Raw genomic sequence first — 82,273 nt, forward strand, 5'->3', positions numbered from 1 at the left:
ACTGCATCGCGGGAAAGTAGGTCGCCGCCTTCTTTTATAAATAAAACCCAACCATAATCGGTTGGGTTTTTTTATTCTTTATTATGTCTTATTCAGTTAAAGAAGAACAATGGAACGCCTATTCACATGGTGCAGGCATATTATTGGGTATCATGGCGCTTATTCTCCTATTGACATTCGATACCCATAAAACTTCCTATAGTACCTTCAGTATTCTGATATATGCCTTTTCCCTCATAATTTTATACTCAGCTTCTACCGTCTATCATGCGATCATGTCGGAAAAATGGAAACCTATCTTACAGAAAATAGATCATATTTGTATTTATTTGTTGATAGCAGGGACCTATACCCCCGTTGCCCTTATTTCGTTAGAATCGGGTTTAGGATGGACTATCTTTTGGATTGTGTGGAGCTTTGCTGCACTAGGAATGACGCTTAAAATATTCTTTACTGGAAGATTTGAATTGATTTCTGTAGTGTTATACCTCGCTATGGGGTGGCTCATTGTTATAGATCTATCCTCAGTCTTGGAGATGCATTCCAACACAGGAATTTGGCTGCTTGCACTGGGCGGAGCTTTCTATACCTTCGGAATATTATTTTACGCCATACAACGTATACCGTACAATCATGCGATTTGGCATTTTTTCGTTTTAGCAGGAAGCATATTTCATTTTTTCTTTATTCTGCTTGACGTTATCTAACTAAAATATTAAATAATCCATGCCATAATTACTCCCAGCATGATCACTAATAATTTGGTGAAATTGAAGCGATGATCTTTGTTGCTCTCAAATAAAATAGTGGTTGACACATGCAGAAATACTCCTATCACCACCGCATTAATGGGCACAAGTTGATCGGTTGTAGCAGGTATATATTGAGCCTGAAGAAAGCTTCCTAGTGGAGTCGCCAAGGCGAATAGGCCCAGAAATAACAAGATCTTACCCCGGGCATATTTTGCCTGAATAAAATAAGCACTCAAAATGGCAGCAATTGGTATTTTATGTATAATGACACCGAACAATACATGATGATTATCGTGTACCGGAAATCCCTCTAGAAATGCATGGATAAACAAACTAACGAAAAGCATCCAAGGAAAATATTGATTGTGCGGCAAATGAACATGCCCGTGTTCAGCACCTTTGGAGAAAAAGTCTAAGATGATTTGTAACAGTATCCCACACATGATGTAGACACCTACATATTCCGAATCGCTGCTGAAAACCTGCGGCAACATTTCGAAGAGCGTAATGGAAAGTAAGAATGCACCGCTAAATGCCAGTAAGAACGGCAGGATATTATTTTTCTTTCCGATCCAACTTGCCAATAAATAGCCTATAAGCACGGAAGCAACGAGAAAAATATACGTCATGATTGGAATTGAATTAGTGCCGTCGTATGGAAGGATAAAAATACTGTATTTTTGCTGTATTGTAAGCAGCAAGCTATGGGAAAAAATTTTAGCCTTTTGGCAAAGACACTATACGGTTTTGAAGATTTATTGGCGGAAGAGCTTCGGAAGCTTGGCGCATCGGCCATTGAGAAAGGAGTTCGCAACGTTTCCTTTGAAGGTGATACCGGGTTTATGTATAAAGCCAATCTTATGTGTCGCACGGCTATCAAAATTCTCAAACCCATCCATGCCTTTAATGTGTTTTCCGAAGACGATTTATACCAAAAAGTCTACGATATTCCCTGGGAAGCGTACATGGACCATCGCGGGTCGTTGGCAGTAGATGCTACCGTATTTTCTAAAAAATTTACGCACTCCAAATATGTAGCGCTTAAAACAAAAGACGCGATTGTAGATAGATTTAGAGATCGGGAAGGATCAAGACCTAATGTAGATCTCGATCATCCCAGTTTGCGCATCAACGTGCATATCGATCGTAATATTTGTACGATCTCGCTAGATAGCTCTGGAGAATCCTTACACAAAAGAGGCTATAAAGTGGCCAGTTCGCCCGCTCCCATTAATGAAGTTCTCGCTGCCGGTATTATCATGATGAGTAACTGGAACGGACAATCGCATTTGCTGGACCCTATGTGCGGAAGTGGTACGTTCTTGATAGAAGCGGCTATGATCGCTGCGCAAATTCCGCCGAACATCAATCGTCGAGAATTTGGGTTTATGAGTTGGCCAGATTTTGACAATGATCTTTACGATATTATTGAAGCGGCAGCGGTTAAAAAAATCATAGATTTTCGATATAAAATTACCGGATACGACCTTCATCCCGCAGCCGTGAAAGCAGCGAGGGAAAATGTAAAACATGCCAACCTCCAAGAATTCATTAGAGTAGAACAGCAAGATTTCTTCAGCAGTGAGAAAAGATCGGAGGGTCCGCTACGAATTATGTGCAATCCACCGTATGACGAACGTCTTGCGGTAGCGGATATTGATGCATTTTATGAGAATATAGGAAATACCTTAAAACGTAACTACGCCGGCTCTCAGGCATGGCTCATTAGCGCCAATATGGAAGCGTTGAAGCACATCGGACTGCGACCTTCCAAAAAATACAAGCTGTACAACGGGAAATTGGAGAGTAAGCTAGTTTGTTACGACATGTACGAAGGAAGCAAAAAGCGGAAGTAAATCGCTTATCTTTTGAAAATAGGGATCAAATAGGTTAGCGTATAGCCGTATCCAACGCCATATTCGCTAAAATCGTAGGTTCTGTTGAAGCCCGGAACGATGAGATTATCAAAGTTTTCAGGAGTTTTTTCTGAAACCATTCGCTTCAGTTGTACGTTGATTCCCAGAAATAAATTGTTCAGTACTTCCGTCTTAATTCCCAGAATGAGTTCTGCCCAAGAGGCCGAGAGATTAGTAAATTCTTCAGAAGGCACAACGGTTTCCGAAGGGAACACTTGGTTTGTATTGTAAATGGAATAGGAATTCAGTTCATTCTTGAAGGTGGCGAATCCATAGCGTAAGCCTACAAAAATAGCGTTGTCCATGCCCAACCAGTTATTATACGCATTATAGTCGGCTCCAATCTTAGCATAAGAACCTGAAGTGGTTGCATTAAGATTCTCCTCATCCCAGGTACGCTCTTCATTTCCGAGCTCTAAGGCTAAAAAGTAGCTTTTGTAAATTCTAAAATCCCCCATTATTTGCACTCCCGTGTATCCATCTTCAAAAGCAGTTCGTGCCAAAGTGGCTAAGTCAACTCCCACGCGAAGGCCGTATTTTTTCTTGTACACCACAGAATCTGTAGCCACCGAATCGATCACCTTATTTGTTTCTTCTTGAGCTACGCCAACGAAGCTTGTGAGAAGACTAATGCAAAATAGTAATATGAGTCTCTGAGAGGTCTTCAACATTTTCGGTTTCCGTTTGAAATGAAATGATCCAATTAGCCGTATCGGCCGTTCTTGCACCGTTTAAATTTTCGTAAGTCGTTCTGAAAGCACAAGCTCTGTTCACATAGACATTATTTCTACCATAGGTAAATTGTACCCGGTCTGTATTCGACGCTACCGAATCTGTCGCTTCCCGAGTAAAAAGAAATTCTGTAATGTCTTGATTTACGTTTAGGGGAATGGCGATAGAATCGGTGGTTTGCGCCACTAGGATGGCTGTGGTATCCAGTACGGGACGTACTACTAAATCGGTTACATTCTTTCTGTTCTCAGGATTCGAAAAGTCCTGAAAGGTGATAATTAGCAGGGGAGTAGTGGGAGAGTTTTGATCACATATGTCATCGCGTGTGCACGCGTTCAAGGTGAGCATCACGAAGATAGCAATCCACAGGGTTTTCTTCATAGCCAGATTATCGTTTTTCCAAAAGTACAACATTTTCCACATGATGCGTTTGTGGAAACATATCTACGGGTTGCACTCGAGTAATTTTATACTGAGCATCCATCAAAGCGAGATCACGTGCCTGCGTAGCGCTATTACAACTCACGTATACGATCCGTTGGGGAGCGAGGGTTAGCAATTGTAGTACTACATCTCCATGCATCCCGTCTCGAGGAGGATCTGTAATGACGATGTCTGGAGCTCCGTGTTCACTGACGAATTCGTAGTTGAATACTTTCTTCATATCACCCACCACGAATTTGGTGTTCGCAATCTGATTTCTTTCGGCGTTTTCAATAGCAGCTGAAATGGCCTCCGGAACGGCTTCTACACCAATCACTTCTTTAGCATTCGCAGCAACAAATTGAGCGATGGTTCCTGTGCCGGTATACAGATCGTACACGCGCTCATCGCCTTCCAGCGCAGCGAATTCACGAACTACCTTATAGAGCTCGTAAGCTTGTTCGCTATTGGTCTGGTAGAATGACTTGGCCGTAATTTTAAAGGTGAGCCCCTCCATGGCTTCCAGAATGTATTCCTTCCCATGATAACAGTGAATCTCCTGATCGTAGATGGTATCATTACCCTTGCTGTTGATCACATATAATACCGACGTTAACTCGGGGAATTGCGCTATGAGGGCATCTAACAATAAGGTTCGTTTGGCTGTATCTTCTTTAAAAAACTGAAGGAGCACCATAATATCGCCTGTAGTCGCCGTTCGGATCATCAAAGTACGAAGCAATCCTTCCTGTTTTCTGGGGTCAAAGAACTCCAAATTATGATCCTTCGCGAAACTCTTGATAAAATTACGGATGGCGTTACTTGGGTCGCGCTGCAAGTGACACTTCTCAATATCAAGAATCTTATCCCACATTCCGGGAATATGAAACCCCAACGCATTTCGATCTTCGATGGTTTCAGAACTATCAATTTGTTCCTGGGTAAGCCACTTATTATTACTGAAGGAAAACTCCATTTTGTTGCGATAAAAGTAGCGTTCCGCAGAAGCCAAAATAGGAGAGACGTCGGGAAGCGTTAGATTTCCTAACCGAGTGAGGTTATTAATTACCTCCTTTTCCTTATAATACAATTGATGTTCATACCCCATGTTTTGCCATTTACATCCACCACAGACGCCAAAATGTTGGCATTGGGGAGAAACCCGTTTTTTAGATGGTTTATGTATTTCCGTAGCCCGAGCCTCGTAGTACGATTTCCGCTTTTTATAGGTTTGTGCCGTTACAACATCGCCGGGAACTGCGTTGTTGATGAACACGACGCGTCCATCGGGTGCTTTAGCAATTGCCTTGCCTTTTGCCCCGGCGTCGATGACTTCTAAGTTTTCAAAAACTTTGCGTTTGCTCTTTCTTGCCATGGTCGCAAAAATACTCAAAAAAGAAGGGATTAAAAGGGCTTCCAATGGTTAAAAAAGACGCCCTAAATTTTGTAATTTGCAACCGTTGGATGATTTCTCTCCGCTAAGTAGGAATTGTTGATTTGTATCATAAAATTTTTAATTATGTCTGTTTTAGAACGAACAAAATCCGAAGAAGCCATTGCGCTAGAGAATAAATACGGCGCCCATAATTATCACCCCTTACCTGTGGTTCTAACAAGAGGAGAAGGAGTCTATGTATGGGATGTTGATGGAAAGAAATATTACGACTTTTTATCAGCGTATTCCGCCGTAAATCAAGGACATTGTCATCCAACGATTATTAATGCCATGAGCGAACAGGCAAAGACCTTAACGTTGACCTCTCGCGCATTCTATAATGATCTCCTCGGAAAATATGAGAAATTCGCCACGGAGTTTTTCGGTTTTGATAAACTGCTTCCGATGAATACTGGGGCGGAAGCCGTAGAAACCGCTTTAAAGATTTGTCGAAAATGGGCCTATGAAAAAAAGGGGCTCGATGAAAATGACGCAGAAATCGTGGTGTGTGAAAACAATTTTCACGGAAGAACGACTACCATTATTTCCTTTTCAAATGATCCCGTAGCGCGCAAAAACTTTGGTCCGTATATGCAAGGGTTTATAAAAATTGAGTACGACAATCTCAATGCTTTAGAAGAGGTGTTGAGCAGCAATAAGAATATCGCCGGTTTTCTTGTAGAGCCTATTCAAGGAGAAGCCGGTGTTTATGTTCCTTCGGAAGGATATCTGAAAAGGGCGAAGGCGTTATGCGAAAAGTACAACGTACTTTTTATTGCAGATGAAGTACAAACCGGAATAGCACGCACGGGGCGATTACTCGCAACCTGCGGAAATTGTTCTTGTCCTGATAAGAATTGTAGCGGCACCCCCGAGGTGAAACCAGATGTTCTTATTCTAGGAAAAGCGTTAAGTGGTGGAGCCTATCCGGTGTCTGCCGTTCTGGCGAATAACGAGATCATGGAGGTGATCGAACCGGGTACCCATGGCTCTACCTTTGGAGGTAATCCCTTGGCGGCTGCCGTTGCTATGGCGGCGCTGAAGGTCGTAAAAGAAGAAGCACTAGCAGAGAATGCAGATCGTCTCGGTGCCATTTTCCGAAGGGAACTAAACGATTATATAAAAGAAAGTGAGATTTGTTCGCTCGTTCGAGGAAAAGGCCTGCTCAACGCTATTGTCATCAACGATGATGAAGAGAGTGACACGGCTTGGAACGTTTGCCTGCGCTTGCGAGACAACGGACTCCTGGCGAAACCCACACATGGAAATATTATTCGCTTTGCGCCGCCACTTGTAATGACGGAAGCAGAATTAAGGGATTGCGTGTCGATTATCATCAAGACACTAAAAGAATTTGAATAAAAAAAGCGGCCAATGTGCCGCTTTTCTTTTTGAAATCTTAGGATTCCCTTACAATCCATATTCTTGAAGCATTTCCTGTTGCATTTCTTGAATACCAGCGTATCCGATGGTAGAGAACATATAAATAACATATACAAGATATATGGCACTTAGAATAACACCTACAATGGCTAGAATTCTACCAGTCTTGACATTGTTATACCCCGAATATTGCTCGGGTGCTGCGATATAAAGCGCTGTTGCCTTTTTGGCAAGTACGATCGCGATAATACCAAAAATCAATCCGAGACCGTAACAGCAGCAAGTGACGATCGAGATAATTCCAAATACTAAGATTAGTGTGGCATTGGGTAGTTTTTGTTGTTCCATAATACAGTTAGTTGATTTTTATAAAGCTTCAAGGTACGTTTATTTCGGAAAAATCACAATGCCCAAAAATTACATAAACTGACTCATTTTATAGAAGTAACTAACTATAATGATAATGACATTGAGAAAGAGCAGTGCCAGTTTTATTTGAAAATCGTATTTAAACTTGACAAATAGATTGAACCCCACAAAGGCGAGTAGGAGCATGAGGGTATAAATGGCGGGATACATTTTAAAGGCAGCCAGAAACTCCCCTCTAAAAACAAGGACTGTGGCACGTTGGATGCCACAGCCTAAACATTCTATTCCGAAAATTGTTTTATTAGTACACGGAAGCATGTACTCTTCAAGTCCCTTAAGGGTCATGATCTTTATCTGTTATAAACGCTCATTTTGTAATCGATAAAGATGTTATCAACGGTTTGCAATTTTACCAAATAGATACCATCACTCAATCGATCTGTTGGAACGTTGAAGTTTTTCTCTTTACCAATACCGTATTGGGAGTACACCAATTTACCGCTCATATCATAAAGATTAGCAGACTTAATATCGTATCCTTCCGGGTTACTCACCTCGAGTTGCGAAACAGTATTATTTTGGAAGAAGTCGACGTTTTGTTGAATCTCCTTGGTTGCCACCGCTTCTTGATTGTCTTCATTGGCTTGTCTTCCATTGCGGAATACGATGAAGAACCTGTCTTCATAGACGCCTGGACTTAACATGAATCCGGCATCTTCTCCGTAGGTGATTTCTTGACGCGAACCATTGGAAGTGTCAAGAATAAAGGTTCTTAAATCACCAGGAATATTAATTTCTTCGGCGATACGAATTTCCACCTTTCCTTCTACACCAATTTTCAAACTTAACGGAATCTCCTTTGTAATCTCAAAAGGAACCGTCTGAATAATCGCCTTTTTAGTATCTCCGGCAGCGATGTCTTCAATAGGGAAGAAGGCATCCGAAATAGCACCGTCAGTAGGGTGTTTTGCATCAAAACCTCTGTCATAATTATCGGTAGCACTTTCATGGAACATCAACACCATGTCGCGGAAATGTGTTCCAGAATTGAATACCGTATGAATGCGCAATTTTTGAAGATCTGTTCTGTCATCTGTATAATCCCCTGGATTGATCACGGTAGTACCACCACCGGTATCTGTGTTCGTTCCGGTATTGGCTCCAACGCTAATATCAACAATGTTGGTTCCGTTATTTCCTGAAACATCACTAAAAGAATTCGCATTAGCACCTCCTGCAGGACCTCTAAACTGCGAGTTGTTGGCAATACCTTCTCTGGTATAGATTCTATGACTATTTTTTATGATCACTGAACCAACAGCATTGGAAACAATCATAAATCCTTGTCCGATAGGTGCATTTAGACGTTCAAAAGCAATTCCCATAACACCTGTAGAGCTCGTAGGGTTTCCAGCACTATCGTAATTCATAAAGGTTGGTACTGTGTATGTTCCAGGATCGGTTTCACTTGTTCCCGGCACCCATACTCCGTAACCACCTTTGTTATCTATATAATTATGCGAATTGATAGATCGATCTTCATCCCAGTAGGCAAAAGAGTCAATTTCCGTATTGTCTGGATCGTTATATACTCGATACAAATTTAGGGCAGAAGGGTAAGGATTCCCAGCCAAGGTAAAATTGTATACATTTCCGTCTGTAAAAGGTACTCCAAACTGTGTAGGATAGGTAATATCCCCATTGTTGGGACGTCCTCTGAAATCGTAATTTTGGTTTTGTGGTTCGTTGTACGGGTCGGCATGGACGGTAACATCGGTACCTTTCATAATAAAACCGAACCCTGGAGGCACTCCATCTGTAGCATTTACGCGCACCCAACGCTGTGCTCCCGCGCCCCATCGATGCAACCATCGTTGTGAAATTGTCAAGGGACTCGACCAACCATTATATCCTGTAGTTGTGTTGGCTGGATTTGAATCGGTGATATCTACAATGTCATTTAATCGAGACACGCCGTACCATGTGTTTCCGGTTCCGGAAGGAGTACTTACCGGAGAACACCAGAAGTTGTAATCGTAGGCATCGGCATTACTATCCTGATACACCGATAGCGTGCCAGTTCCTGAATTAGAGGCTACGGTACTTCCCTGAATTAATTGCGCTTGATTTCGTAGATAAATGCTTGCTTCGGTGGTACCCGGGTTGTTCGCCACAAGATTGACGTCCTGTTCAACGAAAATCACTTCGTCATCCACATAAATGTAAGAATCAGTCGCGCCATTCGGACTCACATGGAGTTGGCCAAAAGCCATAGAAGTAACAGTAAGAACTGAAATAAGTAGTAGGTTTTTCATAGGTTGATATTTAAGCGGTAGATCATATTTGGGGGGTCTAACCACTATTATTCCGCGATAAAAATAAAAATAATTTTCAATTTTACACACTAAATACCTCAAAAACATACAATTTAAGTACTTTCGTAATGACTTGCAGTTCATGGGATTCGGACTGATTAGACGTTCAAAATTCAACAATTTTATGAAGATAGGAGATAGGGTTTCGGTAGTAGATGATGTGTTAAGTGGCGTGGTTACTGATATTGTGGGAAATACCGTACATATTGATTCGGATGAAGGCTTTCCACTGAAATATCATCCTTCAGAGCTCGTGGTGATCGAAAAAAACACCCTGTTGAAACGTATTGATTCCGAAGACATTTTCACCCATAAACAGTTAAAAGAATCCAAACCACGAAAAAAAAGACCCGTCAGCAAGCGAAAAGAGAAAGTTCGCCCTCCCATGGAAGTGGATCTTCACATTCAAAAACTGACGAAAAATTACATGCGCCTTAGCAACTACGACATGCTAGAGCTACAGTTGGACACGGCTAAGCGTCAATTGGATTTCGCGTTGTCAAAAAGAATACAACGCGTGGTGTTTATTCATGGGGTAGGAGAAGGGGTCTTAAAGGCTGAATTAGAATCGCTCTTCAGACGCTATGATAATATTACGTATGGCATCGCAGACGCTCGAAAATATGGTCATGGAGCAACCGAGGTCTATATTCCGCAAAAAGCGATGCAATAATTAGTCTTCCGGAACTTCGGGGGTAACTTCTTCAAGCTCGTTCACCACATTCTGAATGCTTCCAAAGATAATTTGTTCTCGAACCAATTGCTCTTCTCCCGAAATGAACAGCGCATCTTGTAGAATCAAGTCGATTGAGCTGCTTATGTTGAACGTATGCACTCGAAACACATCGATTACGGTTTCTTCAGTGACGGCATCGTTAAGGTAGTCTGGCCCCACTTCAGGATTAGTAACATCGTTGCTGGGGTCTAAATCTTCATTGGTATCCTCATATCGCGTCGGAACACCATCATTGTCATCATCCGGATCTAGATAATCTGGGATGTCGTCATCATCAGAATCTCTTGGGTTTTCAGGGTCAGGCCCCAACTCATCGATCGTTAACACATTATCACCATCATCGTCTGCATCATAAAAGTCGGGAATACCATCATTATCAGTGTCCAGTTCTAACTCGTCTTCAGTAGGTATCCCGTCCAGATCGTCTAGTACCACATCTGTGTCAAGGACCGCGGTTCCTTCCGAAGCCAAATAATTGGTTACCACCCCTGGTGAGGTAGGTGGGACGCTACTACAAAAATAAGCCGACGTTATATCACCATCGTAGGTTCTATAATTCGCAAAATTGTTGGTGCCGTCCAGCGTGAAATTGGTGCTGCCGTCTATTCGATAGAGATCGGCTGTACTACTAATGCGCAATGAAATACTTTCCTGATTGTCTGAGTTGATCTTAAAAAACACATAAGATCCGGCCCCCTGACATTGTTGCAAATCGGCGTCGTCAAAATCGAAGGTGGTAACAATAATATCGCCATCATCGCAGGAGATTAATCCAATGATTATAAGCGCCGCAAAAAGTAAATACTTACTCATTCAAGATCATAATTAAAACGTATTACAAAGAAACAGATTCTTTACTAACTACAAATCATTCCGAATTATTTTATAGTAATTTTGTAGGCTATGAAGAAAGTATATTTCGACAGCGCAGCCACGACACAACTTCGTAACGAGGTGATTTACACCATGGGTGAAGTTTTAAAAACAGAATACGGAAACCCTTCATCTACACATTCTTATGGAAGATCATCTAAATCATTACTCGAAAATTCCAGAAAAGTAATTGCCAGGCAATTAAATGCGCAACCTTCTGAAATTATTTTTACTTCCGGTGGCACGGAAGCAGATAACCTGATTCTTCATGCAGCGGTAAGAGATTTAGGGGTCACTCGTATTATCACTACAAAAATAGAACACCATGCTGTCTTGCACACTGTTCAGGCCTTGAAGGAACAATACGATATAGAGATTGAATATCTTTCCGTAGATCGATTGGGTTTTATTTCCAATGACGAACTGTGTGCCGCGCTTTCTAAAGAAGACCATAAAACTTTGGTCAGCCTCATGCATATTAATAATGAAGTAGGAAGCATGATGAACCTCAAAGAAATTGCGCTGCTGTGTAAGGAGCACCATGCCTTGTTTCATAGCGATACCGTGCAGTCGATAGGGCATTTCCCATTAGACTTTAGCGAAATTCCTATAGATTTTGCCGTGGCGGCAGCCCATAAATTTCATGGTCCAAAAGGGGTTGGTTTCGCGTTTATTCGGAAAAATAGCGGATTGAAGTCATTGATCACAGGTGGTTCGCAGGAACGCGGACTTCGGGCAGGGACCGAACCCGTATATGCCATCGCTGGCATGGCCGAAGCGTTAAAACTAGCCTACCACCACATTGACGAGGATCGAAGCCATGTATTGACATTAAAAAAGGCGTTCATCGAAAAATTACAGGAAGAAATTCCCGAGATCACCTATAACGGTGCCTGCCGCGATCATGAAAAGAGTACGTACACCATTTTGAATGTATGTCTGCCTCTCGCTGCGGAAAAAGCCACCTTATTGCACTTTCAATTAGATCTCAAAGGCATCGCTTGTTCCAAAGGAAGTGCCTGCCAGAGTGGTAGTGATGCAGGGTCTCATGTGTTATCGGAACTGCTTTCCGAAGAAGACTTACAAAAGCCTTCCGTGCGATTTTCTTTCTCCAAATTTAACACCCTCGAGGAAGTGGATTATGTCGTTTCTGCACTAAAAGAGGTGATTTTCAAATAATGTTTAAAACTTGGCCGTGAGGCGCACATTAAATACGCGTGGTGTCAGGAAGTTCGGAATGGCATACTGCGTTTTGGTATAAACATCGCGAACAAACGTATTCGTAATGGAGTTTCGCACATCGAAAATATTGAAGATTTCCGCCCCAATAGTTAATTCCTTAAAAGGTTTAAAAATACCACGATCGCGGCGCTTTTCGTCGTGTACCAATACGTAATTCACTCCCAAATCGGCACGTTTGTAATCGGGCAAGCGGGTTTGAAAATTGTAAGGGTCTGCATAGCTGGGAGAACCTCCTGGCAGCCCCGTGTTGTATACCAGGTTCAGGTACATTTTTAAATCGGGTATGATCTTGACGTAATCTTGAAATAACACGGCAAACTTTAGTCGTTGGTCTGTGGGTCTAAAAATATAGCCTCGGTCATCAATATTTTCCTCAGTCTTTAAATATCCGAAACTAATCCAGCTTTCAGTGCCTGGTACAAACTCTCCAGACAAGCGCATGTCGAGTCCGTAGGCATAGGCAACAGCATTGTTTCTAGCGCGATATCGTATCCGTACATTTTCTAAGGTGTAGGGGTTCACATCGGTAAGCGATTTATAATAGGCTTCGGTATTCAAGGTGAACGGTCGTCCCCAGAGGTCGAAACTGTAATCATTTCCAGCGACAATATGAATGGATTGCTGCGCTTTCACATTGGGGCGTACGGTACCGGTAGAGTCCCTTAGTTCACGATAGAAAGGCGGTTGGTGGTAGAGTCCGCCAGACAATCTAAATAACATATCCATATCCCAATCGGGTTTCAGCGAGATTTGGGCTCTCGGACTCACAACGGTTTGCGTATTGCTCGTAATACCTTCTCCGCTTACGGTCCAGTTTTGAGCCCGCACACCGGCGTTCATCCACACTTCATTGCTCCCCCAGTCGGTGCGTTTGCTCCATTGCGCATAGGCCATCAACCGATTGATCTGCACATCGTTCTGTGCGCGAATATCGGTAAAGGGAACTATAGGTGCTGTAAAAGGCTGATAGGGCTGATTGTTGGCAAAATCGATGATGGGAGGCCGAATTGAAAAACCGGCGGAATCGATTATCTCGTACTCTTGCACTCGGTCTCTAATATCCTCGTGCGCATATTTCACACCATACTCAACGGTGTTATCGTCTAATTCAATAGTCCCTTTTTGTTCGAGATTAAAAATGAGGGCATCCAGATCGTTTCGGGCGTGGGTCAATTGAGAGCCAATTCCTTCTGAAAATTGGACTTCACCTAAATCTTCGGAACCAATATTCGTATTTACTTCTCCCAGGCGGTATTGTGCGAGGATATCAAAATATTCTTGTTCCTGCGTATGATACGCTGAAGCAATTAATTTTGCCGTAAAATTTTCAGAAACTACATACGTTCCTTTTAACGCACCAAAATAGGTGTCGTAACGATCTTCCTCCTGACCTTCATAAAAGACCAATAATGCGACAGGATCTGCAAGGGTGCCAAAATTGGTTTGGCGTGTAAGGGGTTCGTAGCTGTACTTATTGATGGCAATATTTCCGAGAAAGCCAAGCTCGAATTTATTCGTGAACTTATAGGTTAACCACGTCTGCGCATCGGCAAACACCGGTCTGAAGTTTGTTTCTGTTTGCTTGGCATTGACAAAGAGACTGTTGTCGCGATACCTCACGCCTACAATCCCTGAGAAGCGGCCGTCTTTCGACAGCCCGCCCGCGGCGACACTAGCACCCAAAAGACTCAAATCTACGGAAGCATCAAAATCGGTGGGTCGTCGGTAGGTAATGTCTAAAACAGAAGACAACCGATCTCCGTACTTCGCCTGAAACCCACCTGCGGAGAAGTCGACATTAGCCGTTAGATCGCTATTCACAAAGCTCAAACCTTCTTGTTGTCCGCTTCTGATGAGAAACGGGCGATATACCTGCACTTCGTTTACATATACCAGGTTTTCATCATAATTTCCACCTCGAACCGCGTATTGGGTACTTAATTCGTTATTTCCACTCACACCAGGTAGTGATTTCAATAAGTTTTCGACCCCGGCATTCGCTCCGGGAATTTTACGGATGGCCTCTGGACTAATAGTGGTGATTCCTTCTACGCGCTTTCGTTTTTTGGCATCGATGACAACCTCACTAATCTGAGCCACATCCGTTTTCATGACAGGATTGAACTCGTAATTTTCCGTAGGCCTTAACTGTAAGGTGAGCTGCACGTTTTCATGACTCACATGAGAGAAGGTCACTGTTGCAGTGGTGTTTGCCGGTATGGCCAAAGAGTAATATCCGTCGAAATCAGATAAGGTACCTTCTTCGCCATAGGTAACATTAACACTAGGAATGGGTTGATTATTTTCGTCTAAGATGACACCACGAATGATAGCGTCTTGTGCCCACATTGATCCTGAAACCAGAAAAAACAGCACACAACGCAAGAAGTTAGTTGAATTCAAAAGCTAAAATTATGGTTATTTTCTGAAAAACGTTGCTTCAAATGTAGTACTATTTCCCACATTATCCAGTACGATAAGCTTCAAATTATTCTCGCTATCGCTCACCACATTATCCGAAAAATAATAGGTTAACAGATCGGTCTTGTAATCGTATTCCGTTAGAATATAGGCGCCGTTAAGCGTTGCGCGATACGATGCAATGCCGCTAAGATCGTCTTCAATTTTAAGTTGTAATGTCGTGTGTTTGCTGATCCATTGCCCGTCTTTAAAATTAGCCGCTTCAACGGTAGGAGGGGAGGTATCCGTCGCCAACGCGTAATTCCCAAAGGTTCTCGTTTTTGCGGTGAGCTTGCTTCCGTTGCGGTACGTAGTCGTATAATAAGGCTGGCCTCTATAATTCAAGCGCCCGATGTACATTTTGTCTAGATCTTGTGACGCATAATTGGACGCATCGATAGAAATTGAAATGTTCTTATGGATCGGAACAACATCTTCGTGGAGGAATAGGGTATCCCCTTTGCTATTGATATTCAGAAACGTGTCTTCATAAAGCGCATTAGAAGGAATAAATACACTAAATTTTCCAGTGGTAATCGCGGTGCTTTGATCGGCATACACATAGTCATTCGTTTCGTCGCGATCGGCCGGAGGCACATTGAATTCCTTTTTACCAGTAATGGGAACCGTGATCGTGGTTTTATTGTTGGCGAAGTCGGTGATCTCAATAGTATACATTCCATTGTAGGTTTCGGCCACGTCAATATATCCGCTGTTTAGCTCTTGTGTTATAATACTTAAGGGATTGTTGCTTTCGCGGAATAGTTTCTGAACCCGTTCCCGGTCCGTTCGATAATGTCCATAATCGATATATCGATTCAAATAGCGCGTTTCAGCAAAAGAGAAGCGGTCAAATTGAACGCCAAAGGTAGGGACTCCATTAAAAGTGGTCTGAAGCGTATACGCCCCATTTTTATTAGAGGCCCCATCAAGTTGATCGTTGGTGGATACACCGAAACCTAAGGTGCCACTCGCCTCAATAGCTTCCGTTTTATACGAACCATCTTGCTGTAGCATCAGTCGGAGTCGTGTAGGGTTGGCAGAACCATTCACGTGCGCGCCCTGTTGTGGATACACATACACCGAATTGATAATAGGAGGTTTAGAATCGGGTACTTGAATTCCGAATAGCATAGGGTTCATAGGACGTGAAGCGGCATCGCGTATTTCAAAATGCAAATGCGGTCCACCGCTGCTACCGCTATTTCCGGAATACGCAATAATGTCTCCTTTTTTCACAGCAAGGACCTCACTATCGGGAAACAATTCAATCTCAAACGATTCTTTCGCATACTGCTGTTCCTTCACATATTCTTGAATGGGGCCCGCATAGCGTTGCAGGTGGGCGTATACAGTGTTATAACCATTAGGATGCTGAATGTACAGGGCTTTTCCGTAGCCATAATGCGCCACTTTGATGCGCTTCACAAAGCCGTCGGCGGCGGCATACACCGGCAATCCGCGCCGTTGTTGCGTTTTTATGTCGAGGCCGCTGTGAAAATGATTACTTCGCAGTTCTCCGAAACTTCCCGAGAGAATTAATGGGATGTCCAATGGGTTTTGAAAATAGTTTTGGGGAAGTTGTTCTTGGCTCTGAACTAGGGCAGAGGCGAGCAAAAACAAGAGCATAAAAATCCGCATAAAAATAAGGGTTCTAAGAATTAAATGGGAAGTTGCGTTTTTTATTGTCTAGGAGGTTCAATAATACAAAAAATTAAGCAAAAGCATTTGCTTATTTGGTGGGGTATGTTAACTTTGTAAGAAGCGTATTGAATTGAATTGCGATGAACGATCTTTCAGAAATTGTTGATGCTCTAGAGAATAAAGTGAGCAAGTTGTTGCATCGGTATGAAAAACTGAAGCTCAAAAACCGACAATTAGCGGAAGAGAACGAACACTTAAAAGGTCAGGAAGAGAAATTACAAAAAGACGTGCTCTCCTGGCAAGAACAATGTTCGTCATTGCAAATGGCAAATTCAATGCTTGGCAGCAATCAATATACAAGAGATACAAAGCTTAAAATAAATGCTTTAATTCGGGAGTTAGACGAATGTATCGTACAACTGTCTGAATAACTTAAAATAATGTCGAATCCTTTAAAAATCAAGATATCTATTGCAGATCGCGTGTATCCGCTCACCATTCAACCCGAACAAGAGGAAGGGCTGCGGAAGGCCGCCAAGAAGATAGATGCAATGATTCAACGATTTGAAAAAAGTTATGCCGTGCGCGACAAACAAGATGTACTGGCCATGAGTGCCTTACAGTTTGCGGCGCAGGTAGAACAAAAAGGAATTGACAACGAAAATGAGCAGGAACAGATCAAATCGCAATTAGAAGCGTTAAATCAAGTACTGCAGGAACATTTATCGTAACGTTCTTTAAAATAACATAAGGTTACTGCCTACATTAATACACATTTGGTAAACTCAACACGAATTCTTTAAAAAGGGTGAGTTTAAGCTGTAAAAGCGAGCCGTCTTTGAGCGGATACTTGACCAGTTTGTTAGCCCTAAACTTGTTTTTAAGGAGTTTAATCAAAATCAGCTATTAATGTAGGCTTTTTTTATACATCAAAGCGAAGTAATATGGAGAGTATAATTACCATTATAATAGCAGGCATCGCGGGTATTGGCGTGGGATTTCTCATTGCGAAACTCCTGGAGAGAAACCGGGCGTCGCATATGTTGAAAACCGCTAGAAAATCGGCAGCGTCCATTATAAAAGAGGCAAATGTTGAGGCCGAATCGATCAAAAAAGATAAAATTCTACAGGCGAAAGAAAAGTTCCTGGAACTAAAAGCCGAGCACGAAAAGGTGATCATGAATCGCGATAAGAAGATTTCCGATAGTGAGAAACGCACTCGGGATAAGGAATCGCAGGTTTCTAGCGAATTGTCAAAAAATAAAAAGCTCAACGCGGCACTCGAAAAGAAGCAGTCAGAATATGACGAACGCATCGCCGTGTTAGATAAACGCCAACAAGAAGTAGAGCGCCTACATCGCAGTCAGATTGAACAATTAGAAGTTATTTCTAGTCTTTCCGCAGAAGATGCAAAATCACAACTCGTGGAAAGCTTAAAGGAAGAGGCGAAGACAGACGCCATGGCCTTCGTTCAAACCTCTCTGGAAGAAGCGAAAATGACAGCGCAACAGGAAGCCAAAAAGATCGTAATTAACGCGATTCAACGTATTGGGACGGAAGAAGCGATCGATAACTGCGTTTCTGTTTTTAACTTAGAAAGTGACGACGTAAAAGGTCGCATAATAGGTCGCGAAGGGCGCAATATTCGCGCTATTGAAGCGGCCACAGGTGTCGAGATCATTGTAGACGATACTCCGGAAGCCATTATCTTGTCATGCTTTGATTCGGTACGTCGGGAAATCGCCAGACTTTCATTGCACAAACTTGTGACCGATGGACGTATTCACCCGGCTCGTATTGAAGAGGTAGTACGTAAAACGACCAAACAAATTGAAGAGGAAATTCTGGAAGTTGGGAAGCGAACGGTAATCGATCTGGGTATCCACGGACTCCATCCCGAACTCATAAAAGCGGTGGGGCGGATGCGTTATCGCTCTTCCTACGGTCAAAACCTATTGCATCACTCCCGTGAAGTAGCGCGCCTTTGTGGTGTGATGGCCTCGGAACTCGGACTCAATGCCAAGCTGGCCAAACGGGCTGGATTGCTGCACGACATTGGGAAAGTACCGGAAACTGAAACAGAAACGCCTCACGCCATTCTGGGAATGCAGTGGGCAGAGAAATATGGTGAAAAGCCCGACGTTTGCAATGCTATTGGTGCGCACCACGATGAGATTGAAATGAATAACCTCTTATCACCTATCATTCAGGTGTGTGATGCCATTAGCGGTGCACGCCCCGGTGCTCGTCGACAAGTGTTAGACTCCTATATTCAGCGCTTAAAAGATCTAGAGGCAATCGCCTTTGGATTCAACGGAGTGAATAAGGCATACGCCATCCAAGCCGGTCGCGAACTGCGAGTGATTGTAGAAAGTGAGAAGGTAAGCGATGAAAAAGCGTCTCAACTTTCTTTCGAGATCTCACAAAAGATTCAAACCGATATGACCTATCCAGGCCAAGTGAAGGTAACGGTAATCAGGGAAACAAGAGCCGTTAATATCGCCAAATAAAAAAAGCCTCCATCTGGAGGCTTTTTTATATCCCAGCGTATGATTATTCATCATAAATATTGTCGTATCCCTTCTTGGGTTCTTCAAAGAACTTTCCGGTAATGAATCGAAAATTGGTATCAAGTTCGGTGATCAGCTGCATATCGTCATCATCCAGTTCAATTCGCGCCGCCTGAAAATTAGCTATGATGTGCTCTTTGGAAGTCGCTTTCGGAATTACCGCCGTACCTCGTTGTGTTTGCCAATTAATCAACACTTGTGCGGGAGTGGCATTGTGTTTCTTTGCGATGTTCTTTATTTCTGAAAGTTCCATCAAACTGGGTTCCTCCTCAGCTTTCATGTCGTCCGAACGATCTCCAGAGCCTAACGGAGAATAGCCTGTGACGAAAATTCCTTGTTCGTTGCAATAATCTACTAACTCTGGTTGCTGAAGCAGAGGATGCATTTCTACTTGATTCATTTCAGGTTTAATACTGGCTTTCTCTACCAAGGAAGCTAATTTCTTCTTACTGAAATTCGAGACACCTATGTGTCGCGCCAGCCCTTCTTTTTTTACTTCTTCCATCTGTGCCCAGGTTTCGCTGATGGGGCATTCTTCAGGAGAAAGATAATCTTCTGGTTTTCTGGGGAAATGAACGCCGGGCTTCAACGCCACAGGCCAATGAATCAGGTATAGATCTAGGTAGTCTAATTTTAATTTTTTTAACGAATCTTCAATAGCCGGAATTACATACCCCTTTTGATGAGCATCATTCCACAGTTTAGAAGTGACAAAGACATCCTCTCGATGAATGTCTCCCTCCGCAAAGACTTCCGCCAGGGCGTCTCCGATTTCTTCTTCATTACCGTAAATGGCCGCCGTGTCAATATGACGAAATCCAGCATACAAAGCTTCTTTAACGGCGTTTTTTACCGCGTTTCCTTTGTTTTTCCACGTACCCAGGCCAATAGCGTGTACGGTATCATTATTATCGAATTGTAAGGTTTTCATTTTTTTGATTTTCAGTTATACCTTTGAAATTATGAAACCCTGATTATTCCTGAAAGAAATTGCGGCTGTTTAGCTTATATTTAACCCTTTCGTCTTGGGTGGAATTGCTGTAAAACCTTGGTAAGATGCGACGTGTCAATGTGGGTGTAGATTTCGGTAGTGGTGATGCTCTCGTGCCCCAGCATCTGTTGAATGGCTCTTAAATCGGCTCCATTTTCAAGTAGGTGGGTGGCGAAGGAATGGCGAAAGGTATGCGGACTCACATTCTTCTCTAGTCCGGCTTTTTCCGCAGCTCGCTTTACTATGGTGAAAATCATCGCTCGGGTAAGACCTTTTCCGCGTCGATTGAGAAATAAGGTGTCTTGAAATTCACGAGGGATGGTTTGATGGTTGCGAGCCTCGTTTTTATATACATTTATATATTTCATAGTGGTAATACCTATGGGAACCAGACGCTGCTTATTACCTTTCCCCAACACCTGAATAAAGCCTTCGTCAAAATATAAATCTGATATTCGGAGGCTTACTAATTCAGACACTCGCAGTCCGCAACCATACAGTGTTTCTAACATGGCGCGATTTCGTTCTCCTTGGGGTTTGCTGAGATCTATTGTGTTTATAAGGCGATCTATTTCTGAAGTCGATAAGGTATCGGGAAGTTTCCTCCCTAATTTCGGCCCTTCCAGCAATTCCATAGGGTTGGTGTCGCGATAGCCTTCAAAATTGAGAAAGCTAAAAAAGCCGCGTAAGCTGGAAAGGTATCGGTTTTGTGTTGACCGACTAATCTCCTTGGCGCAGGCATAGAGATATTCTTGTAGGGTATTTTCTGAAATAGCAACCGGTGATTCCTGAATATCATGAGCGTCAAGCCAATCCATAAGCTTTTCAATATCAAAGGTGTAATTGTCGATGGTATTTCTTGAAAGTCCGCGTTCCATCCTAAGATACTGCGTATACTCCTGAAGCATTTGTGACCATTTCATAATGCTATATTAGCTTTTTCAGCAAGCAAAAAAAAGGGAATTCAAAGAATATCCTACAGAAGATTGTCGTTTATCATGTATCTTTAAGTAATATAACGCACAAAAAATTTCATTATGAAACAACTATGTATTGCCATTTGTATGCTATTCGCGCTAACATCGCTACAAGCTCAGGGCTTGGATCTAGGAGTAAAGGCCGGGGTCAATTTTTCGAACGTGACCGATGCCAGCGGTTTTGATAACAAGACCGGATTTGTAGTAGGAGCCTTTGTAGGCGGAAAGTTTAACGACAATGTAGGAATGCAGGCAGATGTTCTCTTCTCGCAACAGGGAGCTGAATTGGACGCCGGTAATTTTGACCTTGATTATGTGAATATTCCAATCGTATTAAAATTGTACATCGCAAAAGGGTTTCACGCGCAGATTGGGCCGCAATTTGGTGTTTTGATCAACGATGACACGCAAACGGGCGCCGGGGAGGTTGTGAACGATATTGCTACCAACAATTTTGATTTTTCAGGAGTGGTAGGCTTAGGATTAGATATTCCACTAGGATTACGCCTGGAAGGACGTTATAATTTCGGAATCAACTCAATTTCAGAAGAATCCTTTTTCGACGACAGTAATAACAGCGTGTTTACCCTTTCTCTGGGATATTCATTTTTATGATTGTTTAAGGAAGTTATAAGGTTTCCTTGGGAAAAAGCTATGTAAACACTTTCTAGTTTTGAGCAAACTTTAAAACAACTCTTATGAAAAAGTATGTGTTATTAGTGGCAACCCTTTTGACCTTAGGTGGAACTACAGCCATTGCTCAAGATGTGAAACTAGGAGCGAAGGCGGGTGTTAATTTTGCTAAAATTTCGGGTGAAGCGGTGGAAGATGCCGATGGACGAACCGGGTTTCATCTTGGTTTTGTAGCAGAAATCCCACTGTCTGAGCGCTTTGCCATTCAGCCTGAATTGGTATACTCGCAACAAGGACTTCAATCAAAGGATACATTTGACGGAACAGAATTCGAAACAAAACTTAAGTTAGATTACTTAAATGTTCCAGTTATGGCCAAATTTTACTTGGTCGACGGACTAAGTATTGAAGCGGGACCTCAGTTTGGATTTAATATTAACGCCAAACAAGAAACTGAAATTAGCGGTGGTGACGGCGACGGAGATTTCGATATTACCGGAGAAGAAGACCTCAAGGACGAGGTGTCTGGATTCGATCTTGGAATTGGCGGTGGCTTGGCCTACCAGTTAGATAATGGACTTTTCTTTCAAGGACGCTATATCTATGGGTTAAGCAACATACCAGAAGATGTGGATGATGCCCAAGGAGAAGACGTAGAAGATGATGCGGTGAACTCAGTACTTTCCCTTTCAGTAGGATTTAAGTTCTAATCAGACTTTTTATACAATAATAAATAACAGGGCCTTCGGGCCCTGTTATTATTTCTGTTTATAAGTACGGCAGATGCCCTAGAAGCAGCTAAATAAATTTTTGTACTTTACTATTCTATTAACCAAACCTTTTAAAGATGAAAAAATTAGTACTAGTTGGCTTATTTGCCGTATTCGCGATGGGGATGACCCAAGCGCAGAATCAATTTAGAGTGGGTGCTCAGGGAGGTGTTCCTTTAGGTGATGCAGACGACTTTACCGTGTTTGCTATCGCTGTTGAACTTGGGTATTTGTTCGAAATTAATGACAATTTTCAAGTTGGGCCTTCTGCTGGTGTTCAGCATTATTTTGGCGACGACCTTGTCTTTGCCGGAGTAACGGTAGAGGCAGATGATGAAACCTTTCTGCCTATTTCTGGTACGGCTCGATTTAGTCCCGTAGAAAACTTTTGGTTCGGTGCGGATATAGGGTATGCTGTTGGTTTAAGCGATGGTAATGACGGAGGTATTTATTATAAACCTCATGCACTATATGATTTTGGACCTCTGGCTGCAACCTTAGGATATTCGGGTATCGCCAATGATGGATTTACGGTGGGTGCTCTGCTTTTCGGAGTTGAATTTGGCTTTGACTAAATAACTACCAATACAACCGATAAAACCGAGACCGATGGTCTCGGTTTTTTTGTGCCCGTCTGAAATGTTAAATTTTTACTGATAAAAAATTCAAGTTCAATAAAATAAGAAATGGACTACAAAAATTATTTTGCTATCGTTATCAAATCGGGTTTATTTGTTGTGATTAACACGAATGTCATGAAAAAACTACTGCTTCTCTTCTTATTCAGTGTATTTTTTAGTTTAGGATCGTTCGCACAAACACAATTCGGTTTTAAAGCAGGTTACAATAATTTCACTTCGTTTATTGAATCTGACGGAATAAAATTTACCGAAAGCTCCCCCGGGGTGTATGCTGGGTTTTTAGCTGATATTACAGTTTCGGAAAATTTTCATTTACAACCTGAAGCCATTTATAGTCATATATTTCCTAATCAAGGAGATGCATATCAGTCTATTTATATTCCCGTACTTGGAAAATATTATATAGCAGAATCTGGTTTTCATTTAATGGCAGGACCGCAAGCACATTGGCGCCTCGAACTCGATACAGAGGTTTTTAATGCCATCGGAATAGATGCTATCTTTGGCGCTGGTTTTGACATCACGAAACATTTTTTTGCAGAGATTCGTTATGGTTTCGAACTTACTAATAGATTCAAAGATGATGTATTAAGCGTTCAAGGAACTTCTCTTGCTAAGCTTCGAGCAAGAACGCTCCAAATAGGTGTGGGATACAAACTGTAAAGAGAAGAAAAGCTCTTCACTATATTTACAGTATCTTTAAAACATGAAACTCATCATCATCAACGGCCCCAACCTCAATCTCCTCGGAAAACGAGAAACCGACATTTACGGAGAACTTTCTTTTGATGATTTCTTTTCAGAACTGCAATTCAAATTTAAAGAAGTGGAATTGGCCCATTTCCAGTCGAATATCGAAGGAGAACTCATTGATAAACTACAAGAAGTTGGCTATTCTTATGACGGGATTATCTTAAACGCCGCTGCTTATACCCATACGTCTATTGGTATTGGGGACGCGGTTAAAGCGATTGAGACGCCCGTGGTAGAAGTTCATATTTCGAACACCTTCCAACGAGAGGACTATCGGCACCAAAGCTATATTGCTCAAGGAGCCAAAGGGGTGATCGTGGGCTTCGGACTCCAAAGTTATGAGTTGGCCATACAAAGTTTTGTAGCACAGAAAAAGACATAAAAAAACCTCGGAGAATTCCGAGGTTTATTGTTTCTATTTATATCGACTATAAGTGAATCACTTCGTCGTAGGCATCGGCAACCGCTTCCATTACCGCCTCACTCATGGTAGGGTGGGGGTGTACCGCTTTCAATACTTCGTGCCCTGTCGTTTCTAGTTTTCTACCTAAAACAGCTTCGGCGATCATATCGGTGACTCCGGCACCAATCATATGGCAACCTAACCATTCTCCGTACTTGGCATCGAAGATCACTTTTACAAAACCGTCTTTTTTTCCGGCCGCACTGGCTTTTCCGCTGGCAGAGAATGGAAATTTCCCAACTTTAATATCGTACCCTGCCTCTTTGGCTTGTTTTTCTGTCATTCCTACGCTGGCGATTTCAGGCGTTGCATACGTACATCCGGGAATGTTTCCGTAATCGATAGGCTCTACATGCATACCTGCAATTTTTTCTACACAGGTAATTCCTTCCGCGGAAGCGACATGCGCTAAGGCCGGACCGGGAACTACGTCACCAATCGCATAATAACCGGGAATATTGGTTTGGTACCAATCATTCACTAAGATTTTTCCTTTATCGGTTACAATTCCTACCTCTTCGAGTCCGATGTTCTCTAAATTAGCACTAATTCCCACGGCGGAAAGGACCACTTCTGCCTCCAGCGTTTCTTCTCCTTTTTTTGTTTTGACCGTCGCTTTTACATTTTTCCCTGACGTATCCAAACGTTCCACCGAAGCATTGGTCATAACGTTGATGCCTGCCTTTTTGAACGAGCGCTCAAACTGTTTGGACACTTCTTCATCTTCTAAGGGAACCACGTTTGGAAGATACTCGACGATGGTTACTTCGGTCCCCATGGTATTGTAAAAATGCGCGAACTCTACTCCAATAGCCCCGCTTCCAACCACGATCATACTTTTGGGTTGCTTTTTTAAGCTCATCGCTTCGCGATACCCAATCACTTTTTCACCGTCTTGTTTTAGATTCGGGAGTTCACGAGAGCGTGCTCCCGTCGCGATAATGATGTGGTCTGCGGAATATTCTTTTCCGTCTACATCCACTTTCTTTCCGGGTTTAATTGTTCCGAAGCCTTCGATCACTTCAATCTTGTTCTTCTTCATTAAGAACTGAACCCCTTTGCTCATCCCGTCTGCAACACCACGGCTACGTTCTACCACTTTTGTAAAATCTTTATCTGCTTCTTTCACAGATAATCCGTAATCGGCTGCATGATTCAAATAATCAAAAACTTCAGCACTTTTAAGCAAAGCCTTGGTAGGAATACATCCCCAATTGAGGCAGACGCCCCCCAGGCTTTCCTTTTCTACAATAGCGGTTTTAAACCCTAACTGAGAAGCTCTAATGGCCGTGACATATCCGCCCGGCCCGCTTCCTACAACAATGATATCGTATTTACTCATGGTGTGATGTTTGTCTTTTCTTTGAGTGCACGAATTTACGAAATGTTCGCTGAATGGCGAAGGGTTCTTTACAACGAAAAAAGTACCTGCAAGGGCAGGTGCTTTTCTGAATGATGTTGATCAGCTTATTCTTTAAAATCCACGGCTAACGAATTCACGCAATAGCGCTGCCCGGTATCCGTAGGTCCGTCGTTAAATACGTGTCCGAGGTGACTGCCGCAGTTGGCACATAAAATTTCGGTACGAATCATTCCATGGGAGGTATCCCGAACATACTCAATGGCACCTTCCTTGGCTTCATCAAAAGAAGGCCAACCACAGCTACTGTCAAATTTCTGACTGCTTTCGAAGAGTGGGGTGTGACAGGCGCCACAAACGTAGGTTCCCTGTTCAAAGAACATATTGTATTTTCCGGAAAACGCACGTTCTGTCCCTTTTTCACGAAGGATACGATAGCGTTCAGGACCTAATTGTTCCTGCCATTCAGCTTCCGTTTTTTGAACCGGATAGTTAACTGTTGGTTTACTCATTACTCTTCGGAATAAAGTCTAAAGCTGCTCCATTAATACAGTGCCGCTTACCTGTCGTTTCAGAAGGCCCATCATTAAATACGTGCCCCAGGTGACCACCACAGTTGGCACAGTGTTCTTCGGTACGGGCATATCCAATTTTATAATCGGTAGAGAAGGCTACATTCCCTTCTATTTCCCGATCAAAACTAGGCCAACCGGTGCCACTATCAAATTTGTGCTCACTTTCAAAAACGGGTGTCTGGCAGGCTGCGCACACATAGGTGCCGGGCTTGTAATTTTTATTGAGCTCACTGCTGAAAGGAGGTTCGGTACCTTCCTTCCGAAGCACTTGAAATTCTAAATCGGTTAATTCTGCTTTCCATGCTGCTTCCGATTTGGAAACAGGGAAGGAGGTAGCTTTCTCTTGTTCCTGCGCTTTCGAATTACACGAAACAAGTATTGAGAAGGTCGCTATCCATAAAACTGTTTTGTACATACTAATTATCAAGATTTTCTAGGTCTACAAATTCTACATCAGGATTGCTCATAAGCTCTTCCATGGTAAGATCTGCTGATCCAAATTCGGAAGGCACCACAGCAATTCTGAAGATTTGGTCGTCTGTAAAGCCAGAACCTAACGTGTCTAGATCTATATCGCCTTGTAAAAATAACAATACATCTAGAAATGTATGGTTAAAAGTATACTGGAATGATCCGCCTCCGTCCAGGTAAATCGTTTGTGGTAATTGTGACCACACATCCAAAGTTCCGCCGGAACCATCACCTACAACCTCTTCGAGCCAATACACCAATATAACATCGCTTTCAAATACTTCAATGTCGCTAGGAATGGTTATCAGCTGTTGAAATCCATTGCCGTTGTTGAAGGTTACATTGGCTTCAAAAACCTGTCCCAAAATATTAATACCCGGTTCCCCTGGAGGTCCCGGAGGTCCTGGGTCGCCTTCACAGGAGGTGAATAAACCAATGGAAAATAAGGCAAAAAGTGTGAGTATATGTTTCATAATAGAGTTCTTTGGGATTGTTAGATCAAAAGTCATTCCATAAATATACTGCTTTCTACATCCAACTCTACGTAAATAACTTTTCTTTAAGAAGACTTCCTTAGAAACTCCGTATTTTAGTAAGGTTATTTAAAGTACCAACTATTAAAAGACACCCTATGAATTATAAAACAACACTCTCCCTTGCAGCCCTGTTCCTGTTTATGGTTTCTTGCGCCACCAATCCTTTTACTGGGCAGTCAACCTTAGCCATTGTACCCAATTCTCAAATATTTCCCGCTTCTTTTCAGCAGTACAATCAATTTCTTTCGGAAAATAAGGTTGTACGCGGAACAGCAGACGCACAGATGATCCAAAATGTGGGTCAAAAAATCGCCACGGCTGCAGAGCGCTATTTGACGGCTAATGGAAATGCAGGATATTTGACGAACTATCGTTGGGAGTACAACCTCATTGAAGATCCATCCGTAAATGCCTGGTGTATGCCGGGTGGTAAAATTGTATTCTACACCGGAATTATGCCCATCACACAGAATGAAGCCGGCGTGGCAGCCGTTATGGGACACGAAGTGGCGCATGCTCTGGCAAATCATGGGCAGCAGCGTATGAGCGCGGCACAGCTTCAGGCACTAGGTGCCGTGGGCGTTGGCGTGGCGACCTCGAATTCTGAAAACGCTGAAATTATCAATCAAGCCTATGGATTGGGAACCACCCTCGGAGTAACCCTGCCCTTTAGCAGAAAGCACGAGAGTGAGGCCGATAAAATCGGACTTACCTTAATGGCTATTGCCGGCTATGATCCTCTCGTGGCAGCCGATCTATGGCGCCGAATGAAGGCGAGTGGAGGACAAACACCACCGGAGTTCTTAAGCACACACCCATCAAGCGATACGCGAATCAATAATATTATGCAGTGGGCGCCGCAAGCTCGTGCCGAAGGGCGTAAATTTGGTGTCTCACAATTCAAATCATAATCTACAGCTAACATATTTATTACTACTTTAGGGCGATCTATTAGATCGTCCTAATTATTTTCTATGAACACAACTTTACCAAAAGGCAGTAAAAAATTGCTCAATGCCTGGGCTTTTTATGATTGGGCAAATTCTGTCTATAGTTTGGTCATTGCGTCTGCTGTCTTCCCTATTTTTTACGGAGCCCTCACATTAACCAAGGATGCTAACGGGACCATTCTTGACGATACCGTCACCTTTCTCGGAATAGATTTCAACAATGATACGCTTATCAGCTATGTGACCGCTGCCGCCTTCTTAATGGTCTCCATATTGAGTCCGTTGCTCAGCGGGATCGCCGACTATGTAGGCAACAAGAAGGTCTTTATGAAGTTCTTCTGTTATTTAGGAGCGATTTCCTGTATTGGTCTCTTTTGGTTTTCGTTGGAGCATTTGTGGTTCGGACTCCTATGCTACTTTCTGGCACTTATTGGCTTTTGGGCGAGTCTGGTGTTCTATAATTCCTATTTGCCGGATATCGCTTTTCCCGAACAACAAGATCGAATTAGCGCCAAAGGATACTCTTTAGGATATATTGGCAGTGTGCTCTTGTTGCTGATTTGTCTTGCCATGATCTTAATGCACGATACCTTCGGCTTTGAAGATGAAGGCCTTCCTACACGTCTATCGTTTGTGCTTACCGGTATTTGGTGGATCGGGTTTAGTCAGTATACCTACTATTACCTTCCGAAGGGAAACAAAAAACAAAAGTTTACGAAAGACTTGCTATTTAATGGATTTAAAGAATTGCGAAGCATTTGGCGCAAAATGAAGGACAATCGCGCGCTCAAACGATATCTCGTGGCGTTTTTTGTGTATAGCATGGCGGTGCAAACCATCATGTTAGTAGCTACTTATTTTGGAATTGAGGAATTGGATTGGGGAAGCACCGATGCGACCGTCGGACTTATAGTGAGTATTTTACTCATTCAACTGGTGGCGGTTTTGGGAGCATTTCTCACCTCACGCTCTTCGGCACGATTTGGGAACATTCCCACCTTAATGGCACTCAACATTATTTGGATCGCCATTTGTGTGTATGCCTACACCATCACCACGCCTTATCAATTTTACGCGACTGCGGCGGTAGTGGGGCTCGTAATGGGCGGTATACAATCGCTTTCGCGCTCTACCTATTCGAAGTTTATTCCGGAAGGAGCCTTGGACACGGCTTCCTATTTTAGTTTTTATGACGTGGCGGAAAAAATTGGGATTGTCATCGGTATGTTTAGCTACGGATATGTAGCGCAAGTAACCGGAAGCATACGCTATGCGGTGTTATTCTTTATTGTATTTTTTATCATAGGGTTGTTATTGCTATTTCGCGTTCCGCGGAAGCATAAAAAAACCGCCTCATAAGAAGCGGTTGTTGTCAAACGATCGATATGGCTATTCGTTTTGCATCGTGATGTCTCCAGATCCGGAAACCTTGGTGTCTTTCTGAGCAGGGTTCCCCTTATAATAAACGTCGCCTGAGCCATTCACACGTGCATAGATGTTGTTCTTGGCGTAAACTTCTACGTCTCCCGACCCTGACACTTTCGCTTTCACGTTATCGGCCATGAGCCTATACCCGTGAAAATCTCCCGATCCGTTCACTTTTACCTCTAAATCGACTGTTTTCCCGGTGAGTTCAATGTCACCCGAACCCGTGATGTCGGCGTCTAGTTTTCCGGTATTAATGTCCAGAATCACGTCGCCCGATCCAACGATCTTCAATGCTAACTCCTCTACTGAAATAGGATCTTGGGTATCGATATCTCCTGAGCCTACCAGAGATATTTCTGAAATATCATTAAACGGAACCGTCACGTGTACGCCATGCCGACTAGAGACGTTAACGCCTTTTTCTATTTTGACGATTAGGGTGTTTCCTTTCACCTCAATGTCTACATACTCTTGAATGTTTTCGTCAGTTTCCACTGAAATAGATCCTTCAGATCCTTTTCGCAGGTGAATATCAATAGACCCAACGCCTTTGATCTCATCATAATTTCCAGTGGATACCGTACGTGTGGTAATGTTACCATTTCCTTTGACACGATCTCCCCAGCCCCATTGGGCATTTGCGGGTGCGCCTAGCAACAGCACACCGAGGAATACTACTAGTTGTTTTGTTAGTGCTTTCATTTAATATGGTGTTTTATAGTTATGTTTTTATTCAAAATGGACATTCCCGTAGTCTGAGTTCACTGAAATGGTATTGCCGCTGTTTTTGCTTCCGTGGTATCCTTCAACTTTACGCCCATGATTTTCCTTCACCGACTTGGTCACGGTAACCTTTTCCTCGCCTTTAAAGTTCGCATAGGAAAGGTCGAGTTTGAAATTGAAGTTATAACCAGAATCAAAGCCCAATTTAATTGTCGCATAATCGGCGTCAATCGTGATATCACCACCCTCTGCGGTTATTTGATCAATATGCACCGAACCGTAATCGGTATTTACATTCAGGTTTCCTTTAAGGGTTTGTAAGCGCAGCGGTATATAATCTCCGCGTCCTACAAGTTCACCGGCCTGGCCCACGTTAATTTTTCCGTAGTCATTGTTGTAATTCAGCGAAACTACTTCTTCGATGGTGCTATCGCTGTAATCGGCGCTCAATTCAAGTCGATCTACTTGTTCTAAGATAAACTCAGAATAATCGGCATTGATCTTTCCACTTTTCATGTAGGTGATCGTGGAGTTCTTGGTGTAATCAAAATTCAGATAATTGTTATCGGCCATGAGTTCACCAATATTCAATTGACCGTAATCACAGTTGATTCGTGCGTTTCCTTCCAATCTATCGAGGGTAATGGCGCCGTAATCATTCGAAAGATTCACCGAATTCCCCACAGGGAGTTTTATGGTGTAGTCAATTTGCATGTTCACATTATTTTTGTTGCCGCCCCACCAGCTCCAGGAAGAGTTTTTGCGTCCTTCAAACACGGTTTTAGCGGTTACTAGGGTGCCGTTTCCAGAAAACTCAACATCAATATCATCTAGCTTTTTCTGGACTTTCTCTTCATTGTCGCCATTCGTCTGGATCCGTACCTCGATCACGGTGCGATTCTGGTTCCAGGTAACAATATCAATGTTTCCGTAGCTATTGGTTACTTCAAGACCGGCATTGGCATTTACCGTATACTCTTTATTCAGCGTTTTTTCTTTGGTGTACTTCCCTTTGAATTTGTCGTTATGGGCTCCTGCCATCAGCGGCAGCAGTATGAGGGTAATCAGAATTTTATAAAATGAGTTCATTTTGTGTGGCTTTAAGATTATTAATTTCTTCAACTTTGGATAAAACGTGTTCTAATAAGGAAATTCGGTTTTGAAGATTGCTCACCATGGCTGCGATCACGCGTTTATCGCTTCCGCTAACGACCAAGTCTTCTTTGAGTGATTGATACTCGGTTTCCAAGATGGTTAGTTGTTGCAAGGCGTCTTCCACCAATTGTTTGGTATCCTGACTTTCCAACGATTTCAGTTTTGAGAGCTCGTCATTAATGGCGGTTGTGAAAAAAGATTGGGTTTGTGCCATTTCCGGAGAAATACTCGCCAGATCACTTTCAGCGCTTTGTCCTTTCCAGCTAAACATGCCTAAGCTAAGCACCAAAATAACTGAAGCAGCCACCGTAAGCGGTTTCCACCAGGCAGTGCGTTGTCGTGTTACAGGTGTTTCCTGTAACCGGCCCATAAAGCGCGCCTGATGCCCCTGTGGTGTCTCATGCACGTCGAGATGGGCTCGGTGTTCTTCGAAAAGCGAAGCAATGTAATCTTCTTTCATGATGCTACTTTTAACTTTTTGCGTAAACTATCTTTTGCTCTCGAAATAAGCGTACGGCAATTGGCATAGCTTATTTCTAAAATGTCACAAAGTTCTTCGTAATCGTACCCTTCAATAAAGTGAAGGGTTAAGATGGTTCGATAACGGTCATGTAAGGATTCTAGCGCACTTATTAGGTGTTGTGAATGTATGTTTTTTGAAGTGGCTTCGGAAGGAGTCACCTCCACATCGGCTGTTTCAGAAAGGTGGTCGTCTTCCATTGAAAGGAATTTCGACTCCCTCTTATACATCACCAAGCTATTGTTGATCACGATGCGTTTCAACCAAGAACCGAAGGTGGCAGTACCTCTAAAACTGTCTAACTTCTGAAAAGCGGCAATAAAAGATTCCTGCATCACATCTTCCGCTAGGGCCGAATCTTTTACGATTCGTTTTGAAACATTAAACATCGCGCGTTGATAGCGATTATACACTTCCAACTGCGCAAGTTGGTTTCCTTCTTGACAAAGAACTAATAACGGTTGTATGTCGTAATTGGTTAGTGACAAAAACAATTGTTTGCTATAAAGATACGGGCGAAACCCAATTGTTACACTTGTTGCCATATTTTTTTCTGAAGTGGCATAACTATTGACCTCTTATAAAAGAGAAGACGGGAATCGCTTCGTTTTTAGCGAGTTTCCTGAAATTTTATAAAAACTTTAAAGGAGATCGACGTTATGAACCGTACCTTGGGTGTCATAATGTCGCAACTATAGCTATGGCGCAATCAAAATTGAAAACCTTCGACAGTCTGTCATTACAAGATATTAATGAAGATGCAGAACTCATCCCACTAATGACTCCCGAGGATGAGGATGCAATGCATCGGGAAGAATTACCCGAATCCCTTCCTATCTTACCCCTTCGAAATACGGTATTATTTCCGGGAGTGGTAATTCCTATTACGGCCGGACGTGATAAATCGATTAAACTCATTAACGAATCCAACAAGGGCACCAAAACCATTGGGGTGGTGGCTCAAAAGGAAGAAGTAGAGGAGAATCCACGTCTAAAAGACATTCATACCGTAGGAACCGTAGCCCGCATATTACGCGTGCTTAAAATGCCTGATGGCAACACCACGGTGATCATTCAGGGGAAAAAACGCTTCGAGATCTCAGACCTGTTGGAAACCGATCCGTATTTGAAAGCCTCTATTCGGAAGGTGGATGAAGCACGCCCGGCACAAGACAATGAAGAGTTCAATGCGATTATTGATTCGATCAAAGAGATCGCCTTAGAAATTATCAAGGATAGCCCGAATATTCCTACCGAGGCTTCCTTTGCGATCAAGAATATTGAAAGCAATTCGTTCTTAATCAATTTTGTGTCTTCCAACCTGAATATTAGTGTCGAAGAAAAACAAAGCTTGCTAGAGATCAACGACCTGAAAGAGCGTGCGTTGGCAACGTTAAAACATATGAACGTGGAGCTGCAAAAGCTTTCCCTTCGGAATGATATCCAGTCAAAAGTTGAAAGTGATATCAATAAGCAACAACGCGAGTATTTCCTGCAGCAGCAAATGAAAACCATTCAGGAAGAATTAGGCGGTAATTCCTACGAGGCCGAAATTCAAGAAATGCGGGAGCGTGCCAAGAAGAAAAACTGGAATGAAAAAGTGGCCAAACACTTCGAAAAGGAAATCTCCAAATTACAGCGGATGAATCCGCAGGTGGCAGAATTCAGTATTCAGCGTAACTATTTAGACCTTATTCTGGATCTGCCGTGGAACGACTTCAGCGAAGATCAATTCGATTTAAAGCGGGCCAAGAAAATTCTAGATCGCGATCATTACGGGCTCGACGATGTGAAGGAGCGTATTATCGAATACTTGGCGGTCTTAAAACTTCGGAATGATATGAAGTCGCCAATTCTCTGTCTGTACGGACCTCCTGGAGTAGGGAAGACCTCCTTAGGGAAATCGGTCGCGGAAGCTTTGGGGAGAGAGTATGTGCGCATGTCCCTGGGAGGACTGCGCGATGAAGCGGAGATTCGCGGACACCGAAAGACCTATATCGGTGCCATGCCCGGACGTATTATTCAGAACTTAAAGAAGGCCGGTACCAGCAATCCTGTGTTTGTTTTGGATGAAATCGACAAACTATCTTCCAGTCACCAGGGCGACCCTTCTTCCGCCATGCTGGAAGTGTTAGACCCAGAACAGAATAGTGAGTTTCACGATAATTTCTTGGAGCTTGGCTACGACCTGTCGAAAGTGATGTTCATTGCGACTTCCAATAGCTTGAGTACCATCCAGCCTGCCTTGCGAGACCGTATGGAGATCATTAAGGTGTCTGGCTATACGATCGAGGAGAAAGTGGAGATCGCAAAGCGACACTTACTTCCGAAGCAATTAGAAGAACACGGTCTTACTAAAAAAGACCTTAAAATTGGAAAACCACAATTAGAAAAGATCGTAGAAGGTTATACGAGGGAAAGCGGGGTACGCGGACTCGAAAAGCAGATCGCTAAAATGGTGCGCTATGCCGCTATGAAGATTGCCATGGAGGAGTCGTATGACGTAAAAGTTACCAACGACATCGTGATTGATGTTTTGGGAGCTCCAAAAATGGAGCGCAATAAATATGAGAATAACGATGTGGCTGGTGTAGTAACCGGATTGGCATGGACGAGAGTGGGCGGAGATATTTTGTTTATCGAATCCACATTATCCAAAGGAAAAGGGCAATTATCGCTCACCGGGAACTTAGGAAAAGTGATGAAAGAATCGGCGACCATCGCGTTGGAATATATTAAGTCGAATGCCAGTTTGTTGTCTATTGATCCCGATATTTTTGAAAAATACAACGTGCACATCCACATTCCCGAAGGAGCCACACCAAAAGATGGTCCTAGCGCAGGAATTACCATGCTTACTTCTTTGGTTTCCTTATTTACCCAGCGCAAAGTGAAGAAAAGCATCGCTATGACTGGGGAAATAACCCTGCGAGGTAAGGTGTTACCGGTAGGCGGAATCAAAGAAAAGATACTGGCTGCGAAAAGAGCGCGGATCAAAGAGATCTTACTTTGCGAAGACAATCGGCGAGATATTGAAGAAATTAAAGAAGAATACCTGAAAGGGCTCACATTTCATTATGTGAAGGACATGAAAGACGTGTTAGACCTGGCGCTTACCAAACAAAAGGTCAAGAACCCGAAAATGCTTTAGAAAAACGAACGTTTGAATCATGAGCGGGAAATCCCGCTCATGATTTCTTTTGTCTTCAAAAATAAATTATACTTGCAGTCGTTTTAAAGGCAGGAAAAAGAAAACACCTTGAGCCACCTGTACAAATTTTCCCTTATCGTATTTCTTCTTTCAACAACTTGTTGGTCGCAAGTGGGTGGACGCGCAACCTATCAGTTTCTGAATTTGGTCAATTCACCCAGGCAGGCAGCTCTAGGGGGGAAGACAGTTACCAATTACGATTACGACCCTACACAGGGATTGTTCAACCCGGCTTCCATCAATCCCGAAATGGACAATCAATTATCCCTTAATTATGTCAATTATCTAGGAGATGTTAATTATGGAACGGCAGCCTATGCCTATTTATGGGATCGCAGAACTCAGGTACTTCACGTGGGCGCTACCTATGTGAACTATGGAACGTTTGACGGGTATGATGAACTGGGAAACGCTACCAGCAGTTTTAGTGGAGGAGAAGTAGCCTTGTCGGTAGGACATGCTCGAAATGTAGCCTTCACAAATTTTCATATTGGAGGAAATCTGAAGCTCATTTCTTCAAAACTGGAGCAGTACACCTCGTTTGGTGCTGCCTTAGATATTGGGGTAATGTACGTGTATGAAGATTGGGACTTACAAATAACCGGGGTGGCCAGGAATTTAGGGACACAGATTACGCCTTACGAAAACACCTATGAAAAACTTCCGTTTGAAGTGATCTTAGGAATCTCCCAAACACTCGAAAATGTTCCGGTGCGCTGGCACTTTACGCTAGAAAACATGCAGCGGTGGAAGGTGGCATTTGCCAACCCCAATCGCGATGAAACCGATTTAGAAGGTAACACCACCGAAGAAAATATCAATTTCTTTGACCATGCGTTGCGCCATATGATCTTTGGGATTGAACTCTTCCCGGAAAGCGGATTTAATTTACGCTTGGGGTATAATGTGCGTAGGGGAGAAGAATTACGTATCTTGGAGCAACGAGCTTTTGCCGGACTCAGTGGTGGGTTTTCTATCAAGTTGAACAAGGTGCGTCTCAGCTATTCCTATTCCCAATACAGTTTGGCCGGAAGTTCCAGTTTTTTCGGACTCAATCTAAACCTTCAGTAAATGCCAAACATTACCATCGCCATTGATGGCTATTCTTCCACAGGAAAAAGTACCGTTGCCAAGCAACTGGCCGATTGGCTAAATTATCTCTATATAGATACCGGCGCCATGTACCGGGCCATCACCTTATACGCCATGGAGCAAGAGTTTATTGATGAAGAAAATTTCGATAGGGAAGCGTTAATTGTTTCGCTCCCAAAAATATCCTTGGCATTTAAAAAAAATGAGGCTCACGGTACGCATGAGATCTATTTGAATGGACGCAATGTGAGTAGCGAAATTCGAACCTTACAGGTGTCTGAATTTGTGAGTCCGATTGCCACCGTTTCCGAAGTACGTCGGAAACTGGTAGAACAACAGCAACAAATGGCCCGAGGAGGTAGGGTCGTAATGGACGGACGTGATATTGGGACAGTCGTTCTCCCTCAAGCAGAATTAAAGATATTTATGACCGCCAGTGCCAAAGAACGCGCAAAGCGTCGGTATAAAGAATTACGGGAGCGGGGCGATGACGTGACTTTTGAAGAAGTATTGGAAAATGTCAATGAACGAGATCGAATTGATACGACACGGAAGGATTCCCCATTAAAAAAGGCCTCCGATGCCATTGCTATCGATAATAGCGAAATGAACCTCGAAGACCAGTTTCATACTATTTTGCAATTGGCACAAGACCGCATTGCAGGCAGGGTCTAGTTGTTAGAACCAATTGGCGGTGGACCCTCCGGTATCATGGCCTTGTACTTGTAATCGCCTTTGCGCTCTTTATATTCAGCTTTAACCTCTTCAACCATTTTGGGGTTTTCAAATAGATCTACCATGGTCATGGCCATGGCTTTGGAAGCGTATAACATTCCCTTATGACCAATTGACATGCCGCCGCAGGCTACCACGGCCCAAGAATGCCAGGGCGTATCTTTTGGCGCGGTGGTCACTCCTAGATTGATATTCGCCACATTCCAGCTTACGTCTCCCACATCGGTAGAACCCCCACCCGGATGTTCTTTGGTTTCTTCCAGAGGTGTGATCGCACTGTCCATACCTACTTGAGGTTTTCCAGTGACCTCTTGAATCTTTTTTCCGAAAGCGGTTTCTTCCGCGGAATATTCTATCGGTCCTAATAATTCAAGATTCTTTTGCATGATCGCTCCCCCTTTCCGATTGACCAACACTTCATGGAGTCCGGATACCAAGGAAACTTTATAATCTACGTTCGCCATAATAGCCGCACCTTCGGCCATTTTCTTCACCTGCTCATAGACAGGCATCATGCCCTCACGGTCCGAATTGCGCACCCGAACCCAGAGTCGGGAGTAATCCGGCACCACATTCACAACTTGTCCGCCGTCTTGTATGTGATAATGAATTCTTACCGTTGGGCGGATGTGTTCACGGTAGTAATTAATTCCGGTCGTATACAATTCTAAGGCATCACTGGCGCTTCTCCCATTCCACGGGTCGGATGCTGCATGCGCCGCCTGACCTTCAAATTCAACAATAAAATCTACCAACGCCAAGGAACTTTGCACATCCGCTTTGGTAGCTGCGGAAGGGTGCCAGCTGATATTAACATCAACATCATCCCAGGCACCAGCTTCTGCCATCCATAGTTTTCCGAAGAACTTTTCTTCGGCAGGCGTACCTAAGAATTTAACGGTTCCTTCGATCTTTCCAGCTTCCATAAGTTCTTTGATGGCGATAGCAGCGCCCAGACTTCCGGTTCCGAAGAGATTATGACCACAGCCATGCCCGGCGGCACCTTCCTCTAACGGATCTTTTGTGGGTTGCGCTTTTTGAGAGATCCCAGGAAGAGCATCAAATTCTCCAAGAATACTTATCACTGGATCTCCGCTCCCATAGGTTGCGATAAAGGCGGTAGGAATATCGGCGTAGCCACGTTCTACGGTAAAACCGTTCGCTTCGGCGTAATTGGCTAGCAATTCGGAAGATTCAGTCTCCTGAAATGCAATCTCGGCATTGGCCCAGATCGCATCGCTTATTTCTTTCAATTTGGCTTCGTGTTTATTGACGGAAGCGATGACCGCCTTTTTGTTGGCAGACACTTTTTTTTGAGCCAGGCAAGACATTCCGAAGCTCACGAGGAGAAAAAGTACTAGATAGTGTTTCATAAGGTTGGTATTTAAAGACTAAAGATAGTGATTTCAGTAATAATAATTTAAATGGAAAGCTTTTGAAAATCAAAAGAAAACCGCTACTTTTGCAGCCCTTTTTGCGCATAATCAGAAAGTAAAGGGAAACAACATTTTTTATATAATCCTTCTGTGGGATCGCGCGTAACTTTTTGAAATAACACAGAATACAAATCATTATTCTTAGCAATATTGCTAAGAATAACTATAGCAAATGGCTGATAAAGCAAACAAAGAAGCGGTTGCCGCTGAAGAAACAAAAGTTGAAACTCCAAAAGAGGAAGTATCTCCACAACAGCGTAACCCTGAAAAATTTCTAAAAGAATTTGATTGGCACAACTACGAAGAAGGAATAGATCCTATCGCAGATGCCAAACTTGACGAATTTGAAAAACTCGTTTCTGAAAATTTCGTTGACACCTTAGATGACGAAGTAGTAGAAGGAGAAGTGATTCACATTACCGATCGTGATGCTATCATCGATATCAACGCGAAAAGTGAAGGTGTAATTTCCCTGAACGAGTTCCGTTACAATCCAGATCTTAAAGTGGGTGATAAGGTGGAAGTATTGATCGATGTTCGCGAGGACAGCACAGGTCAATTAATCCTGTCTCACCGTAAGGCGCGTACTATCATGGCGTGGGATCGTGTGAACGAAGCCTATGACGATGGAAAAATCGTGAACGGATACGTTAAGTGTCGTACCAAAGGAGGTATGATCGTTGACGTATTTGGAATCGAGGCGTTCCTGCCAGGATCACAGATTGACGTGAAGCCTATTCGTGATTACGATATGTATGTAGGAAAAACAATGGAATTCAAAGTGGTGAAGATCAACCACGAATTCAAAAACGTTGTGGTTTCTCACAAAGCGCTTATTGAAGCAGATATCGAAGAACAGAAAAAAGAGATCATCGGACAACTCGAAAAAGGTCAGGTACTCGAAGGTGTGGTGAAAAACATCACTTCTTATGGAGTATTCGTAGACCTTGGAGGTGTAGATGGATTGGTACACATTACCGACCTAAGCTGGTCGCGTATCAACCACCCGAACGAGATCGTAGAGCTCGACCAGAAATTGAACGTGGTTATTTTGGATTTCGACGAAGACAAAACACGTATCCAACTTGGATTGAAGCAATTGAAAGCGCACCCATGGGATGCTCTTGGAGATGAAATGAAAGTGGGTGACCGAGTGAAAGGTAAAGTAGTGGTTATTGCCGATTACGGTGCCTTTATCGAAGTTGCTGAAGGGGTAGAAGGATTGATCCACGTTAGTGAAATGTCATGGTCTACGCACTTACGTAGCGCTCAGGATTTCGTAAACGTTGGAGATGAAGTAGAAGCAGAGATCCTTACGCTAGATAGAGAAGAGCGCAAAATGAGCCTTGGTATCAAGCAATTGACGCCAGACCCATGGACCGATATCACCAAAAAATACCCAGTGGGAAGTAAGCACAGTGGTATTGTACGTAACTTCACCAACTTTGGTGTGTTCGTAGAATTGGAAGAAGGAATCGACGGACTGATCTATATCAGCGACTTGAGCTGGACCAAGAAAGTGAAACATCCAAGTGAGTTCACTAACATTGGTGACACGCTTGAAGTAATCGTGCTTGAATTAGACGTAGAAGGACGCAAGTTGAGTCTGGGTCACAAGCAAACGACTGAGAATCCTTGGGACAAATACTCTGATGAGTTCGCGGTAGGCAGCAAGCACACTGCAGAAATCGAAGAGATTGTAGACAAAGGAGCGACCGTGAAATTTAATGATGATATCACCGCATTCGTTCCAAAACGTCACATGGAGAAGGAAGATGGTTCTAGCCTTAAAAAAGGAGAAGAAGCCGAATTCCAGATCATCGAGTTCAATAAAGATTTCAAGAAAGTGGTAGCGTCGCACATGACGATCCACCGTGAAGAAGAAGCGAAGATTGTGAAGCAAGCCGCTAAAAAGGCTGCACAACAAGCCGAAGAAGCAAAACCAACACTGGGTGATGCCAATTCAAAGCTTCAGGAAATCAAAGATCAAATGGAAGGGAAGAAGAAATAATCCTTTTCTTTAGATATTCATAATTGAAGCCGTTTCATATTTTTGAAACGGCTTTCTTTTTTTCTGTCTGGTGATTTAGTATTTTGCAACAGATCCTTACAATAACTATCATTGAAACGCACCGCTATTTTCTACGGCATTATTTTCATTCTGGCTTTTTCGCTTCAGAACTGTAAATCCAAATCAGACATGGAAGCTCCCACTACTGCCACCGTTTTGGTTCAATGCGTTGGCGCTGGAAATGAGAAACTACTGGAGGAAAATTTTAAGGCGTTCGATCTGAAGTTTGAAAGAATTGTAAGCCGGCCAGCCCTGATCTACCTATTCTCCTTCAATCAAAAAAAAATTACAACTTCCAACCTCATAGAACAATTAAAGGCTTCAGACTTAGTAAAGGAAGCTCAGGAAAATAAAGAGATACAACCCAGAAACAACCATTAATATGAAAAAATTACTACTCGGATTGGTCATCGCCCTATTCTTACAGGAAGGAGCGGCACAGCAAGCAGCGTATGTACCGAATGAAGTATTGGTGCAATTTAACGAATCGTTTACTCCAACAACGCTTTCAGCAGCACTTGCTGCGGTCCCTATTGAAACTTCCAGATTGGTGTCACGTCCCATGAATATTTGGCTTTTAAAAGTTTCGCCATCGACCACTGAAAACGATGTAATACAACAACTTTACGCGATAGATCAAGTACGCGTCGCCCAAAAGAATCACAAGGTGACGTCTAGAGCTACCGAGCCGAACGATCCTTTGTTCGGCAATCAATGGCAATATAAGCAGGCAAGTGATGGAGACATCGATGCTGATGAGGCCTGGGATATCACCACCGGAGGAACCACTATGAACGGGGATGTTATCGTAGCGGCGCCCTTAGATGATGGGATTGAACTCACACATGAGGACTTTGGTGACAACTTATGGGTGAATGAGAATGAAATTCCGGGGAATGGCATAGATGACGACAACAATAATTATATCGATGACTATCAGGGTTGGAGTATTGTAACCAATAGCGATAATATTTCCGGGGGTAGTCACGGTACGCCTGTGGCCGGGATCATTGGCGCCAAAGGAAATAATGGTATTGGAGTAAGTGGTGTGAATTGGGACGTAAAACTCATGATCATAAAAAACAATTTTAATACGAACGAGGCCGCGGTGATTGAGGCGTATAGCTATGCCTTGGAAGCTAGAATGCGTTATAATGCCACCGACGGGGCCGAAGGAGCCTTTGTAGTGTCTACCAATGCCTCATGGGGAATTGACTTCGGAAATCCTGCGGATGCACCCCTATGGTGTGCTTTATATGACACCATGGGTGAGCATGGTATCCTAAGTTGTGGCGCCACCATTAACGGTAATTTCGACGTAGATGTGGTGGGCGATCTCCCTACGGCATGCCCCAGTGAATATTTGATCACAGTAACCAATATGGACATCAGCGACACCAAAGTGACGAACGCTGGATATGGCGCGGAAACCATTGATCTGGGAGCGCACGGTGCGGGCGCCTACAATACCCGAAATGGAAATAGCTATGGTGGATTTGGGGGTACTTCTGGCGCAACGCCACATGTTACCGGTGCGATTGCTTTACTGTACTCTGCACCCTGTCAGGATCTGGCAGACCTGGCGATGTCGGACCCGGCTCGTGCCGCTAGAATTGTACGTGATTTTATCTTTTCCGGAGTCGATCCGAATACGTCCTTAGAAGGCATTACCACCACAGAAGGTCGTTTAAACCTTCATAATTCGTTAGTAGACCTAATGAATAATTGCGAAAACCTATCGGTGGCTTCGGTAGAGGAAACGCTACCGTTTGTGGTGTATCCGAACCCAACAGAAGGTTCATTAACCATTGAACATACAGCCAACAAAAAGGTTACGGCAATTTCTATTTACAGCGTAGATGGAAGATTGGTACAAACCATTGATCGCGTTAGCTCGAATTCACTGGATATCGCTTCCTTGTCAAAAGGAGCGTACATCCTAAGGGTTCAGTTTGAAGATGTTCCTGAAACCCAGTACAACACTGTGATTATAAAAGAATAGCCACCTTATTTAAATTCTTAATAAAAAGCCATCGAAATGCTAGATTCGATGGCTTTTTACTGTGAGATCTATTAGTTTGGTGGACGCAACAGGAAGCGGTAAAAAGCGTTTCGAACGGCGGTTTTTCAAATAATTCCATTAAATTTGCTTTCTGAACAGTATTCAGACTTTCCTATGGGCCAAAAAGTGTTGTTAAACGCTACCGAAGTACACATTGCGCTTCACCGCCTGGCTTGTCAGCTTATCGAGAATCATCACGACTTTAAAGACACAGTATTGGTTGGAATCCAACCGCGCGGTGTATTTCTTGCGGAACGACTGGCACAATTGCTTCAGCAGGAATATCACATTGAAAACATTCGATTAGGATATCTGGATATCACCTTTTTTCGAGATGATTTCCGCCGTAGCCATAAGCCGCTTGAGGCCAACAAAACGCAAATTGATTTTGTGGTTGAAGACAAAAAGGTAGTTTTTATTGATGATGTGCTATACACGGGAAGAAGCATTCGAGCGGCGTTAACAGCTATACAGTCCTTTGGTCGCCCGGTTGAAATAGAGCTGCTTACCTTGATCGATCGACGGTTTAGCAGGAATCTTCCCATTCAACCCGATTATCGAGGTCGGCAAGTTGATGCCATCAATGAAGAAAAAGTAAAAGTCCACTGGAAAGAGAACGACGGAGAAGATGCCGTTTATTTAGTGAAGAGTTAACCAACTATGAAGGAATTAAGCGTACGTCATTTATTGGGGATTAAATACATCACGGAGGCCGATATTCAGTTGATTTTTGAAACAGCCGATCACTTCAAAGAGGTAATTAATCGCCCCATTAAAAAGGTGCCTTCCTTACGCGACATTACCATCGCCAATTTATTCTTTGAAAATAGCACGCGCACCCGACTCTCATTCGAGTTGGCAGAAAAGCGCCTGTCGGCCGATGTAGTTAATTTCTCAGCTGCGTCTTCTTCCGTAAAAAAAGGAGAGACCCTTATTGATACTGTTAATAACATTCTCTCCATGAAAGTAGACATGGTGGTCATGCGACATCCTAACCCGGGAGCCGGAGTCTTTCTTTCAAACCATATTGACGCCAGTATTGTGAATGCAGGAGATGGCGCACACGAACACCCCACTCAGGCGTTATTAGATTGTTTCTCGATTCGGGAACGCCTGGGCGATGTGGCAGGAAAAAAAGTGGTCATTGTAGGAGATATTCTGCATTCTAGAGTCGCATTGAGTAATATTTTCGCCTTACAAAAACTTGGAGCAGAGGTTAAAGTATGTGGTCCAAAAACACTTATTCCCAAGCATATAGAAAAATTAGGTGTTACAGTGACGACTGATTTAGTCAGCGCATTAGCGTGGTGCGATGTGGCCAACATGCTACGCATTCAAAATGAGCGCTTAGACATTAGTTATTTTCCGTCAACAAGAGAGTACACCCAACAGTTTGGGGTCAATAAAGCCCTGTTAGACCGTTTGGATAAAGAAATTGTGATCATGCATCCGGGTCCCATAAATCGCGGTGTAGAAATTACCAGCGACGTGGCCGACAGCGATCAGGCTATCATTTTAGATCAGGTACAGAATGGCGTGGCCATAAGGATGGCGGTATTGTATTTATTAGCTTCAAAAATTGAACGAACCCATGAAGATCGATAATCATGAAACCTATGTAGTATTGGCAGACGAGAAAGGGGATGTAGCCGATTTCGCCTCTTTTTTGGAATATCAGATTCCAAATAAATTTAAAGGTCAGAATGTCATCATTGATCTACAGGACTTTACATCCTTAGAACTTCCCCAACTCTTACTTTTTCTCAAAACATCAAACTTGCATAGAAAAACCAAACAATCGTTTGTGATTGTAAACAACGCCATCAATCCAGAGGTCATCCCTATGGAGATGATCGTCGTCCCGACGCTCCAGGAGGGGGTAGACGTCATTGAAATGGAGGCGATCGAACGGGATCTGGGCTTTTAATTCAAAGCGTTTGAACTTGACAATCTTAGGCTGCCATTCGGCCACGCCCAAAGCTACAGCATTTCCCACCGCACAGGTTCTGGAAATGAGAGGACATGTTTTTTTAATTGATTGCGGAGAAGGGGCACAAATGCAGTTACGACGAACTAAGGTAAAATTCGCCAGAATCAAACATATCTTTATATCTCACCTGCACGGAGATCATTTTTTTGGGCTCATCGGACTCATTTCTACCTTTCGATTGTTGGGCCGTGAGGCAGAAATGCATATTTACGGACCAAAAGGCATTCAGAAAATCATTCAACTACAGCTTCGCTTAAGCGCCTCTCACATTAATTATCCGCTATATTTTCACGAATTAGAATCTTCGGAACCACAAACCTTATTTGAGGATGAAAAAGTGATCGTGCGGTCGTTTCCGTTATCACACCGGGTGTACACCAACGGTTTTCACTTTCAGGAGAAGCCGGGAGAGCGTAAACTGAACCATCCTAAAGCCGTCCAGGCCAATATCCATCATAGTTTGTTTTCAAAATTAAAACAGGGATTTGATGTGGTTAATGAAGACGGCCTAACCATTGCCAATTCTACGGTTACGGAAGATCCTGAAACGCCCTTCTCATATGCGTACTGTAGCGACACCGAATATTACCCGGAAGTAGTACCTCATATCAAAGGGAGCACCGCCTTGTATCACGAAGCTACGTTTTTAGACGAACACGCCGGACTGGCTGAAAAAACAAAGCACAGTACCGCCAAAGAGGCCGCCGTTATCGCGAAAAAGGCTTCCGTGGGAACCTTGATCCTGGGGCATTATTCAGGCAGGTATCGAAACCTGGAACTCTTTAGGGAAGAAGCGATGGAAATCTTTCCGAATACCAAATTGGCAGAAGATGGAAAAACCTTCCAATTTTAACCTACATTTAATCCTTCGGAACTTTAATAAAAATCGTAAAACCCGTACCTTGTATGCCCTATGGCGAAAAAACTACACTCCTATCGGGCTTCGTACGAGAAAGGAGCCTTAACGAAGTCGGTTGTAGCCGAAAATCCCTTTCAGCAATTCAAACAGTGGTTTGAGGCCGCCGAAGCCTCTGAAACCATACACGAGATCAATGCGATGACGCTTTCTACTGTCGATGCGACTGGAGCGCCTCGGGGTCGTGTGGTTTTGCTGAAGGAATATTCGCAAGCGGGTTTTGTGTTCTATACCAACTACAGTAGCGAGAAAGGGACCGCCATAGCAGTCAATCCCGCGGTAAGCCTCTCTTTTTTCTGGCCCGCTTTAGAGCAACAGATTATTATCAAAGGAACGGCACAAAAAGTACCCACAGCACAATCGGAGGCGTATTTTAAAGAACGCCCTAGAAAGAGTCAGTTAGGAGCCTTGGTGTCCAATCAAAGCACTGTTATCGAAAGCAGACAAGCCTTAGAAGACGCCATGGAAGCGCTGGAAAAAAAATATGAAGGAAAGGAGGTCCCAAAACCCGAGCAATGGGGAGGATATCTTGTGACCCCTTCAGAATTTGAATTTTGGCAAGGCCGAAGAAGTCGATTGCACGATAGAATTGTCTATCGAATGCAGGAAGATCATTGGGTACTACAACGTTTACAACCTTAAGAAGTTACTATGAAAACGCTCTATTTAGTTCGACATGCCAAGTCGTCTTGGAAATACGATGTGTCAGACCATCAACGCCCCCTGAAGAAACGGGGATACAATGATGCAACGCTCGTCTCAGAAAAAGTAGCCGCCACCATGGACGCTCCCGAAAAAATAATCACTAGCGATGCGAATCGGGCCAGAACGACGGCAGAATATTTCAAGAAAGCCTTCCGGATAAAGGACGTAGATTACAAGGAAACACATGATCTGTATGATTTCAGCGGACAAGAAGTGATGCGTGTGGTCAATAGTTTACCAGATGAGATACATTGCGCCATGATCGTGGGGCACAATCACGCGTTTACATCATTGGTGAATATGTTGGGGAATGAATACATTGACAATTTGCCTACAAGCGGTTTTGTCGCGATTGAATTTCAAGAATCGCATTGGGCGGATATTAACACTGGAACGACGAAAACCATGATTTTTCCACGACATTTGAAAAAATAATGCACGATACTTCAGCACAAACCACCGTAAAAAACACCTATTTGAACCGCGAATTAAGCTGGCTTCAATTTAATGCTCGCGTGTTGCAAGAAGCCGGGGATAAGTCGGTGCCGCTCATCGACCGACTCCGTTTCGTTGGGATTTTTTCCAATAATTTGGATGAATTCTTCAAGGTGCGATACGCTACGATCAAACGTATTGTGGAGGCCGGTAAAGGAGGGCGAAGTGCCCTAGGTGGAATTTCCGCTTCCGATCTACTCGAAGAGATCACTCAGACGGTTATCGAGCAGCAAGCGACAAGTCTCAACATCTTACGCGGAATCAAAAAAGAACTTCAAAAGGAGCGCATCTTTATTATTGATGAAACGGAGATTTCAGAATCGCAGAGTAAATTCATTTCAGAATATTTCATTCAGAAAGTAAGTCCGGCCCTGGTGACCATCATGATTGGTGAATTGGAAAGTTTTCCGAATCTGAAAGACAGCGCCGCCTACCTCGTGGTGAAACTGATCATGAAGCAGGAAGATGAAACCTTTCAGAAGCAAACCAATTACGCGCTCATCGAAATACCGCGCTCTATCGAGCGCTTTGTGGTACTCCCTATGGAAGGAGACAAGCAATACATCATTATCTTAGACGACCTGATACGCCATTGTTTAGGAAACATTTTCAGCATTTTTAAATACGAGACCATCACGGCACATATGATCAAAATTACCCGTGATGCCGAGTTGGATATTGACAGCGATCTTAGCCGAAGTTTTCTGGAAAAGATATCGAAGAGCGTGAAACGAAGGAGTTCCGGAGACCCGGTACGCTTTGTGTATGACAAAAGTATCGATGCAGAAACCCTTCAGTTTTTATTAGATACGATGGGCATTGATAGCACCGACAGTATTATTCCGGGAGGGCGCTACCACAACCGCCGTGACTACATGAAATTCCCGAGCCTGGGAAGGGCCGATTTGATGTATCAATCGATTACGCCACTGCGTATTCCCGGTTTGAGTTTGGAAGGAAGTTTACTCGATAGCATCGCTAAAAAGGATTACTTGCTGTACGCGCCCTATCAGACCTTTTCGTATGTCGTCAAGTTTCTGCGGGAAGCAGCGTTAGACCCTAACGTGAAATCGATTAAAATCACCATCTACCGATTGGCGCAGGTAAGCCATATTTCCAGTTCTTTAATCAATGCCGTAAAAAATGGTAAAGATGTAACCGTTCAAATAGAATTGCGCGCGCGCTTCGATGAGGCAGCTAATATTCGCTACGCCGAACAAATGCAGAGTGAAGGGGTGAAACTTATCTTTGGAGTGTCTGGGCTGAAAGTGCATTGTAAGGCCTGCGTGATCGAGCGTCTTGAAAATAAGAAGGTGCAGCGCTATGCTTTTGTAAGTACCGGTAACTTCAATGAGTCTACCGCACGAATCTATACCGATTACACGCTGTTCACCGCGAATGCGAAGATCTGTAAAGAGATTAATAAAGTGTTTGATTTCTTTGAAGTGAACTATCAGATCAAAAAGTACCGCCATTTGATTGTTTCTCCTCATTACACCAGAAATGCGTTCACCAATTTGATCGAAAAGGAAATAGAAAATCATAAAAAAGGCTTGCCTAGCGGAATCCGTATCAAGCTCAATAGCTTGTCTGATTTCAAAATGATTGATGCTTTATATGCCGCCAGTCGTGCCGGCGTTCAAATTCGCTTGATCGTTCGAGGTATTTGTTGCCTGATTCCGGGCGTGGAAGGCATGAGTGAAAACATTGAGGTAATAAGCGTGGTCGATAAATTTTTGGAGCATCCACGTTTGTATATCTTTGAAAACGGGGGGAATGCAAAAATGTATATTTCTTCCGCAGACCTCATGTCACGAAATTTAGACAATAGGGTAGAAATATCATGTCCTATTTATGATGAAGATATCAAACAAGAACTAGAAGATACGTTTGAAATCAGTTGGAGCGATAATGTAAAGGCCAGACGCATTTCTGAATCGCAAGACAACGCATATCGCAAAACAAAGGGAGCGAAAGTGCGCTCGCAATTTAAATTGTACGAATACTACCAACAAAAAAGAAATCAGGTTGTTACGAATTGAAAAATACGCCGCTATTGATATTGGCTCCAATGCCATCCGACTGCTAATTGCAACGGTACTGGAGAAGGAGGGACGTGAAACACAGTTCAAGAAAACCTCTTTGGTACGCGTCCCCATTCGGTTGGGAGCCGATGTGTTTCTGAAAGAAAAGATCTCCAATCGCAGTTATGAACGTATGGTAGAGGCGATGACCGCATTTTCCTTATTAATGAAGAATCACGATGTGGTAAAATGTCGCGCCTGCGCAACGTCGGCCATGCGAGAAGCTAAGAATGGCGCTGAAATTGCTGAGAATATTAGAAAAGAAACCGGTATTCACATCAATATTATAGACGGGAAAGATGAAGCCGCCATTATTGCCTCTACCGATCTGCACGAACTAATTGACAACGATAAGGTGTTTCTATATGTTGACGTAGGCGGAGGAAGTACCGAATTCACGGTATTCGCCAATGGGAAATCGGTTGCCTCCAGGTCGTTTAAGCTGGGAACCGTACGCGTTCTGAATGATATGGTTAGGGAATCCATCTGGGAAGAAGTAAAAGATTGGATCAAAAAGCACACAAAACGATACGATAAAGTGAATTGTATTGGATCCGGCGGAAATATTAACAGTATCTATAAAAGCAGCGGTAAGAAAATTGGAAAACCGCTAAGCTATTTTTATTTGGTGGATTACTACGAAAAAATCAAAAACTACACTTATCACGAGCGGATCTTTGAGCTTCAGATGAACCCAGATCGAGCAGACGTGATTATTCCGGCCACAAGAATTTATCTCTCTGCGATGAAATGGAGCAAATCCAAGAATATTTACGTACCTAAAATCGGACTCGCAGACGGCATTGTAAAGAGTTTATACAATGAAAAAGACGCGGAGGACCTAGAAGTCTACGAGTAAATTATCCCGTCATGTAGCGCAACATTACTTGCATTTACGGCAATAATTGACGCTATTGGGTAGTAATAATTATGTATTTTTAACCTTCGAACCTGTAATTCATTCATGATCGTAGCAACTATACCTAACAATGAGTCTGAACGCCTGCAAGCTGTGCAACGCCTTCAGATACTAGATTCACTTCCAGAAGAAGAGTATGATAGTATTACGCGTTTGGCTTCCTATATTTGCCATGTTCCGGTTTCCTTAATTACTTTAATTGAAAAAGATCGACAGTGGTTTAAATCGAAAGTGGGTACCGATATTTGCGAAACCGATCGCGATAGTTCCTTTTGCTCGCATGCCATTTTAAATCCGAATCAGCCGTTAGTGGTCAATGATGTTTCTAAGGACGAACGTTTCATAGATAATCCCTTGACGATGGGTGAAAATGGTGTTTCTTTTTACGCCGGAGTTCCGTTGCGCGACGCCTTCGGAAATGCGTTAGGGTCATTGTGCGTGCTCGATACCAAACCCAACCAACTTTCCGAAGAACAACTCAAGGCACTTCAACAGCTGGCGGCGCAAGTAGAATATTTGTTTCAGTTGCGGCTTCAGAATCAAGAACTCATGAGCTTAAAAGACACCTTGTCGGTTCATAACAATCTACTTAAGGACTTTGCCAGTACGGTTTCTCATGACATGAAAATGCCATTATCTAATATTATTTTGACCTCTGACATTCTTCGGAAGGAATACGATAACGTGCTGGATGAACGCGGAATAAATTACTTGGGCTATCTTAAAAAATCGGCCTTGTCGCTTAGTGACTATATCGGAAACATCTTAGATCATTACGAAAGTACCGCCTACCAACGTGATGATGCGGAAGCATTCGAGTTGAATGTGTTACTGGAGGACATCGTAGAATTATTACAGATCAAGTACGATTGTGAAGTACACCTACCGGAGCGCCATTTGGATGTTAAATGCAATCGATCTGCCCTAGAGCAAATCTTCTTGAATTTGATCGCCAATAGTATCAAGTACAATGATAAGAAGCGGATTATCATTGAAATTGAAGCTTCAGAAGATGATCAACAATACTCATTTTCGGTGTCTGATAACGGAATGGGGATCGAAGAAAACATGCTTCACAGTATTTTTGATTTGTTCAGCACCGTGGGCCATTTGGATAGAGAAGGGCAGAAGGGCCATGGTATTGGACTCTCAACGGTAAAGAAATTGATTGAGACCTTGGAGGGCACTATAGAAGCTACCTCTACTGTAGGTAAAGGGACCACCTTTCACTTTACCATTGCCAAGTAAATTATCTTATAACAGTTTTTCGGCTATTTCCAACCAATTAGCAACGCGTTCATGCCCATGGTCTGTGGAATTGGCATTATGAGGCTGTGTGAAAAGATAGGTTTTTCCGGAAAAAGTATCGAGATTTTTGAAGTGATCATCAATTAGAATATCACCTTGTATCACCGACTTATCCCCGCAGAACACGCGGCGTTTCCAATGAATAAAAGGGAAGTGAGTGTCTAACCAGCGGTATTTTTCTGGCAAGCTGTTAGGAAACTCCATTGCCGCCGTAACGATAAACAGTTCATACGCATGGGTGAGTTGCCGCATTATTTCAACAGCGTTTTCCATGACCGGCATGGACTCAAAAAAGTATTTTTGATAGACGTGTTTTTTTCCGTTAGGAAACGCTTGAACTTCATCAACTCCTATTACATCCTCTCGTCTGTATTGTATTCCGGTGGCCCGGAATTCCCACGCCATGAATTGTGCGTACACATCGGCCATAACGCCATCCATATCCACCAATAATCGTTTTTTATCCATGGATGGTTTCTTCTTTTCCAAGATCTTTCATGATCTCGGCTTCAAACGCTAGTAAGTTTTGCCACTTGTTATCCACTTCTTCGCGATTGCCATAGGTTCTAGCAAATCGAAGAAACATGGTGTAATGATTGGCCTCGCTTATCATCAATTTACGGTAAAAGGTGGCTAGTTTCTTATCTTCCAACTCCTCACTTAACAACCGAAATCGCTCACAGCTTCGCGCTTCTATGAGTGCCGCATATAGTAATCGATGTATCAATTGATCGGTTCGGCTGCCTCCTTTTGGGAAAAACTTCATCAGCTGATTGACATATTTGTCTTTACGTTCTCTTCCCAAATGCCCCCCTCGTTCCAAAATGAGGTCGTGAACCATCTTAAAATGGCTCATCTCTTCCTGAGCCAACAGCGTCATTTCAGCGACCAATTCATTGCGTTCGGGATACCCAATTATAAGGGAAATAGCGGTAGATGCTGCCTTTTGCTCGCAATAGGCATGATCGGTTAGAATCTCATCTACATTCATCTCAACAATATTGACCCAACGAGGATCGGTAGGAAGTTTGAGCCCTAGCATTTTTATAGCATCTTGTTCTGAAGACATAAAGGCGAATTTAAATATCTAAGTCGAATGTCTTTCGTAACAACTCGACTGATGGATTTTTTTCTTTAAGTTTTTCAAATTTTTCACGAGTAGTATAGGCGTACCTTTTGGTTTCGGCCTCATTAACCTCAATCGAAAGGTCTACCTCATAATTATTCAATTTCTTCCGCAGGAACGCCAATAAATCGTGTTTCGCACGTTCTACCTCTACTTTGATGGTGTCATTTGGAAACACCAAGTGTATGAGCGTATTCTCTAATTTGGGAACACCCATGGTAAGGTGAGACAATAAATTATATTGCCCGGAGGCTTCCACTGAAGTAGCGTAAGCCGCCCATGCCGCCTGCATTTCCTTTTCGGTAAAAGGATCTGCCGGGAGGTCCCCAGGATTCGGTTCATTTGCTACCCGCTCTTTTTTGAGCTGTTGCTTTTTCTGAATGCTTCGAAGGGATAGGGCCGACACCTTTTTAGCGTTTCGTTCGGCAAGTATCTGAGGCTTTTCGATAACCTTCTCTTTGGCTTCGGAAGGCTTTGTAGGCGCTAGGTTGCTTTCTGGAGTTGTAGTAGCTGCGTTTTCGGCAACCCCAGTAGCAGGAGCTTCTGCACTTTTTGAAGTAGGAGTTGCTACTTTGATTTTCTCAGTTTCTGAATCGACAGGCACGGCGCTTTCTCTTCCTTTAAAGGCTGAGGCAGGAATTACATAGCGGGATTTAGACTTTTTTTTTTCGGCTTCCGTTGCGGTCAACGAAGCTAATTGTAATAAGCAGAGTTCTACGAGCAGTCGTGGATTTCGAGCCGATCGATATTGGAGGTCGGTCGTGTTGGCCAATTCAATCGCTTGAAGCAAGAAGCCGGGTGTAACGGCTTGTGATTGCTCGCGATACATTTCCTTAACTTGTTCCCCAACCTCTAGCAAGTCAATAGTTTCTTGATTTTGACACACCATAAGATCTCTAAAATGGGAGGCTAGACCCATGATAAAATGATGCCCATCAAAGCCCTTCGCCAGAATATCATTGAAGGCCAGTAATACTTCAGGAATATTGTTCTGAAGAAGCACGTCGGTAATTTGGAAGTAATAGGTATAATCTAAGACATTCAGGTTCTCGGTAACCGCTTCTCGAGTCAAAGAGTTACCGGCGAAACTCACCACTCTATCAAAGATAGATAAGGCATCTCGCAAGGCACCATCAGCTTTTTGCGCGATCACATGAAGCGCATCATCTTCGGCGGTAATACCTTCAGCTTTAGCAACGGTAGCCAAATGTTCTTTGATGTCTTGCACTGTAATTCTTCGGAAATCAAAAATCTGACAACGCGAGAGAATGGTAGGGATGATCTTGTGTTTTTCGGTGGTTGCCAGGATGAAAATGGCATGCTTGGGAGGCTCCTCTAGTGTCTTTAGGAACGCATTAAAGGCAGCGGAAGACAACATGTGTACCTCGTCGATGATATACACTTTGTATTGTCCCATTTGCGGAGGAATACGCACCTGATCTATGAGATTGCGAATATCATCCACAGAATTATTCGAAGCCGCGTCTAATTCAAAAATATTGAAGGCAAAATCCTCATCCTCGTTAGAATCCGTGCCGTCCTGATTGATTTTCTTTGCCAAGATACGGGCGCAGGTGGTTTTACCGACCCCTCTTGGACCGGTAAATAGTAATGCCTGTGCCAAATGATTATTGGCGATAGCATTATCCAGCGTATTGGTAATGGCCTGTTGACCAACCACGTCTTGAAAACGGGTGGGACGGTATTTACGGGCTGATACGATAAAGTGCTCCATGCGAATTACAAATATAGAAAAGCAGGGTGCGCTTCGGAAAAAATACAGGCGTCTATTTTACGGTATTTATCAACATTGCGTACTTTTACCGCGCAGGCCGCCTTATCGATCCGCTTAGGCGGGTAGGAAAGTCCGGACACCATAGGGAAGCATAGCGGCTAACAGCCGTCCTCTTTGAAAGAAGAGCGGACCAGTGCAACAGAAAGAATGTACGGGTAATGCCGTAGTGAAATCAGGTAAACTCTATGCGGTGAAATGCCACGTAAACCCACGCTTAAGAGTTCCCGCTCGAGTGGGAGGGTGGGCAGCTAGAGCATGTAAGTAATTGCATGTCCAGATAAATGATAGGGCTTTCAGAAATGAAAGACAGAATCCGGCTTACAGGCCTGCATTTTCTTTATAGTTCTGAATTTTCTTTCCAACCCATTGCTTGCACTTTTTCATCGACATAAAGACTTCGAAATTTCCCTTATAAAACATTTTCTCGAAGCAAGCCGTATCGTAAGAAGTTTGCGAATGACATACGGTAGCGAGGCACACTAAGTTTGGCATAATGTCCGATCTGAAAAAACAAGTAGGATTGATGGTATAGTCGTTTTTACGATTGGCGATAGAGGCGAAGGGTTTGTTTCCTGAATAGAAGGCTTTGAAATGTGCTATTACTTCATCTAGATGTTTTATATCGAAAAAAACACCTTCATGGATGGTCGAAATTACATAGTCTTCATAAAAGTGTAGTGTAATAAAATCTAACTCTTCAATGTGTAGTTCTTTCGATGCCAAAACGCGGGATGTACAAGTTGGTATCTTAAATGTACTTAAAATGTACGATACCCCAAATACTATTGGCTAATTTTAAGCATACTAGACAGAACCTTGCAGTAGTTGAAGCGACCATTCTTTCGCGTTATCCAAATCATTGAATACTTCAAAAGGTTTTTTGTAAAAATTTTCTTCAAAGGCCGCTGTTTGTTCAGAAGCTTCTGAATAGCATACTACGGCAATCCCCTGTAATTTCTCGTATTTTGAAACTTCAAGATAACAGGTCGGATTTACGGTATAGTCATGTTTTCGATCAGCAATGATGACAAATTCTTGATCTGGATAGTAAGCATCAAACAATTGTTCTAAAATGGTTAATTGTGGGATATCAAATAGCACCCCTTCTTTGATGGTCGAAATTAAATAGTTTGGGTATATGGAAAGAGTAATAAAGTCAAGCTGAATGGTTTTGGGAGGTTTGGTTGTCATGAGTTTTGTTAGTGAAAAAGCTAAACACAGATCCACCGTACTTTCGCTGTTCTTGGAAGTCAGCTATTTGACTCAAATCTGTGTGTTTACTATGTTCAATGATAAGAAACCCTGACGCTTTCAGCAAGTTATTTTCCTTAATTTTGTTCGCGATCTCTGCACATTCCTGAGCCTCAAACTGGTAAGGCGGATCGGCAAAAATGAGATCATAGGGGGTCGTTTCTCGATCTAGAAAAGAAAAAACATCCGATTTTACGGTAGTAATGGGGAAGTTAAATTCGGTTGCGATTTTATCAATAAATTGCACACATCCATAATGACTATCAACCGCCTTGATACTGGGCACTCCCCGGGATGCAAATTCGAAACTGATATTCCCGGTTCCCGCGAACAGCTCGAGAACACGCAAGGTGTGAAAATCAAATCGATTGCGAAGAATATTGAACAATCCTTCTTTTGCAAAATCGGTTGTGGGTCGAACCGGTAGCTGCTTTGGTGCCAGTAGTCTTCTTCCTTTATGAGTACCTGAAATAATGCGCATTAGGCGATGGTATGAGCTAATTGATAGGTGGCCATAGATCGGATTGAAATATTGCGTATAAACGCATAGGCCAGCGCATAGCGCTCGTCGGTCTCATCTATGTCTGCAATGATTTCAATAGGAACCGAATCAGGATTAAGGGACAATTGTTCCATCGCAAATAGTAGGTAATACAGGAAATCTTCAGGTGTCTGGTACGTATATGTATTGCACAATTGTAATGCGCCTTGTTGAAACACCAACATATCGAAGGAAGCTGGCATTAGTTTCACAATCACCTTAGCACCCGAATCATGTCGTTCTTCCTTGACACATTGCGTTAGTACTACGGTAATTCCGTGGTAATAACTGAAACTTCCAAACTTCTCGAAGAAATGATTGTTGACATTGATGTAAGGAACATACACGACCACACTTTCATGTATCGAGACTTCGTCCACCGCAATATAGTCGTTGGGTAAGATTTTCGCATTGAATTTTAAATATTCGCTCGCCTTTTCTCGATCAAAAAGCGCTTTAGGAATCAGCGTGTACAAGGGTGTATTATATATTAACACCACATTTTCGAAAGGCTCTTGAAGCGCTTCTTGTTTCCGAAAATAGTGTTGAATGGTTTCCAAAACCTCTTCTGGTGAGCGTGTTCCATCAAAAGACTCTTCTGCAGAAAACAAAAGTGTACGCGTCGCGATATCTTCTACAAAAAAAGAAAGTCCGGTCAAAGAAATTTGAACGGACAGTCGTTTATAAGATGTGGTAGTATGCTTATTGTTCGTTTGCAGAGTCATACACTTTCGGCCAGTTTCCACTTGTATCGATCTCATCCATAGATCCTACTTTAATAGCGGTTCCATTTACACCATCCACTGAATTCACTTGTTTCTCCTGAGCTAGAAGCGTCTTGTCAAGGTCGTATAGAATGACGTCCTTATCTACTTTGGCCTCAAAAACAGAATAGGCTGTTCCGTTTTTCATTAATGTTCCTGCTTTCAGTTGGAATTGTTCATCGACTCCCTGAACAGGAATGTTCATCATGCTTTTGTATCGGTCTGTCCCACCATACAAAGAATCTCTAACCGGAGTAAAGCCTAAGGTATCTAAAATGATCTCCTCAATATAGTACCCCTCATCAATACCATATGCCTTGTTTTTCTCAACATCGGCGTAACTCGTATCTCTTCGTTGTGTGATGGCAAATTGAGCCGTATCAATAAAACGAACTAAACTGTCAAAACTACCCGTGAATTTTCCTGTAATTTCCTGATGTGCCAATTCAGCCTTACGAATGTCTTTTAGGTTCTTGATAACCGCTTGATAGCGTGCCTCTTTCACCTTATTGAATTGTACAGGCCCCGTAATGGAGTCATATAATTTATATCCTAGGAAAAGAATAACAACCCAAAGCACTATTTGAATTACAAGTTTCATTGTTTGAAAGTTTGATTAAATACTATACGATTACGTCTAGAGCAAATCTACAATTTTTTTTGGTTCGTAAAAGTAATATCCCTAAAAATCATGCCTACCTTTGCTTCACATATGGCCGATGATATCATGGATGTTTCACATTTTTATTCTCTTCTCAAATCTAGTTTTCCACACCAAACTACAGAGGGACAAGACGTAGCCCTTCGGCGCCTCGCTTCTTTTATTTGTAGTCCTGAAAAAAATGAGGTGTTTCTCTTAAAAGGATATGCCGGAACCGGAAAGACTACCCTTGTGGGTACCATCGTCAAGAACCTTTGGAAATTGAAGTGGTCGTCGGTATTGTTGGCACCCACCGGAAGAGCCGCTAAAGTGGTCAGTAACTATAGCAATAAAGAAGCCTTTACCATTCACAAGAAAATCTACTATCCCAAAAGCAAAAAGGGAAGTGGAATCACCTTTACCTTGAAGCCGAACAAACACAAAAACACCCTGTTTATTGTAGATGAAGCTTCTATGATTCCTGATATCAATCAAGATTCCAAGCTTTTTGAAAATGGTTCGTTGTTGGATGATCTTATTGAATATGTAGACCAGGGGCATCAGTGTAAATTACTGCTTATTGGCGACACGGCACAATTACCGCCGGTAAAATTAGCGATTAGTCCGGCCTTAGACCCAGAATTACTATCGCTCCAATATCGCAAGGAAGTGATTACCGTACAACTGGACGAAGTGGTGCGTCAGAAGCGGGGAGGGGATATTCTTTTAAATGCGACGGAATTACGAGATTGCCTTGAGAAGGAGGCGTTTGAAAGCTTTCGATTTACACTTGGCGAACAAGAAGAAGTTATTCGTCCTACCGATGGGATGGAACTCATGGATGCCATTCAAGACGCCTATCATCAGTTAGGTACCGAAGGTGCCACCATCATTGTTCGCTCCAACAAACGGGCAAATCTATACAATCAGAACATTCGTAACCGTATTCTATTTCAGGAGGAAGAATTGTCTGCCGGCGATCATCTCATGGTGGTAAAGAACAATTACTTTTGGATCAAACCCCAGTCGGAAGCCGGCTTTATTGCTAATGGCGATGTAGTGCAGGTGCTCGAAATATTTGAATTCAAAGATCTTTATGGGTTCCGCTTTGCGGAAGTGTTGGTACAAATGGTAGACTACCCAAAGATGCGACCCTTTGAATGCGTGTTGCTTATTGACACGCTTACTTCCGAAAGTGCCTCGCTATCCTATAATGATTCCAATCGATTGTATGAGGCCGTGAAAGAAGATTATGCCGAAGAAAAATCCAATTACAAAAAGTTTCTGGCGATAAAGAACAATAAATACTTCAATGCGCTGCAAGTCAAATTTTCATACGCCATTACGTGCCACAAGTCGCAAGGAGGGCAGTGGCACACTGTTTTTGTAGAACAACCCTATTTGCCTAATGGAGTGGATAAAGAATACCTACGTTGGCTCTACACCGCTGTTACGCGTGCCAAGGAAAAACTCTATCTCATAGGCTTCAAAAATGAATTTTTTGAAGATTCGCTGTAAACCTTTTGTAGGTTGCTGCATCTAGTAGGTAGATAATTTTGGAAAACGGCTTCACGGCTGTTAGAATCTTTCTATTTTTGAAGCTTTCTAAAAAATTTCAACCATCGTGAAAATAATTGCTATGATTCCCGCTCGTTATGGGGCGTCACGTTTTCCAGGAAAGCTCATGCAGGACCTCGGCGGCATGTCGGTTATTCTTAGAACCTATAAAGCCACTGTCGAAACCCAATTGTTCGATGCTGTATATGTCGTCACTGATGACGAGATCATTTTCAATGAAATTGAAAGCAACGGTGGAAAGGCGATCATGAGTCAGAAAGAACACGAATGCGGAAGCGATCGCATTGCGGAAGCAGTCGCTACTATGGATGTGGATATCGTAGTAAACGTGCAAGGAGATGAACCTTTTACGAGCAGAGACTCTTTAGAAAAGGTACTTAGTGTATTCCAAGGTCCAGATGCCGAGAAGATCGATTTGGCCTCGCTTATGACCGAAATACACGATTGGAAAGAAATTAGCGATCCCAACTGCGTGAAGGTAATTGTTGATCAACATAATTTTGCCTTATACTTTTCCCGATCTCCTATTCCGTATCCGCGCGATAAGAATACTGCGGTTCAATATTATAAGCATAAGGGTATTTATGCGTTTCGAAAAGAATCACTAATGGATTTTTACCGATGGCCCATGCGTGGGTTAGAAGCTGCTGAAAAAATAGAATGCATACGATATTTGGAATACGGAAAAAACATAAAAATGGCCATATCTAACACAAAAGGAATTGAAATAGATACTCCCGAAGATCTGGTACGCGCCAACAAAGCGTTGCAGCAAACGGAAGAAAAATCGGTGAACCATCGCTATCGCAACTTTCCCATGGTTCCCAAAGTGGTCTACGGCTCCGGAAGCTTTGACCAACTCACCTCCATTCTCGCTCCTAATAGAAACGAGAACGCGCCATTTATCTTTTTGGTAGACGATGTTTTTCGTGGCAATCCATTTCTTATGGATCGTATCGAACTCCATTTCAATGACAAGGTATTTTTTATCTCGGCCGATGAAGAACCCAAGACTTCCCAAGTGGATGCTATTGTTGCCAACATTCAATCTGAATTCACGCGCATCCCCTCTGGAATTATTGGCATCGGAGGAGGCACGGTTCTCGACCTTGCAAAAGCAGTTTCCATTATGCTCACCAACAAAGGAAGCGCCGCCGATTATCAAGGCTGGGACCTCGTTCTCAATAAGGCAGTTTATCATGTGGGAATACCCACCATATCAGGCACAGGCGCAGAAGTTTCTCGCACCGCTGTGCTCACTGGACCCATAAAAAAATTAGGGATCAATAGTGACTTCACCCCCTTCGATCAGGTTATTATGGATCCCGAACTTACGCAAGGAATTCCGAAGAATCAATGGTTTTATACGGGGATGGATTGTTTTATCCATTGTGTTGAATCGCTCAATGGAACGTTCCTCAATGAATTCAGTAAAAGCTATGGTGAAAAAGCCTATGATATTTGCTTAGAGATTTTTCTTAAACAAGAGCTGACCGAAGAAGAAGCTAGAGGTAAATTAATGATGGCTTCCTGGCATGGTGGAATGAGCATTGCTTATTCGCAGGTAGGAGTGGCACATGCCATGAGTTACGGACTCTCTTATGTGTTAGGTACGAAACACGGCTTAGGTAATTGTATTGTATTTAATCATTTGGAAGAATTTTACCCAAAGGATGTCGCGGTATTCAAAGAAATGGTGGCACTACATGATATTCATATCCCACAAGGACTCTGTAAGAACCTGTCAAATGCTGAAATGGATACCATGATCGATATTGCCTTAGGCTTGGTACCGCTATGGGAAAACGCGCTTGGCGAAGATTGGGAGCAAAAAATGACTCGAGACCGACTGCGTTCGCTATATTTGAAGATGTAGCCAAACGCCGTTATGGGGATTACTAAATTTATCTTTCACAAGGTGCTGGGATGGGAAATCCAGGGAAAATTCGACCCAACCATCAAGAAATCGGTAGTGATTGTGGTGCCACATACAAGCTGGCACGACTTCTATGTTGGGGCATTTACAAGACGTATCCTCAAAACAGACATTCATTTTATTGCCAAAAAAGAGTTGTTTAAAGGTCCAATGGGCGCCTATTTCAGGTGGATGGGTGGTGCTCCTTTAGATCGTACTCCAGGCCAGCAAAAAACCGCTGCTATTGCTTCCTTATTCGCAGATCGGGACGAATTTCGACTTGCATTGGCGCCGGAGGGAACCCGTAAAAAAGTGAACGCCTGGAAAACCGGCTATTACTACATTGCCCTGGCCGCGGAAGTGCCCATCATTCCCGTGGCATTTGACTATAGTACCAAAACAGTCTTTATTCATCCTGCCTTTTACCCCACAGGCGATCTTTCCAAAGACACCACAATACTTCGCGCGTACTATCAAAACGTTGTAGGAAAGGTTCCTGAAAGAACCTAGGTCCTTTAACAGTACTCATACTTTTCTTAACGCCTTTTTATGGAAAACTTTTGTTAACCTCTTTGCGAAAGAGTAACTGTAAAATGCTTATTTTCAATATACTGTAGTTAAATATACGTTAAGTATGCCCCCAATTTTCTAGTGCCTTCGAGAATTGTAGTAACTACGTACCAATAATCAAAAACAAATCTAACATTATGAAAAAGATTAAATGGATGGCGTTAAGCCTTGCAACTGTAGGATTGCTTGCATCATGCAGTAATGATGACAATGGTACAGTGACCGGTGATGATACTACAGATGATACCGTAGCATTGCGATCTGAATTGTATGCTTCAAACAACAACAACGGAAATGTTACCAATTATAATGTTTCTGACCTGTCTGTAGAAGATTCTGAAACCTATATTACAATTTCTCAGGATTCCGAAGGCATTTATTACGACGCTACCGATGATGAGTTGGTGCAAGCTTCGAGAACCTTGGGACAACTAAACTCTTATGCCGATATTTCATTGGCAGATGATGGAATCAATTTGGCGTTGAACTTTTCAAGTACCGCCGATCTAACGAGTCCGCGCGACATCGCAGTGGGTGGTGGCGTATATGTAGTTGCTGATAATAGTGACGTAGACGGAGACCCGATGACCGATGACGGAAGATTGTATGTATATGTAGAAGAAAGTTCTGGATTTACCCTGCGTAACACAGTAACGGTCGATTTTGCCGTATGGGGAATTGAATTTGTAAACAGTGACCTGTATGTTGTGGTAGATAAAACTTCAGACATCGCCGTATTCAACAATTTTGCCACCGGGTATACTATCGATGAAACGGCTACACCGTCTAAACGTGTAACGATTGAAGGAATTGTAAGAACTCATGGATTGGCATTTGACGGCAATACCATGATCCTAACAGACGTGGGAGATGCCGGTTCAGACACTGACGGCGCATTTCATATCATTACAGAATTCCAAAGCAAAATTGCCGGAATTTCAGACGGTGGAACCCTGCTTGTCGCTGGAAATCAGGTACGCGTTGCAGGAAGCAGTACATTTCTCGGAAACCCTGTAGCAGCTGAGTTCGACGCTGAAACAAACACGGTTTACATCGCCGAACGTGCCAACGGTGGCGGACGAGTGCTTGCCTTTACCGATGCAAATGCTGGCGGAGACATAAGTCCAACCGCTAATTACGAATTGCAAGGAGCTTCTTCTCTATACTTGTATAAAGAGTAAGAAAAGTTTCTTAAGACAAAAAAAGAGCAGCTATGTAGCTGCTCTTTTTCGTTGTATATACGCTTCAATTATTCTTCCGAAGAGCTTTCATCCATGGTGTGATATACATTCTGAACATCGTCGTCTTCCTCGATCTTCTCTAGTAATTTATCGACATCTTCAGCTTCTTCAGCACTAATCTTTTTCGTCACCTGCGGAATGTATTCAAATCCGGAGGAAAGTATCTCAATGTCATTATCTTCTAGGTACGACTGTATGGCTCCGAAGCTTTCAAAAGGGGCGTAAATTAATACGCCATCGTCATCTTCAAAGATTTCTTCCACCCCAAAGTCGATCAATTCGAGTTCCAGTTCTTCCATATCCTTTCCATCGGCGTCAATGCGAAAATTACACACATGATCGAACATAAAGGCCACAGATCCGGACACCCCGAGACTTCCATCACATTTATTAAAATAAGAGCGCACATTCGCAACAGTACGCGTATTATTGTCGGTTGCCGTTTCAATAAGAATAGCGATACCATGTGGGGCATACCCTTCAAAAAGTACTGTTTTAAAATCCCCTAAACTCTTATCACTAGCCCGTTTAATAGCCCGTTCAATATTGTCTTTAGGCATGTTCACCGCCTTCGCGTTCTGAATCACGGCTCGCAATTTGGCGTTGGTGTCGGGGTCAGGTCCGCCTTCTTTCACCGCCATAACGATATCTTTCCCAATACGCGTAAACGCCTTGGACATGGCTGCCCAGCGTTTCATTTTTCTTGCTTTTCTGAACTCAAAAGCTCTTCCCATAAGTATGCTAGTATTAATAAAAAGGAACGACATTCCTTTTTTGAATCGCTACAAATTTAAAAAATTGAAGTAGATAGCAAACCTTAGCTCACTAATTTGTCGATGATCTGTGCCAGTTGAAAATCCTTCTCTGTAACGCCCCCCGCATCATGCGTGGAAAGCGAAATATTCACCTTGTTATAAACGTTCGACCAATCTGGATGATGTTCTAGCTTTTCGGCTTCAAAAGCAATTCGCGTCATCAGTGAAAAAGCGTCTTTAAAATCTCTAAATTCTATTGAGGTATGCAAGGCATTCTCTTCGTAAAGCCATCCATCCAGAGTGGCAATGTGTTTTTTTATTTCTGAGGCTGATAAGGCTTTCATAAAATGTTTTTTAAGGTTGAAATTTCATCAAATAAGGTACAGGCATCTATCACTTCCGTAGTGGTTATCTGATAGGTCTTCGGAAGTTTTTTTGCTTTGGGAAGCACTGCGAGATATGCATCGTCATTGCTACTGTACACTTTTTTAAAGATAGGCATTTTATCGCCCAAAGCCGAAGCGATCTCATAAAAAAGGTCGTCGTGGTGTATGAGGTCTTCACTCGCTAGATGATAAATACCGTGCAATTCCCGATTGATTATATAATGCATTTGTTGGCATACTTTATCGATCGTAGTCACACTAACAATAATATTTGGAAACACTTCAAAAGGCGCCTCGTGCTTAATAGCTTGTTTTAATTGTACCACCATGGGAGCATTGACGCCTAATACTAAGGGCAGACGTGCGATACTGTAGCGCTTCGCAGGGAGTTGCCGCAATAGCCTTTCTACCGCCAAATGACGTTTGCCAATTGCCGACACCGTAGAGGGAACGGTTTCTTCGTACGAAGGATAGTTCTGATTGCCATCAAACACCACTACAGAAGAAATATAGATCAACCGAACAGAAGTATTTGCTTCCAAATATGCAATGACATCTTTGTGAGCCTGCAGATACGCCGGTTCGGGTGCTGCAAAACAAGATATGATATGGGTAGGCGCAACCTCCTTTAATATGAGATCAATAGGCCCTGAAGTTGCGTCAAAATGAGAATACACCTGATTGCTTTCGTATCGTTCCTGTTGCGAGCAAAAGGTTCCGTAGCAATCGTAAAAAGAACGTAACTCCTGGTATATATGCGTTCCAATAAAGCCGCTTCCGCCCATAATCAATATGCGATTCTTCTCCGTCATATCCTTACAACGCTTAAAATATAGATAGATTGGTTTGAGTGGTAAATTCTTCTAAGGCCAACATTCCCAAATAGCTGTTCCCTTTCTCGTTCAAGCCGGGAGACCAGCAGCTTAAGACGAACTCATTAGGCAGTAGCGCGACAATACCACCCCCCACGCCACTTTTGCCCGGCAACCCTACTTCAAAGGCAAATTCGCCTGCCTCATCATAGAACCCGCAAGTAAGCATGATGGCGTTGATGCGCTTTACCTGATTGATAGAAAGATGTGTGGTGTGCTGCATACACTTGCCTCGGTTTGCAAACAGATAGAACGCATTCGATAGTTGTTTGCAATTCATTTCGATGGAACACTGATGAAAGTAAAAATCCAATACCCTGTCCACGTCATTTTCGAGATTTCCGAAGGATTTCAAAAGGTTGGCAGCGGCATAATTACCATAACCGGTTTCGGCTTCACTGGCCGCCACGGTTTTGTTAAACTGAATGGTGGGGTCGTTTGTTATGCCTTGTACAAACGCCAGAAAATCGTTTTTAGGATCGTCCAACATACTGAGTAGCATGTCAGCAATTACAATGGCTCCGGAATTAATAAAAGGATTTCTAGGGATCCCATTTTCCATTTCTAAGAGAGAAAGGTGATTGAAGGGGTTTCCAGAAGGCTCTACATCCAAACGCCGAAACACTTGATTTTTCAATTTCGAAAAAGCCAGGGCAAAGGATAATACTTTGGAGATACTTTGAATGGAGAACGGTTCTTCCCAATCGCCCACACAATAGTTTTCTCCCTTGATTCGATTCAGGTAGATTCCAAATTTTTCCTTCGGAACGTTTGCCAACTCCGGGATATAGGAAGCCACTTTGCCTTTATCTACTCGCTTTTGGAGCTTCGCATAAATAGAATTGAGTATTTCTTGGTAATCGACCATTAACCCTTGTAAAACGGAAGTTTCACAATGGTTGCCGGAACTGCATTCTTGCGTATTTGAATGAATATTTCCGTACCTGGTGCTTTCATTTCAAAAGGAACATACCCCAAACCAATTCCTTTGCCAACCGAAGGGGCCATGGTACCGCTGGTCACCGTTCCTAGCAAAGTTCCTTCGCGATCTACAATGGGGTACCCTTGTCGCGGAATGCCTCGTTCTTGCAATTCAAAAGCGATCAAGCGGCGTGTGGGGCCGTTTTCTTTCTCTTTTTTAAGCGCTTCTGAATGAATAAAATCTTTAGTAAACTTGGTAATCCAGCCCAGACCGGCTTCTAGGGGAGAGGTGGTGTCATCTATATCGTTTCCGTAGAGACAATACCCCATCTCCAAACGCAAGGTGTCCCGCGCTGCGAGTCCGATAGGCTTAATTCCATACGAGGCGCCCGCTTCTAACACTTTGTTCCAAATCTGTTCGACTTCAGAGTTCTTACAATAAATCTCAAATCCACCGCTCCCGGTATAGCCGGTAGCACTGATGATCACATACTCTATCCCCGCGAAATCTCCTACTTTAAAGGTGTAGAATTTAATACTACTCAGGTCTTCTGAAGTAAGTGACTGCATAGCTTCCACCGCTTTTGGCCCTTGAATCGCCAACAGGGAATAATCCTCACTCAAATTCCGCAATTCCGCTCCCATCGTATTGTGCGAGTTGATCCAATTCCAATCCTTTTCAATGTTGGAAGCATTCACGACCAGTAACCATTTTTCCGCCTCCAGGCGATAAATAATTAAATCGTCTACAATTCCACCTTCATCATTAGGCAAGCAACTGTATTGCGCCTGTCCGTCTACCAGCGTGGAAGCATCATTGCTGCTTACCTTCTGTATGAGTTCTAGTGCGTTTGGACCCGTCACCAAAAATTCACCCATATGGGACACGTCAAAGACACCTACGTCTTTTCTAACCGTTTCGTGTTCGGCGTTTACCCCTTCGTAGGAAACTGGCATCAAGTAGCCGGCAAAGGGAACCATTTTGGCGCCTAACGCTTCGTGAACATGTGTAAGTGCGGTTTTTTTCATGCGGAATCATTTTTCACAAAAGTATTATAATCTTTAAAAGGAGACGATGATATTCTTTGATTGTTTTCAACAAGACAGTACCTTGCAGGAAACTTGAATTTCTATGAAGGTATTTTCCGCAGCGCAATTCTACGAAGCCGACAAACGCACCACAGAGAAAGAAGGAATTTCTTCTCTTGACTTAATGGAGCGGGCAGGGCAGCAGGTCTTCCAGTGGCTTCATCAACGCATGCAAGGGGCTCAGGTTCACATTCACATCTTTTGTGGAATTGGGAACAATGGAGGCGATGGCTTGGTAGTAGGCCGATTGTTGATCGAACACGGGTATCAAGTAACCATCTATATCGCTAATTTTACTGATAAACGTTCTAAATGCTTTTTGATCAATTACGATCGCGTGAAGGAAGTTACCAAGAAATGGCCAGTCTTGATGCGTTCGGCAGCCGACTTCCCTGAGATTGCCCCTCAGGACATTATTGTGGATGCGCTCTTCGGAATTGGTATTAATAGACCTCCTGAAGGCTGGGTTAAGGAACTTATTCAATTCATCAATGCGCAAAAAGCGTTTACGCTATCGATCGATATGCCAAGCGGACTCTACGCCAATGAAGCCATAGAAGATTCTGAAGCCATCGTAAAGGCGAATCATACGTTAACCTTTCAGGCACCTAAATTGGCTTTTTTTCTTCCCGAAACCGGGGCGTTTGTTCCCTATTTCGAAGCGATTGATATCGGACTCGACCCCGAATACCTGCATACCACGCACCCCCTGGCCCGTGTCATTTTAAAACCGGAAGCCCAGCGCTTCTATCAACAGCGAGAAAAATATGCGCATAAAGGTACTTTTGGCCATGTGCTTATCGTGGGCGGTAGCTACGGAAAACTGGGCGCACCACAATTAGCAGCCAAAGCAGCGTATCGCTCGGGAGCAGGTTTGGTGACCGCGTATATCCCCGCTTGTGGTTTTCAGGTGTTTCAAACCGCCCAACCGGAAGTGATGACCCTCACAGACCCAAACGAACACACGCTTTCCGAAGCCGCCTTCGACCTTTCACCTACCACTATGGCAGTAGGTATGGGGATGGGTACCACCTCGGAATCATCAAAAGCGCTTGCAAGTATCCTTGAGAAAGCCGAAGGCCCCATTGTGCTTGATGCCGACGCCCTTAACCTAATTGTCAAGGACCATTCATTGTGGAAGCAGGTTCCAAAACACAGCGTATTAACACCACATCCCGGGGAATTAGAACGTTTGGTTGGAGCTTGGAAGAATGATTACGAAAAGATCGAAAAAGTGCAAGCCCTTTCGAAGGAGTTTGAAGTAATTGTTGTGGTGAAAGGCGCTAATAGCCTTACCGTACTTGGCGATGACGTCTATATCAACAGCACAGGAAATCCAGGGATGGCTACCGGAGGAGCTGGTGATGTGCTCGCCGGGATGCTTGCCGGTCTTATTGCACAAGGCTATGACCCCTTAATGGCCACCATTTTTGGAATTTATTTGCATGGAAGTGCCGGAAATCTCGGAGCCCAGGAACACGGTTTTGAAGCGCTCATGGCAGGAGATATTATTGAATATATTGGCGACGCTTTCTTAGAGTTGTTCCGTCAGGAAGAACCGCAACCTTCCGCAGAGGAAAGGAAAAAATAACCTTTTAAGACGAGAGCAATTGATCTAGCGTTTCCCGAAGTTCTGGATTCGATGGACGAGGCGCGCTTGGATCAGCGATATTTCCTTCCGGATCGATTAAAATAAACCGTGGAATGCCTTTGATCTGAAACCCGGTGACAAAATCAGATTGCCAACCATTCGGAGCGTAAATCTGAATGCCTCCTAGCTTTTTATCGGCGACCATAGCTTTCCAATCGCTTTTGGCCTTTTCCCAAGACCCGTCATGTGTTCTATCATCATCAATAGACATGCTCACAAAGGCAATGTTCTTATCGTGATAATCGGCTTCCAGCTCTTTCAAATACGGAATTTCTGCTTTACACGGAGCACACCAGGTGGCCCATACATCTATGTACACAAACTTCCCTTGTAGCTCTGCCAAGGAGGTGGTTCCTCCGTTATAATTTTCATAGTCCTCGAAGGTTGGCGCCGGTGAACCGACCGGTAGCGCTTGACGCACACGTAAGACACCTCCGTAATACCCTTGCAACGACTTCATGAGTCCGTCGAGATTTCCAGCGGCATATCCCACTACAGAGGAGTCGACCGACTTTTGTTGATCCAGAAACTTATTTAAGGTATTCTTAGCGTCTTCGATCTGCGAATTCATGGCCGTCATATTCTCGGCTTTTGAAAAATCATGAGTTAGCGTTTTTTCTTGCAGCAGGGCGTACGAGGCGAGAAAATTGTTGTTTTCTGCGCCAGTGCCACTGAAGGTGATACTTTCATCAAAGTTAGCAGCATCCAATTGCATGTCTAAGTCGTATCCGTTTTTTAGGTAGATACTGGTTTGTTCAGTTCCATCAAATAGGCGATGTACGTCTTCTGTAACTTTTAAGGTGTCGCTAAACGTTCCGTCGGAAGCGACTTTAATGGTCTTCGAAAACTTCTTATTCCGAATCACGAGCGAATCGCTATTGGCGTTTTGAATGGTACCGGAAAAGGTTACATAGTCCTTTACAGGTTCTTCACAAGAAAAAAGGAGGGAGGAGACAAGAAGAGTTAAAAAAAGGCGTGTCATGTTTCAAGAATTTCTGTAAAAGTACGTCTTTAATTTTACCGAAGGAGCGGAACGCATTAGAATTAGAATTGGTATTTTTGCCCAAACCACCTAATCCATGCCAGACATCCATTACATCAGTTCAGAACTGCTGGACCTACCTACCTTACAGGAGATCATAACGCATCAGAAGACCTTGGAACTTTCCGAAGAAGCGATTCTAAATATTAATAAATCGCATGACTACCTGCATCAAAAGTTGAAGAAGCACGATTCCCCGGTGTATGGGATAAATACGGGATTCGGATCGTTATTCAATGTAAAAATAAGTGCTGACAACCTTTCTCAATTGCAGGAAAACCTGGTGATGTCGCATGCCTGTGGAACCGGTGACTTCGTTCCGATACCCATCGCAAAATTAATGCTGCTCTTAAAAATCCAATCGCTTAGTTATGGCTATAGCGGGGTGCAACTGAAAACGGTTCAGCGACTGGTTGATTTCTACAACAAGGATATTATTCCGGTCATCTACAGTCAGGGTAGCTTAGGGGCTTCGGGAGATTTGGCGCCTTTAGCGCATATGTCGCTTCCTCTTCTGGGAAAAGGGGAGGTCTATATCAACGACCAGATCGTGTCGGCCCAAGAGATGCTGAAAACGTACGAATGGGAACCCATTGAACTTCAAGCGAAAGAAGGGCTTGCCTTACTCAATGGCACTCAATTTATGAGCGCCTACGGCATTCACTGTTTATTGAAATCGCACAAGCTCTGGTACCTTGCCAACCTAATTGGAGCGGCTTCCATTGATGCGTTTGACTGCAATATGAGTCCGTTTGACAAATTAGTACATTTAGTTCGACCTCATAGTGGTCAGATTCATACGGCCGAGCAAATACTCGAATTTTTGGAAGGCAGTGAGATTGGAGCTTCCGAACACAAAATGGTGCAAGACCCCTATTCGTTTCGTTGTATCCCACAGGTACATGGCGCCACGAAAGACACCCTTCAGTTTGTTTCCAAAACCATGAAAACGGAGATCAACTCGGTCACCGATAACCCGAACATTTTTGTGGGTGAGGATACGATCATTTCAGGAGGAAACTTTCACGGTCAGCCCTTAGCGCTCGCACTAGATTATATGGGAATTGCCATGGCTGAACTAGGGAATATTTCAGAACGACGCACCTTTCAATTGGTGTCCGGGCTACGTAACTTACCTCAGTTTTTGGTGAATAATCCGGGGCTGAACAGTGGTTTTATGATTCCGCAGTACACCGCGGCCAGTATTGTGAGTAAGAACAAACAACTAGCAACACCTGCCTCAGTTGATTCGATTGTTTCTTCCAACGGACAAGAAGATCATGTGAGTATGGGAGCCAATGCCGCCACAAAATGTTTACAAATTGTTGACAATGTCGAAACCATCCTGGCGATTGAACTAATGAATGCATCGCAGGCATTGGTGTTTCGCGAACCTAAAAAATCTTCTCCCTTTGTTGAATCCTTTCTAAAAAGTTATCGGGAGGGCGTTCCTTTCGTTGAAAATGATCGCTTGCTGGCCAACGACATTCATACTTCGGTAGGGTTTCTGCAGGGATTGACCATTGATAACGAATTGCTCTTCTAGCAGCGACATTTTAATATACACTAAAAAAGCACCTCGTAAGGTGCTTTTTATATACTTGGGAAGCTACTAAAGTTAGGATTCCGTTGGGTTCTTTTGCTTCTCGATACCGATGGTTAATTCTCCCGAATCGGCATCTAGGTCCATGGTGATCTGGTCGCCTTCTTCCAGTTTCGAATTAATGATCTCTTCCGCCAGCGCATCCTCGATATATTTCTGAATAGCACGCTTTAAAGGACGCGCGCCATAATCTTTATCGAATCCTTTGTCGGCAATATAATCCTTGGCGGCATCGGTGAGGGTTAATTCGTACCCAATGTCTTTGATGCGAAGGAACAGCTTGTCTAACTCAATATCAATAATCTTATGTATATCCTCTTTTTCGAGCGCGTTGAAGACCATTACATCATCTACACGATTTAAGAATTCGGGAGCAAAGGTTTTCTTCAGCGCGTTTTCAATCACGCTCTTGGCGTGAGCATCTGCCTGGCTCTGTTTTGCGGCCGTTCCAAACCCAACTCCTTGTCCGAAGTCCTTTAACTTACGCGCCCCAATATTCGAGGTCATAATGATGATGGTGTTTCTGAAGTCGATTTTTCGACCCAAACTATCTGTTAAATATCCGTCATCCAACACCTGAAGCAACATATTGAATACATCCGGGTGTGCCTTTTCGATCTCATCTAATAAAACAACCGCATACGGTTTTCTGCGGATCTTCTCAGTAAGTTGTCCGCCTTCTTCGTACCCAACATAGCCCGGAGGCGCTCCTATCAAACGAGACACGGCAAATTTCTCCATATACTCGCTCATATCTATACGCACTAAGGCATTGTCGCTGTCAAACAGCTCGCGCGCCAGCACTTTCGCCAATTGTGTTTTACCCACACCGGTTTGTCCTAAGAAAATAAAGGAACCAATCGGCTTATTTGGGTCTTTTAATCCGGCACGGTTACGTTGTATCGCTTTGACCACTTTCGCCACCGCTTCATTTTGACCAATCACCTTTCCTTTAATGCGGTCGGGTAGGGCGGCTAGTTTGTTACTTTCCGTTTGTGCAATTCGGTTCACAGGAACACCCGTCATCATAGAGACAACTTCCGCGACATTTTCTTCGTCTACTGTTTCCTTATGCAGCTTCGATTCTTTTTCCCAGGCTTCTTGAGCAGCCGCTAGTTCCTTTTCCAGGTTTTTTTCATCATCTCGTAACTTGGCGGCTTCTTCGTACTTTTGCTTTTTTACCACGGAATTCTTACGCTCCCGAACTTCTTCCAGACTCGCTTCAATGTTCAAAATTTTGTCTGGAACATTAATGTTGGTAATGTGTACACGAGACCCTGCCTCATCTAAGGCATCGATCGCCTTATCCGGAAGAAACCGCTCGGTCATATAACGATTGGTGAGTTTTACGCACGCCTCTAAGGCATCTTGAGTGTAAGTAACGTTATGATGACTTTCATACTTGTCTTTAATATTCTGAAGAATTTCAATGGTTTCCTCCACCGAGGTAGGCTCTACTAATACCTTTTGAAAACGTCTTTCCAACGCTCCGTCTTTTTCAATATACTGACGGTATTCATCCAGCGTAGTTGCCCCAATGCATTGAATTTCTCCGCGAGCCAGAGCCGGTTTGAACATATTGGAAGCATCTAAAGAGCCTGTAGCGCCACCGGCGCCCACAATGGTATGAATTTCGTCTATGAACAGAATAATATCGTCATTCTTTTCTAACTCATTCATCACCGCTTTCATTCGCTCCTCAAATTGTCCGCGGTATTTAGTGCCGGCTACCAGACTAGCTAAATCCAGCGTTACCAGTCGTTTGTCGTAAAGAATTCGCGATACTTTTCGCTGGGTAATGCGCAAGGCCAACCCTTCCGCGATAGCCGATTTCCCGACACCGGGTTCACCAATCAATAAGGGATTGTTCTTTTTTCTTCGACTTAAAATCTGAGAGACGCGCTGTATTTCACTTTCACGACCTACAACGGGATCTAATTTCCCTTCTTCGGCTAAGGCAGTAAGGTCTCTTCCGAAGTTATCCAATACAGGCGTCTTTGATTTCTTGTTACTCTTAGCGCCACTTCCTCCAGAAAATAAGCTGTCTTTATCATCTTCTGAGGCTGCGTTTTCATCATCACTGGGGAAGGATTCGCTGGTCGGACTATCAGTGAAATCATCGTCCTTTCCAATCAATTGCTTGAATTGATCTTTTACACCATCGTAATCTACTTTCATCTTGTTCAACAACTTGGTGGTAGGATCGTTATCATTCCGAAGAATACACAACAAAAGATGCGCAGTATTGATCGAATTACTTTGAAATAGTTTCGCCTCTAAAAACGTTGTTTTTAGCGCGCGTTCTGCCTGTCGTGTGAGATGCAGGTTCTTTTTATCGTTACCGGCAGTGCCAGCATTTGGGTTCGCCGGACTTAAAATCTCGACTTTTCTGCGTAGGTGGTTCAAGTCGACGTCTAGCGCATTCAAAATGGAAACCGCTTTTCCGTTTCCATCACGAAGGAGACCCAACATCAAGTGTTCGGTACCAATAAAGTCATGGCCCAAACGAAGGGCTTCTTCTTTACTGTACGCAATTACGTCTTTTACCCTTGGGGAAAAATTATCATCCATAAATTCAATTCCTGTGCTACTAAATTACTTAAAAACTACGGTTAGATAGTCAAAAACCGTTCCTCATTAAAGGGGGTAGGAGTAAAAAGACGAAAAAAGCATTTAAAATCAAAGAATAAATGCACTTAATTATCACAAAGCGACTCTTAAATTTTGTTAATAAAATCGTGAATAATGCCCTTCGAAACCCTCTCGAAAACCTATAAAATATAGTATCTTGCTCGTTAGATTAACAGGTAAAAATTAAATTGATTTTTTATGGCTGAAGGCGAAAAATTAATTCCAATAAACATTGAAGATGAAATGAAATCGGCCTACATCGATTATTCGATGTCGGTCATCGTGTCACGTGCCCTGCCAGATGTTCGGGATGGGTTAAAGCCCGTTCACAGACGCGTGCTCTTTGGGATGCATGAACTGGGTGTTCGCGCAAATAGTTCTCATAAGAAATCGGCACGTATCGTGGGAGAAGTACTGGGAAAATATCACCCGCACGGGGATACTTCGGTATACGATGCGATGGTACGTATGGCGCAAGAATGGAGTTTACGATATATGCTGGTAGACGGACAAGGAAACTTTGGTTCGATTGATGGGGATAGCCCGGCAGCCATGCGATATACCGAGGCGAGAATGCAGAAGATTTCCGAAGAAATGCTCGCCGATATTGACAAAGAGACGGTTGATCATCAGCTTAATTTTGATGACACCATCAAAGAACCCACCGTGCTTCCCACTAAAATACCCAGCTTGCTAGTGAATGGAGCCTCGGGTATTGCGGTAGGTATGGCTACGAATATGCCGCCCCACAACCTTACGGAGGTGATTGATGGGACCATTGCCTATATAGATGATAACGACATCGATATCGACGGACTCATGCAGTACGTAAAGGCACCCGACTTCCCAACAGGAGGAGTGATTTACGGATATGATGGTGTGCGAGACGCGTTTCATACCGGCCGAGGTCGCGTGGTGATGCGTGGAAAGGCGCATTTTGAAGAGGTCAATGGTCGCGAATGCATCATAGTAAATGAAATACCGTATCAGGTGAATAAGGCGAACATGATCAAGAAGACCGCCGACCTGATTAACGATAAGAAAATCGAAGGAATTTCGAACATACGTGATGAATCCGATCGAAAAGGGATGCGCATCGTTTATATCTTAAAGCGAGATGCGATCCCCAACATCGTGTTGAACATGTTGTACAAATATACCGAGCTTCAATCAAGCTTTAGTGTCAATAATATCGCGCTTGTCAATGGGCGTCCCAAATTGTTGAATCTAAAAGAATTGATTCACTATTTTGTGGAACACCGCCACGAAGTGGTGGTGCGACGTACCGAATATTTGCTTCGGAAAGCAGAGGAGCGCGCACATATTTTAGAAGGGCTAATCATTGCTTCAGACAATATCGATGAAGTGATCGCCTTGATTCGCGCTTCGGCCAATGCCGAAGAGGCCCGTAACAAATTGATCGAAACCTTTGAACTGACCGAAATTCAGGCCAAAGCAATAGTAGAAATGCGATTGCGTCAACTCACCGGCCTGGAGCAAGACAAGCTGCGCAGTGAGTACGAAGAATTGATGAAAACCATTGAGGATTATAAAGACATTCTTGCCAAAAAGGAGCGTCGCATGGACATCATCAAAACCGAACTCAATGAGATTCGTGAGAAATACGGTGATGAACGTCGTTCTACCATTGAGTATGCAGGAGGAGATGTAAGTATTACCGACCTGATTCCTGACGAACAAGTGGTTATTACCATTTCGCATGCAGGTTACATCAAGCGTACCTCCCTCACGGAATACAAGACGCAAAATCGAGGAGGGGTAGGCCAAAAGGCCTCTTCCACCAGAAATGAAGATTTCTTAGAAGATTTGTTTGTAGGAACCAATCATCAATATATGTTGTTCTTCACCCAAAACGGAAAGTGTTTTTGGATGCGTGTTTTTGAAATTCCGGAAGGAAGTCGAAATTCAAAAGGAAGAGCCATTCAGAACTTGATCAATATCGAACCCGATGACAAAGTGAAAGCCTTTATCTGTACGCAGGATCTTAAGGATGAAGCGTATATCAACAGCCACTATGTGATCATGGCGACTAAGTTAGGACAAGTAAAGAAAACACCGCTGGAACAATACTCAAGACCTCGTACCAACGGAATCAATGCGATTACCATCAAAGACGGAGATGAATTGTTAGAAGCGAAACTTACTACAGGCGATAGTCAAGTGATGCTGGCGGTAAAAAGTGGAAAAGCGATTCGATTCGAAGAAGAGAAAACGCGCCCCATGGGAAGAAATGCTTCCGGAGTCCGTGGAATCAAGCTGGACAACGATCAAGATGAAGTAGTAGGCATGATTGCTATTAACGATACCGAAACCGAAGTTCTGGTAGTTTCAGAAAACGGCTACGGGAAACGCTCAAGTATCGACGATTACCGTATTACCAATCGCGGCGGAAAAGGAGTAAAAACCATTAATATTACCGATAAAACTGGTAACTTAGTGGCCATCAAGAATGTAACCGACGGTGACGATCTAATGATCATCAACAAATCGGGAATTGCCATTCGTATGGAAGTCTCCGATCTTCGTGTGATGGGTCGCGCGACACAGGGAGTACGCGTGATCAAAGTTCGTGAAGATGATGCGATTGCCGCTGTGGCAAAAGTAGTGATAGAAGAGGATGAAGAGATGGAGGAGGAGAATGGCACTACTCTTGATACAAATGAAGAACAAACAGAAAACAACGAATAAATACAAACCCACAAAAAATGAAAAAGTTACTTTTTTTGGCTGGAATTTTTGCCATGAGTACTGCAATGTTCGGTCAATCCAAAGAAATACGAAAAGCCACTCGTGCCATTGATAAAGGTGATGTCGCGGAGGCGATGGAATATGTAAAAGAAGCAGAAGGCATGATGGCTTCCGCTGATGAGGAAGATAAAGTTGATTTCTATCTCGTCAAAGGAGAAGTCTATTTGGCCGACGCGGGCGATTCAAACTATGCTAAAATGAAGACGGCCGCAGAGTCGTTCAAAATGGCCTATGAAATGAACCCATCTGACGAGGAAGCGAAAGCTCGGTTGGATGCCGGACTTCAGAATTTACGTGCTGCCTTGGTAAATAGCGCCGTAGCAGATCAGAATTCTCAACAGTACAAGATGGCGGCCGATAAGCTCTACACCAGCTATATGGTTACGCAAAGAGATACGTCAGATCTATACTACGCAGCGAATAATGCCGTAAACGCAAAGGATTACGATCAAGCCCTTGGATATTTTCAAACCTTATATGAACTTGGTTTTACCGGAATCAGAAAGCGCTTGGTGGCAACCAATGTAGAGACTGGTGAAGAAGACGAGTTCAATAATGAGAATGAGCGTAAAATGAGTGTGTTGGCAAAGCAACATACCAATCCAAAAGAGGTGTATTCAGAATCGCTTCGCGGTGACATTTTATCTAAAATAACGCTAATCCTTATTTCTCAAGGAAAAGACAATGAAGCCCTAGCTATGATGAAAGAAGCACGTGCTGAAAATCCAGACGATACCGGATTGATTCGTGCTGAAGCAGATCTTGCCTATAAGATGGGAGATATGGAGCGCTACGGAGAATTAATGGAGGAAGTAATTGCTTCTGACCCCAATAATCCTGAATTGTATTACAACCTAGGCGTGGGGACGGCACAGCGTGGCGAAACCGACAAAGCCATGGAATACTACAAAAAAGCGCTAGAATTAGATCCTAATTACTTGAATGCTAAAATCAATGTGGCCGCATTAATTCTATCGAAAGAAAGCGCTATCGTTGAAGAGATGAACAACTTAGGAACTTCAGCTGCCGATAACAAGCGCTATGACGAATTGAAAGAACAACGGAAACAGCTTTACATGCAGGCTACTCCATATCTGGAAGCGGCCGTAGCACAACGAGGAGATAATCCTGAATTGGTAAGAACCCTCATGAACATTTACAGCCAGCTTGGACAAGATGATAAGTTCAAGGAAATGAAAGCAAAACTCGATTCTTTAGAGGGCGGGAAATAGCTTAAACACTTTATAAAGAAAAAACCGAAGCAGATCGCTTCGGTTTTTTTTATACAATTCGTTTTATTACCCTGAGTTGATGTGTATGCGCGCGTCGCTCGTAATTGAAAATTCCGGTATGGTCCAATCGATCAATGCGGACGTGCCCATGCGCATGGATTATATAATTATCTTTCATAATGATGCCCACATGCGTAATTGCCCCTTCTTTGTTATCAAAAAATGCTAAATCGCCGGGTTCACTTTCCTCTATAAAGCTTAAAGGTTCTCCCTGTGTCGCTTGCTGACTCGCATCTCGTAAGAGTTCGTAACCATTTAGCTTGTATACCATCTGAGTAAAACCACTACAGTCGATCCCAAAGGGAGTCTTTCCTCCCCAAAGATACGGCGCGTTTAAATAGAGTAGTGCTGTTTCAATTAAATGTGCCTTTGGCATCACCTGCTGAACCTTGCCTCCTTCATGCTGATGCTTCAATAAGGTGGTATGTTGTACCTCGCTTCCCATAGGAAGTACCATAAGTTGTTGTTCTTCGGTAGTGATATACGAAACCAGGTCTGACGTGATCTGTCTAGAAACAGAAAGACAGTCTTGGTACTTACTTTCCAACAAAAAATTAAATTGCTTGCGATCGATCCATCCCTCGTATCGGTCGAATGACAACCGAATTCGGCACCATTTTTTGCGCGTCTCCAATACTTGAAAACATTCTCCATACAATACTTGCGTCACCATCTCGCTGGTATCTGCCGGTTCCAGCCGCAACGGGACGATCGATAAAAAGCAAATACCGTATTGCATCGTTGAGAAAAGAGGGATTAGGCCTTACGCTCGATTACCATGGCCGAAGCACCACCACCACCATTACAAATAGCAGCAGCGCCTAGTTTCGCATTATGCTGTTTGAGGACATGAATTAATGTAATGAGAATCCGAACGCCACTGCACCCGAGAGGATGCCCAAGGGACACGGCTCCGCCATTTACATTTACATTGCTACTATCAAGATTCAGTAGTTTCATATTTGCCAATCCCACGACAGAAAACGCCTCGTTAAATTCAAAGAAATCGATCTCCTCCTTTGAAACCCCAGCTTTCCCTAGGGCTTTGGGAAGTGCTTTGGCCGGAGCCGTGGTAAACCACTTCGGTTCTTGCGCCGCATCGGCATAGCCGCGAATTGTGCATAGTGGCGTCAATCCAAGTGCTTTGGCCTTTTCGGCACTCATCACCACAACCGCGCCGGCACCATCATTAATCGTGGAAGCATTAGCGGCAGTTACGGTTCCTTCTTTAGAAAAGGCGGCACGCAACTGCGGGATCTTATCCATTTTTACATTCTTGAATTCTTCATCCTCAGAAACGATTACAGGTTCTCCTCGGCGTTGCGGTACCGAAACAGGAACCACTTCGTCCAAAAACTTTCCGTCGGCCCAAGCTTTGGCAGAGCGTTGGTAGGATTCTATGGCAAAAGCATCCTGATCTTCTCTAGAAAAGTTGTGCTCGGTGGCGCACAGATCAGCGCACACGCCCATGGCGTTTTGATCGTACGCATCTACGAGTCCGTCTTTCTGCATGCCATCTTCCATGGTTTTAGGTCCGAATTTATGAGGGTTGCGCAAATGAACATAGTGTGGAATGTTGCTCATGCTCTCCATACCTCCAGCCACAATCACATCGGCATCTCCAAGCGCTACCGCTTGTGCTGCCTGCATCACCGCTTTCATACCACTGGCACACACCTTATTAACGGTGGTACACGGAACGGTTTCTGGAATTCCTGCTCCTAACGCGGCTTGACGAGCCGGGGCTTGACCCACACCTGCTTGTACCACATTCCCCATGTACACTTCCTGAACTTCAGAAGGAGCTAACGAAATTTTTTCCAAAGCGCCTTTTATGGCTGCCGTTCCTAATTGTGTTGCAGTCAAGGAAGATAATCCTCCCATAAAACTTCCGATAGGGGTACGTACTGCGGAAACGATAACAACTTCTTTGCTCATGCTATTTAGTTTTCTGAAAATTAAATTTTAATGGGGATCAACCCGCTCTTTATAGTAGCTGCGAATTTACGTATTTAAAGACAAAATAACAATCTATTTAGCACTGTTGGGAATACTGAAGCGATTATCATACCTTTACATTTCGTTGCTAGACGTATGAATTCATTTTTTACTTTCTTCACCCGAAATCAATCCAATATTTACAAGATATTTCTATTTGTCGGGGCAACACTATTAATTCTTTATTTGCTTCCGAAGGGAGGTCAATTCAAATACAACTTTCAGAAAGGCAAACCCTGGCAATACGAAAACCTGTATGCGCCATTTAGTTTTACCATTAAGAAAGATGACGAGACCCTGGCCAAAGAACGTGAGGAAATACGCGACAACGCCATTCCTTATTTTGAATACAACAGTGACATACCCACGAATGCCGAACAGCAATTCAAAAAGTTATTGAATGCCACCTTTGTTGACAGCATTTACAATCTGAGCAAAAGTGAAGTGCAACGAAGAGGAGAAGCGCTCTTAACGGCTTTTTATCGCCAGGGAATTCTCGATGAAGTCCATTCTTATGAAGCCGATCGACTAGTGTATTTGATGAAAGGAAATGAAATTGAAGAACACACCTTTTCTCAATTCTTTATTAAAGAGAACCTCAAAACGGTTATCGACAACCGCACAGGCGATGTTTCCGAGACTGTCCAGGCGCTACTCCGCACGATTATAGATAGGGCGGCAGTTCCGAATGTAACTTTAAACAACAAACTTACGGAGGAGGAGATTGCAGCCGATATTGAAGCCATTAATCCCAATCGAGGTATCGTAGAACGAGGCGGACGCATTATCGCCAAAGGAGAGGTGGTGGAAGGAAATAAGTTTCAGATCTTAAACTCGCTAAAGGGCGAGTACCAATCTCAAGTTTGGAGTCAGTCTAACTATTCCTGGCTGATCATTGGGTACGCCTTGCTCATCGCCTTGGTTTTTTTAATGCTTTTTCTGTTTCTGAAAAAATACCGAAGCATTATCTACGAGAACAATACAAAGGTTACCTTCATTTTCTTTAATATCGTTTTGATGGTATTTCTCACTACCATGGTAGTGAAGTTAGATGCGAAATACGTGTACGTGGTGCCCTTATGCATTTTACCGCTTATCCTAAAAGCCTTTTTTGATCCGAGATTAGGATTGTTCGTCCATGTACTCACCCTACTATTATTAGGGTTCATGGTTCCCAACAGCTTTGAATATCTGTTTTTACAGATCATCGCGGGAATTGTAACGATTTTAACGATTTCGGAACTGTACAAGCGCGCCAACCTGTTTATCTCGGTTGGCCAAATCACTTTGATCTATATTGTTGGATACTTTGCTTTTTTCATTATTCAGGAAGGAAATATCAACCTCCTTGATTGGGAGAATTTTGGATATTTTGTGTTATGCGGACTCGCAACCTTATTTGCGCATCCGCTCATCTATTTGTATGAGAAGTTATTCGGATTGGTTTCTGATGTCTCTCTATTGGAACTAAGTGATACGAACAGTAAATTGCTTAAAGAGCTATCGAATAAGGCTCCCGGCACCTTTCATCACTCTTTGAATGTTGCAAATCTTGCGGAAGCAGCCGCCAATGAGATTGGTGCTAATGCCATGTTGGTGCGGGTAGGAGCACTGTACCACGATATTGGCAAAATGTTGCATCCTACCTTCTTTACAGAAAATCAAGTCAATTCTATAAATACATTAGAGGAAATGCAGCCTCAGGAGAGCGCTGCTATTATTATAAATCATGTTATCGATGGGATTGAAATCGCCAGAAAGAACAATCTTCCAGATCGCGTCATCGACTTTATACGGACGCATCATGGCACTAGCTTGGTTTATTTCTTTTACAAGAAAGAATTAGACGAACAAGGCGAAGTGAATGAAGACGATTTTCGATATCCGGGGCCTATCCCTTTTAGTAAGGAAACAGCTATCTTAATGATGGCCGACAGTGTGGAAGCGGCTAGTAAGAGTTTAAAAGAACCTTCTTCTCTTAAAATTGACAGATTTGTGGAAGACATTATTGATAAGCAAATGGAAACCGGACAATTTCTGAATGCAAATATTACCTTGAAAGAGATTCAGGTCATTAAAAAAATCCTCAAGAAAAAACTCAACAATATTTACCATCTTCGTGTAGCGTATCCGGAATAATTTCTTCTGAAAAATGGAGATGTAGGTAATATAATGCACATGGGCATCAGAGCGGTTAGGCGACAACTCCATGGAATCAAAGGCTTTTTAGCCTTAGTTCGTAGCGTGGAAAGTTTCCAACTACAGGGTTACTAAAAATGAAGCTATTTGTTTGTTTGTATACTAACAAAAAGTTACATTTGCATCCGCGTTCAAAAACGTACGGTCTTACACAGATTTGGAGAGGTGCCAGAGTGGTAATGGAGCAGATTGCTAATCTGTCAACGCGTAAGCGTTGCCGGGGTTCGAATCCCCGTCTCTCCGCCATCGTTTTTATTTTTAAATTAACTAGTATTTCGCTTGTTTTTTGAAAATTGAAAACAGATATTTGCAGCCGCATTTGGAAAGCAATATCGCGGGGTGTAGCGTAGCCCGGTTATCGCGCCTGCTTTGGGAGCAGGAGGTCGCAGGTTCGAATCCTGCCACCCCGACAAAAAACCGGACCTTTGGTTCGGTTTTTTTATTTTTGAATGGTTCGTTTTGAAGTTCTGATCACCATAGAAATGCGACGGAGGTTTTGCTGAGAAAGATGCCTTATTGTTATAGTCAGTACACTCTTTCTAATATGTGCCTTCGCACTATTTGGTAAAACCTTGATGCAGCTGCTGTGTTGGATAGCGCATCCCTCACTAGCGGGACGGTCACAAAAGTGATCAAAATAAAATATTGACCATGGGTCCCGTAGCTCAGCTGGATTAGCGCATCCCGCATTGGCGGGACGGTCACAAGAGTGATCGAAATAAGATATTGACCAATGGTCCCGTAGCTCAGCTGGATAGAGCATC

General features: G+C 43.2%; 76 protein-coding genes, 2 tRNA genes and 2 other RNA genes. 43 read left to right on the top strand and 37 right to left on the bottom strand.

Annotation, left to right across the window (positions count from 1 at the left end; genetic code table 11):
- The first annotated feature begins 83 nt into the window (after positions 1 to 83).
- A complete protein-coding gene (trhA, locus tag PO830_RS13645; RefSeq protein WP_272854134.1) occupies positions 84 to 707 on the top strand; it encodes a PAQR family membrane homeostasis protein TrhA in 624 nt (207 codons plus the stop codon).
- 8 nt (positions 708 to 715) lie between these two features.
- Here the strand turns inward: trhA and PO830_RS13650 are convergent, their stop codons facing one another.
- A complete protein-coding gene (locus PO830_RS13650) occupies positions 716 to 1,381 on the bottom strand; it encodes a ZIP family metal transporter (RefSeq protein WP_272854135.1) in 666 nt (221 codons plus the stop codon).
- 75 nt (positions 1,382 to 1,456) lie between these two features.
- On the opposite strand from PO830_RS13650, the gene PO830_RS13655 reads away from it, so the two are divergent.
- Positions 1,457 to 2,608, top strand: coding sequence for a THUMP domain-containing class I SAM-dependent RNA methyltransferase (locus PO830_RS13655; protein ID WP_272854136.1), 1,152 nt, complete (start codon positions 1,457 to 1,459; stop codon positions 2,606 to 2,608).
- A gap of 5 nt (positions 2,609 to 2,613) precedes the next feature.
- On the opposite strand, the gene PO830_RS13660 is transcribed toward PO830_RS13655, so the two are convergent.
- The 3 genes from PO830_RS13660 to rlmD are packed head-to-tail and all read right to left on the bottom strand — an operon-like array spanning position 2,614 to position 5,198.
- Positions 2,614 to 3,339, bottom strand: coding sequence for a DUF6048 family protein (locus tag PO830_RS13660; RefSeq protein WP_272854137.1), 726 nt, complete (start codon positions 3,337 to 3,339; stop codon positions 2,614 to 2,616).
- Positions 3,296 to 3,781 carry a DUF6452 family protein gene (locus PO830_RS13665; RefSeq protein WP_272854138.1) on the bottom strand — a complete coding sequence of 162 codons (486 nt, stop codon included), beginning with the start codon at positions 3,779 to 3,781 and terminating at the stop codon, positions 3,296 to 3,298. The genes PO830_RS13660 and PO830_RS13665 overlap by 44 nt, the downstream gene beginning before the upstream one ends.
- Positions 3,782 to 3,788: 7 nt before the next feature.
- Positions 3,789 to 5,198, bottom strand: coding sequence for a 23S rRNA (uracil(1939)-C(5))-methyltransferase RlmD (rlmD, locus tag PO830_RS13670; protein WP_272854139.1), 1,410 nt, complete (start codon positions 5,196 to 5,198; stop codon positions 3,789 to 3,791).
- A 144-nt stretch (positions 5,199 to 5,342) separates the two neighbouring features.
- Here rlmD and rocD point away from each other — a divergent pair, with 144 nt between their 5' ends.
- Entirely contained in the window at positions 5,343 to 6,620 is a 1,278-nt protein-coding gene (gene rocD, locus PO830_RS13675; protein ID WP_272854140.1) for an ornithine--oxo-acid transaminase, read from the top strand.
- A gap of 48 nt (positions 6,621 to 6,668) precedes the next feature.
- On the opposite strand, the gene PO830_RS13680 is transcribed toward rocD, so the two are convergent.
- The 3 genes from PO830_RS13680 to PO830_RS13690 form a co-directional block, all read right to left on the bottom strand.
- The gene (locus PO830_RS13680) at positions 6,669 to 6,989 is read right to left on the bottom strand and encodes a CCC motif membrane protein (protein WP_272854141.1); all 321 of its coding nucleotides are present in this window, start codon (positions 6,987 to 6,989) and stop codon (positions 6,669 to 6,671) included.
- A gap of 69 nt (positions 6,990 to 7,058) precedes the next feature.
- Positions 7,059 to 7,355: a DUF2752 domain-containing protein gene (locus PO830_RS13685; RefSeq protein WP_272854142.1), complete on the bottom strand. Its 297-nt coding sequence runs from the start codon at positions 7,353 to 7,355 to the stop codon at positions 7,059 to 7,061.
- A gap of 5 nt (positions 7,356 to 7,360) precedes the next feature.
- Positions 7,361 to 9,325: a T9SS type A sorting domain-containing protein gene (locus PO830_RS13690; RefSeq protein WP_272854143.1), complete on the bottom strand. Its 1,965-nt coding sequence runs from the start codon at positions 9,323 to 9,325 to the stop codon at positions 7,361 to 7,363.
- Between the two features lie 184 nt (positions 9,326 to 9,509).
- Between PO830_RS13690 and PO830_RS13695 the strand changes: the two genes are divergently transcribed.
- The gene (locus PO830_RS13695) at positions 9,510 to 10,058 is read left to right on the top strand and encodes a Smr/MutS family protein (protein WP_272854144.1); all 549 of its coding nucleotides are present in this window, start codon (positions 9,510 to 9,512) and stop codon (positions 10,056 to 10,058) included.
- Here the strand turns inward: PO830_RS13695 and PO830_RS13700 are convergent, their stop codons facing one another.
- Entirely contained in the window at positions 10,059 to 10,934 is an 876-nt protein-coding gene (locus PO830_RS13700) for a hypothetical protein (RefSeq protein WP_272854145.1), read from the bottom strand.
- 90 nt (positions 10,935 to 11,024) lie between these two features.
- On the opposite strand from PO830_RS13700, the gene PO830_RS13705 reads away from it, so the two are divergent.
- Complete coding sequence (locus PO830_RS13705) at positions 11,025 to 12,173, top strand: cysteine desulfurase family protein (protein WP_272854146.1); 1,149 nt, start codon at positions 11,025 to 11,027, stop codon at positions 12,171 to 12,173.
- 3 nt (positions 12,174 to 12,176) lie between these two features.
- On the opposite strand, the gene PO830_RS13710 is transcribed toward PO830_RS13705, so the two are convergent.
- Positions 12,177 to 14,585 (bottom strand): TonB-dependent receptor, encoded by a 2,409-nt coding sequence (locus PO830_RS13710; protein WP_272854205.1) that lies wholly within the window; start codon positions 14,583 to 14,585, stop codon positions 12,177 to 12,179.
- Between the two features lie 69 nt (positions 14,586 to 14,654).
- Positions 14,655 to 16,337, bottom strand: a complete 1,683-nt coding sequence (locus PO830_RS13715) for a M23 family metallopeptidase (protein WP_272854147.1) — start codon at positions 16,335 to 16,337, stop codon at positions 14,655 to 14,657.
- A gap of 143 nt (positions 16,338 to 16,480) precedes the next feature.
- Here PO830_RS13715 and PO830_RS13720 point away from each other — a divergent pair, with 143 nt between their 5' ends.
- From PO830_RS13720 to rny, 4 genes are all read left to right on the top strand, one after another.
- A complete protein-coding gene (locus PO830_RS13720; protein WP_272854148.1) occupies positions 16,481 to 16,771 on the top strand; it encodes a hypothetical protein in 291 nt (96 codons plus the stop codon).
- A gap of 9 nt (positions 16,772 to 16,780) precedes the next feature.
- Positions 16,781 to 17,071 carry a cell division protein ZapA gene (locus PO830_RS13725; RefSeq protein ID WP_272854149.1) on the top strand — a complete coding sequence of 97 codons (291 nt, stop codon included), beginning with the start codon at positions 16,781 to 16,783 and terminating at the stop codon, positions 17,069 to 17,071.
- Positions 17,072 to 17,123: 52 nt separating this feature from the next.
- Positions 17,124 to 17,231: non-coding RNA, 6S RNA (ssrS, locus tag PO830_RS13730), on the top strand.
- Positions 17,232 to 17,284: 53 nt separating this feature from the next.
- Complete coding sequence (gene rny, locus PO830_RS13735; RefSeq protein ID WP_272854150.1) at positions 17,285 to 18,850, top strand: ribonuclease Y; 1,566 nt, start codon at positions 17,285 to 17,287, stop codon at positions 18,848 to 18,850.
- Between the two features lie 43 nt (positions 18,851 to 18,893).
- On the opposite strand, the gene PO830_RS13740 is transcribed toward rny, so the two are convergent.
- Positions 18,894 to 19,841: an aldo/keto reductase gene (locus PO830_RS13740; RefSeq protein WP_272854151.1), complete on the bottom strand. Its 948-nt coding sequence runs from the start codon at positions 19,839 to 19,841 to the stop codon at positions 18,894 to 18,896.
- A gap of 80 nt (positions 19,842 to 19,921) precedes the next feature.
- A complete protein-coding gene (gene xerD, locus PO830_RS13745) occupies positions 19,922 to 20,824 on the bottom strand; it encodes a site-specific tyrosine recombinase XerD (RefSeq protein ID WP_272854152.1) in 903 nt (300 codons plus the stop codon).
- 114 nt (positions 20,825 to 20,938) lie between these two features.
- Between xerD and PO830_RS13750 the strand changes: the two genes are divergently transcribed.
- The 5 genes from PO830_RS13750 (at position 20,939) to aroQ (ending at position 24,057) form a co-directional block, all read left to right on the top strand.
- The gene (locus tag PO830_RS13750; RefSeq protein ID WP_272854153.1) at positions 20,939 to 21,493 is read left to right on the top strand and encodes a porin family protein; all 555 of its coding nucleotides are present in this window, start codon (positions 20,939 to 20,941) and stop codon (positions 21,491 to 21,493) included.
- Positions 21,494 to 21,576: 83 nt separating this feature from the next.
- Positions 21,577 to 22,221, top strand: a complete 645-nt coding sequence (locus PO830_RS13755) for a porin family protein (protein WP_272854154.1) — start codon at positions 21,577 to 21,579, stop codon at positions 22,219 to 22,221.
- Between the two features lie 137 nt (positions 22,222 to 22,358).
- Positions 22,359 to 22,856 carry a hypothetical protein gene (locus PO830_RS13760; RefSeq protein ID WP_272854155.1) on the top strand — a complete coding sequence of 166 codons (498 nt, stop codon included), beginning with the start codon at positions 22,359 to 22,361 and terminating at the stop codon, positions 22,854 to 22,856.
- 180 nt (positions 22,857 to 23,036) lie between these two features.
- A complete protein-coding gene (locus tag PO830_RS13765; protein WP_272854156.1) occupies positions 23,037 to 23,585 on the top strand; it encodes a porin family protein in 549 nt (182 codons plus the stop codon).
- 43 nt (positions 23,586 to 23,628) lie between these two features.
- Positions 23,629 to 24,057 (top strand): type II 3-dehydroquinate dehydratase, encoded by a 429-nt coding sequence (gene aroQ, locus PO830_RS13770; protein ID WP_272854157.1) that lies wholly within the window; start codon positions 23,629 to 23,631, stop codon positions 24,055 to 24,057.
- A 46-nt stretch (positions 24,058 to 24,103) separates the two neighbouring features.
- Here aroQ and lpdA read toward each other — a convergent pair whose 3' ends face one another.
- The 4 genes from lpdA to PO830_RS13790 form a co-directional block, all read right to left on the bottom strand.
- The gene (gene lpdA, locus PO830_RS13775) at positions 24,104 to 25,480 is read right to left on the bottom strand and encodes a dihydrolipoyl dehydrogenase (RefSeq protein WP_272854158.1); all 1,377 of its coding nucleotides are present in this window, start codon (positions 25,478 to 25,480) and stop codon (positions 24,104 to 24,106) included.
- 125 nt (positions 25,481 to 25,605) lie between these two features.
- Positions 25,606 to 26,010 (bottom strand): peptide-methionine (R)-S-oxide reductase MsrB, encoded by a 405-nt coding sequence (gene msrB / locus PO830_RS13780; RefSeq protein WP_272854159.1) that lies wholly within the window; start codon positions 26,008 to 26,010, stop codon positions 25,606 to 25,608.
- The gene (gene msrB / locus PO830_RS13785) at positions 26,003 to 26,488 is read right to left on the bottom strand and encodes a peptide-methionine (R)-S-oxide reductase MsrB (RefSeq protein WP_272854160.1); all 486 of its coding nucleotides are present in this window, start codon (positions 26,486 to 26,488) and stop codon (positions 26,003 to 26,005) included. Before msrB (PO830_RS13785) ends, msrB (PO830_RS13780) begins: the two co-directional genes overlap by 8 nt.
- A 1-nt stretch (position 26,489) precedes the next feature.
- Positions 26,490 to 27,017, bottom strand: coding sequence for a collagen-like protein (locus tag PO830_RS13790; protein ID WP_272854161.1), 528 nt, complete (start codon positions 27,015 to 27,017; stop codon positions 26,490 to 26,492).
- A 158-nt stretch (positions 27,018 to 27,175) separates the two neighbouring features.
- On the opposite strand from PO830_RS13790, the gene PO830_RS13795 reads away from it, so the two are divergent.
- Both PO830_RS13795 and PO830_RS13800 read left to right on the top strand, forming a co-directional pair.
- Positions 27,176 to 27,991 carry a M48 family metallopeptidase gene (locus PO830_RS13795; RefSeq protein ID WP_272854162.1) on the top strand — a complete coding sequence of 272 codons (816 nt, stop codon included), beginning with the start codon at positions 27,176 to 27,178 and terminating at the stop codon, positions 27,989 to 27,991.
- Positions 27,992 to 28,054: 63 nt separating this feature from the next.
- Complete coding sequence (locus PO830_RS13800) at positions 28,055 to 29,389, top strand: MFS transporter (RefSeq protein ID WP_272854163.1); 1,335 nt, start codon at positions 28,055 to 28,057, stop codon at positions 29,387 to 29,389.
- 30 nt (positions 29,390 to 29,419) lie between these two features.
- On the opposite strand, the gene PO830_RS13805 is transcribed toward PO830_RS13800, so the two are convergent.
- Genes PO830_RS13805 through PO830_RS13820 form a run of 4 tightly spaced genes read right to left on the bottom strand, consistent with a single transcriptional unit; the run spans position 29,420 to position 32,401 of the window.
- Complete coding sequence (locus PO830_RS13805; RefSeq protein ID WP_272854164.1) at positions 29,420 to 30,160, bottom strand: head GIN domain-containing protein; 741 nt, start codon at positions 30,158 to 30,160, stop codon at positions 29,420 to 29,422.
- 27 nt (positions 30,161 to 30,187) lie between these two features.
- The gene (locus PO830_RS13810; protein WP_272854165.1) at positions 30,188 to 31,270 is read right to left on the bottom strand and encodes a hypothetical protein; all 1,083 of its coding nucleotides are present in this window, start codon (positions 31,268 to 31,270) and stop codon (positions 30,188 to 30,190) included.
- Positions 31,254 to 31,796: a hypothetical protein gene (locus PO830_RS13815; RefSeq protein WP_272854166.1), complete on the bottom strand. Its 543-nt coding sequence runs from the start codon at positions 31,794 to 31,796 to the stop codon at positions 31,254 to 31,256. The genes PO830_RS13810 and PO830_RS13815 overlap by 17 nt, the downstream gene beginning before the upstream one ends.
- Entirely contained in the window at positions 31,793 to 32,401 is a 609-nt protein-coding gene (locus PO830_RS13820) for an RNA polymerase sigma factor (protein WP_272854167.1), read from the bottom strand. Before PO830_RS13820 ends, PO830_RS13815 begins: the two co-directional genes overlap by 4 nt.
- Positions 32,402 to 32,556: 155 nt before the next feature.
- Here PO830_RS13820 and lon point away from each other — a divergent pair, with 155 nt between their 5' ends.
- The 3 genes from lon to cmk all read left to right on the top strand — a co-directional run bounded on the left by lon (position 32,557) and on the right by cmk (position 36,834).
- The gene (gene lon, locus PO830_RS13825; RefSeq protein ID WP_272854168.1) at positions 32,557 to 35,007 is read left to right on the top strand and encodes an endopeptidase La; all 2,451 of its coding nucleotides are present in this window, start codon (positions 32,557 to 32,559) and stop codon (positions 35,005 to 35,007) included.
- Between the two features lie 108 nt (positions 35,008 to 35,115).
- On the top strand, positions 35,116 to 36,138 hold the full coding sequence (gene porQ, locus PO830_RS13830) for a type IX secretion system protein PorQ (protein ID WP_442870118.1): 1,023 nt from the start codon (positions 35,116 to 35,118) through the stop codon (positions 36,136 to 36,138).
- Positions 36,139 to 36,834, top strand: a complete 696-nt coding sequence (gene cmk / locus PO830_RS13835; protein WP_272854169.1) for a (d)CMP kinase — start codon at positions 36,139 to 36,141, stop codon at positions 36,832 to 36,834.
- On the opposite strand, the gene PO830_RS13840 is transcribed toward cmk, so the two are convergent.
- Positions 36,831 to 38,267 (bottom strand): amidohydrolase, encoded by a 1,437-nt coding sequence (locus PO830_RS13840; RefSeq protein WP_272854170.1) that lies wholly within the window; start codon positions 38,265 to 38,267, stop codon positions 36,831 to 36,833. The two genes, cmk and PO830_RS13840, sit on opposite strands and share 4 nt — an antisense overlap.
- Positions 38,268 to 38,502: 235 nt before the next feature.
- Between PO830_RS13840 and rpsA the strand changes: the two genes are divergently transcribed.
- The 12 genes from rpsA to PO830_RS13900 all read left to right on the top strand — a co-directional run bounded on the left by rpsA (position 38,503) and on the right by PO830_RS13900 (position 50,820).
- Positions 38,503 to 40,341, top strand: coding sequence for a 30S ribosomal protein S1 (gene rpsA, locus PO830_RS13845; RefSeq protein WP_272854171.1), 1,839 nt, complete (start codon positions 38,503 to 38,505; stop codon positions 40,339 to 40,341).
- A gap of 111 nt (positions 40,342 to 40,452) precedes the next feature.
- A complete protein-coding gene (locus tag PO830_RS13850) occupies positions 40,453 to 40,782 on the top strand; it encodes a hypothetical protein (RefSeq protein ID WP_272854172.1) in 330 nt (109 codons plus the stop codon).
- Position 40,783: 1 nt separating this feature from the next.
- Positions 40,784 to 42,403, top strand: a complete 1,620-nt coding sequence (locus tag PO830_RS13855; protein WP_272854173.1) for a S8 family peptidase — start codon at positions 40,784 to 40,786, stop codon at positions 42,401 to 42,403.
- A 174-nt stretch (positions 42,404 to 42,577) separates the two neighbouring features.
- Complete coding sequence (pyrR, locus tag PO830_RS13860; RefSeq protein ID WP_272854174.1) at positions 42,578 to 43,117, top strand: bifunctional pyr operon transcriptional regulator/uracil phosphoribosyltransferase PyrR; 540 nt, start codon at positions 42,578 to 42,580, stop codon at positions 43,115 to 43,117.
- 6 nt (positions 43,118 to 43,123) lie between these two features.
- Positions 43,124 to 44,068: an aspartate carbamoyltransferase catalytic subunit gene (locus PO830_RS13865; protein WP_272854175.1), complete on the top strand. Its 945-nt coding sequence runs from the start codon at positions 43,124 to 43,126 to the stop codon at positions 44,066 to 44,068.
- A complete protein-coding gene (locus PO830_RS13870) occupies positions 44,055 to 44,390 on the top strand; it encodes a ribonuclease Z (RefSeq protein ID WP_272854176.1) in 336 nt (111 codons plus the stop codon). The genes PO830_RS13865 and PO830_RS13870 overlap by 14 nt, the downstream gene beginning before the upstream one ends.
- Positions 44,391 to 44,400: 10 nt before the next feature.
- Complete coding sequence (locus PO830_RS13875; protein WP_272854177.1) at positions 44,401 to 45,306, top strand: ribonuclease Z; 906 nt, start codon at positions 44,401 to 44,403, stop codon at positions 45,304 to 45,306.
- A 60-nt stretch (positions 45,307 to 45,366) separates the two neighbouring features.
- Positions 45,367 to 46,011 (top strand): pyridoxamine 5'-phosphate oxidase, encoded by a 645-nt coding sequence (gene pdxH, locus PO830_RS13880; RefSeq protein ID WP_272854178.1) that lies wholly within the window; start codon positions 45,367 to 45,369, stop codon positions 46,009 to 46,011.
- Positions 46,012 to 46,020: 9 nt separating this feature from the next.
- Entirely contained in the window at positions 46,021 to 46,509 is a 489-nt protein-coding gene (locus PO830_RS13885; RefSeq protein ID WP_272854179.1) for a SixA phosphatase family protein, read from the top strand.
- Positions 46,509 to 48,611, top strand: a complete 2,103-nt coding sequence (gene ppk1, locus PO830_RS13890) for a polyphosphate kinase 1 (protein ID WP_272854180.1) — start codon at positions 46,509 to 46,511, stop codon at positions 48,609 to 48,611. The genes PO830_RS13885 and ppk1 overlap by 1 nt, the downstream gene beginning before the upstream one ends.
- Positions 48,598 to 49,512: a Ppx/GppA phosphatase family protein gene (locus PO830_RS13895; protein WP_272854181.1), complete on the top strand. Its 915-nt coding sequence runs from the start codon at positions 48,598 to 48,600 to the stop codon at positions 49,510 to 49,512. Before ppk1 ends, PO830_RS13895 begins: the two co-directional genes overlap by 14 nt.
- Positions 49,513 to 49,617: 105 nt before the next feature.
- Positions 49,618 to 50,820, top strand: coding sequence for a GAF domain-containing sensor histidine kinase (locus tag PO830_RS13900; RefSeq protein ID WP_272854182.1), 1,203 nt, complete (start codon positions 49,618 to 49,620; stop codon positions 50,818 to 50,820).
- A gap of 6 nt (positions 50,821 to 50,826) precedes the next feature.
- On the opposite strand, the gene PO830_RS13905 is transcribed toward PO830_RS13900, so the two are convergent.
- Genes PO830_RS13905 through PO830_RS13915 form a run of 3 tightly spaced genes read right to left on the bottom strand, consistent with a single transcriptional unit; the run spans position 50,827 to position 53,741 of the window.
- The gene (locus tag PO830_RS13905; protein WP_272854183.1) at positions 50,827 to 51,348 is read right to left on the bottom strand and encodes a 5' nucleotidase, NT5C type; all 522 of its coding nucleotides are present in this window, start codon (positions 51,346 to 51,348) and stop codon (positions 50,827 to 50,829) included.
- A complete protein-coding gene (locus PO830_RS13910) occupies positions 51,341 to 51,922 on the bottom strand; it encodes a tRNA-(ms[2]io[6]A)-hydroxylase (protein WP_272854207.1) in 582 nt (193 codons plus the stop codon). The genes PO830_RS13905 and PO830_RS13910 overlap by 8 nt, the downstream gene beginning before the upstream one ends.
- Positions 51,923 to 51,959: 37 nt before the next feature.
- On the bottom strand, positions 51,960 to 53,741 hold the full coding sequence (locus PO830_RS13915) for a DNA polymerase III subunit gamma/tau (RefSeq protein ID WP_272854184.1): 1,782 nt from the start codon (positions 53,739 to 53,741) through the stop codon (positions 51,960 to 51,962).
- A gap of 89 nt (positions 53,742 to 53,830) precedes the next feature.
- On the opposite strand from PO830_RS13915, the gene rnpB reads away from it, so the two are divergent.
- An RNA gene (rnpB, locus tag PO830_RS13920) (RNase P RNA component class A) lies at positions 53,831 to 54,138 on the top strand.
- Between the two features lie 467 nt (positions 54,139 to 54,605).
- On the opposite strand, the gene PO830_RS13925 is transcribed toward rnpB, so the two are convergent.
- From PO830_RS13925 to PO830_RS13940, 4 genes are read right to left on the bottom strand one after another with little or no spacing between them, the layout of a single operon-like run.
- Positions 54,606 to 54,992 (bottom strand): hypothetical protein, encoded by a 387-nt coding sequence (locus tag PO830_RS13925; protein WP_272854185.1) that lies wholly within the window; start codon positions 54,990 to 54,992, stop codon positions 54,606 to 54,608.
- Positions 54,958 to 55,533: an RsmD family RNA methyltransferase gene (locus tag PO830_RS13930; protein ID WP_272854186.1), complete on the bottom strand. Its 576-nt coding sequence runs from the start codon at positions 55,531 to 55,533 to the stop codon at positions 54,958 to 54,960. The genes PO830_RS13925 and PO830_RS13930 overlap by 35 nt, the downstream gene beginning before the upstream one ends.
- Complete coding sequence (locus tag PO830_RS13935; RefSeq protein ID WP_272854187.1) at positions 55,533 to 56,318, bottom strand: DUF3822 family protein; 786 nt, start codon at positions 56,316 to 56,318, stop codon at positions 55,533 to 55,535. Before PO830_RS13935 ends, PO830_RS13930 begins: the two co-directional genes overlap by 1 nt.
- The gene (locus PO830_RS13940) at positions 56,296 to 56,958 is read right to left on the bottom strand and encodes a hypothetical protein (protein ID WP_272854188.1); all 663 of its coding nucleotides are present in this window, start codon (positions 56,956 to 56,958) and stop codon (positions 56,296 to 56,298) included. The genes PO830_RS13935 and PO830_RS13940 overlap by 23 nt, the downstream gene beginning before the upstream one ends.
- 126 nt (positions 56,959 to 57,084) lie before the next feature.
- On the opposite strand from PO830_RS13940, the gene PO830_RS13945 reads away from it, so the two are divergent.
- The 4 genes from PO830_RS13945 (at position 57,085) to PO830_RS13965 (ending at position 62,241) form a co-directional block, all read left to right on the top strand.
- Positions 57,085 to 58,515, top strand: coding sequence for an ATP-dependent DNA helicase (locus tag PO830_RS13945; protein ID WP_272854208.1), 1,431 nt, complete (start codon positions 57,085 to 57,087; stop codon positions 58,513 to 58,515).
- Between the two features lie 121 nt (positions 58,516 to 58,636).
- Entirely contained in the window at positions 58,637 to 60,451 is a 1,815-nt protein-coding gene (gene kdsB, locus PO830_RS14840; protein ID WP_442870120.1) for a 3-deoxy-manno-octulosonate cytidylyltransferase, read from the top strand.
- A 12-nt stretch (positions 60,452 to 60,463) separates the two neighbouring features.
- Positions 60,464 to 61,000: a 1-acyl-sn-glycerol-3-phosphate acyltransferase gene (locus tag PO830_RS13960; RefSeq protein ID WP_272854189.1), complete on the top strand. Its 537-nt coding sequence runs from the start codon at positions 60,464 to 60,466 to the stop codon at positions 60,998 to 61,000.
- Between the two features lie 197 nt (positions 61,001 to 61,197).
- Positions 61,198 to 62,241 (top strand): hypothetical protein, encoded by a 1,044-nt coding sequence (locus tag PO830_RS13965; protein ID WP_272854190.1) that lies wholly within the window; start codon positions 61,198 to 61,200, stop codon positions 62,239 to 62,241.
- A 68-nt stretch (positions 62,242 to 62,309) separates the two neighbouring features.
- On the opposite strand, the gene PO830_RS13970 is transcribed toward PO830_RS13965, so the two are convergent.
- The 5 genes from PO830_RS13970 to gcvT all read right to left on the bottom strand — a co-directional run bounded on the left by PO830_RS13970 (position 62,310) and on the right by gcvT (position 66,264).
- A complete protein-coding gene (locus PO830_RS13970; protein ID WP_272854191.1) occupies positions 62,310 to 63,035 on the bottom strand; it encodes a YebC/PmpR family DNA-binding transcriptional regulator in 726 nt (241 codons plus the stop codon).
- A gap of 83 nt (positions 63,036 to 63,118) precedes the next feature.
- A complete protein-coding gene (locus tag PO830_RS13975) occupies positions 63,119 to 63,400 on the bottom strand; it encodes a 4a-hydroxytetrahydrobiopterin dehydratase (RefSeq protein WP_272854192.1) in 282 nt (93 codons plus the stop codon).
- Positions 63,397 to 64,254 carry a sugar nucleotide-binding protein gene (locus tag PO830_RS13980; RefSeq protein WP_272854193.1) on the bottom strand — a complete coding sequence of 286 codons (858 nt, stop codon included), beginning with the start codon at positions 64,252 to 64,254 and terminating at the stop codon, positions 63,397 to 63,399. The genes PO830_RS13975 and PO830_RS13980 overlap by 4 nt, the downstream gene beginning before the upstream one ends.
- Positions 64,255 to 64,267: 13 nt before the next feature.
- Positions 64,268 to 65,182, bottom strand: a complete 915-nt coding sequence (locus tag PO830_RS13985) for a glutaminase (protein ID WP_272854194.1) — start codon at positions 65,180 to 65,182, stop codon at positions 64,268 to 64,270.
- Positions 65,182 to 66,264: a glycine cleavage system aminomethyltransferase GcvT gene (gene gcvT, locus PO830_RS13990; protein ID WP_272854195.1), complete on the bottom strand. Its 1,083-nt coding sequence runs from the start codon at positions 66,262 to 66,264 to the stop codon at positions 65,182 to 65,184. The genes PO830_RS13985 and gcvT overlap by 1 nt, the downstream gene beginning before the upstream one ends.
- A 103-nt stretch (positions 66,265 to 66,367) precedes the next feature.
- On the opposite strand from gcvT, the gene PO830_RS13995 reads away from it, so the two are divergent.
- Positions 66,368 to 67,915 (top strand): NAD(P)H-hydrate dehydratase, encoded by a 1,548-nt coding sequence (locus PO830_RS13995; protein ID WP_272854196.1) that lies wholly within the window; start codon positions 66,368 to 66,370, stop codon positions 67,913 to 67,915.
- A 4-nt stretch (positions 67,916 to 67,919) separates the two neighbouring features.
- On the opposite strand, the gene PO830_RS14000 is transcribed toward PO830_RS13995, so the two are convergent.
- Complete coding sequence (locus tag PO830_RS14000) at positions 67,920 to 68,957, bottom strand: TlpA family protein disulfide reductase (protein WP_272854197.1); 1,038 nt, start codon at positions 68,955 to 68,957, stop codon at positions 67,920 to 67,922.
- A 97-nt stretch (positions 68,958 to 69,054) separates the two neighbouring features.
- Here PO830_RS14000 and hutH point away from each other — a divergent pair, with 97 nt between their 5' ends.
- Positions 69,055 to 70,563 carry a histidine ammonia-lyase gene (gene hutH, locus PO830_RS14005; RefSeq protein ID WP_272854198.1) on the top strand — a complete coding sequence of 503 codons (1,509 nt, stop codon included), beginning with the start codon at positions 69,055 to 69,057 and terminating at the stop codon, positions 70,561 to 70,563.
- A gap of 72 nt (positions 70,564 to 70,635) precedes the next feature.
- Here the strand turns inward: hutH and PO830_RS14010 are convergent, their stop codons facing one another.
- A complete protein-coding gene (locus PO830_RS14010; RefSeq protein ID WP_272854199.1) occupies positions 70,636 to 73,191 on the bottom strand; it encodes an ATP-dependent Clp protease ATP-binding subunit in 2,556 nt (851 codons plus the stop codon).
- Positions 73,192 to 73,449: 258 nt separating this feature from the next.
- Here PO830_RS14010 and gyrA point away from each other — a divergent pair, with 258 nt between their 5' ends.
- Both gyrA and PO830_RS14020 read left to right on the top strand, forming a co-directional pair.
- Positions 73,450 to 75,960 (top strand): DNA gyrase subunit A, encoded by a 2,511-nt coding sequence (gene gyrA / locus PO830_RS14015; RefSeq protein WP_272854200.1) that lies wholly within the window; start codon positions 73,450 to 73,452, stop codon positions 75,958 to 75,960.
- A 17-nt stretch (positions 75,961 to 75,977) separates the two neighbouring features.
- The gene (locus PO830_RS14020; RefSeq protein WP_272854201.1) at positions 75,978 to 77,252 is read left to right on the top strand and encodes a tetratricopeptide repeat protein; all 1,275 of its coding nucleotides are present in this window, start codon (positions 75,978 to 75,980) and stop codon (positions 77,250 to 77,252) included.
- 49 nt (positions 77,253 to 77,301) lie between these two features.
- Here the strand turns inward: PO830_RS14020 and PO830_RS14025 are convergent, their stop codons facing one another.
- Positions 77,302 to 78,051, bottom strand: a complete 750-nt coding sequence (locus PO830_RS14025; protein ID WP_272854202.1) for a C40 family peptidase — start codon at positions 78,049 to 78,051, stop codon at positions 77,302 to 77,304.
- Positions 78,052 to 78,068: 17 nt separating this feature from the next.
- On the bottom strand, positions 78,069 to 79,250 hold the full coding sequence (locus PO830_RS14030) for an acetyl-CoA C-acyltransferase (protein WP_272854203.1): 1,182 nt from the start codon (positions 79,248 to 79,250) through the stop codon (positions 78,069 to 78,071).
- Positions 79,251 to 79,406: 156 nt separating this feature from the next.
- Between PO830_RS14030 and PO830_RS14035 the strand changes: the two genes are divergently transcribed.
- The 3 genes from PO830_RS14035 (at position 79,407) to PO830_RS14045 (ending at position 81,919) form a co-directional block, all read left to right on the top strand.
- The gene (locus PO830_RS14035; RefSeq protein ID WP_272854204.1) at positions 79,407 to 81,449 is read left to right on the top strand and encodes an HD family phosphohydrolase; all 2,043 of its coding nucleotides are present in this window, start codon (positions 79,407 to 79,409) and stop codon (positions 81,447 to 81,449) included.
- Between the two features lie 219 nt (positions 81,450 to 81,668).
- Positions 81,669 to 81,755: transfer RNA gene (locus PO830_RS14040), tRNA-Ser, on the top strand.
- Positions 81,756 to 81,844: 89 nt separating this feature from the next.
- Positions 81,845 to 81,919 (top strand) — tRNA-Pro (locus PO830_RS14045).
- Positions 81,920 to 82,273: the final 354 nt, after the last annotated feature.

Source organism: Altibacter sp. HG106 (genome assembly GCF_028561755.1).
GTDB lineage: Bacteria > Bacteroidota > Bacteroidia > Flavobacteriales > Flavobacteriaceae > DFVG01.

Excerpts from the sequence above, each read along its gene's own strand:
- trhA (WP_272854134.1), top strand. The coding sequence starts at position 84 with ATGTCTTATTCAGTTAAAGAAGAACAATGGAACGCCTATTCACATGGT.
- PO830_RS13650 (WP_272854135.1), bottom strand. The coding sequence starts at position 1,381 with ATGACGTATATTTTTCTCGTTGCTTCCGTGCTTATAGGCTATTTATTG.
- PO830_RS13655 (WP_272854136.1), top strand. The coding sequence starts at position 1,457 with ATGGGAAAAAATTTTAGCCTTTTGGCAAAGACACTATACGGTTTTGAA.
- PO830_RS13660 (WP_272854137.1), bottom strand. The coding sequence starts at position 3,339 with ATGTTGAAGACCTCTCAGAGACTCATATTACTATTTTGCATTAGTCTT.
- PO830_RS13665 (WP_272854138.1), bottom strand. The coding sequence starts at position 3,781 with ATGAAGAAAACCCTGTGGATTGCTATCTTCGTGATGCTCACCTTGAAC.
- rlmD (WP_272854139.1), bottom strand. The coding sequence starts at position 5,198 with ATGGCAAGAAAGAGCAAACGCAAAGTTTTTGAAAACTTAGAAGTCATC.
- rocD (WP_272854140.1), top strand. The coding sequence starts at position 5,343 with ATGTCTGTTTTAGAACGAACAAAATCCGAAGAAGCCATTGCGCTAGAG.
- PO830_RS13680 (WP_272854141.1), bottom strand. The coding sequence starts at position 6,989 with ATGGAACAACAAAAACTACCCAATGCCACACTAATCTTAGTATTTGGA.
- PO830_RS13685 (WP_272854142.1), bottom strand. The coding sequence starts at position 7,355 with ATGACCCTTAAGGGACTTGAAGAGTACATGCTTCCGTGTACTAATAAA.
- PO830_RS13690 (WP_272854143.1), bottom strand. The coding sequence starts at position 9,325 with ATGAAAAACCTACTACTTATTTCAGTTCTTACTGTTACTTCTATGGCT.
- PO830_RS13695 (WP_272854144.1), top strand. The coding sequence starts at position 9,510 with ATGAAGATAGGAGATAGGGTTTCGGTAGTAGATGATGTGTTAAGTGGC.
- PO830_RS13700 (WP_272854145.1), bottom strand. The coding sequence starts at position 10,934 with ATGAGTAAGTATTTACTTTTTGCGGCGCTTATAATCATTGGATTAATC.
- PO830_RS13705 (WP_272854146.1), top strand. The coding sequence starts at position 11,025 with ATGAAGAAAGTATATTTCGACAGCGCAGCCACGACACAACTTCGTAAC.
- PO830_RS13710 (WP_272854205.1), bottom strand. The coding sequence starts at position 14,585 with ATGTGGGCACAAGACGCTATCATTCGTGGTGTCATCTTAGACGAAAAT.
- PO830_RS13715 (WP_272854147.1), bottom strand. The coding sequence starts at position 16,337 with ATGCGGATTTTTATGCTCTTGTTTTTGCTCGCCTCTGCCCTAGTTCAG.
- PO830_RS13720 (WP_272854148.1), top strand. The coding sequence starts at position 16,481 with ATGAACGATCTTTCAGAAATTGTTGATGCTCTAGAGAATAAAGTGAGC.
- PO830_RS13725 (WP_272854149.1), top strand. The coding sequence starts at position 16,781 with ATGTCGAATCCTTTAAAAATCAAGATATCTATTGCAGATCGCGTGTAT.
- rny (WP_272854150.1), top strand. The coding sequence starts at position 17,285 with ATGGAGAGTATAATTACCATTATAATAGCAGGCATCGCGGGTATTGGC.
- PO830_RS13740 (WP_272854151.1), bottom strand. The coding sequence starts at position 19,841 with ATGAAAACCTTACAATTCGATAATAATGATACCGTACACGCTATTGGC.
- xerD (WP_272854152.1), bottom strand. The coding sequence starts at position 20,824 with ATGAAATGGTCACAAATGCTTCAGGAGTATACGCAGTATCTTAGGATG.
- PO830_RS13750 (WP_272854153.1), top strand. The coding sequence starts at position 20,939 with ATGAAACAACTATGTATTGCCATTTGTATGCTATTCGCGCTAACATCG.
- PO830_RS13755 (WP_272854154.1), top strand. The coding sequence starts at position 21,577 with ATGAAAAAGTATGTGTTATTAGTGGCAACCCTTTTGACCTTAGGTGGA.
- PO830_RS13760 (WP_272854155.1), top strand. The coding sequence starts at position 22,359 with ATGAAAAAATTAGTACTAGTTGGCTTATTTGCCGTATTCGCGATGGGG.
- PO830_RS13765 (WP_272854156.1), top strand. The coding sequence starts at position 23,037 with ATGAAAAAACTACTGCTTCTCTTCTTATTCAGTGTATTTTTTAGTTTA.
- aroQ (WP_272854157.1), top strand. The coding sequence starts at position 23,629 with ATGAAACTCATCATCATCAACGGCCCCAACCTCAATCTCCTCGGAAAA.
- lpdA (WP_272854158.1), bottom strand. The coding sequence starts at position 25,480 with ATGAGTAAATACGATATCATTGTTGTAGGAAGCGGGCCGGGCGGATAT.
- msrB (WP_272854159.1), bottom strand. The coding sequence starts at position 26,010 with ATGAGTAAACCAACAGTTAACTATCCGGTTCAAAAAACGGAAGCTGAA.
- msrB (WP_272854160.1), bottom strand. The coding sequence starts at position 26,488 with ATGTACAAAACAGTTTTATGGATAGCGACCTTCTCAATACTTGTTTCG.
- PO830_RS13790 (WP_272854161.1), bottom strand. The coding sequence starts at position 27,017 with ATGAAACATATACTCACACTTTTTGCCTTATTTTCCATTGGTTTATTC.
- PO830_RS13795 (WP_272854162.1), top strand. The coding sequence starts at position 27,176 with ATGAATTATAAAACAACACTCTCCCTTGCAGCCCTGTTCCTGTTTATG.
- PO830_RS13800 (WP_272854163.1), top strand. The coding sequence starts at position 28,055 with ATGAACACAACTTTACCAAAAGGCAGTAAAAAATTGCTCAATGCCTGG.
- PO830_RS13805 (WP_272854164.1), bottom strand. The coding sequence starts at position 30,160 with ATGAAAGCACTAACAAAACAACTAGTAGTATTCCTCGGTGTGCTGTTG.
- PO830_RS13810 (WP_272854165.1), bottom strand. The coding sequence starts at position 31,270 with ATGAACTCATTTTATAAAATTCTGATTACCCTCATACTGCTGCCGCTG.
- PO830_RS13815 (WP_272854166.1), bottom strand. The coding sequence starts at position 31,796 with ATGAAAGAAGATTACATTGCTTCGCTTTTCGAAGAACACCGAGCCCAT.
- PO830_RS13820 (WP_272854167.1), bottom strand. The coding sequence starts at position 32,401 with ATGGCAACAAGTGTAACAATTGGGTTTCGCCCGTATCTTTATAGCAAA.
- lon (WP_272854168.1), top strand. The coding sequence starts at position 32,557 with ATGGCGCAATCAAAATTGAAAACCTTCGACAGTCTGTCATTACAAGAT.
- cmk (WP_272854169.1), top strand. The coding sequence starts at position 36,139 with ATGCCAAACATTACCATCGCCATTGATGGCTATTCTTCCACAGGAAAA.
- PO830_RS13840 (WP_272854170.1), bottom strand. The coding sequence starts at position 38,267 with ATGAAACACTATCTAGTACTTTTTCTCCTCGTGAGCTTCGGAATGTCT.
- rpsA (WP_272854171.1), top strand. The coding sequence starts at position 38,503 with ATGGCTGATAAAGCAAACAAAGAAGCGGTTGCCGCTGAAGAAACAAAA.
- PO830_RS13855 (WP_272854173.1), top strand. The coding sequence starts at position 40,784 with ATGAAAAAATTACTACTCGGATTGGTCATCGCCCTATTCTTACAGGAA.
- pyrR (WP_272854174.1), top strand. The coding sequence starts at position 42,578 with ATGGGCCAAAAAGTGTTGTTAAACGCTACCGAAGTACACATTGCGCTT.
- PO830_RS13865 (WP_272854175.1), top strand. The coding sequence starts at position 43,124 with ATGAAGGAATTAAGCGTACGTCATTTATTGGGGATTAAATACATCACG.
- PO830_RS13870 (WP_272854176.1), top strand. The coding sequence starts at position 44,055 with ATGAAGATCGATAATCATGAAACCTATGTAGTATTGGCAGACGAGAAA.
- pdxH (WP_272854178.1), top strand. The coding sequence starts at position 45,367 with ATGGCGAAAAAACTACACTCCTATCGGGCTTCGTACGAGAAAGGAGCC.
- PO830_RS13885 (WP_272854179.1), top strand. The coding sequence starts at position 46,021 with ATGAAAACGCTCTATTTAGTTCGACATGCCAAGTCGTCTTGGAAATAC.
- ppk1 (WP_272854180.1), top strand. The coding sequence starts at position 46,509 with ATGCACGATACTTCAGCACAAACCACCGTAAAAAACACCTATTTGAAC.
- PO830_RS13900 (WP_272854182.1), top strand. The coding sequence starts at position 49,618 with ATGATCGTAGCAACTATACCTAACAATGAGTCTGAACGCCTGCAAGCT.
- PO830_RS13905 (WP_272854183.1), bottom strand. The coding sequence starts at position 51,348 with ATGGATAAAAAACGATTATTGGTGGATATGGATGGCGTTATGGCCGAT.
- PO830_RS13910 (WP_272854207.1), bottom strand. The coding sequence starts at position 51,922 with ATGCTAGGGCTCAAACTTCCTACCGATCCTCGTTGGGTCAATATTGTT.
- PO830_RS13915 (WP_272854184.1), bottom strand. The coding sequence starts at position 53,741 with ATGGAGCACTTTATCGTATCAGCCCGTAAATACCGTCCCACCCGTTTT.
- PO830_RS13925 (WP_272854185.1), bottom strand. The coding sequence starts at position 54,992 with ATGACAACCAAACCTCCCAAAACCATTCAGCTTGACTTTATTACTCTT.
- PO830_RS13930 (WP_272854186.1), bottom strand. The coding sequence starts at position 55,533 with ATGCGCATTATTTCAGGTACTCATAAAGGAAGAAGACTACTGGCACCA.
- PO830_RS13935 (WP_272854187.1), bottom strand. The coding sequence starts at position 56,318 with ATGACTCTGCAAACGAACAATAAGCATACTACCACATCTTATAAACGA.
- PO830_RS13940 (WP_272854188.1), bottom strand. The coding sequence starts at position 56,958 with ATGAAACTTGTAATTCAAATAGTGCTTTGGGTTGTTATTCTTTTCCTA.
- PO830_RS13945 (WP_272854208.1), top strand. The coding sequence starts at position 57,085 with ATGGATGTTTCACATTTTTATTCTCTTCTCAAATCTAGTTTTCCACAC.
- kdsB (WP_442870120.1), top strand. The coding sequence starts at position 58,637 with ATGATTCCCGCTCGTTATGGGGCGTCACGTTTTCCAGGAAAGCTCATG.
- PO830_RS13960 (WP_272854189.1), top strand. The coding sequence starts at position 60,464 with ATGGGGATTACTAAATTTATCTTTCACAAGGTGCTGGGATGGGAAATC.
- PO830_RS13965 (WP_272854190.1), top strand. The coding sequence starts at position 61,198 with ATGAAAAAGATTAAATGGATGGCGTTAAGCCTTGCAACTGTAGGATTG.
- PO830_RS13970 (WP_272854191.1), bottom strand. The coding sequence starts at position 63,035 with ATGGGAAGAGCTTTTGAGTTCAGAAAAGCAAGAAAAATGAAACGCTGG.
- PO830_RS13975 (WP_272854192.1), bottom strand. The coding sequence starts at position 63,400 with ATGAAAGCCTTATCAGCCTCAGAAATAAAAAAACACATTGCCACTCTG.
- PO830_RS13980 (WP_272854193.1), bottom strand. The coding sequence starts at position 64,254 with ATGACGGAGAAGAATCGCATATTGATTATGGGCGGAAGCGGCTTTATT.
- PO830_RS13985 (WP_272854194.1), bottom strand. The coding sequence starts at position 65,182 with ATGGTCGATTACCAAGAAATACTCAATTCTATTTATGCGAAGCTCCAA.
- gcvT (WP_272854195.1), bottom strand. The coding sequence starts at position 66,264 with ATGAAAAAAACCGCACTTACACATGTTCACGAAGCGTTAGGCGCCAAA.
- PO830_RS13995 (WP_272854196.1), top strand. The coding sequence starts at position 66,368 with ATGAAGGTATTTTCCGCAGCGCAATTCTACGAAGCCGACAAACGCACC.
- PO830_RS14000 (WP_272854197.1), bottom strand. The coding sequence starts at position 68,957 with ATGACACGCCTTTTTTTAACTCTTCTTGTCTCCTCCCTCCTTTTTTCT.
- hutH (WP_272854198.1), top strand. The coding sequence starts at position 69,055 with ATGCCAGACATCCATTACATCAGTTCAGAACTGCTGGACCTACCTACC.
- PO830_RS14010 (WP_272854199.1), bottom strand. The coding sequence starts at position 73,191 with ATGGATGATAATTTTTCCCCAAGGGTAAAAGACGTAATTGCGTACAGT.
- gyrA (WP_272854200.1), top strand. The coding sequence starts at position 73,450 with ATGGCTGAAGGCGAAAAATTAATTCCAATAAACATTGAAGATGAAATG.
- PO830_RS14020 (WP_272854201.1), top strand. The coding sequence starts at position 75,978 with ATGAAAAAGTTACTTTTTTTGGCTGGAATTTTTGCCATGAGTACTGCA.
- PO830_RS14025 (WP_272854202.1), bottom strand. The coding sequence starts at position 78,051 with ATGCAATACGGTATTTGCTTTTTATCGATCGTCCCGTTGCGGCTGGAA.
- PO830_RS14030 (WP_272854203.1), bottom strand. The coding sequence starts at position 79,250 with ATGAGCAAAGAAGTTGTTATCGTTTCCGCAGTACGTACCCCTATCGGA.
- PO830_RS14035 (WP_272854204.1), top strand. The coding sequence starts at position 79,407 with ATGAATTCATTTTTTACTTTCTTCACCCGAAATCAATCCAATATTTAC.